Consider the following 112,980-nt stretch of genomic DNA (forward strand, 5'->3'; position numbering starts at 1 on the left):
ATGATGTCTATGTGGACGGCTCCGAGGTCGTGCTCTCGGTGAGCGGCGCGAGCGTTGCGGGCGAGACCTTCGAAAACCTGGTGATCGACGCGACGCAAGCGACGGTCGTGGTGAGCGACACGATCGACAGCGTCGCCGTCACCCTCGAGGCTCAATCGGTGCTGGAAGGCCAGCAGATCACGATCCTCGCCCGGGTTGAGCAACCGCCCCAGACCGACCTCGTACTGACCCTGTCGAACGGTCAAACCTTGACCATTGCCGCGGGATCGACGGGGGGATCGGTCACGTTCGCCAATCCCAATACCGAGGATGCGATCATCGACACGGGCACGCTGAGCTACAGCGTGACGGGGGTCGCGGGTGGCAATTTCGAGGCGGTGGACATCTCGGGCGCCAGCGTGAATGTGCTGGTGCGCGATACAGATACCACGACCAAGGTCTTCCTCGACGATGTCGTCGTCACCGAAGGCGATACATTCCAGTACAGCGTCTCCGTCGACAATGCCCCCGCGACGGACCTCGTTCTCACGCTGTCGAACGGCGTGACGATCACCATCCCGGCGGGCCAGACGAGCGCCACGTCGGACACCCAGACCGCACCCGCGACCAATGTCGAATTTGCGACGACGATCAGCATTCAATCGGCGACGGGCGGAAACTACGAGAGGCTGGATATCGGCGACACCGGGACCTTGCGTGTTCTGGATATCGATCACCCTGCCACGATCACCGGTCTTGGAGCGAGCGGCGGGGATCTGATCCTCGACGAGGGCGACTTCCCCATCGGCACCAATGAGGTGAAGGACACCCTGACCCAGGAGGGAAGCTTTACCATCACCGCCGAGGATGGCGTCGGAAACCTCACCATCAACGGCGTCACGGTCATCTCCAACGGGGCCTTCACCCCCACCGAGATCACCACCGGCCTCGGCAATACCCTGTCGATCACGGCGTACTCGGCCGAAACGGGACAGGTCAGCTATTCCTACACGCTGCTGGATGCCGAGAACCATCTCGCCGGCCAGAGCCTGCTGGACACCTTGACCGAAACTTTCGCGGTCACGCTCTCGGATCAGGATGGCGACCACGCCAATGCCACGCTGACGGTGCGTGTCCTCGACGATGCGCCGGTCGCAACCCTCACGCAGAACCTCGTGATGTCCGGCAGCACGCAGGGGCAGGTGATTTCCGCCAACATGGGCGTCAAGGTCGGCGCTGACCTCGACGGGGCAAGCGTCGTGATCGCCGGGGCGGGATCGCCCGTCACCAATGCCGATGGGCAGGTCCTGACCTCGGCCGGTCAAGCGATGGTCTATGTCAGCGACGGCAACGGCGGTCTGCGCGCAGTCATCAACCAAGGCTCGAATTCGGAAGAGACCATCTTCACGGTCACGCCCACGATCGGGTCTGATGGGGTCGTTTCCTACGGGGTCGAGGTGATGGGCGTCATCGATCCGGCCACCAGCCTCGGCTTCGATCTTTCCACCGCGAGAGAGATCAAGTCGGGCAGGGAAGACATCGTTGTCGTGGAAAACAACGACGGAACGAGACTGGTCATCACCGCCTTTGAAAACGACGGAGCAAGAACCATCGACTCCACTTCCGGCTGGGAACAGACGGATGCGAACATTTCCCAGCAGGGTATCGGTGTCGACAGCCAGTTCGTGACGAACAAAAAGGGCGGCAAGGACAAAGTCGGCGAGAAGCTGGTGCTTGAGTTTGAAAACGACGATGGCCCGATGAATATCGGCGCGATCGGCATCATGATCGATCACCTCTTCTCCGACGAGCAACTGTTGTGGGTGGCCTATTCCGATGGCGTGAAGGTGGCCGAAGGTCAGTTCCCGGGTGCTGGAAACGGATCCAACAGCGGGTCGGATCAATTGCTCCTCATTCAATATGCCGGTGGGTTCGACAGGGTGGACCTGCTGGCCGCGGATGACACGAATTTCCGGATCATTCCCAATGAGATTGCCTATGTCTTCAACCCGACCCCGCATCAGCTGAACCTGTCGGCCACGGTGAAGGACGGGGACCAGGATGCGATCTCCACCGATTTCTCGGTCTCGTTCGACAACCTCTTGCCCTCCGATATGCTGACCCAAGGGGGCGACGGGGACGATCTGATCTATGCGGGTGCGGCTGGCGACGTCATCAGCGGTGGCGACGGTGCCGATGTCTTCTTGTTCAATGCGCTGTCGGACCTGGTCGCGGAAACGCCGGGCGTCGACAAGACGATTTCCGACTTCAACAGCATCGACGGGGACCGGCTCGATCTGGACAGCATCCTTGGGCAGATCGACTCCATCACCAACAAGATCGTGATCGGCGGCGATGCCGAGGGCGCGTTGTCGCAATCCCAACTGACGATCACGGCGGGCAATGTCGATTACGACATGATGATCCGGAACCTGAACGACACGACGGACGAGAATGGCGTTTCGGTCCACAACACGCTCGACATCGAAACCCTGCTTGGCGCGTCGGCCAGCCAGTCGGATTGGACGGACATCATCTCGATCAACGGCGAACTCAACGGCACCTCCGATAATGCCTGGACGTTCCAGATCGTCGACAGCCGTCCGAACCTCACCTACGAGCCCGATCCGGTGACCGGCAACCTCGTGTTCAAGGATGGTCAGGGCGAGCGCGTCTCCGATGTCCATGTCCAGGTTTCGCAAAACGGCGTCACCCACGACGTCGAGAATGCAGACGAGATCAGCTGGACGCCCTGAGGGGTGTCCGGCCGATAACAAGGGCATCAGGATCGACATGCGCGTCCCGGGTCCGTGCGGCGCAGCGGGGCAGGGGGCGCGCCCGACTTTGTGCTTGGGACACTCCCTGCCGTTTGCGGCGGAATTGCGCAAATACAGGCGGATTTCGACGCTCAGGCCTGTGAAAATTGGCTTTGCGGCATCGGCGCTGGATATCCGTCTTTCGGAGACAGTTTGCCTATCGTGTCAAAATTGATACGACCCGAAACAGCAGGCCGACAAAAATTACCAAAAGCCTGCAACTATGCTAACGTCAGAACCGTGTGTTCGAGTGAACAGCTTGTAAAGACGCCATTCTCTAGGGAAATACGCCGCCTAAGGTTCTACTGGTCGAGCAGAAAACAAGAAACCAAGGACCGGATATCAACGAAAGATAAGCATAGCCAACTTTATAAGAGTTCATGTGATCGAAATTTGAGTTTGTAACTGTATTTGTTGGCGATGTGTATCGTGTCCGGGACCGTTTATAAAAAGACGTGGTATGAGGTTAGTGGATTTATTCCGTCGGGGCTTGCCGCTCGCCGCCGTTTTGGCGGCATGCGCGCCTGTGCCCGATCTTCCGGATATCGACGACGGTCGCACTGAAATTGCGGCATGGTTTCCAGCGCGCTTTTCGGCCGCCGCAAGCAGGGCCGAGCAGGATCCCGGCGCGCTTTGGTGGAGTTCCTTTTCCAGCGGGGAGCTTAACGGCGTCGTTCTGAACGCGCTGGACGGGAATTACGATCTGCAAAGCGCGCTTGCTCGACTGGAGCAGGCAAGGACGCAGGTGCTCATCGACAATGCGCAGCGCTCGCCAAGCGTCGATGTATCACCCAGCCTCGGCATCGATCTGCCCGAAGGTGGGATCGGCACCGCGATCAACGGTGGCTCGCAGAGCGCGCGGCAACTGTGGCAGGCGGGTATGACCGTCAATTACGAACTCAACCTTATGGGGCGCGAACGCTTCGCCACGCGCGCCGCCTTCAACCGCGCGTTGGCCAGTGAATTTGCCCGAGAGGCGCTTGTCGTCAGCCTGATAAGCGAGGTTGCGCGGACCTATTTCGAAGTCGTTGCGATGAATGAACGCGTCGAGGTTGCCGAACGCAACCTTGCCGCCATCACCGCCATCACGCAGGGGGTGCAGGCGCGGCTTGACCGGGGTGATGCGACCCTTGTCGACGTGCTCCAGCAGCGCATCTTGCAAAACAACACCAGTGCCGAGGTCAACGCCCTGATCTTGCAGCGCGAACAGGTCGAGAACCGCCTGGCGACGCTGCTCGGTCGTCCCCCCTCGGCCGTGAACATCCACACGGCATCGCTCGCGACGATCGCGATGCCCTCGGTGGATCCGGGCCTCCCTTCCGATCTTTTGTGCCGCCGCCCCGACATCCGCCGCGCCGAAGCCAACTTGGTCAGCGCCGAGCTCGATCTTCAGGCAGCACGGGCAAATCTTTTCCCGTCGATTTCTTTGACGGCCTCGGCTGGCCTTGGCAGTTTCGAATTGGCCGATCTCCTGTCTCCGCAAAGCATTTTTCTGAATTCGACCGGGTCTTTGATCCAGAATGTCTTCGACGGCGGGCGTCGGCGGGGAGAATTCGATCAGGCGACGCAACGTAATCGCGAATTGTTGGCCGATTATGCCAATACCGTGGTCACGGCCCTGCGCGAGGTCGAGGATGCGCTTTCGGGGGTGGAATTGACGACTCGTCAATACCTTGCCTTGCGCGAAGCAAGCGATCTCGCGCAGCAAATGCTCGATTTGAGTGTTTCGTCGGTCGAAAGAGGTGGATTGGATTATCTTCAACTTCTCGATACACAAAGAACAGCACTTCAGACTCAGGATCGGGAAATCGTCGCGAGGCTTGGACAACTTCAGGCCACGGTGGATCTCGTTAAGGCGCTTGGTGGGGGATTTGGTGGCGTTTCCTCGGGCGAATGTGTTCAGGAAACGAATTCCGGCGCCGAGGGCGCGGTGCATTAAAGCTTAAAAATGGCAAAGCGTTACAGTTCTTTCAGATTGTTCCCGCAAATCAGCGGAACCGCAGGGCTGTCGGGAACGCGGATCCGCGGGCGCGCTGCCGTTATCGCTGGATCGTTGGTGATCAACATCCTCGGTCTCGCCTTTCCTCTCTTCATGCTCCAGGTCTACGACCGGATCTTGCCGTTCCGATCGGGCGACACGCTGTTCGTCATGGTGCTGGGCGTGTTCATAGCGATCGTGTTCGAGGCCTACCTTCGCTACTGCCGCTCCGAAATTTCGAACCAGCTCGCCGCGAAATTCGAACATGGCGCGACCCTACAGCTTTTGGGCCAGACCCTCGCGCGGCCGCTCAACGAGGTGGAGTTCACCGGCCCGGGCCGTCTGATGGAAAGCTTTCGGTCCATCTCGAACCTGAAATCCTACTACGCGGGCCAAAATTTCCAGCAGGTTCTCGATCTGCCCTTCGTGCTGATCTACATCGCGGTCGCGGCCCTGATCAGCCCGCTGATCGGGGCAACGCTCATCTTGGGCTATGTCTGCTTCTTCATAGCGTCTTTCGTTTTCCTCCGCTCCTTCCCCAAGATGTCGGCCGATTACCAGGAACTCGAGGCGCGGAGGACGAATTTCCTGACCGAGATCTTCAAAAACGCCCACACGCTCAAGTCGCTCGCGATGGAGGCCACGGTGATGCGGCGCTACGACCGCCTCGCGCGGTCCTCGGCCGAATACCATGCCCGCATCACCAGCCTGATCGAAGGTACGTCGATCATCGGCTCGACCTTCTCCGCCCTCCTGTCCGCGACCGCCATCACCCTTGGCGCTTTCCTTGCGATCGGGGGGCAGATCACCAACGGCGAACTGGCGGCCATCATCTTGCTCACCCTGCGCGCGACCTCACCGGTGCAGCGTTTCGGCGGGCTTTTCGCGCGGCAGATGCAGGACAGCGCCCTCAGCGACAATCTCGTGCAGGATCTCTCCGAGCGTCAGGCGGCGCGCGTCACGCTGTCCGAACTTGGGCCCGAAGCCGAACCCTTCGACGCAAGCGCCCCCACGACTCCGCCCTTGATCGTCCTGAGCGGGGTTTCCGCCCAGTTCAAATCGACCGACCGCGAGGTGCTGTCGCAGTGCGATTTCACCGTCAATCCCGGTGAATTCGTCCTGCTGTCCGGACCAAGCGGATCGGGACGATCGACCATCCTGGAACTGATCGCGGGCTTCATCGAACCGTCCTCCGGCGAGGTGCGGTTCGAATATCCGAGGGGGGAGGGGGAGGATGCACCGCGCCGCACGCCGCGTATCGGTTATCTCTCGGCATCCAGCGAATTCTTCGACGGAACCTTGCTGGACAACGTGTCGATCTTCGAAAGTGCCGACAAGGCAAAGGTCCGTGACCTCTCCGCAAAACTGGGCGCGGACGAAGTCATCTCTCGGCTTCCCTTCGGTCTCAACACCGCCGTGGGCGACAAGGTGGTCGAGATTTTCCCGGCCGGCTGGTCCAAGCAGATCTTGGCCGTCCGCGCCTTTGCAAGCGGTCTCGATATCGTCCTGATCGACAATGCGACCGTCGATTTCGACGTCGGGCAGGAAAAGAAATTCAAGAACTTTCTCGCAGAGATGAAGGGAAAGGTCACGATCGTCCTTGTCTCGGACAAGTCGGATTACACCGACCTCGCAGACCGCCTGTGCATCGTCCACGAGGGCAAGATCCGTCGCATCGACCGCTTTTCCAGCGTCGATGCCGCGATCAGCCGCATCGAACCCCGCCGCCGCGAGGGGGTTCTTGTTCCCGGGCCGAAATTTGTCGCGCCCGTGATCGGTCCCGAGGCGGTGCTGCGCCACCTGCCCAACGTCCTGCAGCGCGCTTTCCGGGTCCAGAACCGCCTGACCGCCTGCATCCCGAACTTGCTGGTGGCCGTCGATTTCCAGGGCTCCGCGCGCGATGTCTTCGAAGCCTTGCCCTATTTCGAGACCGAGCTGTCGATCGACGATCTCAACAACACCATGGCGAGGCTGGGCTACAAGGTCGAGGAACGCCGCGCGCGGATCGACCGGCTCGACCCGCGCCTTTTGCCCTGTCTCTTCGTGCCCGATGATCGCCCGGCCCTTGTGATCCAGAACCGGGACGGAACCATCCTTGCCGGTGACGGAACCTCGCAAGTTCCTGTCACCGACTTGCCCGATGCCGAGCGGACGGGGACGATCTACCGCTATCATCCCAAATCGGGTGCCGAGGCCGAGCCGCAGGATTGGGTTCTTTCGATCTTCCGCCGCTTCTCGGGCGTCACGCCCAGCCTCTTTTTCATCGGCACTCTTCATGCGGCGCTGACGCTTGCAAGTCCGCTCTTCCTGATCCTCGTCTACAGCACCGTCATTCCGTCCGGCTCGCTCGTCTTTTTGGGCGAATTGTACATCGGCGTCGTCATCACCATCTTGCTCGGCCTGCTGGCGCTCCGGCACAAGGCCTCGATCCTGTCCTTCATCTCGGGTCGCGTCGATTACCTGATGAGCACGTCGATCCTGAACCGGGTGCTGGCGATGCCTTCCGCCTATACCGAACGTGCCTCCATCGGGTCGCAATATGCCCGCCTGCGTGGCTTCGAGGGGTTGCGCGACGTGTTCCACAGCCCCGTCGGCTCGCTCTTCGTGGATCTGCCCGCAACGCTGGTCGTGGCGGGCGCGCTCTTCGTGATCAACCCGCTCGCGGCGCTCGTCTTCGCCGTCGCGGTCGTGTTGTATTTCGCGACCTACAAATTCCTGTTCAGCAAGGTCACCGAAGCCGTCAGCGTGGCCGCCAGCGCCTCGGCGGCGCGCAACGAATTCCTGATCGAAACCATCTTCAAGCTGCGCTCGATCCGCGAGATCAGCGGCGAAGACATCTGGCTGGAACGCATGCGCAGCATTTCGGCCTTCGCGGTCGATGCCTCCTCGCGGGCCGCCAGCCTTGCCGCGCTGAATTATTCCATCGGCCACATGATCATGGCGACGGCAGGTCTTGCCATCGTGGCGATCAGCATTCCCGTGGTCTGGGAGGGCGCTGCCTCCTCGGTGATCCTCATCGTGTCGATGACCTTGATGTGGCGCGTCCTCAATCCCGCCCAGATGGTCTTTTCCAACCTGACGAGGGTTGAAAGCCTCAATGCGTCCAAACGCCAGATCAACGCCCTGATGCAGGTCCGTGCAGAGCGTCCCGTTGCATCCAACTATTCCAGCGTCCGCGATCTGCGTGGCGGCATCGAATTCTCCAAGGTCTCCTTTCGCTATTCCCCGCAGGCCGACCCGTCGCTGCTCGGTGTCGATTTCAAGCTCGAGCCGGGCGAAGTCATGGCGATCGCCGGGGCCAACGGCGCGGGCAAGACGACGCTCATGGTGCTGACACTCGCCATGTATCGGCCGCAGGCGGGCTCGATCCTGCTCGATGGTATGGACAGCCGGCAGATCGACCCGTTCAAGATCCGCCGTTCGGTCGGATATGCGCCCTCCACGCCGCAGATGTTCCGCGCGACGATCCTTCAAAACGTGATGTTCTCGCGTCCCGATGCCTCCCTCGACCAGATCTGGAGCGCGCTGGAAATGTCGGGGGCCGCAGACGGGGTGCGCGCGCTCTCGCAAGGGCTCGATCACCGGCTCGGCGACGGCAAGAACGAACTGCCCTCAAGCCTCATCGCCCAGATCGCGCTCGCGCGGGCCTATCTGACCGACGGCCCCCTGTTGCTTCTCGATGAACCCACGCGCGGGCTGCCGCAGGAATTCGAGGAACGGTTCCGCGAGGTGCTGGATGCGATGCGGGGCAAGAAGACCATCATCTTCAGCTCCCACCGCGTCAGCGAATTGCGGCGCGCCGACAAGGTGCTCTTGCTCGACAAGGGTTACGTGCGGGCCTTCGCGCCACCCGGCGAACTCTTCAAGGAGCCCCCACCCCTCAAGATAAACGATGGTGCCTGAGATGCAGCGCAGAACGCTCAACCCGACCTTCACGCGCAAGATCTCGACGCATATCTCCAAGGCGATCGAGCTGGAGGAGGGGACCGGTTCGGCCTTTTCCCGCGGTGTCTTGTGGCTCGGTCTGCTGGCCGTCCTTGCCTTCTTCGGCTGGGCCTACATCACCCGGCTCGAGGTGGTCGCGGTCTCGGCGGGTGAAATCCTTCCCGCCGGGTCGGTTCAGGTGGTGCAACATATCGACGGCGGGCGGCTTTCCGCCATCCATGTTTCCGATGGCGATCTCGTGGCCGAGGGGCAGCCGCTGGTCGAATTCAACAATGTCCGCGTCCTCTCCGAATATCAGGCGTTTCAGGCCCGATACTGGGCGCTCTTCATCCGGACCGAACGCTTGCGCGCCCTTGCCTTCAACCGAGAGCCCGATTTCAGTTCCGTGCCGCCCGGATACGAGGATCTGATCGCCGAGGAGATGCTGCTTCTTGGCGTCGCCCGCGAACAATTCGTCGAATTCAGCCAACAGATCGAAACGCTCAGCGGCATCTATGCCATCCAGACGGATCTGGTCGGGGATCAACTGGTTCCACGCGTGCAGGTTCTCGATGCGGAACGCGCCCTTGGCGATGCACAGCTGGAATTGCTGAACTTCACCCGCCGGACCCTCGATGAACTCAACGAGGCCTCGGCGGAATTGTCCGAAACCGCCGAACAGCTTGCCGATGTCGCGGACAGGCTGAACCGGACGGTTCTGGTCTCGCCGGTCGATGGCATCATCCAGGAATTGCAGTTCCGCACCATCGGCGGTGTCGTGCCGCCGGGCGAGACCTTGATGAACATCGTGCCCGTCGACGACCGGCTCGAGGCCGAATTGCGGGTCTCTCCGACCGATATCGGCTTTGTCCGCACCGGCCAGCCCGTCAACGTCAAGGTCGGCACCTACGACTTCATGCGCTATGGAACGGTTCCGGGCACCGTGGCGCTGGTGTCTCCGTCCAGTTCGGTGGACGAACAGGGCCTGACCTTTTTCCGCGTCATCGTGTCGATCGAGACGGATCGGATGCCCTCCGACCCAAGCAGGCTTATCCAGCCCGGCATGACGGTTCAGGCCGATATCGTGCTCGATAACCAGACCGTGCTCCAATACCTGATGCGGCCCATGGTGGTGGCCTTCAGGGAAGGCCTTGGCGAACGCTAGGGCCATGGCAACAGCGGCCACGCCTCTTGCGCTATCACGGGTCCCGCGTAGCCATCTGCGCCACGCCCTGACGGCGTTTGTGGTGGCCCTGTCCTGTGGTGCGGCGCTGGCACAGACACCCGGAATGGACCGCACCGCATCGGGTGTGGGGTTCGATGACAGCGCCCAAGGCGCTTGGGTTCTGCGGCTCGACGGACCGATCTCACAGGCCATGGCGCGCGACACGGCGGCCGCAGCCGACCGGATCGCCGCGGCGCCAGAGGGGCGGATCGTGATCGTCCTTCTTGGATCGGTCGGGGGGGACGCCCATGCGGCCATGCAGATCGGCACGATCTTGCGGCAGCTCGAGGCCCATGTCTTCGTGACCAGCCGGTGCGACAGTGCCTGCCTCTTCATTCTGGCCTCGGGCGTTCTTCGCCATGCCCCCGCCTTTTCCATCGGCATCCACCGCGCCCAGATCATCCGCGCCGAGGCCGGCCTTGACCCCGGTGCCGCGCCGCCCGTCGATCCCGACACGGAACGCGCCGCCATGGCCCGTTTCGAGGCGGAGGCTTTGGCCTATCTCGACACCATGGGTGTCGATCCCGGCCTCCTGCCGCTGATGCAGGGGATCGACACGATCCATGTCCGCCGCCTGCCCGAATCCGATCTGATCGCCATGGGCCTTCTGGGGATGGACGACGCCTATCTTGCATCCATCCTTGCGCGCATGTTGCCCGACTTCCGCGCCGCCCAAGGCCGCGTCGCCATTGCCGCCCGGGTCCGCTCCATCGGCAGCCAATGCGGCCTTCACTTCGACAGGACCGCCGATTTCGTGGAATGCCATCTTTCCCGGACCTTCGCGTCCCGCTGATCCGTCCGCGCGGGGCGGGGCAGGGGGCATAAGGCAAGATGTTGCAAAAAGCCGCTCGGCTTTGCGCTTCGGTCCGTCTTGCTTCAACTGGGAAAAGTGGCGGAGAGACAGGGATTCGAACCCTGGGTGGGCTTGCACCCACAACGGTTTTCGAGACCGCCCCGTTCGACCGCTCCGGCACCTCTCCGCGCTTTGGGTCAGGGTCAGTGGCGCGGATTTAGCGGCCATGAACGACCGGCGCAAGGGGGCATCGGCGATTGCGGCAGGCAAGGCTTCGCTCACGATTGCGACAGGGACGGGCGGCATGGTGGAAATCCGCGATCCGCAACGCCATCTTGAAGTGAGCAGGCCAAACAGAAGAGACCCGCGATCATGTCCCGTACTCGATCCTTCCTCCGTCCCGTCGCGCTGGCCCTCGCGCTGCCGTTCCTTGCCCTTCCCGCCGCCGCGCAGGCACCTGTGCCGGCACAGGGCGCATTGCCGGCACAGGTGCCGCCCTCGGGCGGACTGGCCGAAACGGCGCCCGAACTCCGCACCCTCCTGACCGAGATGGGTCTTTACGACATCCTCGAGGTGATGGCTGCCGAAGGCATTGCGGGCGGTCCCGAGATGGAGGCCAACATGTTCCCCGGCCGCGGCGGGGCGGCTTGGGCGGCAGTGGTCGCCGGGATCTATTCCGCCGACCGCATGGCGCGCGATTTCGAGGCGGCTTTGCCGCTCGACCGCCTGAGCGAGGATCATGTCGCCACGCTCCGCGCCTTTTACGCCACCGACATCGGCGCGCGCGTCGCGGCGGGCGAACTGGCGGCCCGGCAATCCTTTCTCGAACCGGGAGTCGAGGAGACGGCGGGCGAACTTGCCGCCAGCCGTGCCGCCGAGGATCATCCACGCATCGCCCTCCTGACAGAGTTCATCGCCGTCAACGATCTGGTGGAACTCAATGTCTCGGGCGCGCTGAATTCCAATTTCGCCTTCTACCGCGGACTGTCCGACGGCGGCGCCTTTGCCCAGCCCATGCCCGAAAACCTGATGCTGACCGAGGTGTGGGGGCAGGAGGGCGAGATCCGCACCGATCTGACGGAATGGCTTTATGCCTACCAGACGCTTGCCTATGACGATCTCGAGGATGCCGAGTTGCGCACATACATCGACCTGACCGCGACCGAGGCGGGGCAGGCGCTGAACGCGGCGCTCTTCGCCGGGTTCGCGGCTCTTTTCGACAGCATCAGCTACGACCTCGGCGTGGCCGCCGCCCACTTCATTTCCGGCGAGGAAACCTGAGCGATAACCGCCGATCCGCCTTGACAGCACAGCGTGGTTGAGGCATTGGGCGGCTTCCTCGTGGCGCTGCTATGGCGTTGCGGGGCATGTTGACCAACCGCCCCGATCCGGGGGCGCGCAGCCCGAGGCGGGGACAGACCCCGACAACACCTGCACCGCAGGGGCCACAGGGCGCGGAAACAAGAAGGAACAGATTGCGATGTTCGCAGTCCTCAAGACCGGCGGCAAACAGTACCGCGTTCAGGCTGGCGATGTCCTGCGCGTGGAAAAACTTGCTGCAGCGGCGGGTGATACCGTCCAATTCAACGAGATCCTGATGCTCGGCGGCGACACGCCGACCATCGGCAGCCCGATGATCACGGGCGCGGCCGTTCAGGCCACCGTGATCGACCAGATCAAGGGCGAAAAGCTGATCCACTACGTCAAGCGCCGCCGCAAGCATTCGTCGCAGCGCAAGAAGGGTCACCGCCAGAAGCTGACGCTGGTGCGCATCACCGACATCCTCGCCTCGGGCGCGGACAAGTCGGGCGTGAAAGCCGCGATCGGCGCAGGTTCGGCCCCCGCCGAAGCCGCTGCCGCCCCCGCCGCCAAGCCCGCCAAGGCGAAAGCCGCCAAGGCCGAGGCTCCCGCTGCCGCCGCTGGCGCAGATGACCTCAAGAAGCTCTCGGGCGTCGGCCCGGCGCTGGAAAAGAAACTGATCGAGAACGGCGTGACGTCCTTCGCACAGATCGCCGCTTGGGGCGCCGACGATATCGCCGCCTTCGACGAGAAACTGAACTTCAAGGGCCGGATCGAGCGCGAAGGCTGGGTCGAACAGGCCAAGACGCTGGCTCAGGGCTGAGGAGAGAATAGATGGCACATAAAAAAGCAGGTGGTAGCTCCCGCAACGGTCGCGACTCGGCTGGCCGTCGCCTCGGCATCAAGAAGTTCGGCGGTCAGGAAGTGATCCCCGGCAACATCATCGTGCGTCAGCGCGGCACCGCATGGCACCCCGGCGCGGGCGTCGGCATGGGCAAGGATCACACGATCTTCGCCGTCGTCGAAGGCCGCGTGACCTTTGCCAAGGGGCTGAAGGGTCGTACCTTCGTCTCCGTGCTCCCGCAGGCCGAGGCCGCCGAGTAACGCCGCATCCCGACAGGATCATCAAGTTTCCAAGGGGCCGGCGAAAAAGCCGGCCCTTTCTCTTTTTCGTCATCTTCTTGTGGCACGGGGCGGGCACGCCCACGTGTAAGGGCAGGGGAAGATGCCGCGCGTCCGGTCTTGAGGAGGGCCGAACCCATGAAGCAGGAAACCATCGCGGCCCAGGCCGTCATCGAAGCGCCCCGGATGCTCTTGCGCCCGTTGCGCGCCTCCGACGCTGGCCTTCTGGCCATGTATGCGGGCGACCGCCGCGTGGCTGAAATGACCTCGACGATCCCCCATCCCTATCCGCCCGGTGCGGCCGAAGCCTATATCGGCCGCGTGACCGGCCCCACCACCACAGAGGTTGTCTGGGCGCTCGACGCCACCGACATGGGCGGGGCGGAACTGATGGGGGTGATCGGCCTCAAGAAGATGGATCGCGGCCAGTCCGAAATCGGCTACTGGGTCGCGCCCGCCATGTGGAACACGGGCTTCGCCTCCGAGGCGGTGCGCGCGCTGGTGTCGGCCAATCCCTTGGGCAATCAGACGATCTTTGCCAGCGTCTTTCAGGACAATCCGGGCTCGGCGCGGGTGCTGACCAATGCCGGGTTCGACTACCTTGGCGATGCCGAAACCTTCTCGGTCGCGCGCAATGCCAAGGTCGCGACCTGGACCTATTTGAAACGTCTCGCATAAGGGCGTAAGGACGGGTCAAGCGATGCGCGCCCCGGGGGTTTTGCACCCCCGGACCCCCGCAGGATATTTGTGAAACAGAGAAGGCGCGGACCGGGCAACCGGCGCGGTCGGTGATGCGATGAAATTCCTGGACCTCGCCAAGGTCTACATCCGATCCGGCGGCGGCGGCGGTGGCTGCGTGTCCTTCCGGCGCGAGAAATTCGTGGAATTCGGCGGCCCCGATGGCGGCGACGGCGGGCGTGGCGGCGATGTCTGGGCCGAGGCCGTGGACGGGCTGAACACGCTCATCGATTTCCGCTACCAGCAGCATTTCTTCGCCAAGAACGGCCAGCCCGGCATGGGCCGCCAGCGCACCGGCAAGGATGGCGACGATATCATCCTGCGCGTGCCCGCAGGCACCGAGATCCTCGAGGAGGATCAAGACACCGTCGTGGCCGACCTGACCGAGGTGGGCCAGCGCGTGCTTCTGGCCAAGGGCGGCAATGGCGGCTGGGGCAACCTGCATTTCAAAACCGCCACGAACCAGGCCCCCCGCCGCGCCAATTCCGGGCAGGAGGGCGTGGAACGCACGCTCTGGCTCCGGCTCAAACTCATTGCCGATGTGGGCCTTTTGGGCCTGCCCAACGCGGGCAAATCGACCTTTCTGGCCGCAACCTCGAACGCGCGTCCCAAGATCGCGGATTATCCCTTCACCACGCTCCACCCCAATCTGGGCGTGGTGGGCGTGGACAATGCCGAGTTTGTCGTGGCCGATATCCCCGGCCTGATCGAAGGCGCGCATGAGGGCAGGGGGCTTGGCGACCTGTTCCTCGGCCATGTCGAGCGCTGCGCAGTCCTTTTGCACCTGATCGACGGCACCGCCGAGGACGTGGTGGCCGATTACGACACGATCATCGGCGAGCTCGAGGCCTATGGCGGCGAACTGGTCGACAAGCCGCGCCTGACCGTGCTGAACAAGATCGACGCGCTGACCGATGACGAGATCGCGGAAAAACGCGCCGCGCTGGAACAGGCCTCGGGCGGCTCTGTGATGATCATGTCGGGCGTCGCCCGCACCGGCCTGATCGAGGTGCTGCGCGCCCTTCGCTCACATATCGACAAGGACCGGCTCAGGATGCGCGAGGGCCGCGAGGAGCCGCAACCGTGGCAACCCTGACCGCAACGTCCGTGCCCCGGCTGGCCGACATAAGGCGGCTGGTGGTCAAGATCGGCTCGGCCCTTCTGGTCGATGGCACGACCGGCGCGCTTCGGGCAGATTGGCTGCGCGCCATGGCCGAGGATGTGGCCATGCTCAAGGCGCGTGGGCTCGATGTGATCCTCGTCTCCTCGGGCTCCATCGCGCTGGGGCGTGGCGTGCTCGGCCTCGGCCGTGGTGTCCTGTCCCTTGATGAGGCGCAGGCCGCCGCCGCCGTGGGCCAGATCCGCCTTGCCCGCGCTTGGGAAGAGGCGCTCGCGCCCCATGGCATCGTGACGGCGCAAATCCTGCTCACCCTCGACGACAGCGAGGACAGGCGGCGCTATCTCAACACGCGCGCGACCTTCGCGGCCCTGTTGGGCAAGGGCGTCGTGCCCATCGTGAACGAGAACGACACCATCGCCACCGACGAGATCCGCTATGGCGACAACGACCGGCTCGCCGCCAATGTCGCCGTCATGGCCGGGGCCGAGGGTTGTATCCTGCTCTCCGATGTCGACGGCCTCTACACCGCCAACCCGCGCGAGGATGCGACCGCGCGCCACCTGCCCGTGGTCGACCGTATCACCCCCGAAATCGAGGCGATGGCAGGCGACGCTGGCACGGGTCTCAGCAAGGGCGGCATGAAGACCAAGGTCATGGCCGCGCGCACCGCCACCGCCGCAGGCTGCGCCATGGCGATCACCGAAGGCTCGACGCTCCGCCCCCTGACCGCGCTCGAACAGGGCGCGCGCGCCACATGGTTCACCGCGACCCTCGATCCCCAGACCGCGCGCAAACGCTGGATTTCCGCGATGAAGCCGCGCGGCGCGCTGCGCCTCGACGCGGGCGCGGTCGAGGCGTTGGGGCAGGGCAGGTCGCTCCTGCCCGCCGGTGTCGCCACCGTCATCGGCGATTTCCAGCGCGGCGATCCCATCACCCTCGAAGGCCCCGATGGCGCGCGCCTCGGCCTCGGCCTCTCGCGCTACACGGCGGACGAGGCGCGCGCCATCGCGGGCCATCGCTCCGACGAGATTGCCGCGATCCTCGGCTATCCGGGACGCGCGGCCCTCGTGCACCGCGACGACATGGCCTTCTGATGCATTGCCTCTTCTTCGACGTCCTGCCCAAACCCGGCCACATGGTGCATTACTTCGACCATGTGGCGCGGCTCAAACCCGTGCTGGAACAACATCAGGGGCTGGTGTTTCTCGACCGCTACCGCCCGCTCGATGCGCCCGACGCGATCCTCTCGCACCAGCTCTGGGCCGATGAGGCGGCGATTGCCGCATGGCGCGCCGACAGCACCCACCGCGCCAGCCAATCGGCAGGCCGCAAGGTGCATTTCGAAACCTACCGCATCCGCGTGGGCGTCGAAGTCTCCCAAGATCCCGCCAGCGACGAGACGGGCCGCTTTCTTCTTGCCGCCTATGGCACTGCGCCCGCCAACCTCGAGGGCGCGCGCAGCCATGAAAGCGTCAATCATCCCGGCCGCTTCGTCACGCTCGCCAGCCACGAAACCCTTGGCAGTGCCGCGACTGCCGCCGCCGTCGCCAGCGGGGCAGGGGAAACCCGCATCTTCCGCATCCTGCGCGATTACACCCTGACCGACAGGGCAGAGGCGCCACAGCCCTGACCCCTTCATCTTCCCGAAAATACGGCTATCCTGCCCCCTCCATTCGCGCCCAAAGGCCAGACATGAACGACCAGACCCCCGACAGCGCCACCGACATCCCCGCCCTGATGCAGGCGATGGGACAGCGCGCCCGCGCGGCGGCGGCCGATCTCGCCTTCGCGTCGCCGGAGGCCAAGAAACGGGCGCTCGAGGTCGCGGCCGACACCGTGACCGCGCGCCTTCCCGATATCCTCGCCGCCAATGCGCGCGACATGGATTTCGGCCACGACAAGGGCCTGTCGCCCGCCATGCTCGACCGGCTCGAACTGACCGAAGACCGCATTGCCGCGATCGTCGCGGGGCTCCGCGCGGTGGCTGCACAGGATGATCCCGTGGGCGCTGTTATCGCCGAATGGGACCGCCCCAACGGCCTCCATATCCAGCGCGTCCGCACGCCCCTCGGTGTCGTGGGCGTGATCTACGAAAGCCGCCCCAACGTGACGGCGGATGCGGGCGCGCTCTGCCTCAAATCCGGCAATGCCGTGATCTTGCGCGGCGGCTCGGAAAGTTTCCATTCCTCCGGCCTTCTCGTCGAATGCCTGCGCGCGGGCCTGCGCGCGGCCGACCTGCCCGAGGATGCGATCCAACTCGTGCCGACCCGTGACCGTGCGGCGGTGCGCCAGCTTCTGACCATGACCGATTACGTCGATGTCATCGTGCCCCGCGGCGGCAAGGGGCTGGTCGGCCTCGTGCAGGCCGAGGCACGGGTGCCTGTCTTCGCCCATCTCGAGGGTATCTGCCATGTCTACATCGACCGCGCCGCCGATCCCGAAACCGCGCTCAAGGTCACGCTCAACGCCAAGACGCGGCGCACGGGGATCTGTGGATCCGCCGAAGGCCTTCTGATCCACCGTGACGTGCTGGACACGATCGGGCAGGGCGTGATCCGCGCGCTTCTCGATGCGGGCGTCGAGGTGCGCGGCGATGCCACGCTTCAGGCCATCCCCGGCGTTATCCCCGCACAAGACGACGATTGGGGCCGCGAATTCCTCGACATGATCATCGCTGCCCGTGTGGTCGACGACATCGACGCCGCCATTGCCCATATCCGCCGCTACGGCTCCAGCCATACCGAAAGCATCCTGACCGAGGATGACGCAGCCGCGCAGCGTTTCTTCCAGCGGCTCGACAGCGCGATTCTGATGCGCAACGCCTCGACCCAATTCGCCGATGGCGGCGAATTCGGCATGGGGGCCGAGATCGGCATCGCGACCGGCAAGATGCACGCGCGCGGTCCCGTCGGGGCCGAGCAGCTGACCTCGTTCAAATATCTCGTGACCGGGCAGGGGACGACCCGCCCCTAGATCCGATCCCTTTCCACACCGACCAGACCGGGGCTTCGTACGAAGCCCCGTCTCACACCTGATGGAGCCATCATGACCGACCGCCGCAACGACCACCCCCAAACCCTCGTGCGCCGCCTGCCGCTGCGCGAAGGCGTCAGCAGGCCGGTGGTCACCCCGATCCAGCCCTCGGTCGTCTATGCCTCCCCCTCGATCGACACGCTCCACGCTCAGTACGAGGGGCGCGCGCAGGGCTACACCTACGCCCGCGAAGGTCATCCCAACGCCACGCTTCTCGCCCAACGCATCGACATGCTCGAAGGCGCCTCGAACGGTCTCATCACCGGCTCGGGCATGGCCGCCGTCACCGCCGCGATCATGGGGCTTCTGGGGGCAGGGGACCACATCATCGGGGCTGACCAGCTCTATGGCCGCTCGCTGCGCCTGATGCATCAGGATCTCGCCCGCTTCGGCATCGCCACCACGGTCGTCGACCCGACCAAGCCCGAGGCGCTGCGCGCTGCGATCCGCCCCGAGACCAAGATGATCTTGCTCGAGGTCGTGTCGAACCCGACGCTCCGGATCGCCGATATGGACGGTATCCTTGCCGTCGCGCGCGAGGCGGGCGTGCGCGTCGCCGTCGACAACACGTTCACCACGCCCATCGGCTACCGTCCCTTCGACCATGGCGCGGATATCGTCATCCATTCCGTGACCAAGCTTCTGGCCGGTCATTCCGATGTGACGCTCGGCTATGTCGCCGCCCGCGATCCCGCTGACGCCAAGGCGATCTACGATTTCGCCGTCACCACCGGCATGACGCCCAGCCCTTATGAATGCTGGCTTGCCGAACGCGGCCTTTACACCTTCCCGCTGCGCTTCGACCGGGCCGAGGCGAATGCCGCCAAACTCGCCGATTGGCTCGCCGAACAGCCCAAGGTGGCGCAGGTGCTTTACCCGGGCCGCGCCGATCACCCCGACCATGCGCAGGCCAAACACCTGCTCGGCGGGCGCTACGGCAACATGCTCAGCTTCCGCATCGACGGGGACGAGGCAGCGGCCAACCGCATGATCATGGCCATGCCCGAGATGGCCTTCGCCCCCACGCTCGGCGATGTCGGCACCACGGTCAGCCATCCGCCGTCCTCCTCGCACCGGGGCCTCACCCCCGAGGGCCGGGCAGCACTCGGCATCACCGACGGGTTCTTCCGCCTGTCGGTCGGGATCGAGGATGTGGATCTGCTGATCGCCGATTTCACGGCGGGCCTCGCGGCGGTCTGACCCGCCGCGCATTCGGATCATCGGCGGTCTGACCCGCCGCGCATTCGGATCATCGGCGGTCCGACTTGATGCAGCAGGGGCGGGGGTGCAAGCCTCCGCCAGCGCTCCTCACAGCGAATGCAGCGACGTCGATCCATCCAGAATGATCACGTCGAAATTGATGTTGGGGGATTGCGCCGCCACCTCGCGCCGGATCAGGTTCGCACTCGGCAACCGGTCGACCAGTGCAAGATACCGTCCCCGATACCCGCATTGCGTCAACACACGCGCAAGATCCAGCGCGTCGAATTCGGCCGTCAGAAGCGGCGACAACACCAAACCCGGTGCGTCCGGCCCAGTCAGGCGGCGTTCGGGCAGGCGGGCATAGGTCACGGGCGTGATCCGCGCGGCGGGCGGCAACACATGCCGGGGCAGGGCACCCAGAGCCTCCTCGCGCAGCGCAACCGCCAGCGCCGTCAGGGTGGCTCCATCCTCGTCCAGATCTATCGGGCGGCCCGGCACCGGCGGGCGCCTGTCTCTTCCGTCCATCATCGGCATCGCGCCAGGGCAGGTCCGGTCGTTCCATCGGAACATGAATGACGGTCACCCCCCGCCGCGCAGGTGCCGTGCCTCGAAATTACACCCGGAACATGTCTTTGGCAAAGACAACTTTTGGAAAAGCACAGGTTTTCCACATGATTGCCAAGGGGCTCTTTTTGCGGCACGTCAGGTCTGCACGATCAGGGGAGCGATCCGGCCATGGCCGACACACCATTCGGCGACGTGATGAACGCGGTGCCCGATCCGATGCTGCACATCTCGGCCACGGGGCAGATCGCGGCGGCCAATACGGCGGCCCGCGTGCTTCTGGGCGACTGGATCGAGGGGCGCAGCTGCGCCACCGTCCTGCGCCAACCAGGCCTCCTGAACCGGATCGAGGCCGTTCAGGCCGGCGAGGCGGCGGGCGAGGCGCGGATGCAGATCACCGACCAGACCGGCGAAACCCAGTATCTCGTGCGGATCACGCCCTTGGGCGAGCCTGCGCCGCGCTCTGGCCTGCGCGCTCTTGTCCTGCATTTCACCGACATCACCCACCTGCGCGAGGCCGAAGAGATGCGCCGCGATTTCGTCGCCAATGTCAGCCACGAATTGCGCACGCCACTGACCGCCGTTCTGGGCTTCATCGAAACCCTGCGCGGCCCGGCCAAGGATGACACCGCCGCCCGCGACCGCTTCCTCGGCATCATGGAAGGGGAGGCGCGGCGGATGAACCGGCTCGTCTCCGATCTCCTGTCGCTCAGCCGCGTCGAATCGCAAGAACGCCAGCGCCCCTCGACCGAGGTCGATCTGCGCGCCGTTCTGGACGGCGTGATCGCGGCCCTCAAACCCGTCGCCGAGGATCAGGGTTCCAGCCTCCATCTCGACGTGCATCCGGCCGATCCCGGCCTGTTGCTGGGCCAAGACGGCCAAAGCTTCCGGATGAAAGGCGACCGCGACCAGCTCATGCAGGTTTTTCTGAACCTGACCGAGAACGCGCTGAAATACGGTGGCACCGGGCGTCCCGTAACGCTGCGGCTCGGCTGGCAGGAGGGCAGCGGCCATCTCAAGGGGCCGGTGCTGCGCGCCGATGTGATCGACCGCGGCGACGGGATCGACCCGTTGCACGTGCCGCGGCTCACCGAACGCTTCTACCGCGTCGACACGCATCGCAGCCGCGCCATGGGCGGCACGGGGCTGGGGCTCGCGATCGTCAAGCATATCGTGAACCGCCATCGCGGGCGGCTGCGCATCGACTCGGTGCAGGGACAGGGCAGTACCTTCACGGTGCTGTTTCCGGCGGATTGAGCCAAGGCGGGGCAGCTCCCCGTTGCCACATCCATAAGTCCTGTAATCATGATTATGTTAAATAATGATATACCAAAAACGCCCGAAAACCGGCCCATCCGGGCAAATCCACGCCGCGCCGCCCGCAACGCGCTACATCAACAGCCCAACATAACCCGCTGTAAAAAAACAACTTCGATCAACGCAATCGTGACACCCTGCCGCCCAAACCCCAACAGAACTGGCGTCGCCACCCGCCACACAACCCGCCAAACACTTGAGCTTCTTGGATTTATCCCCCTTTCTAAGCCCATAATCCTTCGTATACTGCCGGTCTGATTGGGGAAATTGCATGAAGATCCTGGTCCTGAACGGCCCGAACCTGAACCTCCTCGGCACACGTGAACCTGCGATCTACGGGCACACGACCCTTGCCGATATCGAGGCCGATTGCATCGCTCATGGCCAGAGCCTCGGGTTCGAGGTCACTTGCGCGCAATCCAACCACGAAGGCGCGCTCATCGACCACCTTCATGCCGCGCGTGGCGTCATCTCGGGCGTTGTCCTGAATGCGGGCGCCTATACGCACACCTCCGTCGCGCTGCGCGACGCGATCACGGCCAGCGAATTGCCCGTGGTCGAACTGCACCTGTCCAACACCCATGCGCGCGAAAGTTTCCGGCATGTCTCGCTCATCGCGCCGGTCTGCGTCGGCGGGATCCAAGGCTTCGGCGCGCGCGGCTACCGGCTCGCGCTCCAGGCGCTGCGCTTCCATCTGGGGCCCGATCCGGCATGAAACGCCTGCGCCCGTACCTCGCCATGACCACGGTCGAGGAGCTTTGGTCGCACCACACCGCCCTCATGGCCGAATTCGGGTTCGACCGGCTGCTTTATGCCTTCAACGCCTTTCGCGGTGCCGGTCTCTACGACAATCCCGAAGACGCGCTGCTGCTCACCAACATGCCGGCCGAATATATCGACGCCTATGTCGATGGCGGCATGTTCCGCGACGGCGTGATGATGCGGTGGGCGATCAAGAACACCGGATCCGCGTCTTGGCAACGCGTCTATGCCGAAATGGCCGATCAACCGCTGACCGAAGGCGAACGCGCGCTCCGCGCGCTCAATGCGCGTCACGGCATCCTCGCGGGCTATACGATCAGCTTTCCCATGGCGATCAAGAATGCCAATGCCGGGATCGGCATGGCGGCGCGCCGTGACATGACGCAGGCAGATGCCGATGCGATCTGGGCCGAACACGGGGCTGAGATCGAGATCATCAACCACGTCGCCCATCTGTGCATCCTGCAATTGCCCGCCACCGGGCAACGGCGGCTTCTGACCGCGCGTCAGGCCGAGGTTCTGGAACTCGTCGCCGACGGTAAAACCATGCAAGACATCGCCCTGATCCTCGGCCGCAACGTGGCCACGGTGGAAAAGCATCTGCGCGGCGCGCGCGATGCGCTGCGCGTCGAAACCACGGCACAAGCGGTGCGCAAGGCCTCGATCCTCAACCAGATTTTCCGGATCGAGGCGGAACCGCCCCAGAGCGCAAATCGCCCCGTGCAGATGAAGGGCAGCGTCAGCCGCGCAAGCTAGGGTAAGGTTTCCCTCCGTTTCGCTCCGGCCCGCCCCTGTGCATCCTTGTCCGGTTCCGCGAGTGATGGCGATTTGGCCAGGAACAGGGGGATACGGCGGTTTAGTCCCGCCTTGTCGATCCTCCTTCGGGCAACCGAAAAGACGCGTGTCCGGGCGCGATTACGTCCATGGCACGGGTCGTTCTTTCGGGGTCGTGTGCTCGTCCCAAATACCCGCACCGGCCTCGTTTCGGCGGTGCCATCCGGTTCCCGGGTGGCACCGTACTTTTTTGGGCGCTGGCAAAGGAAAAGGGGCAGAGGTTGCCCCCTGCCCCTTTGATACCAGCCGAACCGCTTCGGTTCCGCCCGTCACAGTTCCGAAAGATCCACCGGATCTTTCGTCGGGCTGGGCCCGGTCCGGCCTGTCAGCCCTTGACGGCCTTGGCGACTTCCTCGGCGAAGTTCTCTTCCTTCTTCTCGATCCCCTCGCCCACTTCGAGGCGGACGAAACCGGTGATCGTGGCACCCGCTTCCTTGGCGGCGGCCCCCACGGTCAGGTCGGGGTTGATGACGAAGGCTTGGTTCACCAGCGTGATGTCGGCCAGGAACTTCTTCATCCGGCCTTCGATCATCTTCTCGATCACGGCCTCGGGCTTGCCCGATTCGCGCGCGATGTCGATCTGGATCTGGCGTTCCTTTTCCACGACCGCCGGGTCCACGTCGCCCTCGTCAAGCGCGGCGGGGTTGACGGCTGCGACATGCATCGCGACCTGCTTGGCGAATGCCTCGTCGCCACCGGTCATCGCGACCAGAACGCCGATCTTGCCCATGCCATCGGCGGCAGCGTTGTGGATGTAGGACACAACCGTCTCGCCCTCGATCCGGGCCATGCGGCGCACGCCCATGTTCTCGCCGATCGTGGCGATCTTGTCGGTCAGCGTGTCGGCGATGGACTTGCCGCCCATATCGGCCGCCAGCAGCGCCTCGACATCGGATGCGCCCAGTGCTGCCTTCGCGATGCCCGCGACCATGCCCTGGAATTCGGCATTCTTGGCCACGAAGTCCGTTTCCGAGTTCACCTCGACCGCGACGCCGGTGCCCCCGGTGACCGCGACGGCCACAAGACCTTCGGCAGCCGTGCGGCCCGATTTCTTGGCGGCCTTGGCCAGACCCTTGGTGCGCAGCCAATCGACGGCGGCTTCGAAATCGCCATCGGTCTCGGTCAGCGCCTTCTTGGCGTCCATCATGCCTGCGCCGGTCGCTTCGCGCAGTTCCTTCACCATTGCAGCGGTAATCGCCATGAGCGTTCTCCTGATATCTCGTGTCGGCGCGCAAGGCATCTGCCCTGCGCGCGTGTCAATTGGATGACAAGGCGTTCAGCCCTCGGCGGCGTCTTCCGCAACGATGTCCTCGGCCAGCGCCTCTTCGGCGGCCACCTCTTCGAAGGCCCCGATATCGACGCCAGCGGTCTGCAGCTGGGCCGACATGCCATCGAGCGCCGCGCGGCTGATCAGATCGCAGTAAAGCGCGATGGCGCGTGCCGCATCGTCATTGCCGGGGATGACGTAATCGACGCCATCGGGCGCGCAATTGGTGTCGACCACGGCCACGACCGGAATGCCCAGCTTGCGCGCTTCCGCGATGGCCAGATCTTCCTTGTTCACGTCGATGACGAACAACAGGTCCGGCAGGCCGCCCATCTGGCGGATACCACCCAGCGACGCCTGAAGCTTGACCTGGTCCCGCTCCATCCCGAGCCGTTCCTTCTTGGTCAGACCGTCAAGGCCCTGCTCCATCTGCTCGTCGATGGATTTCAGACGCGAGATCGAATTCGACACGGTCTTCCAGTTGGTGAGCGTGCCGCCCAGCCAGCGGTGGTTCATGTAATATTGCGCGCAACGCTCGGCGGCTTCCGCGATGGGCTTTTGCGCCTGGCGCTTGGTGCCCACGAACAGGATGCGGCCGCCCTTTGCGACGGTTTCGCGCACGACCTGCAGCGCCTGGTCGAGCAATTCGACGGTCTGGGTCAGGTCGATGATGTGGATGCCGTTGCGGTCGCCGTAGATATACGGGGCCATCCGCGGGTTCCAGCGCTGGGTCTGGTGGCCGTAGTGCACGCCAGCTTCAAGAAGCTGACGCAGCGAGAAATCAGGAAGCGCCATCCTAATGGTTCCTTTCCGGTTTGCGCCTGAGCGGAGGATAGGGGCATCTGCCCCAACCGGTGGACGCTGCGGGGATGTCTCCCGCCGCAGGCCCGCCTCCGCCTGTGAAGTGAGCGTGCCGTTACGGGGTTTCGCGGGGAATGGCAAGCCCTGCCCGACCTCTTGTCGCGGTGGCAGTCGCGGCTGGGGGCTCTGCCCCCGGCGCGTGCCGCGCCTCCCCCGGAGTTTTCGGGCCAAGATGAAGGCCAAGATCAAGGCCAAGATCAAGGATGGACGCCCGCGGGCGGCTTTTGTAGAGCCGAAGCATGACACGCGCCCCCGATATCCTCTGCATAGGCTCGGTCCTTTGGGACATCATCGGGCGCACGCCCCTCCATATGGCACCGGGCAACGACAAGCCGGGGCGTATCGCGCGCGGGCCGGGCGGCGTCGCGCTCAACATCGCCATGACGCTGCGCCGGTTCGGGATGCGCCCGGGCCTTGTCTCCGTTCTGGGCGATGACGCCGCGGGGCGCGAATTGATCGAGGCCTGTGCAGCCATGGGCCTTGATTGCCGCGGGCTGCTGGTCGACCCCGACCTGCCCACCGATTGCTACATGGCCATCGAGGCGCAGGGCACGCTGGTCGCGGCGCTTGCCGATGCCCATTCGCTCGAGGCCGCGGGCGCGCGTATCCTTGCCCCGCTCAGCGATGGCCGTCTGGCCAGCACGGATGCGCCTTGGACTGGCCCCATCGCCATCGACGGCAACCTGACCGAGGATCTGCTGGCCGAGATCGCGCAAAGCCCGCTCTTCGCCCACGCCGATCTGCGCGTTGCCCCCGCCTCCCCCGGCAAGGCTGAACGCCTCCGCCCGCTCCTGCGCCATCCGCGCGCGACGCTTTACGTGAACCGGGAGGAAGCGGGGCTTCTGACCGGCACGCGGCCCGCCAATGCCGCCGCCGCCGCATCGGCCCTCCTGGCGCAGGGCGCGCGGCGCGTGCTGGTCACCGCCGGGGCCGAGATGGCCGTCGATGCCGATGCCACGGGCACGATCAGCGCCGTCCCCCCGCCGGTCGAGGCGCATCGCATCACCGGGGCGGGCGACACGTTCATGGCGGCCCATGTCGCCGCCGAACAGGCGGGGCTCGACCGCGCGGCGGCCCTTGCCCGCGCCGTGCAGGCTGCCGCCACCTATGTCTCGGGAGACGATCCATGACCCCCCTGCCCCTTACCCTGTCGCCCGAGGTGGCGGAGGCCAAGGCCTGCGGCGCGCCCATCGTGGCGCTCGAATCGACCATCATCACCCACGGGATGCCCTATCCCCAGAACCTCGAGACCGCCCGCGCGGTCGAGGACGAGGTGCGCCGCGCGGGCGCAACGCCGGCCACCATCGCCGTGCTGGACGGAGTGATCCACGCCGGTCTCGATGCCGATGCGCTGCAATCGCTTGCGCAGGCCAAGGGCGTCGCCAAGCTCAGCCGCGCCGATCTCGCCGCCTGTCTCGCCACGGGCGGTACCGGGGCCACGACGGTCGCCGCCACCATGATCTGCGCCGCCCGCGCCGGCATCGCCGTCTTCGCCACCGGCGGCATCGGCGGTGTCCACAAGGGCGCGGAGGACAGTTTCGACATCTCCGCCGATCTTCAGGAACTGGCGCAAACGCCCGTGACGGTCGTGGCCGCCGGGGCCAAGGCCATTCTCGACCTGCCCAAGACGCTCGAGGTTCTGGAAACGCTGGGCGTCCCCGTGATCGCTGTCGGCCAAGATGCCTTTCCCGCCTTCTGGAGCCGGGACAGCGGCCTGCCGGCGCCCTTGCGCATGGATGATCCCGCCGCCATCGCCCGCGCCCACAGGATGCGCGCGGCCCTCGGCCTGCCCGGCGGGCAATTGGTGGCCAACCCGATCCCCGCGGCCGATGAAATCCCCGCCGCCACCCTCGCCCCCCTGATCGCCAAGGCACAGGCCGAGGCCGAGGCGCGCGGCATCGCGGGCAAATCCGTCACGCCCTTTCTCCTGCAACATCTGTTCGAACTGACCGACGGGCGCACGCTTGGGGCCAATATCGCGCTGGTGCTGAACAACGCCCGCCTCGCCGCCCGCATCGCCACGGCGCTGGCACAATAGGGCGCGCCTCATCGCGTGCTTGTGCGTGGCACGGCCCGCGCATAGATACATCCCAAAGGGCGCATCGCTGGATGCGCCCGTGGCCCTACCGGACCCCGCGCGCATGAAACTGCCCGAAACGCCTCCGCCGCCGCGCCGCGGCCCCTTTGCCGCCTTCCGGTCGAATTTCCTGACCGGGCTCATCGTGATCGCGCCCATCGGCATCACGATCTGGCTCTTGTGGACGCTGGCGGGCTGGATCGACAGCTGGGTTTTGCCGCTGATCCCCTCGGCCTACAATCCCGCGCATCTGATCAACCGATACACCGGGCTCGAGGTCGATATCCGCGGTATCGGGGTCGTGACGTTTCTGCTCTTCACCGTCATCATCGGCTGGCTGGCCAAGGGGTTGATCGGCCGCTCGCTCATCCGCTGGGCGGAATCCCTCGTTCTCTCCATCCCGGTGATCCGCTCGCTCTATTCCGGGCTCAAGCAGATCGCCGAAACGGTCCTGCAACAGGGCCAGCAGAATTTCGACAAGGCCTGCCTCATCGAATACCCGCGCAAGGGGATCTGGGCCATCGCCTTCATCTCGACCAAGGCGCGGGGCGAGGTGCAGACCAAGACCGCCGATGATGTCGTCGCCGTCTTCATGCCGACGACGCCAAACCCGACCTCGGGCTTCCTCCTCTTCGTGCCGCAAAAGGACGTGACGATCCTCGACATGCCGGTCGAGGATGCGGCCAAGCTGATCATCTCGGCAGGGCTCGTCTATCCCAATGCCGAGAACCCGGCGAAACCGCCCAAGATCCTGCCCGACGCAGCCGAGTAAACGCTCCGCCTGACAAGGCCCTCCGGCGCAGGCCACGCGCAAGATCGGGCGCATCCACCGTGCACAGAAAAAACTCCGATCCTCAAAGACGCCCCTAACACACCGGGGGTCTTCGGCCGTTACAATCTACAGTAACGAGTGCCGGGCGGCTCCTCGGGGCCGCCCGGAGGCGTACCCAAGGCCGTCGCGGTCTATTCCACCCACCACACATCGGGCGACCAGCCGATCCAGTCGCCATAGATCGGGATCGTCTCGGGGAACCGCAGCCGCGCATCATGCGCGATCCGGCTGACCGGGTTGTGCCAGAACGGCACGACATAACGCTCCGACGTCAGCACCCGGTCCAGCGCCTGAACGGCGGCCACGTAATCCTCCTGGCTCTCGGAATTGAGCATCCGCGCGATCATAGCCTCGATCGCCGGATGGCAGGCCCCCATCAGGTTGCGCGATCCCGTCACCTCGACCATCTCGCAGCCCCAGTAGCTGTATTGCTCGTTGCCGGGCGACAGCGACAGGCCATAGCGCTCGTAGATCATGTCGAAGTCGAAATTGTCCCGACGCTCCCGGAATTGCGCCGCATCGACCCGCGACACCTCCACCGCGATGCCCAACCGGGTCAGCGCCTCGGTATAGATGTTCACGATGGCCTCGTTCTCGGACGATCCGGTCTGCAACAGGATGTCGAAGGTAAAGGGCGCGCCCTCGGGCGTCGTCATCACCCCGTTCTCGACCGTGTAGCCCGCCTCCTCCAGCAGATCGATCGCAGCCGCGATCCCCGCCCGGTTGCGCTCCGTCCCGTCGGAAACGGGCATCTCGTAGCCCTCCAGCGCGCCGGGCAGAAGATCCTCGGCAAAGGGTTCCAGGAATTCGGCCACCCGCCCCGTCGCGGGGCCAGGCTCCATCGCGAGAGTCGAATTGGCGAAATAAGACGTGATGCGCGGATCGACGCCCCCGTTCAGCGTCTGGTTGATGAATTCCGCCGGAAAGGCCCGGATCATCGCCTCGCGCACCCGCCAATCGGCAAAAGCGGGCTTGCGCGTGTTCATGACAAAGCCCGTCATGCCCGAGGGTCTTTGGTGCGGCACTTCCGACAAAACCACCTCGCCCGACCGCACGCGGGGGAAATCGTAATTCGTGGCCCAGGCCTGCGCCGAGGTTTCGCGCATCATCGACAAGAGCCCCGCGGTAAAGGCCTCCGTCATCGCCGTGCCATCGGCGAAAAACTCCATCCGCACCTCGTCGATCACGTTCGTGCCCCGCCGGAACGGCAGATCCGCGCCCCAGTAATCGGGGTTGCGCGTCAGCGTGACATAACGGCCCGCCTCGAAATCGGACACGACATAGGGCGCGCTTGCGATGGGAATGACATCAAGCCCCGATTGCGTGAAATCCCGCCCCTCCCATTGCGCGGCTTGCAGGATCGGGCGCAGGCCCATGATCATCGCAAGCTCCCTGTCGGGCTCGGCGAAACTGATCCTGACTGACCGCTCGCCCGTGGCCTCGATCCCCGATACCCGGCTCCAGGCGCCAAGGTAGCGGGGATGGCCGACCGTGCCCAAGGTCTCCATCGACCAGATCACATCGGCGACGGTCACGGGGCTTCCGTCCGAAAACCGCGCCTCCGGGCGCAGGACAAATTCGACCCAAGAATGGTCAGGGGCCACCTCGACCGATTCGGCCAAAAGCCCGTAAAGCGTGAAAGGCTCGTCCCACGACCGCCCAAGCAGCGATTCGTAGCCCAGAAGCCGCAATTGCCACGGCACCGAGCCTTCGCGGATATGCGGATTGAGACTGTCGAAACTGCCCACTTCGCCCGTCACAACGCGCCCGCCCGTGGGCGCATCGGGGTTTGCATAGGGCAGATGCTGGAAATCGGGCCCGAGCGCGGGCTCCCCATACATTGCGATCCCGTGCATCGGCTGCGCGATACCTGCCCCGGCAAACGCCACCGTGAGCGCAAAGACCGCCAAAGCGGCCCGGGCGCGCGGGAAACAATTCCTGTGCATCTGCGAACAATCCTCGTTCGATCAAGGGAAACTGGCCCGAGGCTAGCCGCGCGGCCGAACCATTACAAACCCTTCGCTTGGATTTTCGGTTGGACAAGGGCCAAGCCATTGCTTATACAGGGGTCACTGCTCGATAGGTTTCTTGCCTGTATGAAACCTGCCTCAATAACTGAACGCCGGCCTCGTGCCGGCGTTTTTTTCTTGGGCGGTTCCGACCCCGCGCCCCTGTTCATCTCGCAGCTGCAGCAATAGGCTGCGCCCCGAGTCGTTATGAGGGGAACAAGACCATGGCCATCACCACCGATCTGTCCGGCAAGACCGCCGTCATCACCGGGTCCAATTCCGGCATCGGGCTGGGCATCGCCCGCGAATTGGCCAAGGCGGGCGCGCATGTCGTTCTGAATTCCTTCACCGACCGCAAGGAAGATCACGCGCTTGCCGCCGAGATCGCCAGCGTCTGCGGGGTCAAGGCGCGCTACATCAAGGCTGACATGTCGAAAGGCGACGACTGCCGCGCCCTGATCGAAGAGGCCGGCGCTTGCGACATCCTCGTGAACAACGCAGGCATCCAGCATGTGGCGGGCATCGACAAATTCCCGGTCGACAAATGGGATGCGATCATCGCGATCAACCTGTCCTCCGCCTTCCACACCACGGCGGCCGCCCTGCCCCTGATGCGCGATGCGGGCTGGGGCCGGGTGATCAATATCGCCTCTGCCCATGGCCTGACGGCGAGCCCCTACAAATCCGCCTATGTCGCGGCCAAGCACGGCATCGTCGGCCTGACCAAGGTGACGGCGCTCGAATGCGCGGGCCAGCAGATCACCGCCAATGCGATCTGCCCGGGCTATGTCCTGACGCCGCTGGTCGAGGCGCAGATCCCCGACCAGATGAAGACCCATGACATGGACCGCGACACCGTGGTGCGCGAGGTGATGCTCGCCCGCCAACCGTCCAAGGAATTCGCCACCGTCGAACAGCTGGGCGGCACCGCCGTCTTTCTCTGTTCCGATGCGGCAGCCCAGATCACCGGCACGACGATCAGCGTCGATGGCGGCTGGACCGCGCTGTGATCGAGGTCTGATAGAGGGGGCTCTGCCCCCGGCACGGCCCCATGGGGCCGCGCCTCCCCCGGGATATTTTTGAAACAGAGAAGCTGAGGGCGGGCGATGGCGACGAAGCGGATCAATCTCGCCCTGCAGGGCGGTGGCGCACATGGCGCCTTCACCTGGGGCGCGCTCGACCGGTTGCTGGATGAGCCGGGGATCGAGATCGCGGGGCTTTCGGGCACCTCGGCGGGCGCGTTGAACGGTGCAGCGGTCAAGGCGGGCCTCGTGCAGGGCAGCCGGGCCGCCGCGCAGGACAATCTGCACTGGTTCTGGGAACAGGTCGGCGCGATCACCGATCCCGCCCTTGCGCCATGGCTCGGCGCCGCCGCCCCCGCCGCGATCAGCGCCGCGATCGAAGCCTCGCTTCCCTTCGCCATCGGCGACGGCATCGGGCGCATGATCAGCCCCTATGCCACGGGCCCTTTCTACGCCAACCCGCTGGAACGGATCGTGACGCGCTTTCACTACGACAAGGTCTGCGCGGGCGACGGCCCGATGCTGGCGATCTGCGCCACCAATGTGCGCAGCGGCAAGATCCGCGTCTTCCAGGGGGCCGAGATCACGCCGCTGTCGCTGATGGCCTCCGCCTGCCTGCCCACGCTCTTTCGCGCCGTCGAGATCGAGGATCCCGCCACCGGCCGGACCGAGGCCTATTGGGACGGCGGCTATACGGGCAACCCCGCGCTCTTCCCACTCTTCGCGCCCGATCTGCCCGCCGATATCGTCGTGGTGAACATCAACCCGCTCTGGCGCGACGAGCTTCCGACCAGCGCCCGCGCGATCCAGAACCGCATCAACGAGATCAGCTTCAACGCCTCGCTGTTGCGGGAATTGCGCGCCATAGCCTTCGTGCAGCGCCTGATCGACGAGGGCCGGATGGACGAGGGCCGGATGAAACGCGTCCTCGTCCACATGATCTCGGACGATGACCTGATGCGGAAATTGTCGGTCGCCACCAAGATGGTGCCGGTGCCCGCCGTCCTGCACCAACTTTACGAGGCCGGCCGCAGCGCAGCCGAGACCTTCCTCGCGAAACATATCGACGCCATCGGCAAAACCGGCAGCGTCGATATGGCCGAAATGTTCGGCTGACCGCGTCGGGCGTCAGTCGGTGTTGGCGACACCAAGGCTCATGATCGGAGTGCTTTGCACAAGGTCGTAGCCCACGCCGAAAACAGCGCTGTCGAAAATATAGCCGGCAAAGACATCGACCCCGATATCTTGCGTGGCGAAATAATAGGTCACGCCCGCGCCCAACGTGCTTTCATCGACCTGATCGTTCTCGAGGAACCGGGCCGACACACCGAAATTGGGCTGCTGGTTCGCCCCGAAGGTCAAGGTGCCCCCAAGCATGAAGGTCCCATCGGCCAAGGCGGGCGAAACGGAAAGGAACGCAACGCAAGTTGCGGCAAGGATATGTTTCACGGCACTGCTCATTGTTTGTTGCTTTTCTAGCCGTGATAGTAGCACGCCGAGCGAAAGATACAACCGTTAGCGTGCGCACCCTATCAGAGCGATGTGACCCACAAGATCACCGCATCATCTTCCGAAAGCGAGATCACGTTATGCCCCATCGAGGCATCGTAATAGGCGCTTTCCCCACGCTTGAGATCCACGGGGGCGTAGAATTCGGTCATCAGCCGCACCACGCCGGTCAGAACATAGAGGAATTCCTCCCCGTCATGGCGCACCCAGCCATCGAATTCCTCGAAACTCCGCGCCCGGATCCGCGCCCGGTAGGGCAGCATCGCCTTGCGCGTCAGGCTGCCGGCCAAAAGCTCGTGTTCATAGGTCGCGGTCGCATGGGCCTGCCCCTCGCCCTGCCGCGTCACCGCCATGCGCCCGTTCACCCTTGGGTCCGTCGGCGGCGTGAACAGTTGCGGCACCGTGATGCCCAAGCCCTGCGCCAGCTTTTTCAGCGCCTCGTAGGTGGGCGACATCTGCCCGTTCTCGATCTTGGAGAGCGTGGATCGCGCCAGCCCCGCGTGACTGGCCGCCTGTTCCAGCGTCCAGTCGCGCGCGCGGCGCAGGTCGCGCACCCGCTGGCCGAGGTCGACAGGCTGGGGCGGGCTTTCCTCGCCGCTTTCCCGGGCAAGGCGGATCAGGCTTGGTTCATCCTTCATGGCGCGATGCTCTAGCGCCGCCCCGCGCGCCTTGCAACGGCCCCGTGCCGGGCGTAATCCCGATGCCATGCAGCCCTGCCCCAGCCCCTACAACCTCGCGCAAGACGTGCTGGCCGCAGGCCGCGCCACGCCCGACAAGATCGCGCTCGCGGTGCTCGGCCCCGCCCGCGCCGACCGTTGGAGCTTTGCCCACCTCGAACGCGCGGTTCTCGGGCTGGCGGGCGGGCTTTTGGCACAGGGGTTCGCGCCGGGTGACAGGATCCTCCTCCGGCTCGGCAACACGCCAGAATTTCCCGTGGCCTTCCTTGGCGCCGTCGCGGCGGGCCTTGTGCCCGTTCCCACCGCCGAGGGGCTGACCCCTCCCGAACTTGACCGACTGATCCCCCTCATCGCGCCCAAGGCGATCCTCGCCGCGCCCGGCATCGCGCTGCCCCCGGATCCGCCCTGCCCGGTCCTGACCGATCTTGCCGCCCTGATGGACCACGCGCCGGGCGGCTATGCCACCGGCGATCCCGACCGGCTGGCCTATATCGTCTTCACCTCCGGCTCCTCGGGGCGGCCCAAACCCGTGGCCCATGCCCACCGCGCGCTGCGGGCCCGCCGCCTGATGTGGGACGGCTGGTATGGCCTGCAATCCACCGACCGGGTGCTTCACGCGGGCGCCTTCAACTGGACCTTCACGCTCGGCACGGGCCTGCTTGACCCTTGGTCCATCGGGGCGACGGCGCTCATCCCCGCGCCGGGGACCGCTCCCGAAACCCTGCCGCTCCTGCTCAGACGCCACGATGCCACGATCCTTGCCGCGGCCCCCGGCATTTTCCGCAAGCTTCTGGCAGGCGACACCGCCCTGCCGCTGCCCAAACTGCGCCACGCGCTCGCGGCGGGCGAAAAACTGCCCGAGACGTTGCGCGCCCGCTGGCAGGCCGCCACCGGCACCCCGATTTTCGAGGCGCTCGGCATGTCGGAATGCTCCACTTTCATCTCGGGCAGCCCCGCCCGCCCCGCGCCGCCCGGCACGCTCGGCTATCCCCAACCGGGCCGCCGCATCGCCATCCTGACGCCCGAAGGCACCCCGGTCGCTCCGGGCAAGATCTGTATCCTCGCCATCCATCGCGGCGATCCGGGCCTGATGCTCGGCTATCTGGGGCAGGATGGCTTCGATCTGCCGCTCACGGGCGACTGGTTCCTGACCGGCGATCTGGTCTCCGAGGATCGCGATGGCGCGCTGCACTATCACGGGCGGCGGGACGACCTGATGACCACCGGCGGCTTCCGCATCTCGCCGCTCGAGGTGGAAACAGCCTTCCAGGGCGCGCCCGGCCTCGTCGACTGCGCCGCAAGCCCCGTCACCGTCAAATCCGAGACCGATATCATCGCGCTCGCCCATGTCGGCACCGCGACCGAGGACAGTTTGCGCGCGCTGGCCGAAACCCGCCTCGCCCGCTACAAGCAACCCCGCCTCTACATCGCGCTCCCCGCCCTGCCCCGCTCGCCCAACGGCAAGCTCGACCGCCGCGCGCTGGCCCGGATCCTGAAGGAAAGCCCATGATCAAGCTCGACATCCTCTCCGACCCGATCTGCCCATGGTGCCTGATCGGCTGGACGAACCTCGCCCGCGCGCTCGAGGCGCGGCCCGATCACCCCTTTCTCATCGAATGGCACCCGTTCCAGCTCAACCCCGACATGCCCAAGGGTGGCATGGACCGCCGCCACTATCTCGAGACGAAATTCGGCGGCAAGGAACGGGCGGTTCAGGCCTATCTGCCCGTCTTGCAACATGCTGAACGCGCCGGGATCACGCTCAACCTCGACGCCATCACCCGCACCCCCAATACGCTCGACGCGCACCGCCTCATCCATTGGGCCGGGATCGAGGGGCGGCAAACCCCCGTTGTCCTCGCGCTCTTCCGCGCCAATTTCGTCGAGGGGCGCGACATCGGCGATGCCGCAACCCTGGCCGAGATCGCCGCGGCCGCGGGCATGGACCGCGCCATGGTCGAGATGCTGCTTGCCGGCGATGCGGATGCCGCCGATATCGCCGCGCGCGACACCCATGCAAGATCGCGGGGCGTCACCGGGGTGCCCACCTTCGTCATCGACAACCAGCATGTGCTGACCGGCGCGCAACCGACCGAAACCTGGCTCTCGATCATCGACGAGATCATGGCCCAGCTCCCGGATCAGGGCGCGTGAACATGGCTTCATCTTCCCTCAAATACGGATGGCCCGACGCCGGCCGCGCGCGCGCCGCATGATGGACAAGACCGCCCCCATCCCCCGCCTCTCGCGCGGCGAATTCATCGCGCTCATGGGCATGATCTTCGCAACCGTTGCCTTTTCCATCGACGCGATGCTGCCCGCGCTCCCCCAGATCGCGGAGGCGCTCACGCCCGCCGATCCCAATCTCGCGCAACTTGTCCTGACCAGCTTCGTCCTTGGCCTCGGCATCGGCACGCTTTTCACCGGGCCTTTGTCCGACAGTTTCGGGCGCAAGCCCGTGATCCTCGCAGGTGCCGCGCTCTATGTCCTTGGCGCGATCCTCGCCTTCACCGCCTCCTCGCTCGAATGGCTTCTGGCCGCGCGCCTCTTGCAGGGCTTGGGCGCGGCAGGCCCGCGCGTCGTGGCGACCGCCATCATCCGCGACCTCTATTCCGGCCGCCAGATGGCCCAGATCGTCAGCTTCGCCATGCTGATTTTCACCATCTTTCCCGCCGTGGCCCCGATGATCGGGGCCGCGATCATCTGGGGCTTCGGCTGGCGGGCGATCTTTCTCGCCTTCCTCGTCTTTTCGGCCATCTCGGTCGGCTGGCTCCTGATCCGCCAGCCCGAAACGCTGCCGCCGCCCGCGCGGCGCCCGTTTCACGTCACGCCGCTTCTGGCGGCGTTGCGCGAGACGCTCAGCCTGCGCCAGATGCAGCTTTCCATCCTCGTGCAGACGCTGGTTTTCGGCACGCTCTTCGGCACGATCTCCTCGATCCAGCCGATTTTCGAAACCGTCTTCGACCGCGCGGGCAGTTTCCCTTTCTGGTTCGCGCTGATCGCGGCTGCCGCGGCCCCCGCCGCGCCGATCAACGGGATGCTGGTCGTCCGCCTCGGGATGCGCCCGCTGGTGCGCCGCGCGCTTCTGGGACAGATGCTCGCCTCGGGGGTGGTCGCCGTGGTCCTTGCCTTTGCCTTGTCGGATCAGGCGGCATTCTGGGTCTTTTTCGCATGGTCGTGCAGCGTCTTCGCGCTGGCGGGCTTCACCATCGGCAATCTCAACGCGCTGGCGCTCGAACCGCTTGGCCATGTCGCCGGGATGGCGGCCTCCGTCATGGGGGCGCTGGCGACCGTTGGGGGTGCTGTTCTCGGCGCGATCATCGGGCAGTTTTTCGACGGCACGCCCCTACCCCTGATCTTGTCGGCCGCCGTGCTCTCGGGGCTCGGCGCGCTGGTCATGATCTGGATGCCGCGCGACCGGGGCTGAGGCTTTCTTGCCGAAAGATGAACGGTTAACTTTATGGGTAAGCTGCAGGTCACAATCGGGCCGAAACCTTAACCTTTCCGCAACCTGTCCGAACGGCAATTAACCATGCCGCACGGGCCGCGTCAGGCCGCCTTTTCCGCAGCATGGACCGCCAGGTCCCGCGCGATGGCAAAGGCGCCCTTGATCTTGTCTGCCTCGCTCGTCCAGTCGCGGCGCACGACGATCTTGTTGTCCTTGACCTTGGCTTCGCCCTTTTCCGCTTGAACAAACTCGACCAAGCCCTTGGGATTTGGGAATTTATCCATGTGAAACTGGACGGTCGCGCCTTTGGGTCCGGCATCGAGCCGTGCGATATGGGCGCGCTTGCACATGGCCTTGATGCGAACCACGAGCAGCAAGGTGTTGACTTCCTTGGGCAATGTCCCGAACCGGTCGATCAGTTCGGCGGCAAACCCTTCAAGATCCACCTTGGTCTCGAGCTGCGACAAACGCCGGTAAAGCCCAAGCCGCACGTCGAGGTCTGGCACGTAAGTCTCTGGAATCAAGACAGGAACGCCCAGGTTGATCTGCGGCGACCATTGCCCGCCATCGCCCGGCAGGCCTTCGTCCTCGCCCGACCGGATGCGCGTTATCGCCTCTTCCAGCATGGATTGGTAGAGCTCGAACCCCACCTCCTTCACATGCCCCGATTGCTCCTCGCCCACGATATTGCCCGCGCCGCGGATATCGAGGTCCTGGGACGCGATGGTGAAACCCGCCCCAAGACTGTCGAGACTTCCCAAAACGCGCAGGCGCTTCTCGGCCGCAAGCGTCAGTTTCTGTCGCGGCTTTGTCGTCAGATAGGCGTAAGCCCTTGTTTTCGCGCGCCCCACGCGCCCGCGGATCTGGTAGAGCTGCGCCAGCCCGAACATGTCCGCGCGATGGATGACCATGGTATTGGCCGTGGGAATGTCGATGCCGCTCTCCACGATGGTCGTGGCCAGAAGCACGTCGTATTTGCCGTCGTAAAAGGCCACCATCCGGTCATCCAGCTCGCCCGCCGCCATCTGCCCATGGGCGACGACGAAACTGACCTCAGGCACCTGGTCACGCAAAAACGCTTCGATTTCAGGCAGATCCTCGATCCGCGGCACCACGTAGAAGCTTTGGCCGCCCCTGTAATGCTCGCGCAAAAGCGCCTCGCGGATCGTGACGGCGTCGAACTCGCTCACATAGGTCCGGATCGCCAGACGATCCACGGGCGGCGTCCCGATCATCGACAGGTCGCGCACACCCGTCAGCGACATCTGCAAGGTGCGTGGAATGGGCGTGGCCGACAGCGTCAGCACATGCACGTCCGACCGCATTTCCTTCAATCTTTCCTTATGGTTGACGCCGAACCTTTGTTCTTCGTCGACGATCATCAACCCAAGGTTCTGGAAGCGGATCCCCTTCGCCAAAAGCGCATGGGTGCCGATCACGATATCGACCGTGCCCTCGGCCATGCCCTTTCTTGTCTCGTTCGCCTCCTTCTGGCTGACAAAGCGGCTGAGTTGCCGAACATTGACAGGAAACCCCCGGAATCTATCAGCAAAAGTCTTCGCATGTTGGCGAGCAAGCAGCGTCGTGGGCGCGATCACCGCCACCTGCAAGCCTTGTGCGGCGGCGACGAAGGCCGCGCGCATCGCCACCTCGGTCTTGCCAAAACCGACGTCGCCCACGACAAGTCGATCCATCGGCCGGCCGGCCTCAAGGTCTTCAAGAACATCGGAAATCGCCGCCAGCTGGTCGTCGGTTTCCTCGTAGGGAAAGCGCGCGCAAAACGCCTCCCACATGTCGCCGGGCGGCTCGAGAATGGGCGCTTTGCGGAGCATCCGTTCGGCCGCGATACGGATCAGCTTGTCCGCGATCTGTCGTATGCGCTCCTTGAGTCGCGCTTTCTTGGCTTGCCACGCGCCGCCACCCAGCTTGTCGAGAAGCCCCTCCTCATGCCCATATCGGCTGAGAAGCTCAATGTTTTCAACGGGCAGGTAAAGACGATCCCCACCCGCATATTCCAAAAGCAGGCATTCATGCGGCGCGCCCATCGCCGTGACGGTCTCAAGCCCCTTGTAGCGGCCGACACCGTGATCGACATGCACGACCAGATCGCCGGGCGACAAGGATTGCGCCTCGGTCAGGTAATTCTCGGCGCGTTTCGTCTTTCTTTTCGGGCGGATAAGCCTGTCACCCAGAACATCTTGTTCCGAGATGACGCTCAAGCCCGCGCCGGTGAACCCCTCGTCCAGTGGCCAGACGACAAGGTTCAGACTGCCCTTGGGGCCAAGTCCGCGGGCGTCGGTGACAAGCTTCGCGTCGCTTAACCCCTGATCCTGCAACAACCCGTGCAATCGCTCGCGCGCCCCTTCGGACCATGACGCGATGACCACGGCGCTCTCTTTGCGCAATGCTTTAACATGATCCGCCAAAGAGCCGAAAAGGCTCAAGGATTCGCTCTGGCGTTCCGGTGCGAAATTGCGCCCGACGCGCCCGCCCGCGTCGATGATGCCCGGGCCGGGCGCCGCAGGGATCGGCGCGAATTGAACGACGCGGTGTCCGGCCGTCGCCTTGGCCCATGCCGCATCGTCAAGATACAGCAGACCGGGCGGCACGGGCTTGTAGACCGTGTCGAGCCGCCCCTTCTGAATCAAGGCCGTCTTGCGCGTATCGTATTGATCCGAAATGGTTTCCCACCGCGCCAGCCGCTGCGGCGTGGACTGGTCGTCGAGCGTGATCCGCGCCTTGGGCACGTAGTCGAACAACGTCTCTAGCCGCTCGTGAAAGAACGGCAGCCAATGTTCCACGCCCTGATGCTTGCGTCCTGCGCTGACCGCCTCGTAGAGCGGGTCATCTGTGCCCGCCGCGCCGAATTCGATGCGGTAATTCTGCCGGAAGCGCGTGATCGCGGCCTCGTCCAGAACGACCTCGGAGACCGGTGCTAGTTCCACCCTTTCCAATTTCTCGGTCGTGCGCTGCGTTGCGGGATCGAACCGCCGCGCGCCATCGAGCACGTCGCCGAACAGGTCCAAACGCACCGGGCCGCTTTCGCCGGGCGGCCAGACGTCGATGATGCCGCCGCGCACCGCATAATCGCCGGGTTCGGTGACGGTCGGCGTCTGGGAAAAGCCCATGCGAACAAGGAATTCCTTGAGCGCCCCCTCGTCGATGCGGCCGCCAACGGTCGCGACGAAGGCCGAGCTGCGCAACAGGTCACGCGGCGGCAGGTATTGCGTTGCTGCATTGAGCGTCGTCAGCACGATGAAACCGCCCGAAAGCCCGCCCGCCAACGCGGCCAGCGTCGCCATACGCGCGGCCGAGATTTCGGGGTTGGGCGAGACGCGGTCATAGGGCAGGCAGTCCCAACCGGGAAAGCGCAAGACGGGGACGGCGGGATCGAAAAACGCCAGCGCACGGGCCATCGCTGCCATACGCTTGTCGTCGCGCGCGATGTGCAGGACGGGCGTACCGCCACCTTGCGCCAGTTCGCGCAGCACCATGGTGGCGTCGAACCCCTCGGGCGTGCCGGAGGCAAGGATATGTGCGGCATCTTTCGTCATGGCCGCGTCACCTACGCCGCCGGGGGGCGGTGTCAAGCCGTGTCTGGGCCCCTCAATACAGGCGGCTGACCGAAAGGTTGACGTACATGCCCCAAAAGGCGGTGAGGAAGATGAACATCACGCCCATCCCCTGCACCATCAGGCGATGACGGCGCAGGCGCGGGGCCAGATCCTCGAACCCGCTGTCCACGAGGCCGCGGGCGGTATGGATCGACAGGCCCGTCACCGCCAGCAGCGGCAAAAGCAGCAATACCAGCGCCTGACAGAATTCGACCCGGTAGACCCAGCCCAGCACAGCCAGCGACGTCACGACGAAGGCGGACAGCGCCACCATGGCGATCCCCGAAACCTCGGCGAGATTGAGGATGCGCCGACAACTGATCACGGCCAGCGCCTCGACATCGCGCTGGCTGTCCGCGTCACCCGCCCGGGCCCGCTGGACAAGGTCATAAGGGATGCCCAAGACCCAATGCGACAGGGTCGACCACAAGATCGCCAGAACGATCCAGTACCATAAGTTGGAAAACGACCTGAGGCCGATGACCTGAGTGACGAGGTCGAAGAAATCCAATGCGCCGCCCGTTCATCCGTTGCCTGTGCAGGCGCACCATAGGCGCGCGTTTTGGCGGTTTCCAGCCCCGGCGCGGTCCAGCGCGCCTGAGGCGTGACCTGTGCGACAGGACAACCTGCACCCTTGCCCTCGGACGGGGCGCATGTCACCGATCTGGCACAGACGATCATGAAAGGCCCCGTCGATGCCCCAGGCCCCCTTCCCCATCACCCGGCACCGCCGCCTGCGCGCGACCCTGCAGCTGCGCAATCTGGTGCGCGAGCATGAACTGAGTGTGAACGATCTGATCTGGCCGATCTTCGTGCGCGACGGACAGGGGATCGAGGAACCGGTCGCCTCCATGCCCGGCGTCGTGCGCCGCTCGGTCGACAAGATCGTGGAGGCCGCGCGCGAGGCGGCAAACCTTGGCATCCCCGCGATCTGTCTGTTTCCCTACACCGACGCAAGCCTCAAGACCCAAGCCTGCGAAGAGGCATGGAACCCGGACAACCTGTCGAACCGCGCCATCCGCGCGATCCGGGACGCCGGGATAGAGATCGCGATCATGACCGACATCGCGCTCGATCCCTACAACATCAACGGCCATGACGGGATCGTGCGCGACGGCGTGATCGTGAACGACGAAACAGTCGAGGCGCTGGTCAAGATGGCACTGGCGCAGGCCGAGGCAGGGGCCGACATCCTCGGGCCGTCCGACATGATGGATGGCCGGATCGGCGCGATCCGCCGGGCGCTGGAGGCCGAGGGGCACCAGAACGTCACGATCATGTCCTATGCCGCGAAATTCGCCAGCGCCTTCTACGGGCCGTTCCGCGATGCGGTGGGCGCGTCCGGCGCGCTCAAGGGGGACAAGTTCACCTACCAGATCGATCCGGCCAATCGCTTGGCGGCGCTGGCTTGCGTGGAACGTGACCTGTCCGAAGGCGCGGATATGGTCATGGTGAAACCCGGCCTGCCCTATCTCGACATGGTGCGGGAGGTGAAGGACCGGTTCGGGGCGCCGACATTCGCCTACCAGGTCAGTGGCGAATACGCGATGATCGAAGCTGCCGCCGCCAATGGCTGGATCGCGGGCGACAAGGTGATGCTGGAAAGCCTGATGTCGTTTCGCCGGGCCGGATGTGACGGGGTGCTGACTTATTTTGCCCCACGCGTGGCGCGTATCCTCAACGGATAGGGCAAGATCGGCGGTTTGCTGCCATCCCTTGTGCTTTGGTCCGTGACAGGCGGGGCCTTGAGGCGTATCCTTGCGCATAGTTCGCGGGCAGCGCAACGACCCGTCCCCCAGAGGCAACCGGCAAGAGGTAAACCCCATGAGCAATCTGACCCGTCGTCATTTCGTGATCACCGGCGCATCGCTCCCGCTGGTGGCGGCCTGCGGTAACGGCATCAATTCCGATGGTGCACAGCGCATCGACGCCCGTGCCAATGCCGCGCAGGAATTCATGTTCCGCGAGGTGCCGGGCACCCGGGAATTGGCCCAGAACGCCCGCGGCATGTTGATCATGCCCCTGATCACCGAGGCCGGGTTCGGGTTCGGCGGCTCCTACGGGCGCGGCGCCCTGCGGATCAACGGCGTCACCGTGGATTATTATTCCGCGATCTCGGGCACCTTCGGGCTTCAGATCGGCGCGCAGCAATATGCCCACACGCTCTTCTTCATGACGGATGCCGCCTTGCAGGAATTTCGCACCTCGCCCGGTTGGGCCGTGGGGGCCGACATGCGCTATGCGGCCATCGACCAGGGCAGCAACCTTGGCGTCGATACCACGACCTTGGCTGACCCCGTCATTGCGGTGATCTATGGTCAGGCGGGCCTGATCATCGGCGCAACGCTCGACGGGACGCGCTACACCCGCATCATTCCCTGACCGCCTGCCCTTCGGCTTGCATTTCCCGGGCCATGGGATAGCTACGCGCCACGCAACCGCGCCCCCGCGCTCGAGGTGTCATGGCCCTTCTCCTCCGCTGGCTTGTCCGACTGGTTTCGGTCGCTGTCGCCTTGACGGTGGCCGTTGTCGTGGCGGCCTGGTGGATCGGGTCGCGGTCGATCCCCGATTATGCGGCCGAATGGCAGGTGCGCGGCATCACCGGCCCGGTCGAGATCGTGCGCGACACGGCCGCAGTGCCCCATATCTTCGGCCAGACGGATGCGGATGTGTTCTATGGCTTGGGCTTTGCCCATGCGCAGGATCGGCTTTGGCAGATGCTGATGTTGCGGCGCACCGCGCAGGGGCAATTGTCGGAGCTTTTCGGCACGGCGACGCTGCAGATCGATGATCTGCTGCGACGGCTTGATGTCTACGCGCTGGCCACGGCGTCGGTCGATGCGCTTGATCCCGATATTTTGGCGGAGCTTGAGGCTTATGCCGACGGGGTGAATGCGTGGCTTGGGCTGGTCGGGTCCGAGGCATTGGGGCGCGGCGCACCAGAATTGTTTCTTTTCACGCCAGAGATCTCGCCATGGCGTCCCGCCGACAGCGTGGCCGTGAGTTTCATGATGGCGCTGCAACTCGCCGACCACCACGAGGAAGAGGTGCTGCGCGCGCGCCTGTCGCTGGCGTTGGAGGATCCGTCGGCCCTGCGGGACCTGATGCCCGATGCACCGGGCGCCGGGGAGGCTGAACTGGCGCAATACCGCGACTTGTTCGATGCGCCCCTGCCCCGCTTTGCCGAGGTCGAGGGCGCCGCGCGTCACCCGCTGCACCCCCATGCGCAGGGGCGTGGGCGCGCCGGCGCCTCGAACGTATGGGCGGCGACGCCGGAGCGGGCGGCGGCATCCGGGTCGCTTTTGGCCAATGATCCGCATCTGGGCCTGACGGCTCCGACGATCTGGTATCTCGCGCGGCTGGAACTGGAGACCGGCGGCGTCATTGGCGCGACGATCCCGGGCATGCCCGTGGTTCTGGCAGGGCGCAGCGACCGGCTCGCCTGGGGTATAACCTCGGCCTATCTGGACGATATCGACCTCTACATCGAGGAGGTGAACCCCGAGAACTCCGAGCAATACCGCACGCCAGAGGGTTGGGCGGAGTTCCGCACCGATCGCCGCGTGATCGAAGTGGCGGGCAGCGCGCCTGTGACCATCACCCGCCGCTGGACCGAGAACGGCCCGGTCATCCCCGGATCGCATTACGATTTCGCCACGGTGACGCCGCCCGGCCACGTGATGAGCATGGCCTGGACCGCCTTGACCGACGAGAACACGTCGATCCAGACCGGGATGCGCCTGATGCGGGCGGGCACGATCGAGGAAGGATTGGCCGCGGGCGAGGATTTCGTGGCCCCCGCCCAGAACCTTATGCTGGCCAGTGCCGACGGGCGGATCGCCATGCAGGTCATCGGCCATATGCCTTGGCGCATGATCGCCCACCAGACGCAGGCGCGCATGCCAAGCCCCGGCTGGATCGCGGACAACCGGTGGCAGGGTGTGACGCAGTATTTCGCCAATCCGCGCTTCGTCGATCCGGAAACCGGGATCTTGGGCAATACCAACAACAAGATGGTCGATCGGGATTTCCCGCTGCATGTTTCGTTTCACTGGGGCGATACGCAGCGGATCACGCGATTGACGCGGCTGATGGAGGCGCGCGAGGTTCATACGCGCGACAGTTTCATCGAGGCGCAGCTCGACACGGTCTCGGCCGCGGCGCGCAACATCTTGCCGCTCGTCGCGCGGGATCTTTGGTTCGTGGACGAAAGCGCGCCCCCCGGCACGCCCGAACGCCGCCGCCAGCGCGCGCTGGCGTTGCTGGCGGATTGGAACGGCGAGATGAACGAACATCTGCCCGAGCCGCTGATCTACGCCGCCTGGATGCGCGAATTGCAGCAACGCCTGATCCGTGACGACATCGGCCCGCTGGCCGAGGAATTCCTGTCGCTGGAGCCGATCTTCATCGAACGGGTTTTTCGTGACATCGGGGGAGCAAGCCGGTGGTGCGATGTGGCACCCTCGACCGCCGTGGAGACCTGCACCGATATCGCGCGGCTGGCGCTCGACGACGCGCTGCAATGGCTCGAAGACCGCTACGGCCCCGATATCGAGAGCTGGCGCTGGGGCACGGCCCACGAAGCGCGCCATGATCACCCGGTTCTGGGCAACACGCGGCTGTTTTCATGGATCGTGAACATCCGCCAATCGACCAGCGGAGGCGATTTCACACTGAACAGGGCGGCCACACCCGCCACGATGCCCGACCCGTTCCTCAACACCCATTCGGCAGGCTATCGCGGCGTCTATGATTTCGCCGATCCCGACAGTTCGGTCTATGTGATCGCGACGGGGCAATCGGGCAATCCGTTGTCGCGCCATTACGACGATCTGGGTGAATTGTGGCGGCGGGGGGAATACATCCCCATGTCGCTCGACCCTGAGCTGGCGCGGGCAGGCAATATCGGGATCACGCGGTTGACGCCCTAGGGTGTGTCACCCTTTCGCCCATCGGATCGCTGGGCTATCACCGCATTGGACCCACAATCGACAGGCCGCGATCCATGCCGCTTCTCTACGACAGCCCTGCCGCCTGGACGGATGCCCGGGAAAAAAGCCTCGCCGTTTTCGGCATGTCTGGCCTTGGCAAGACGCGGCTGGCAAGCCTGCTCAGGACGGCGGGCGGCTGGTATCATTACTCGGTCGATTACCGCATCGGCACCGCCTACATGGGTGAGCACATCAACGACAATCTCAAGCGGCAGGCGATGCAGGTGCCGTTTCTGGCCGATCTGCTGAAATCGGATTCGATCTACATCGCCTCCAACATCAGTTTCGGCAATCTCGCGCCGCTGTCGACCTACCTCGGTAAACCGGGCGATGCGGCCAAGGGCGGTTTGCCCTTCGACGAGTACATGCGCCGTCAGGCCCTGCACCGGAGGGCCGAGATCAATGCGCTACTGGATACGCCCAATTTCATCCACCGCGCCCGCGATCTCTACGGCTATCCGCATTTCGTCGCCGATACCGGCGGGTCGATCTGCGAGGTGGTGGACCCCGACGATCCCAATGACGAGGTGCTGCGCACCATGTCCGCCCATGCGCTGATGGTCTGGATCGAAGGCCCCGAAAGCCATACCGAGGAATTGATCCGCCGTTTCGAGCGTGACCCCAAGCCCATGTATTACAAGCCCGAATTCCTGCTGCCACTGTGGCAGGGTTGGCTGGATGAGCAGGGCGGGACGGCGGAAGCCGCCGATCCCAACGCTTTCATCCGCTATGCCTATCGCCGCGCCATGGCGCATCGCGCGCCGCTTTATGCCGCGATGGCCCGGAACTGGGGCATCACCGTCACCGCCGCCGAGGTGGAGGCCGTCCGCGACGGCCAGGACGCGGTGGCCATGGTCGCCGCAGCCCTTGGCAGGCGCGCCCTGCCCGGCTAAATCTGGCCTTCCCGAAAAAGGACGCTTCTGCCGCCGATGCCGATCAAGCTGCCCTCCACCCTGCCCGCCTTTTCCATCCTCCGCCGCGAGGGGGTGCAGGTCATGGGGCAACAGGCGGCTGACCGACAGGATATCCGCCCGCTTCGGATCGGGCTGCTGAACCTGATGCCCAAGAAGATCCAGACCGAGACGCAATTCGCCCGGTTGATCGGCGCCTCGCCCTTGCAAGTGGAATTGTCCCTGATCCGCATGACGGATCACGAGACCAAGAATACCGCCGCCGAGCATATGGAGGAGTTCTACCGCCCCTTCGCCGAGGTTGCGGCGACGGGTGAGAAGTTCGACGGTCTCATCATCACCGGCGCGCCGATCGAGCATTTGCCCTTCGAGGCCGTGACCTATTGGGACGAGCTGCAGCAGGTCTTCGACTGGACCCAAGGCCATGTCCATTCCACCTTCGGCGTGTGCTGGGGCGGCATGGCGATGATCAATCATTTCTACGGCGTCGAGAAACACATGCTGCGCGCCAAGGCCTTCGGGTGTTTCAGGCACAAGGTGTGCGAACCGGCCTCCCCCTATTTGCGGGGTTTTTCGGATGATTTCATCATCCCCGTGAGCCGCTGGACCGAGATGAAACAGGCCGAGATCGACGCGGTGCCGCAGCTGGTGACACTTTTGGCCTCGGACGAGGTCGGCCCTTGCCTTGTCGAAGACCGGGCGCATCGCGCGCTCTATATTTTCAACCATTTCGAATATGACAGCGACACGTTGAAACAGGAATATGACCGCGACGTGTCCGCAGGCACCGCGATAAACGTGCCGGTGAATTACTACCCCAAGGATGATCCGGCGCGCGCGCCGCTGAACCGTTGGCGCAGCCACGCCCATCTGCTGTACGGAAACTGGGTGTCCGAGGTTTATCAGACGACACCGTTCGACATGGCAGAGATCGGGCAGCGCGTGACCGATTGGCGGACATGAAGATTTTTCTGATCCTGCTTGGGCTTTTGGCGCTGTTCTGGGGCGTTACGCTGTGGAAGGCCGCTCGCCATGAGGCGCGCGCGCAGGTGACCCACCCGCCGCTTGGGCAATTCGTGACGATCGATGGCGTCAGACTGCATCTGCATCAGGTCGGCCAAGGGCCCGACATCGTGCTGATCCACGGCGCCAGCGGGAACATGCGCGATTTCACCATGGACCTCGTGGGGCGTCTGTCCGACCGCTACAGGGTTACGGTTCTGGACCGCCCGGGCCTTGGTCATTCCGAGCGGCTGGACGGGGATGGGGCGACGATCTTCGAGCAGGCCGATGTCCTGGTGCGGGCTGTGGCCCAATTGGGTGTCGAGCGCCCGCTGGTTCTGGGCCATTCCTACGGCGGCGCGGTTGCGCTTGCGTGGGCGACCCGGCATCCCGATGCGACGGCGGGCCTGATCCTGCTCGCCGCAGCCTCGAACCCTTGGGACACGCCGCTCTCGACCTATTACAAGGTCCTGTCGCATCCCTTGGGGCAGGCGCTTGCCGTTCCGATGTTGACGGCATGGGTGCCTGACAGGGTTGTGACCGACGCGATCGCCGAGGTCTTTGCCCCACAGCCAACGCCCGAGGGCTACGTGGATTATTTCGGTGCCGGGCTGACGCTGCAACGCCGCGCCTTGCGCGAGAATGCGCTGCAGCGCGCGAGCGTGCTGGAAGAAATCACCGCCATGGTTTCCGATTACACGGCGCTCGACCTGCCTGTCGAGATCTTGCACGGGGATGCCGATACGACTGTCTGGCTGCGCATCCATTCCGAGCCACTGTCCCGTCAGATCACGGGCGCGAATCTCGTTGTGATGGAGGGCGTCGGCCATTCCCCGCATCACGCCGAGCCGGAAATGGTGGTTGCGGCCATCGACCGTGCCGCCGCGCGCGCCGGATTGAACTGAGCGGGCCAAGCCCCTAATGTCAAAGCGTATAACATTTTGCGCAAAGGCAGGTCGGGCATGAGTGTTCCCTTCGTCGGCGACATCACCGCGTATTTCGAAAATCAGGCACCCCAGGACGTGCGCGCAGCCATCCGCGATGCGAAAAAGGACAGCGTGCTGAGCCCGTCCTACCCCTACCGGACGCGGATGGACAAAGGCGATTACGAAGATCAGTTGGAGGCGCTCCAGATCGAGTTGGTGAAATGGCACGCATGGGTGCGGGACACGGGCCAACGCGTTGCGGTCGTGTTCGAGGGGCGGGATGCGGCGGGAAAGGGCGGCTGCATCTCGCAGGTGGCGGCCAATCTAAACCCAAGGGTCGCGGGGATCGTCGCGCTGCCCAAGCCCAGCGAGCGCGAGGCTACGCAATGGTATTTCCAGCGCTACATCGCCCAGCTGCCGGCAGGTGGGGAAATCCGGTTGTTTGACCGGTCTTGGTACAATCGTGGCGTGGTGGAACATGTCTTCGGTTTCTGCACGCCCGAACAGCGCGAGACCTTCTTTCACCAATTGCCGGAATACGAACGGATGATGGTTGGCGACGGGATAAGGTTGATCAAGATCTGGCTGAACGTGGGCCGCGCCGAGCAATTGCGCCGCTTTCTCGACCGTGAAGGCGATCCGCTCAAGCAATGGAAGCTGAGCTGGATCGACGTGCAGGGCCTTGGCAAGTGGGAGGATTATTCGACCGCGATCCGCGACACGCTGGAGCGCAGCCACAGCGCCCATGCGCCTTGGACGGTGATCCGCTCCGATGACAAGCGTCGCGCGCGGCTGGCCGTGATCCGGACGATCCTGCAGGGCATGGACTATCCCGGCAAGGATGCGAGCGTAGTCGGCGCACCCGACCCGGCGATCTGCGGCGGACCCGAGATCTGGACCGATCACGCGCCGTCCGGCGCGGCCTGAACCCATGGTCAAGCGCGGCTATCATCACGGCAATCTCAAGCAGGCGTTGGTCGATGCCGCGTTGCGCCTGATCGAGGAATTGGGGCCGACTGGTTTTACCCTGTCGGAAGCCGCCAAGACCGCCGGTGTGACGCCAGCCGCCGTTTACCGCCATTTCGAGGGGCGCGAGCAGTTGATCGCGGAATGCGCGCGGCAAGGCCACGAGATCTTTGCCGATCTGATGGAGCACGCCTATGCGGAGGGGCAACCCTCGGCGCTGGCCGCTTTCGAGGCGACAGGGCGCGCCTATCTTGCCTTTGCGCGCAAGTTTCCCGGCCATTACATGGCGATGTTCGAAAGCGGCACGGCGGTGAATGCAACCCCGGAACTTGCGGCGGCGGCGGGGCGGTCGCGCGCGGTTCTCGAACGGGCGGCCGAGGCGCTGTCGCAACACATCCCACCCGAAAAGCGGCCGCCGCCCGCGATGTTCTCGGCCCATATCTGGGCGATGAGCCACGGCGTGGTGGAATTGTTCGCGCGGGGGCGGCCCGGTGCGCAATCGCCCTTTTCGCCCGAGGATCTGCTGGAGGCCGGGATCGGCATCTACCTGCGCGGTTTGGGCTTGATCAGACCCGACAGCTAGGGGGCCCTGCCCCCGCCGCCTGCGGCGTCTCCCCCGGAGTATTTTTGCAGCAAATACGGGGTCAGCGGCTTCGGAACAAGCCGCCGAGCACGCCCCGCACGATCGCGCGGCCCGATTGGGTGCCGAGTTGTCTGGCGAAGCTTTTGGCGAAAGCCTCTCCCACGCTGTCGGAGCGGGAGGAGGAGGATCGGCTGCGGCTGGTGGTCTTGCTGGCAGTCGAGGTGCCAACGCGGCTGCCGCTGTAGCGGCGGGCGGTGTTGAATTCGCGGGGCTCGTCGGGGTCGACTGGGCGGTCCGGCTGGCGCTCGGCGGCTTCGGTGCGGGCGGCCTCCTCGGCTGCCTTGGCGGCGCGGGCTTGCAGGATTTCGAAGGCGCTTTCGCGGTCGACGAGCGTGTCGTATTTGCCCGCGACGGGCGACATGCCGATCAGTGCCGCGCGCGTGGCATCCGCGATCGGGCCGAGGTGCGAGGACGGGGGCCGTATGAGGGTGCGTTCGGCCACGCCCGGAACGCCCTTGCGTTCCAGCATCGAGGTCACCGCCTCGCCGGTCCCGACCTCGCGGATCGCATCCTCGATATCGAAGCGGGGGTTATCGCGGTAATTCTGAGCCGCCTGTTTCAATTCCTGCCGATCTTTGGCGGTATAGGCTCTGAGAGCGTGTTGAACCCGGTTGCCCAGCTGGCCGAGAATATCCTCGGGCACGTCCGCGGGGTTCTGCGTCACGAAATAGACACCCACGCCCTTGGACCGGATCAGGCGCGCGACCTGTTCGACCTTGTCGACCAAGGCCTTGGGCGCATCGTCGAACAACAGATGCGCCTCGTCGAAGAAGAAAACGAGCTTGGGCTTGTCCGGGTCGCCCACCTCGGGAAGTTCTTCGAACAATTCGGAGAGAAGCCACAAAAGGAAGGTCGCGTAGAGCCGGGGCGAGGCCATCAGCTTGTCGGCGGCAAGAATGTTGATGCGGCCAGCCCCGGTTTCATCGGTCAAAAAGAGATCGGCCAGATCCAGCGCCGGTTCCCCGAACAGACGGTCACCGCCCTGCCCCTCCAGCACCAGAAGGCGCCGTTGGATCGCCCCGATGGAGGCGGGGGCGATATTGCCGTAGCGCAGGCCCAGATCGGCCCGCGCCGCGCCCACGAAGGTCAAGAGAGCCTGAAGATCCTTGAGGTCCAGAAGCGCCATCCCCTCTTCGTCGGCGACACGGAAGGCGATGTTGAGCACGCCTTCCTGCGCCTCTGTCAGTTCCAGAAGACGCGACAGCAGGAGGGGCCCCATTTCGGTCACTGTGGTCCTGACCGGATGACCCTTTTGGCCGTAGAGATCCCAGAAGGTGACGGGACAGGCAGCGTAGGCAAAATCGGTGAAACCGATGGTCTGTGCGCGCGACGTGAAGGCCTCGTGCAACTTGCCGGCGGCGCTGCCCGCTTGCGCAAGTCCGGCAAGATCGCCTTTCACATCAGACAGGAAAACCGGAACACCGCGGGCGGAGAAACTTTCGGCGAGGATCTGGAGCGTCACCGTCTTGCCGGTGCCGGTGGCACCCGCGATCAGACCATGGCGGTTGGCGTATTTCAGAAGGAGATGCTGCGCCGTGCCATAGCCTTCGCCGCCGCCACCGATGAAAATACCGTCTTCCATACCGCCCTCATTCCTAGATCATCACGCAGGTCACGCGGGCGAGAATACAAGGTTGGCCTTGCTGCGCCAGTGCCAAGCGATACGATCCGGGGACGCTTGTAAGGTGATAGCGGGCGCGCTGAAAAAAGGTCCGTCCCGGTCCCGATTGACCTGTTGACGGATGCGACGGTCTGTCATAGCGTCCGCTCAGAAAGTCGGCCAGTCCGACAGGGAGATACAAAAAAACACGCAAAGGGTCCGGTTTCTCGGGCCCTTTCGCTTTTGTGGGGTACCCGTCGCGAGGCCTCGGGGTTCACGGGAAATTGGCCCTGACAGTGCCGCCATGGCATGGTAGCGACAGGGTCGAATATGGTGACGAGGCGAAAGGAAGAAATCGCATGTCGGTTCAGAAGTTTTCCCACGGGATCCGCATGGCAGGTCTGGCCGCGCTGACCGCGGCTTTGCCAATGGGCGCGTTTGCCCAGACCGAAACAGCCCCGGTCGAGGATGGGCTTCCCGTCGGTCAGGAAGTCAGCGAGGTCGGCCAGACCTATGTCGCGGAAACGCATGGCGATTGGGAATTGCGCTGCATCCGCGCCGAGGAAGGCCAGCCTGAACCTTGCCAGCTTTACCAGCTGCTGCTTGACGACAACGGTGGCGCGGTTGCCGAGTTCAACATTTTCGACCTGCCCGACGAAGGCCAGGTGGTTGCGGGTGCCACCATCGTCACGCCGCTCGACACGCTGCTGACACCGGGGCTGCGGCTGCGGGTGGATGACGGCAACTGGGCCGAGTTTCCCTTTGCCTTTTGCCAGCCCATCGGTTGTTTCGCGCGGCTGGGTCTGACCGAGGTAAATCTCGACGCCTTCCGCTCGGGCGGGGATGCCTTTGTCGCGCTGGTGCCGCTGCCGGCCCCGGATCAGGTGGTGCAGCTTGGCGCATCGCTGCGCGGTTTCACCGCCGGTTTCGAGGCCCTCGAAGAACGCAATGGCGTGGCCATGGCGCTGTTCGAACAGTTGCGCGCTGCAGAAGGCGCGACCGCACCGGCGGATTGATCCTATCTTCGGCGGATGGATAGCGCCCGTCCCGTCCGGGGCGGGCGTTATCATTTTTGAGCATGTGTCAGGGTGCGCGACGCAACGCGATCACCGCATTGAAGCCGCCGAAGGCGAAAGCGTTGGACAGGCATGCCTCCACCTTGGCTTCGCGGGCAACATTGGGCACCACGTCAAGCGCGCATTCCGGATCTGCTTCCTCGTAGCCGATGGTGGGCGCGATGATCCCGTCGCGCAGCGCCATGATGCAGGCCAGAAGCTCGACCGCGCCCGTGCCGCCGATCAGATGCCCGTGCATGGATTTCGTGGAGGAAATCATCAGATCGTCGGCGTGATGGCCGAAGGCGTCGGCGACGGCGGCGCATTCCACCTTGTCATTGGCGGCCGTGCCGGTGCCGTGGGCGTTGATGTAGCACACGTCCGAGGGGTTCAGACGCGCATCTTTCAACGCGCCCGAAATGGTGCGTGCGGCGCCTTGTTTCGACGGCATGACGATATCGGCGGCATCCGAGGTCATGGCGAAACCCACCACCTCGGCAAGGATCTCGGCGCCACGTTTCCGGGCGTGTTCGTATTCCTCAAAGACGAACACGGCGGCCCCCTCCCCCTGCACCATGCCGTTGCGGTTGGCGCTGAAGGGGCGGCAGGCGTCCTTGGACATGACGCGCAGCCCTTCCCAGGCCTTGACGCCACCGAAGGACAGCATCGCCTCGGACCCGCCGGTTACCATCACATCGGCCAGCCCGCCACGGATGAGCTGGAAGGCAAGACCCATCGCGTGATTGGACGAGGCGCAGGCCGTCGCCACCGAAAAGGACGGCCCCTTGAGGTTCCATTCCATGGAGACATGGCTGGCGGCGGCATTGTTCATAAGCTTGGGCACGACGAAGGGGTGGACGCGGTTCTTTCCCTCTTCGTAGACCGTGCGGTAATTTTCATCCCAGGTGTTCACGCCGCCGCCCGCCGTGCCCAGCACGACGCCCGACCGCGTGGCCAATTCGCCCGCGAAGGTCAGGCCGCAGCCATCGAGTGCCTGATGGGCGGCGATCAGGGTGAATTGCGTGAACCGATCATAAAGCGCGATCTGCTGGCGGTTGAAGAGCGCCTCGGGGTCGTAGCCCTTGACCTGGCCCCCGATGCGGACGCTGAGACGGTCCAGATCGCGCAGTTCCAGTTCGGCGATGCCGCAACGCCCCTCGCGCATCGCTTCGAGTGTTTTGGGCACGTCATGCCCCAGCGCGTTGATCGTGCCCTGCCCGGTGATGACGACGCGGCGCATGTCGGGGTCAGCCGCCCTTTTGCTCGGCCACGAGGCCTTCGACGGCAGCGATGATGGCCGCGACCGAGGAAATGTCGAAATCGCTCTGGTCGGGTTCGTTGGCGTTGAACGGGACTTGTATGTCGAAGGCTTCCTCGATTGCGAAGATCGACTCTACCAGGCCGAGGCTGTCGATGCCGAGATCGGCAAGGCTTGCCTCGGGGTCGATGTCGCCGGGTTCCAGCACCGCCTGTTCGGCGATGATCGCGATCACCTTGTCACGGATCGTGTCAGACATTCCCCAACCCTCGTTCCCGGTTTGCTCGTCACTTAAGGTGTCTTGTCGGACTTGAAAACGGCTTTCTGCAAGGCTGCGACGGTCTGGGCAAGCCGCGGCAGACGGCGGAGGGATTTGTACATCTCGACCTGCATTTCCATGCGAACGGCCGGATAGCCCAGAAGCGCGCGACCTGCGGGAACTGTGGACAGGATGATGGTCGATGCGCCCGTCACCACGTCCGACCCGATCTCGAGATTGTCGGCGACGCCGGTCTGCCCACCCAGAACGACGCGGTCCCCGATCGTGACGGAACCCGCGATGCCAACCTGTCCGCAAAGCAGGCAATCGCGCCCGATCCGGCAATTGTGGCCGACATGGACCATGTTATCGAGCTTCGTACCATCGCCGATTGTGGTGTCGGCAACCGTGCCCCGGTCGATTGTGGCATTCGCACCGATCTCGACGTCATCGCCGATCCGGACAGAGCCGAGGGAATGGATGCGGGTCCAGCCTTGGGGGGGCACGGCGCCATCGGATTTTCCCAGCGAGGCGCGCGTGGCTTCCACCTGGCTTGTTTCAGGCGTGACGAAGCTGAACCCGTCGCCGCCGATCACGCAGCCGGGTTGAAGGATCGCGCGATGGCCGATCACGACACGGGCGCCGACCCTTGCGCCTTGCAAGATCAAGACATCGTCCCCGATCTCGGCCCCTTCCGCTATGGAGACATGGCTTGCGATACGGGCCCGCTCTCCGATCTTCACGCCCGGGCCGATCACGACGAAGGGTGCAATCGCGGCCCCTGCCCCGATCCGTGCGGACGGGTCGATCACGGCACTCGGGTGGATGCCTTCCGTGATGATGGGGCCGGGATCGAGGGTGCGGGTGACATGTGCCATCGCCACCCGTGGACGAGGCGCGACAATTGCCGCTTGCAAGCCAAGCGCGCGCCAATCCATGCCCGCCCCGATCACCGCGGCGCGTGCGGATCCTTGCGCGAGACCGGCAGCGTATTTCGCGCTCATCGCCATGGCCAGATCGTCCGGACCAGCCCGGCCGGGTTCGGCGACACCCGTCACGACAATAGAAACGTCGCCCAAAGCCTCTGCCCCGAGCGACGCCGCGATCTGTTGGATGGTGTAGCCCGTCATGCTTGCCCGCCTGCGCCTTCCGGCCTGCTGCCGCGGGACCAGCGTTTAGCTGGCTGGCTCGGGCATGGCCACCCCAAGCGACTGGATCGCCGCCGAAAGCCGCGCGTTACGCCCGTAGACGTCGTTGCGGAACTGGATATGGCCATCCGATTCCACCCAGGCCGTCAGATAGGTCAGGTGGACCGGAATGTGCACGTCCAGATCGAGATAGGTTTCCTCGCCGGTGTTCAGGATCCCCTGGAACAATCCGACCGGATCATCGGTCTGGCGTGCCAGCAGATGATAGGCGAAATCATGCGGGTCATCGAGCCGGATGCAGCCCGACGAAAACGCCCGCACCTCGTAATTCATCAGGTGCTGCTCGGGGCTGTCATGCAGGTAGATCGCATGGCGGTTGGGGAACATGAACTTGACCGTGCCAAGCGCGTTGCGCGGCCCCGGGGGCTGGCGCAGGTCGAAGGGAAAGTTGCTCACCGTATACCGGCTCATGTCGATATTGGCCCTGTTGACCGGCCGCCCGTTCGACATCAGCTGCATGTAGGTGCTGCCACCCGCAAGGATGTTCGGAATATAGCTGCGCATCGCGATGGACCGCGGGACATACCAGCTCGGGTTGATGACCATGTGTTCCATCTCGTCCGAGAATTCAGGCGTCTGGCGGTCGCGCGCCCCGATGACGGAACGCGTGACAAAGGTCACCTCGCCATTGTCGATGACGCGGGTATGGAAATCGGTCAGGTTGACGTAGATGAGCCGGTCATGGACCTGCCCATCGTTGAGCCAACGATGACGCTCCATGGACAAGACGACCTCGTTCCAGTGGTCCTCGATCGACCGGTTCACGGCGGCGATGGTCGCGGAATTGGCGATGCCATCGGCGGTGATGCCGTTGTTGGTTTGGAACGCCACAACAGCGGCCTGAAGCGCCGCGTCATATTCGGCCGTGGCGGAACGGTCGAGATATCCCATACGCATCAACCGGTTGCGCAATTGCACGACTGCCACGCCGGTGTCGCCGGGCCGAAGGGTGCCTGCCTGAACGGTCGGGCCGTAACCGCCTTCAGCGGCCAGCGCCTCGAGCTCCAGCTTGGTGCGCAGCAGGCGCGTGTACCCAGGACTTTGCGGCGGGAGCGTGGCCATGAACTGATGCGGATTGCTGTCGAGGAATTCCGACATCAGGCCGTAGGGGTCGCGGTGCGGAAGATCCTGGAAGATGTCGGGAATGATCGAAGACGGATCGAGGAAGCCGCCATGCACGTCCTGCGCATATTGGAGGAAGACACGGCTGGCCAAGACATCCGCCTGCCCGCGCAAATAGGGGTTCGTCGCCGCCTCGAATGCCGCACGCAAGCCGTCCATGTCATAGCGGTCGGTCGGCAGCCCGTGCACATGCGCCTGCTCCAGCGCGCGCATGAGCGCATTGCGCCGCTCGGCCGCCTCGGTCACGGTCCAAACGGGTTCGAAATCCCGATCCCGGTAGAAGGCGACCAGCGCCTCGTCTTGCGCGGCCGCTTCGGCAATCGCCTGCCGCAGAGCTGAAAATGCCTGCGCACTGGCGGGTGCGGGCGCCATTGTCGTCACGAGGACAGGTGCCATGGCCATCGTCGCGGCCAGAAGTGCGGAACGGGCGATCCTGAACGTCATTGCGGGCAACCCTCGGTTCGAATGTCTTTGGTTATCTTATGGATACAGCAAAACAGCGTCGACGCGACACTGTCCATTCACTTTGTTGATAGTTTTTTGGCCTAGGGTCGCGCGGAAACAGGCCGAATTTTCGGACTCTCCGCGCCGGAAGGTCAGGAAAACATGGACGGACGGGCGGCTGACGAATCGATGGCAGGCGAAATTTCGCCGAAACTGGGGCCGTGGCACATTGGGTCGGCAACAAGGACTTTCACGAAAGTTTCAGTTGTGTCATGAATCTCACAGCGCCTGGGGATGGCACGCGCCTTGAAGGTTCCGGAACAAGGGATCGGCGCATCACGGACGGGCAAGACATGGGGCAACCTGACCAATGACGACGACGACGTTTTCGCGCCGCGCGCTATTGCGCGCGTTTGCTGCGACTGCCGTGACCGCGGCACCAGTTATGGCCAACGCGACGGGCTTTCTGCGCGGGGCCGGTGATGTGCGCCGCATCAAGATGTACAACGGCCGCGCGGGTGAAACGATCGACATGATCTATTGGATCGAGGGCGACTACATCGCGCCTGCCCTCGAGGAGATCAGCTTTTTCATGCGCGACTGGCGCAACAATCAGGTCCATACGATCGACGCGCGTACCATCGACATCATGACGGCCGCCCATCGCTTGCTGGAAACCTCTGAGCCCTACATGCTTTTGTCTGGCTACCGCAGCCCGGAAACCAACGCGATGCTGCGCAGCCGGTCTTCGGGTGTGGCGCGCAATTCGCTCCATATGCAAGGCGAGGCGGCGGACCTGCGGATCAATTCCCGGTCCGTCAACCAAATCTTCAACGCGGCGCGCGCCTGCAACGCCGGCGGCGTGGGCCGCTACTCCCGGTCGAACTTCGTTCACATGGATTGCGGCCCGGTCCGGAGCTGGGGCGGCTGACCTGACCACGCTTTCCTTGTCCACCGACATCACGCCCCGCAGCCCCGCCTGCGGGGTTTTCGTTTATCGGGCGGGTTGGACAGGACGCATCCGCGCCCCCATATATCGACCAGATCCCACGGAGCAGGAGCGTGCATGACCCGCTACATCAAGGACCCCGACGCCATCGCCCGCCTCAACCCCGAGCAATACCGCGTCACGCAAGCCTCAGGCACGGAACGGCCGGGCACGGGTGAATACCTCTACAACAAGGAGCCCGGCATCTACGTCGATATCGTCTCGGGCGAACCGCTGTTTGCCTCGTCCGACAAATACGAAAGCGGCTGTGGCTGGCCCAGTTTCACCAAACCCATCGAGCCCGCCCATGTCACCGAATTGCGTGACCTGAGCCATGGCATGATCCGGACCGAGGTGCGGTCGACCCATGGCGACAGCCATCTGGGTCATGTCTTTCCCGATGGACCGCGCGACCGGGGCGGCTTGCGCTATTGCATCAATTCCGCGGCCCTGCGGTTCATCCATCGCGACGACATGGAGGCCGAGGGCTACGGCGCGTATCTGGACCAAGTGGAGGATGTGGCATGAGCACGCAAAGAGAACGGGCCGTACTGGCCGGCGGTTGTTTCTGGGGCATGCAGGAATTGATCCGGCACAAACCCGGCGTGATCGCGACGCGCGTGGGCTACACGGGCGGCGATGTGCCCAACGCGACCTATCGCAACCACGGCACCCATGCCGAAGGGATCGAGATCATTTTCGACCCCGAAGTGATCAGCTATCGCGAGATCCTCGAATTCTTCTTCCAGATCCACGATCCAACAACGCTCAACCGTCAGGGCAACGACCGGGGCATGTCCTACCGCTCGGCGATCTATTTCGTGGACGAGGCGCAGCGCGCCTGCGCCCTCGACACGATCGCGGATGTGGAGGCCTCTGGCTTGTGGCCCGGCAAGGTTGTGACGGAGGTGGAACCGGTCGGTCCCTTCTGGGAGGCCGAACCCGAGCATCAGGATTACCTGCAACGCCTCCCCAATGGCTATACATGCCATTTCGCCCGCCCCAACTGGGTCCTGCCCCGGCGCGCGGCGGCCGAGTGAATGTGAAAAGGCCGGGCGAAACGCCCGGCCTTTTTTTCTCGGTCCGCCGCTTTGCGTCAGCGATGGGAGGAAAGGCTGCGGAAGCCGAATTTCTCGAAAATACGCGGATGCCCCGTCAGAACCGAAGATTTGGCCGGCGACGAGACCGAGCGCGCGGAACTGAGCATCAGGCGCCCGCCCCGGATCGCCGTCACGCGGCGCGGTTTGTTGCTGAGCAGCGGACGCGGCCAGAACCCGCGCGACATGTAGCGTGTGCCCCGCATCACGGACAGTTTGTAGTCGCGCCGCCGCGAGACGGTCGGCCACATGAACACGCCAGACAGCGTCCAGCCCGCCCATCCCGACCCAACGTAATCGTCACGCGTCATCATCAAGGGATGGTTCGTCAGGACGCTGGGCGTCTTGGCCGACAGGTCCGCGACCTCGCGGATATACTCGTTGCAGGCCCCGCGTCCGGCATCGATCCAGGCTTCGCTGTCGGCAATCGCCATAGCGGTGCGCGCGGCGCCGAATGGCGTCACGGGCGCTCGGCAGACCAACACAGCCTGACCTTCGGTCATCTTGCGGGCGTATGCGGCGCTTGCCCCCTCGCTTACGCGGGCGGCCGCCATAGCATCCGCATCGGCGCTGGCTACGAGGGTGATGGTGCTTTCCGGGAAGCCTTGGGCGCGCAATTTGTCCGCGACGCGTCGGGCGGTATCGACCTTGTCATAAAGCCGTGAGACGACGGTGGTCATGTGGCTCTCCTCCTGTCGGCCGCCGGTCGGGCGGCATTGGGTCACTGGGCACAGCGTTCGGACCCGGTCGATCCTGGCTGGAAACATAGTTTGCGGTCTGGGAAAGTCGCGCCTGTTTTCGGCGCACGGCGAAGATCGCGGCAACTGCGGTCAGCAGCAGCGCGAATTCAAGGGCAAAGACGGGCGTGTAAGGCGCCTCTGGGCGGAACCCGCCAGATCCGGGCAAGCCAAGGATCAGGTCGCGCAAGATACCGCCAAGCGCCACGGCGATGCCCGCCGCCGTCGCCTGCACCGCGCCCCAGGCTCCAAGCGCCAGTCCGACCTGCGCGCGCGGCGCGCTGCGCATCGTGGCTGTCAGCGTCCCATGCCCGAAAAGCCCCGCGCCCAAACCGGCAAGACCTGTTCCGATCACGAACATGATGCCCGAGCTCATTGGCCCTGCGGCAATGATCAGTGCAAAGGCCGGTAGGCCCATCAGCGCGCCCCACCAAGCCACGTCCAACGGGTCACGGCCATCCATCAGCACCCGGGATGCGATGGCGAAACCGACAAGCCCTCCTGCCGCGAGTACGGCGGTCAACCGGGTCGTCGCGGCGACCGACAGGTCCAGAACCTGACCGCCATAGGGTTCCAAAAGGACATCGGCCATGCCAAAGCCCATGGTCCCCAGCGCAATCACGATCAATAGGCCAACCGCCGTGCGCCCTTGTACAAAAAGTCGCCACGCGTCGCGGAATTCGGGATGAGTTTCCACACGGTTGGCGCGGTCGCGGTCGCGAGGCTCCTGTTTCCAGAGCGCGAGCAGGTTCAGCGCGATGGTGATCACGGCCGCCCCCTGTACCACGCGCACCAGCTTGCCCGGGCTGTAATCCTGCAGCAGCCAGCCGAAGACCAAGGCCGATCCGATCATCCCCAACAGCAGCATGACATACATCAGGCCCACGACCTTGGGCTGATCCTCCACCTCCACCAGATCGGTCGCCAGCGCGAGGCCAACTGTCTGCACCATATGCACGCCCGCCCCGACGAGAAGGAAGGCAAGTGCCGCGGCCCCCTGCCCGATCCATGCCGGCGCATCGGCGGCCTGTTCGAACCCCGAAAGCACAAGCAGCGCGAAAGGCATGATGGCAAAACCGCCGAATTGCAGCATCGTCCCCTTCCAGATGTAGGGAACGCGGCGCCAACCCAAGGCGGATTTGTGGGTGTCGGATTTGTAGCCGATCAGGGCCCGGAAGGGCGCAAAGACCAGCGGCAGGGCGATCATCAGCGACACGAGCGAGGCAGGAACCGAAAGTTCCACGATCATCACCCGGTTCAACGTGCCGACCAGCAGCACCAACGCCATGCCGACCGTCACCTGGAACAGCGACAACCGCAACAGGCGCGACAAGGGCACGGCTTCGCTTGCGACATCGGCAAAGGGCAGGAAGCGCGGAGCGATACCCTGGATCTTGCGAAGCGCTGTGTCGCGAAGAATGGCCATGCTGGAAAAACGTCCAATCCGCCCGTTTGCATCATGTTTCCGGGGGCGGGCCGGAATCGGGTCGGGGGTGCGGGATCAGCCGCGGCCTCCGACCCGTGTGTCACGGTCGTTCGGCATGCGTTCAGCCCCTATTGCCGCAGCGCGGCCTGGGTCAGATCGTCCACCACCAGTGTCGCGGTCCGGCCATCGGGCAGGATGACGCGCAGCGATTGCGAGCCGTCGGCATTCGCCTCGATGAACATCGGCAGGGCCGCTGTCGCATCGGCCGAGGCCGGCAGCATCGAGGGTGCCGTTTCAAGCGCCGCGCTGTCGGAGGATCCGCCGCCGGTCACATAGGGGCTGTACCACGATCCGACACCCGCACCGATCACGGACAGGTGCACGGCCAGCGAAGTCACCGCCACGCCACCGAGAAAGAGGGGAACGCCCACGGTCGGTTTGACCACAAGCCACATCTTTGCGTTGTTCATGATGCGTCTCCCCTCAACCGAGCCACGGTGTGGACACGGCGACCAGCACATGCGCCAAAAGCGCGATCGCGCCAAAGACACGCGTGCCGTCGATGAGGTAGCTGTGCACCTCTTCTGCTTCTTTCAGGGTCAGACCGGTCGGCCAGACCTTATCGGGATCGTCGGCCATGTGCCGCCCCTCCTTTCTTGCGATAAACCGGCGGGCACAATGCCGCGCCGCTCCTGGACACCGGAAGGTCGCCCCTACAGCGCCAATACTGTCAGGCTGACATGACAGATGGGCAGTTTCAACTGTAAATCTAACGTGACAGTATCTTTCACCCAGAGCCTTGGAATCCAAAGCGCTTGCAGGCGGCGATATTGCCGCAAAAGCCCGTCGGGGGTCATCCGCTGACGCAGAAATTAGTTTCGAATCGGGCGAAGTCAGATCGCGCTTGCCCCACACAGGGGCAAAAGCGCTTGCAGTGTCGCCGCCTCGCACAGCGCGGTGGCGGGCGTCGTCACCGCGGCGCTAGCGGCAGCGCAGCCCCAAGACAACACCTCCGGCAAAGGCTGGCCGCGCGACAAGGCAAGAACCGCCCCGGCCACGAAACTGTCCCCCGCCCCGGTGCGCGAGACGACCGGAACATCTGCTGCGGGCGCGAACCAACGCCCCGTTTCGGCGGCAAGGACCGATCCCTCGGCCCCGCGCGCAAGGATCACGGTCCGGGCCGCCCCTGATCGCACCAAATCTGCGGCGAAATCCGCGCTGTCGAAAAGATCCGGCAGGGCGCGGCCGGCCAGTGCTTCGGATTCGACCTGATCCATCCGCAAGACGGCCATCAAGGTGCGCGCCGATGCCAGTGCCGCCAAGGCCGCGCCCGATGTGTCCGCGACAACCAAAACGCCCTGCCCTGTCAGCGCCTGCACCATCGCGACCTGTGCCTCGGGCGCGATCCCCGGTGGCAAGGATCCCGACAGCACCAGCCAATCGCCGGGTCCCGCGCGGTTCAAGAGCGCATCCTGAACCCCGGCCATATCCGCTGCGGCCCACGTCGGGCCGGGAAAGATGAACCGGAACTGCTGCCCGGACGCCCCTTCGATCACCGACAGGTTTTGGCGCAGATCGCCCGGCGCGGGCAGATGTTCCATCGCCACGCCGTGATCGGCCAGCATCCGCGCCAATTCCGCACCCGCCATCCCCTGCGCGGCCACCAGCGCCACGGCCTGCCCGCCCAGTTGCGTGATCGCGCGCGCGACGTTGAGCCCGCCACCGCCCGGATCGCGCCTTGGCTCGGTGCAGCGCAGCTTTTCGCCCGGCACGATCTGGGGCGTCGTGGTCTCGAGGTCGATTGCCGGGTTCAGGGTGACGGTCAGGATGGCCATGATCCGTCCTATCCTGCGGAGGCCTTGGCGCTCAAGCGGATCAGAGGGCGAATTGCCCTCGTTCCTCCGGGCTCAATTGTGCGACCAGCCCCTTCTCCCAAGCCAGATAGAGGCGCGAGGCGTCGGCGTCACCGTCATGGCGACCATGGGCAAAGCTGATGATATCGACCGCGGCCGACAGGTTCATCACCTCGCCCGGCACGATCTCGGCCCCGGCGTCGCGCAGCGCGGGCAGGCCGCCCTCGACCACCCGCACCGTGTCATGCCCGCGCGCGATCAGGCTGGCGGCGGCCAAGGCCGCGCGGGGGCCATCATCCCCAATCAGGAAAGGTGCGCGACCTTCGGGCAAATCGCGCAGCCGTGCACGATGGGACCAGATCGCACCCCTGACCGTGTTCTTGGTGTGAGCGGTGGAGCTGCGCAGGTCGATCCACTCTGCACCTCCTCCTGCGACTTGGGCCAGCGCGTCGCCCGCGCGAATGGTCGGGACGGGCCTATAGGGTGCGATCGGCCGGTCTTGCCGCGGCAGGATGCGCAAGGCCGTCGTGATCTGGCAAACGGCGACTTCATGACCAAGCGCGCGCAGCCAATAGGCCGCAAGCCCCGCGCGCAAACCGGTGTCATCGACCAGCACAACGCGCGCGCGGCGTGGCCCGATGAAACGATCAGTTGCCTGCACCAATGTCACAACAGGGACCGGCGTGGCGCAAGGTACGGGATCGCCCGCCGCCTCCGCCGGATCTCGCACGTCGAAGACAAAGGTCGTCCTGCCCGGATCGTCGCGCCATCTGGCCAGATCCGCCGCCGTGATCGTCGCAATGCCGTGCCGCCCGATGAAATCCCGCGCTCTTGCGGCGCTTGCCTCTGCATCTGCGGGCGGCAGCGGTGCTGCCGGATTTCCGCACTCCAACGCATGCCCGGCCAATCGCCAGCCCTGCGTTCCATCCTCGAGCCACCAGACCTCACGCGCAGGCTCGATCAAGGACAGGCTGGCCGCCCCCACGATCCCGCGCGTCCGACCCGCGCAGGTCAGCACGATGGGAACATGTGCGGGCAGGCTGTCGATCCTGTGGACGAGTTCACCGTTCGGCAGGCAAACGGCACCTGGAACCGTCATCTGCGCATGTTCCGTCGCGGGCCGCGTATCGAAGAACAAGAGATCCCGCCCCTCCTTCCGCCATGCCGCAAGGTCGTCGGGTGCGAGGGGCCGGGGATGCAGCGCCAGTTCCGCGAGTTCCCCCAGCGTCTTGGAGGGAACGTGAACCCCTTTGTAGAGGGTCAGTCCTGCCGCCGCCCATCCCGGCGCGCCGCCGGCGACACACGACAACGCCGTGTAGCCCATGGCCGATAGGATCGCCGCTGCCTCCATCGCCACGCCGTCCCCGCCATCAAGCAACATGACCGGGCAGGACGGGCGCGGCACCAGCACGGCGATCTCTACTTCCAGCGTGCTGAAGGGACAGGGTACGGCGAAAAGCGGATGGCCTTCGGAGAACGGTCCGGGTTCGCGCAGGTCGATCAGGGCGATCTCGCCCTGTCCCAGAACTCGGTCATTGGCCTCCTGCGGCGTGATCGTCTCTGCCATGCGCCCTCCCCGGCGTCCGCCTATCCTGCGCGGCCGTCAGGGTTTGCGATGGCCTTCGGGTGCTTCCTCGTAAGGCGACCAGCCATGTTCACTACCGCTGTCGGGCAGGTCATCGGGCCGAAGGCTTTGAACCATGTAGACCTTTGCAATGAAATGCGCCGTGATGGGCGCGGTCATGAACAGGAACAGGGTGATCAGCAGTTCATGGAAGGAAAACTGGTCCTTCTCGACGTAGAACCAGATCATCGAGGCGATCAACATGCCGCCAACCCCAAGGGTCGTGGCCTTGGTCGGGGCATGAAGGCGCTGCAGCGTGTGACGCAACCGCACCAGCCCGAAGGAGCCGACGAAGCCGAAGATGCCGCTGATTACCAGTGCCGCAGAAATCAGGATCTCACCGATCATGTCCATCTCTCGCCCCCCCTATTCGATGATGTTGCCGCGCAGCAGATAGCGGCAATAGGCAACGGTCGACACGAAGCCCACCATCGCGATCAGCATCGCTGCTTCGAAATAGATCGCCGTGCCGCGCCAGATCCCGTAGAGCACCAAGAGCGCGATGACGTTGATCACCATCGTGTCCAGCGCAAGGATCCGGTCGGCGGCGCTCGGCCCCTGTGCGATCCGCCAAAGGTCGAGGATCAGCGCTACGCCGTAGCAGCTTGCCGCGAAGAACAAGGCCATCTCGATCATTCGAAAATCTCCTTCAGACGGCGTTCATATCGGGTCTTGATCTGGTCGCGCACGCCGTCGGGGTCATCGGTGTCCAGCGTGTGAACGAGGATGGCGGAATTGTCGGCCGACAGCGTGGCCGAGACCGTGCCCGGCGTCATGGTGATCGTTCCGGCCAGAACGGTGATCGCCTCGGCCGAGGTCAGGTCGACCGGCACACTGATCCAGGTTGACCGGATCCGCGCCTCGGGTCGAAACAGCAAGATCATGGCGACCTGCACGTTGGCGACCACGATATCCCACAAGACGACAAGTGTATATTCGACGATCATCCGTGGGTTCCGCACGCGCGGGCGGTCGGGCCAATAGGCCCGCGTCAGCATCGGGATGACAAGGCCGAAGCCGGCGCCGAGGATGACGTTGCCCAGCGTCACCTTGTTGACCAGGGCAAGCCACACCACGACGAGCGTCAGGGTCAGCAGCGGGTGGGGAACCAGACGTGCCAGCATGTCCTCAACCTCCCGTGCCGGTGCCAAGCACCGCGGCCATGTATCCCGCCCGATCAAAGATCTGCTGCGCGGTATCCTCCAGATAGCCAGATACCGGCAACGCAAAGACCGCAAGCAAACCCAGCATCCCTATGGCCACCATCGCGGGCGCCAGTTCCCAAGCCCCGGCCTTGCGCGTCTCTGGTTTGGCGACAAGCGGCGCTTCGATCGCCGTCGAGGACCAGAACAAGATGCTGCCAGCGCGCGCAAATCCGACGATGGTCAGAAGCGAACCGATCAAGATCGCGCTCCACGCCCAAGCCATGATGCCCGGCTCGCGCAGCGCGTCGAGGATCAACAGCTTGCCCAAAAACCCGCTCAGCGGCGGCATCCCGGCCATACCGACGGCCGCACCGAAAAACAGGGCCGCGAACAACCCGTTTTGCGCGGTTGCAAGCACCGGCCGCAATCCGTCGCCGCCCCGGCGTGACACCACGAGATCCGCGACAAGGAAAAGGCACGCGGCGGCAAAGGTCGAATGCACGAGGTAATAGAGCGCTGCCATCGTTGCGTCAGGAGAAAAGGCCGCAACAGCCGCCATCAACGTCCCCATGGAGCCCAAGACCGAAAAGGCGATCAGCGGCATCAACCGACGCGCACCCAGAACGCCGAAGGCGCCCACGGCGATTGTGACGATGGCCGCAGGAAACAGCCATGTCGCCGCCAGATCCTCGGTCGGTGCGATGCCGGGGCCAAAGGAAATCGTGTGGACCCGCAAGATCGCATAAGCCCCCACTTTTGTCATGATGGCGAACAACGCCGCCACCGGAGCGGAGGCATTGGCATAGGTCGCGGGCAGCCAGAACTGCACCGGAAACAGCGCCGCCTTGACCGCGAAGACGATCATCAGAAGGATCGCGGCAACCCGCACCAGCGCCGCCTCCTCTGCCGGGATGGTCGCGATCACGCGCGCCATGTCGGCGATGTTGAGTGTGCCGGTCGAGGCGTAAAGTGTTCCGAGAGCGAAGAGGAACAGGGTCGAACCGGCAAGGTTCATGACCACGTATTGCAGCCCCGCCCGGACGCGATCCCGCCCGCCTGCATGGATCATCAATCCGTAGGACGCGATCAAAAGCACCTCGAAGAAGACGAACAGGTTGAACACGTCCCCCGTCAGGAAGGCCCCGCAGATGCCCATGAGCTGGAACTGGAACAGCGTGTGGAAATGCTTGCCGCGCGCGTCCCAACCGGTCGCAATGGCATGGATCAACACGATCAGCGCCAGCGTCGCGGTCAAAAGCACCATCAGCGCCGAAAGACGGTCCAGCACCAGCACGATGCCGAAAGGTGCCGGCCAATCGCCCAGGCGGTAGACAAAGGTTTCGCCTCCCGCGGCCATCATGGCGAGCCCGACGGCCACACCCAGCAACAGAACCGTTCCGGTGACCGAAGCGATGCGCGCCATGCTGATGTCGTGGCGCATGACGAAGCCGATGATGGGCGCAAAGAGCGCGGGCATCACGACAGGCAGGATGATCCAGTGCATCACTTGCCCTCCCCGTCGGCGCGGTCATCGGTGGCGTCGATATCCACCCGGTCGCTTTCGGCCTCGAAATAGGCGGCGAGCCCGATCATCACCAGAACGGCCGTCATCCCGAAGGAAATCACGATCGCCGTCAGCACCAGCGCCTGCGGCAGAGGGTCGGTATAGCTTGCCTCGCCATAACGCGACAGGATCGGCGATTGGTCGATGGCCAGACGCCCGCTCGCAAAGATGAAGACGTTGACCGCATAGGACAGAAAGGCCAGACCGAGGATCACGGGGAACGTGCGCAGGCGCAGCAGCAGGTAAACACCCGCCGCCGTCAGAACACCGATGGCGCTTGCAAGGATCGCTTCCATGTCAGGTCTCCGCCCCGCGTTCGGTGACCCTGTCGGCGGGGTCGTAGTCCATCGCTTCTACGTTCACGGTCTCGCCGGCGTGGCGGGCGATACGTGAGAGGCTGTAGAGCATCAACATCACGGCTCCCAGAACGGTCAGGAACACGCCCAGATCGAAAAGCATGGCCGTGGCCAGTTCGAATTCCTCGATCGGCGGGAGGTGCACGTATGTATAGGCCGAGGTCAGGAAGGGCGTGCCCGAAAGCCAGGCCCCTGCCCCGGTCAGCCCGGCGATGATCACGCCAAAGCCGATCAGCGTATGGTATTCGATCCGCTTGCGCGCCTGCGTCCAGGCAAAGCCCGAAGCCATGTATTGCATCAGGAGCGCGATGGCCACGACCAGACCCGCGACGAAACCACCGCCCGGCTCGTTGTGCCCGCGCAAGAAGATATAGGCACCAACCACGATGGCGATGGGCATCAGGACACGGGTGACCACGACCATCATCAGCGGATGGCGGTCGCGCGACAGATGCGTCACCGCCAGTCCCTCGCGCAAGACCTCCGACATCGCGCCGCCGCCGCGCAGCTTGCGCGCCACGGGACCGGCCAGAAGCGTCTGGACCAGCGCGTAGATCACCATGCCCGCGATCCCCAGAACGATGATCTCGCCATAGGTATCATAGCCCCGGAAATCCACGAGGATCACGTTGACCACATTGGTGCCGCCCCCGCCCTCGTAGCTGTTGTCGAGGTGGAATTGGGAGATGGTCGAGATGTCGCGCAGCATGAAGGCATAGGCCAAAGCGCCAACCCCGCCCCCAGCCACGACGGCAATCACACCGTCGCGCACGCGACGTAGCACGCTGCTTTCGACGGGTGTCGTCTTGGGCAGGAAATGCAGCGCCAGCAGCAACAGCATGATGGTCACCGTCTCGACCGAAATTTGCGTCAGCGCCAGATCAGGCGCCGACAGATAGGCAAAACCCGCCGAGATCGTCAGGCCGATGATCCCGATCAGCACGAGAGAGGTGAACCGGTCACGGTGCAAGATGACCACCGCCACACTGGCAACGATCAGCATCAGCCAACCGATCCCGATCACCGCAGGCACCGGCAACAGGCCACGGGTCGGCGCGGACAACGCGCTGCCAGAATAGGCGATCCAGCCAAGGGCGACCGAGGTGACGACAAAGACAGCCAGATAGCGGCTGATCGCGCCATTATGCGCAATCTCGGTTATGCCGCGCGACAGGGCGATGATGGCAGCAAGAAGCCGGTCGAAGATCGCTTTGGCCTCGGGGCGCGGCGCTGCCTCCCATGCCGACAGAAACGGTTTGTGCAGGCCAAGAAGGGCCCCGCCCCCAAGAACCGCGATGATCGACATCCACAGCGCAGGCGTCGCGCCATGCCAGATCTTCAGATGCGGATGCAGATCGGCTCCGGTCACGGCATTGGCCGCTGCCGTCACGATTCCTTCGGCAAGGAAGGGCGCGACCCCGATGACAACCACCAGAACGGTCAAAAGCGCGGGAGCAGCCCAAAGGCCCATGGGCGGATCATGCGGCTTGTGTGGATAATCGTCGCGAACCGGCCCAAGAAAGACATGGCCGATGAAGCGGAAGGAATAGGCCACCGACAACAGCGCACCCAAGGTCGCCAGAACCGGCACAGCCCAAGTGCTGCCCGCCCAATAGGTGTGAGATGCCTCCTCCAGCATCATCTCCTTGGACAGGAACCCGTTCAAAAGCGGTATGCCCGCCATCGACAATGCCGCGATCGTTCCGATGGCGAATGTGATCGGCATCAAATGGCGCAGACCGCCAAGCCGGCTGATGTCGCGGGTATGGGTCTCGTGATCGACGATCCCCACCGTCATGAAGAGCGCTGCCTTGAAGGTCAGGTGGTTCAGGATGTGGAACACCGCAGCCACCGCCGCCGCCTCGGTCCCGAAGCCCAGAAGCATGGTCAGAAGACCAAGATGGCTGACCGTCGAAAAGGCCAGAAGCGCCTTCAGATCATCCTTGAACAGCGCGATCAGCGCACCCAGCACCATGGTGACCAGACCCGTGGTCGCCACGATGTAGAACCATGCATCCGTCCCTGCCAATACGGGCCACATCCGCGCCATCAGGAAAACACCCGCCTTCACCATGGTCGCCGAATGCAGATAGGCCGACACGGGCGTCGGTGCCGCCATCGCGTGCGGCAACCAGAAATGGAACGGGAACTGCGCCGATTTGGTGAAGGCCCCCAAAAGGATCAGGATCAGCGCGGGCAGATACCATTCGGAAGCCCGGATCGCCTCACCCGCTTGCAAGATATCGGTCAGCTTGTAGCTGCCCGCGACATGGCCAAGGATCAACATGCCCCCGATCATCGCAAGCCCGCCTGCCCCGGTCACGGCCAAGGCCATCCGCGCGCCCTGCCGGCCCTCGGGCAAATGTTTCCAATAGCCGATGAGCAGGAAGGACGAGAGCGACGTCAGCTCCCAAAAGATCAGCAGTAGCAGGATGTTGTCGGAAATAACGATGCCCAGCATCGCGCCCTGGAACATCAGGAGATAGGTGTAGAACTGCCCCATCGGATCGTCGCCCGACAGGTAGAACCGCGCGTAAAGCGTGATGAGCAAGCCGACGCCAAGGATCATCGCGGCAAACATCAACCCCAGACCGTCGAGGAAGAAAGAGACCGAAAGCCCCAGCTGCGGCAGCCACATCACCTCGGCCGTGATGACCTCTCCGCGCAGCACATCGGGCGCGAGGATCATCAACAGGATCAGGGCGAGCACTGTCGGGACAGCGGTAAAACTTGCGCAGGCATTGCGTCCTGCACGAATCATGATCCCCGGAATCACTGCGCCCAAAAAGGGCAACAAGGATATCAGGAACAGGAAATGGCCCTGGTCGTTCATTTATGCGTCCCTGCCGTGCACGCGGCGTTCCGTCTTGGATAAGCGGTTGCAGGCCGATGGAAAAGAGCCTGACAGCCCCATGAACGACGCCTTTTGGAAAAATTGAAGCACGAACGACCACAAAAGCCGCGCCGCGCCCTCAGGTCGCACCGCGCGGGCCACCCACATCCGCCGGGGCCACGGCGACAGATTTCAGGACCGCATGAACCGACGCGCCCGGTTCCAGCCCCAGCGCCGCGACGGATCGGCGCGTGATCCGCGCCAGTACCCGCCCCGCCTGCGTGTCGAGCGCCACCAGCGCCCCCGGCCCCTCGCCCGCCCGGATTTCGGCCACCACACCGGGCAGGATGTTTAGGGCGGACAACCCGCGCGGAGCTTCTTGCGCAAGGATCACGTCATGCGCCGCAATCCGGACGCGCACGGATGCTCCCGGCCCCTGCGGCAGGCGCGGCAGGAACAAGGCCACGCCCCCGGCATCCAGTTCCGTCAGCCCGTCGTCATGATGGCGCGCCACCCGCGCGGTCAGAACCGCCCCCGCCTCGCGCGCGCCAGTGGGCAAAACGGCGGGATCGCCCAGAACCTCGGCGGCACGCCCCTGTGCTATGACGCGGCCAGCTTCCAGCGCGACAACGGTCGTGGCAAGCCGGGCCACCTCCGACGCGGAATGGCTGACATAGAGGATCGGGATCGTCACCTCGTCGCGCAACCGCTCGAAATAGGGCAAGATCTCGGCCTTCCGCGCCTCGTCGAGCGCGGCGAGCGGTTCGTCGGCAAGGATCAGTTGCGGTGCGGACAAGAGCGCGCGCCCGATGGCAACACGCTGCTTTTCGCCCCCCGACAGCGCGCCGGTCCGCCTGTCAAGCAAGGGACCGATCCCCAGCATTTCGACGACGCGGCCCATATCCTCGCGCGGGGCGTCCTTTGGGGCAAACCACGCGCCATAGCGCAGGTTCTGCCGCACGTTCAGATGCGGAAACAGCCGCCCCTCCTGAAAGATATAGCCGATCCGGCGCTTGTGCGGTGGCACCCAAACACGGGCCTCAACATCGGTCAGGATCGTCTTGCCCATGGCGACGCGCCCGGCCTCGGGCCGGAGCAGGCCCGCCACCGCATTGACGATCGTGGTTTTCCCCGACCCCGACCGACCGAAGAGAACGGTGATCCCTTGCGGCACGGCGAAACCCGCATCGAGCGTGAACCCGCCAAAACGGTGCCTGAGCCGGACCTCCAGCATCACGCACCACCGATCCGGCGCGCCACGGCGCGGCTGATCCATTCCGACAGCAGCAGCGCACCCATGGCGACCGCGATGGCCACAAGGACCAGCCGCGCCGCGTCATCCTCTCCGCCCGGAACCTGAAGGAACGTGTAGATCGCCGAAGGCAAGGTCTGCGTCTGTCCCGGGATGTTCGAGACAAAGGTGATCGTGGCGCCGAATTCCCCCATCGCCTTGGCAAAGGCGAGGATGGATCCCGCGATCACGCCGGGCAGGATCAGGGGCAAGGTCACGGTCAGAAAGACCCAAAGACGCGCTGCCCCAAGCGTTCCCGCCGCCTGTTCCAGCTTCGGGTCCACGGCCTCGATGGCCAGCCGGATCGCGCGCACCATCAAGGGAAAGGCCATGATCCCCGCCGCAAGCGCCGCGCCCGTCCAGCGAAAGGCGAAGACGATCCCGAACCACTCCTCCAGGAAACCACCCACCGGCCCCCGCCGCCCGAAGGTCAAGAGCAGCAGGTACCCAGTGACGACCGGTGGCAGGATCAGGGGAAGATGCACCAGCCCGTTCAAAAGCTGCTTGCCCGGAAACGACCAGCGCGCCAGCGCATAGGCGGTGAAAATCCCCAAAGGCAGGCTAACCGCCGTCGCCCATAATGAGACGCGGATCGACAGGAACACCGCCTGCCATTCGCTGGGGGAAAGCCAATCCGTCACGGCATCAATCTAGCACCGTGAAGCCTTCCGCCTCAAAGGCTGCGCGCGCGCTGTCCGATCGCAGCGCCGCGAAAAACGCGCGGTCCGCATCGTCTGCGGCTTCGGCCAAAAGCGCGGCGGGATAGCGGATCAGCGGATGGCTCTCCGGGGGAAAGGTTCCAAGGATGGTCACGGTTTCGTCTGCGGCGGCATCGGTCGCGTAGACGATGCCGTAGGGTGCCTCGCCTGTCGAGACCAGCGCCAATGCCGCGCGCACATTGTCCGCTTGCGCGACAAGCCCCTCGACCGAATACCAGAGGCCAAGGCTTTCAAGCGCCGCCTTGCCGTATTGTCCCGCGGGCACCGCATCGACCAGCGCCATCGCCAGCCGTTCGTCGCCCAGCATCGCCGCAAGATCCAGATCGGGTGTGATCTCGACCCGTTCCGCTGGCGGCCCATGCCCGATCAGGACGAGCTGATTGCCCAGAAGGTCGCCGCGCGTTCCCTCCACCACCAACCCCGCATCCTCCACCGCATCCATCCAGCTTACGGCGGCAGAGATGAAGATATCGGCCGGCGCGCCCGCGATGATCTGCTGCGCCAACTGGTTTGAACCCGCATAGGAAATCGTCACGATGTGGCCCGTTTCCGCCATCCAATCCGCCGCGACGCGTTCCAGTGCCGTGCGCATCGAGGCGGCAGCAAAGACCAGCACATCCTCCGCCATAGACGGTGTGGCGCAGGCCAGAGAGACCATCGCGGCAAGCGGCAAATGGCGGCGGGGTTTTGGCATCGTCGCGCCCCTTTCGGGTGATATGTTTCACAAAACATATCGCCAGCGAGGCGCGGCAAGGCAAGCGTTATTTTTCGTGGGGAATATCGCGAAGCAGCCCCTCCAGCGCGCGCACCTGTGCCGCACCGGCCTTGGCCACGGTGTCTTCCATATGGCGATAGAGCGTCAGGACGGCTTGCCCCGTCTCGGTCAAATGCGCGCCACCCCCGGCCTTGCCGCCCCGCGCCGAGGCGACCAGCGGTTCGCGAAAGGCGGCGTTCATTTCTTCCACCAGCATCCAGGCACGCTTGTAGCTCATGTTCATCGCGCGCCCCGCGGCGGCGATGGACCCGGTCTCCCGGATATGATTGAGCAGATCTATCTTGCCGGGGCCCAGCATCGCCCTGTCCCCGAACAGGATGCGGATACGCAGGTTGGCGGGGGCGGATGAGGCGCTCATGGCCGCAGAATGCCAAGACGCCGCCGCCTGATGCAAGCGCGATGCACGAGCGCGCGCGCCTAGAGCGTCGCGCCGACCAATGCGCCGATGCCGCTGGTGATCGCCATGGCCAGCACGCCCCAGATCATCACGCGCAAGGCCCCCCGCCTGCGCGACGCACCACCTGCCTGTGCCCCAAGGGCGCCCAGAATGCCAAGCGCGACCAAGGTTGCGCCCCCGACCCAGATCTGGATCCCTTCAAGGGGCGCGACCGCCCCCACCGCCAAAGGAACCGAGGCACCCGCGGCAAAGGTCAGGGCCGACACGAAAGCCGCCTGCAACGGGCGCGGCGGCGACAGGTCCGTCAGGCCGATCTCGTCGCGCAGATGCGCACCCAGCGCGTCCGCCTCGGTCAGATGTTCAGCCACCTCGCGCGCCAACGGCGGCGGCAGACCCCGGGTCTCGTAGATCGCGGTCAGCTCATCCAGCTCGGCCTCCGGGTTTTGCTTCAGCTCACGCTTTTCCTTGGCGATGTCTGCCTGTTCGACATCCTCCTGGCTTGAGACCGAGACATATTCCCCCGCTGCCATGCTCAGCGCACCCGCCGTCAGGCCCGCAACGCCTGCAAGCAAGATTGTGACATGATCTGCGGCCCCCGCCGCCACCCCGACAATGAGCGAGGCGGTCGACAAGATGCCGTCATTGGCGCCCATGACAGCAGCACGCAGCCACCCGGACCGGCCCGACAGATGCGGCTCGACATGGGCGGAGGGAATGCCGTGATGGATCGGCCGCGCCATCAGACAAGACCCATCTTGCCGGGGTTGAGGATGTTGAGGGGATCGACCGCCCGCTTGATTGCCTGCATCATGCCCATCGCGCCCGGCCCCAATTCCCGTTCCAGATAACTCGACTTGCCCTGTCCGATCCCGTGTTCTCCGGTGCAGGTCCCGTCCATCGAGATCGCCAGATCGTTCAGCCAGCCGATGAACGCTTCGGCCTGCGCCACCTCGCTCGTATCGGCCGTGTCGACCAGCAAGAGGCAATGGAAATTCCCGTCGCCGACATGCCCCACGATCGGGGCAAGCATCCCCATCGACGCGAGCCGTTCTTGGGCAGCGGTGACGCAATCGGCCAGACGGCTGACCGGGACGCAGACATCGGTCGACAGGCCGCGTGCGCCGGGGCGCAACTGCAATCCCGCCCAATAGGCATCATGACGCGCCTGCCACAGGCGGTTACGGTCTTCTTCTTTCGTGGTGAAGTCGAACCCGCTGCCGCCCATTTCGGCCGCGATCTCGCCAAAGGTGCGGGCCTGTTCGGCCACACCCGCCTCGGAGCCGTGGAATTCCAGCAGCAACAGAGGCGTTTCGGGCAGCGACAGCTTGGAATAGGCGTTGACCGCCCGCACCTGCACCGCATCCAGCAATTCGATCCGCGCCACCGGGATACCATACTGGATCGTCGCGATCACCGCGTTGCAGGCCGCGCCCACATCGGGAAAGGAACAGGTCGCCGCCGAAACCGCCTCGGGGATGCCCTGCAAACGCAGCGTCAGTTCGGTGATCACGCCCAGCGTGCCTTCGGACCCCACCATGAGACGCGTCAGGTCATAGCCCGCGCTCGTCTTGCGCGCGCGCTGCGCTGTGGTCACCACCTCGCCCGAGGGCAGAACCGCCTTCAGCGACAGGATATTGTCCTTCATCGTGCCATAGCGCACCGCATTCGTGCCCGAGGCGCCTGTCGCGGCCATGCCCCCAAGAGATGCATCGGCGCCGGGATCGACGGGAAAGAACAGGCCTGTTGCCCGCAGATGCGTGTTCAGCGCCTTGCGCGTCACGCCGGGCTGGATCACGCAATCCATATCCTCAGCATGGACTGCGAGGATGGCGTTCATCTCCTTGAAATCGAGCGATATGCCCCCCGCAGGCGCATTCACATGCCCCTCCAGCGAACTGCCCGCGCCGAACGGGATCACCGGCACGCGGTATTCCGCGCAGATGCCCATGATCGCCTGCACCTCTTCGGTGGTGGTGGGACAGATCACCGCATCGGGGGGCTGGTTGCGCAGCCATGTGGTGGTATGCGCGTGTTGTTCGCGCAGGGCCTGCCCGGTTTCCAGCCGCGCGCCGAACCTTTGGCGCAGCACCTCGATCGCGGTCATGATGCCGGTTTCGTTGCGTGCCAGATCGTGAACGCCCGCCATGCCATCCCCCGCTTCCTGTGGCCTCGGCGTTCGCTTAGCCCCATCCGCTGGCCCGGCGCAAGCGCACCTGCTGTCACGGGGCGACGGTGACGGTCCCCCTTGCCTCCGGTTGCGGGGTTGTTTCACATGCACCCTCGGATCTAGGGGAGGATCGACATGACGCGACCGACGCCGCTCTGGCTTCTGGTGGTCCTGCAAGGCGGCATCTCGGCCGCCTCGCTCGTGGTCGAGATCGTGGCGGGCCGGATGCTCGCGCCGCATGTGGGCATGTCGCTCTACACTTGGACGGCCGTGATCGCCGTGGTTCTTGCCGGTTTTTCGGCCGGGCATTGGTGGGGCGGGCGTCTGGCTGCGCTGCCCACAGACCGTGCACTGGCCTGGACCGGGGGCGCGACGCTGGCCGCGGCGCTCACCACGGCAGCAGCTGTCCTGATCCTGCCCATGGTCGCGGGCCCGGTGCTCGCCATCGTCACCAGCCCGGTCTGGGGCATCACCGCCCTGACCATGGTGGTGTTCTTCTTGCCCTCCTTCTTCGCGGGGGTGCCTGCGCCCGTTCTGGCGCAGATCGCCATCACCGCAAATCCCGACAGGTCGGGCCCCGCGCTTGGAGCAATGTTCGCCTCTGGGGCGGTCGGGGCCATCGCGGGCGTGCTTCTGGCAGGGATCGTCTTCATCGCTTGGCTTGGCTCCGCGCTGACGCTTGTGGTGGTGACCATCGTCTACATCGCCTCGGGGCTTTTGTTCTTTTGGCTCGCCCGGTCACGCGGCTTTGCCATCGCGCTGCTGGCCGGGGCCGCCGCCGCGGGCATGGCGGGGCTTGCGCTCGCCGCCCCCCAACAATGCCATCAGGAGACGCAGTATTTTTGCCTGAGGGTGGAGGATCTGTCGGCCGATCCCTCCAGCCCCGTGCACCTGATGGTGATCGACCACCTCGCCCACGGGATCAGCGCGCGCGACGCGCCGCAGGTGCAGTTCACCGTCCATGGCGCGATGCTGGACACGCTGACGCGGATGCGCGCCCCGCGCGAGGATTTCAGCACCTATGTGATCGGCGGCGGCTCCTTTTCCGTGCCGCGCAGCCTCATGGCGCAGGGCGCAGGCCCCATGACCGTCGCCGAGATCGACCCCGAGGTGACGCAATTGGCCGAAGATGCCTTCTGGTTCGATGCTTCCGCCGCCGAGATCTGGCACGAAGATGCGCGCCGCGCCCTCCTGATCCGGCCCGAGCGGCAATTCGACATCATCATCGGCGATGCCTTCACCGATGTGGTGGTACCGGTGCATCTGGTAACGCGCGAATTTTTCGAATTGGTCGCGGCGCGGATGACGCCCGAGGGATCATTCTTGATGACGGTGATCGATTACGAGGATCGTCTGGGCTCGCTCGGCTCCATCATCATGACGCTTCGCGAAGTCTTTCCGGTGGTCGAAGTCTGGACCCAAGCGGGCCAACCCGCCCGCGGATCGCGCATGGTCTTTGCAGTGGTGGCGGGATCTTTGCCCACACCGGTCAGCCAGTTCACCGCGCCCGCACCGGACCTGATGGCCTTTGCGGCCCTTGATGACCGTTTTGTTCAGGCGCTTGCCGCGGACCGAGGCATGATCCTGACCGACGATTACGCGCCCATCGACCGGTTGATGGGTCGCCCGGATTGACAGAATTGGGGGTGCGTGAGGGCGCGCCCTACCCCGCACTGGCATCGCAAGCGCCTGTTTTTCGGCAATCCTTGGTGTTTACGCGAACAACTCGTGGCACAACTCCAGCGCCTCGATCAGTACGTCCACCTCGCCTTCGGTGTTGTACATCCCGAAACTGGCCCTGCAGGTCGCGTTCAACCCCAGATGCGCCATCAACGGCCCGGTGCAATGCTGCCCGGCCCGCACCGCGACCCCCTTCTTGTCCAGCACGGTCGAGATGTCATGCGCATGGGCCGCGCCTTCGAGCGTGAAGGAAAAGATCGCCCCCTTCCGCGCCGATGTCCCCTGCACGTTGAGCCAGTTCAACCCCGCCAGCCGCGTTGAGGCGTAATCGCGCAGCCGCGCTTCGTGGGCCGCGATGTTCTGCATCCCCACGCCCATCATGTAATCCAGCGCTACGCCCAACCCGATCTGTTGCACGATCCCGGGCGTGCCCGCCTCGAACATCATCGGCGGATCATTGTAGATCACCCGGTCGCGATGCACCTCGCGGATCATGTCGCCGCCCCCGATGAAGGGGCGCATCTCGGACATGCGCTCGGCCTTGATGTGGATCGCGCCGGACCCCGAGGGACCGTAAAGCTTGTGCCCCGTCACCGCGTAGAAATCCGCCCCCAGATCGTCGAGGTCGAGCGGCATGTGAACCGCCGCCTGACTCCCGTCAAGCAGAACCGGCACGCCCTTGGCATGGGCCGCCTCGATCACCGGTTTCACATCAAAGACGGTCCCCAACACGTTGGACATATGGGACATTGCGACCAACTTGGTCTTGGGTCCGATGGCATCGATCATCGCCTGCGGGTCCAGATCGCCCTTGGCATCCACCTCCACCCATTTCAGCACGACGCCCTGTCGCTCGCGCAGGAAATGCCACGGCACGATATTGGCATGATGTTCCGCGATGGTCAGGACGATCTCGTCCCCCGCCTGCATCCGCGGCATGGCCCAGCCATAGGCGACAAGGTTGATCCCCTCCGTCGCACCCGAGGTAAAGACGATCTCCTCCTCGTTCTTGACCCCAAGAAACCGGGCGATGGTGCCCCTCACGCCTTCGTATTTCTCGGTCGCAAGGTTCGACAGGTAATGCAGACCCCGGTGCACATTGGCGTATTCCATGGAATAGGCCTGCGTGACCGCGTCGATGACAACCTGCGGCTTCTGCGCGCTGGCCCCGTTGTCGAGATAAACCAGCGGCTTGCCGTTCACCTGCCGCGACAGGATCGGGAAATCCGCGCGGATCTTGTCGATATCATATGTCATTCAGACCGTTCCGAAGGTGATGCCCAAAAGCGTCAGCGCGAGGCTCAGGGCGAAAAGAAGTCCGAAGGCCGACAGGATCGTCATCACCGCCACCATGCCAAGTGACGTGAACCCGTGCAGCGCGGCGATGAAATTGACCAAGAGCCACAGGAACAGCCCCAGCGCGAGGATCGTGATCAGACCCGCGACCGGTGGCAGCGCGACCAGTGCAATCAACTGCACCACCTGCACGCACAAAAAGATGAACTGCAGCCAGATGATCAGGGCGAAAGCTTCTTCAAACCGCCCCGTTCCGCCAAAGACGCGTCCGATCCGCGTGACCGCATGGGCCATGAGGTACAAAAACGCCGCCTGCAGCGCCCCCATGACCAGGGGCGAGGCCCCCATCGGCCCCGTCAGCGGCCCGTTCTGCGGCATCCCCGCCAGAAGATACAGGATATCGCCAAGCAACATCGACAGCACGATGACCAGCGCAAAGGCCAGCCACAGCGCTTGTCGCGGCAACCCCAGCGCCAGCACCGTTTCGGCGCCCTCACGCGGATTGGCGACCGTTTCGCGCGCCATCCGCAAGAGCGGGCCGAGAGAAATCAGATTGGTCATGCCCCTGCCTCGGGTTCGCGTTCCGCCTCGCGCAAAGACATGCCCCAGATCGCGAGAAAGGCAATCAGAAGCAGCCCCCCCGCGACGGTCTGTTCCACGCCCGGCCCGATGAAACCCGCGACCAGCCCGTGAAACAGCCATGCCGGCGATGTGGCGAGCAACGACCAGAACAGCGCCAGCCGCGCGGAATACCACGTACCCCGCCCCCCGAAGAGCCGCGCCACCAGATGCGTGACCGCCGCCAGCGCATAGGCCATCAGCGGCCAGACCATCATCATCGAGAAAAAGGTGATTGCCATGACCGCCTCCAGCGGCGGGCCCCCCTCTACCGCGACGAAGGCCTCCCGGCTCAACCGCGGCCATTGCGCGACAAAGATGATCAGGCAGGCCGCGATCAGGATCGCCAGCGCCCGATCTTCCCGCCGCCCAACGGACAACAGCCTGCGCATCACTGCGCCGGGCCTGCGCCATGTCGCCACGATGTCACTCGTCACCGCCATGGATCAGCCCCGCCTGCGCCGCTCCAGCCACATCTGCAACCGGACACGGATATCGTTGGCGAGCCGCTCGTCTTCGATCTCGCTGATCGCCTCGTCGATGAAGGCCAGCACCAGCAGGTCCGTCGCCGTCTCGCGCGGAACGCCCCGTGCCCGCAGGTAGAAAAGCGCGGTTTCGTCGATCGCCCCCGTGGTGGACCCATGCGAGCATTTCACGTCATCGGCGTAGATTTCCAGCTCCGGCTTGGCCTGAAACGACGCTTCCTCGTCCAGAAGCAACGCTTGGCTGATCTGGTAGCCGTCCGTCTTCTGCGCTCCGGGCTTCACAAGGATCTTGCCCTGAAACACGCCCTCGGCCCCGTTGCGCAGCACTTTCTTGAACACCTGCCGGCTCTCGCAGCGCTCGGCGTCATGCGTGATGAAAACGGTATCGTCATGGTGGTACGGGTGGGTCCGCGCATCCCCCATGGCCGCGCCCGCGACATGGGCGATGGCATCGTCGCCCGTCAGTTCGATGACATGCTCGTTGCGCGTCAGAACGCCGTTCACGGTCAGGGTAAAGGATTTGTAGACGCTTTCCTCCCCCAGCCGCGCAAACATGTGCGTCGCAGCCCGGCGTTCATGGTCTCGGCCTTGCGCGCGCAAATGATGGAACGTGCCCCGATCCGCGACGCTGATCTCCATGCATTTGTTGAACCGTGCCGCCGCAGGTCCGTTCTCGAGCACGGTCAGCTCCGCGCCCTCCTCGACCCGGACGACATGGTGCAAGATCGCATCCGAGTTCTCAGAACGGTGCAGGTAGATGATGCTGACGGGTTTTTCCGCCTTGCCGGTGGCGCGGATCACGATGCCGTCTTGCGCAAAGGCGGTATTGAGCGCCGCCAACGGGCGCACAACGGGCACCTGCCCTGCGGTTTCCAGCTTGCCGTAGAATTCCCGCGCCCAATGAATATCGCGCGCCATCGCGTCAGACAGGCGCTCGATCTCGACACCCGAAAGGCTCAGATCGTCAGATTGCTCCGGGTCGAAAACACCATCGACGAAAACAACCCTCAGACGATCGACCCCGTCGAATATCGGCCCTTCGTCCTTTGCCTCGAACAGCGCGGCACGCGGGGCGGCCACCTGTGTCAGGCTCGTGGGATCGGTGAATTTCCAATACTCATCCCGCCGCGTCGGCAGGCCCATGGCGCGCAGCCGCGCCAACGCATCGGCCCGCGCGGCATTGCCCCATACGCCGCCCTGCGGCAGGTCCAGCGCCGTGATGCGGCTTTCGGTCAGGTCCTGCTTGGCTTGTTGTGCAACCGCCATCACGCCACCTCGTTCAGGATGTCGGCGTAGCCGTTCTTCTCCACCTCGAGCGCCAGCTCCGGCCCGCCCGTCTTCACGATGCGCCCATCGGCCATGATATGCACCACATCGGGTTTGATATGGTCGAGAAGCCGCTGGTAATGCGTGATGACAAGGAAGCCACGCCCAGCATCGCGCAGCGCATTCACGCCATCCGACACCAGCTTCATCGCATCCACGTCAAGCCCGCTGTCCGTCTCGTCGAGAATGCACATCTTGGGCTCCAGCATCGCCATCTGGAGGATCTCGTTGCGCTTCTTCTCACCGCCCGAAAAGCCGACATTGACGGGCCGCTTCAGCATCTCCGCATCGATCTTGAGCGTCTTGGCCTTTTCCCGCACGAGCTTCAGGAAATCGCCCGCGCTGATCTCGTCCTCGCCGCGCGCCTTGCGCTGCGCGTTCACGGCCGTGCGCAGAAAGGTCATGTTCCCAACGCCGGGAATTTCGACCGGATACTGGAATGCGAGGAACAGACCGGCCGCCGCGCGCTCCTCGGGCTCCATCTCCAGCAGGTCTTCGCCTTCCAGCGTCGCGCTGCCATCCGTCACCTCGTAGCCATCGCGCCCCGACAGCACATAGGACAGCGTCGATTTGCCCGAACCGTTCGGACCCATGATCGCATGGACCTTGCCCGCCTCGACCGTCAGGTCGACACCCTTGAGGATCTGCTTGTCCTCGTCCTCAAGCTTCACATGCAGGTTCTTGATCGTCAGCATTGGCGTGTCCTCTCAGCAATCTTTCGCCCGCCACCTCGGCCCGGGCATGTTTCGAAAATCGGCGGCCAGCGCGCGCAAGACGGGCCGTCAGCGCCGCATGATCAGCTTGGCCGAGACATGGCTGATGATCGTCGCCGTCACCGCCGCAAAGGCCGCCATGCCGGGGCCGCCAGGCTGCCACACCGGGTAGGTCAGCGTCATCATCAACACCACGCCGATGGCCACCAGCAGCGCATAACGCGGTCTTGGTTCACCGGCGGTCAGCCAGAATTTCATGTTCATCGTCCCACCTCGATACCGGACACGTCGCGCCTCAGCCGACGCTGCCCTCAAGCGAGATCGCCACCAGCTGTTGCGCTTCCATGGCGAATTCCATCGGCAGGGCCTGCAACACCTCGCGCGCAAAGCCGTTGACGATCAACGCCACAGCCTCTTCCTCGTCCATGCCGCGCTGGCGGCAATAGAACATCTGCTCGTCATCCACCTTGGAGGTGGTGGCCTCGTGTTCCACACGGCTCGAGTTGTTCTTGACCTCGATGTAGGGAACTGTATGCGCCCCGCACTTGTCGCCGATCAAAAGGCTGTCGCATTGCGTATAGTTGCGGCTTTCCTTGGCCTTCGGGTGCATCGACACGAGGCCGCGATAGGTGTTCTGTGCGCGACCCGCGCTGATCCCCTTGGACACGATCCGCGACTTGGTGCGCTTGCCAAGATGCACCATCTTGGTGCCGGTGTCGGCCTGCTGGGCATTGTTGGCGATGGCGATGGAATAGAACTCGCCTTGGCTGTCATCGCCCCGCAGGATGCACGACGGATATTTCCAGGTGATGGCCGATCCCGTCTCCACCTGTGTCCACATCACCTTGGACCGGTCGCCACGGCAATCGGCGCGCTTGGTGACGAAATTATAGATCCCACCCCGGCCTTCCTCGTCGCCCGGATACCAATTCTGGACCGTGGAATACTTGATCTCCGCATCTTCCAGCAGCACCAGTTCCACCACCGCGGCATGAAGCTGGTGCGTATCCCGCTTGGGCGCCGTGCACCCTTCGAGATAGCTCACATAGCTGCCCTTGTCCGCGATGATCAGCGTCCGCTCGAACTGGCCGGTATTCTCGGCATTGATCCGGAAATAGGTCGACAACTCCATCGGGCAGCGCACGCCCGGCGGGATGTAGACAAAGGAGCCGTCCGAGAACACCGCCGAATTCAACGTGGCAAAGAAATTGTCGGTGATCGGAACGACCGACCCGAGGTATTTCTTCACCAATTCGGGATGCTCGCGGATCGCGTCCGAGATCGAGCAAAAGATCACGCCGGCCTTCTTCAACTCGGCCTGAAACGTCGTGCCCACGCTCACGCTGTCAAAGACCGCATCGACCGCAACCTTGCGCCCTTCGGCAGGCGCATCCTCGGCCCCTTCGATGCCCGCAAGGATCATCTGCTCCTTCAGCGGGATGCCGAGCTTGTCATAGGTCGCCAGAAGCTTGGGGTCGACCTCGTCCAGCGATTTGGGCTTTTCGGCCATGCTCTTGGGACGCGCGTAGTAATACTGGTCCTGATAATCGATGGCCGGATAGTTCAGCATCGCCCATTCCGGCTCGTCCATCTGCTTCCAGCGCTTGAACGCCTGCAGACGCCAGTCCGTCATCCATTCCGGCTCGCCGTTCTTTTCCGAGATGAGGCGCACGATGTCCTCGCTCACGCCCTTGGGGGCGTAATCCATCTCGATCTCGGTTTCCCAGCCGTACTTGTACTTGCCGCCCATCGCCTGAACGGTCTCGACCGTCTCGCGGTCGACGCCATCCTTGACCTGCGTGTCCTGCATGTCGGTATCGAGGGCTGCCATCTTTTTCTCTCCTCTGTCCGGCCTTGGCCGGGTCATCCTCTTGGCCGTGTTCCGGCCGTCTTGTCAGCGGCGCTTGGCCGCCCATCTGTCCCGCGCCCCGATCCACGCTTCGGCAAAGGCCATGACCTCCGCCTCTGTCGTTTCGGGCCCGAGCGAGACGCGCAGCGCACAGCCCGCCGCCTCCTCATCCAGACCCATGGCGCGCAAGACGCCACTGGCCTTTACCTTGCCCGAGGAACAGGCCGATCCCGCCGAAACGGCGAAACCGGCAAGGTCCATCTGCATCACCTGCGTCTCGCCCTTCCATCCGGGTGTGACCATCAGGCTGGTGTTGGGTAGCCGGGTTTCTTCTTTCCCGACAAAAATAGTCCCGTTCGCGCGAGGTTCCAGAGTCTTTTCTAGAATATTTCTAAGTTTGTCCACCCGCTCCCAGACGCCCGAAGCCAGATCTTGGGTCGCGGCCTGCGCCGCCGCGCCAAATCCGGCAATACCGATCAGGTTCTCGGTGCCCGATCTGCGCCCCATCTCCTGGCCGCCGCCCCGGATGCGGGCATCGACATCCAGCCCGCGGCGCATCACCAGCGCCCCGATTCCCTTCGGCCCGCCGATCTTGTGGGCAGAAACAAAGGCCATATCGACCCCCGACCAGTCGAAGGCGACCGGGATCTTGCCAAAACCCTGGGTCCAATCGCTGACCGCCAAGCCCTGCGGCAGGTCCTGCACGATGCCGGTTTCCGAATTGGCGAGCTGCAGGGTACTCGCGGCCGGATTTTCCAGCGTCACCCGACCGGATGGCGCGACCAACAGATCCTCGCGGACCCAGGCCCTCACCGCGTCATGCTCGATCGCCGCGCCCTGCAGGTCGCGGCCCGCCAGCGCCAGCGCCGCCGCCTCCGTCGCACCCGAGACGAAGACGATATCGGCCGCCTGCGCCCCCAGCGCCTCGGCCAATTGCCCCCGCGCGCGCTCCATCAAGGCCTTGGCCACCCGCCCCTCGGCATGGACAGAGGACGGGTTGCCCACCACATCCATCGCCGCTGCCATCGCCGCCCGCGCCTCTGGCCTCAAGGGCGCCGTCGCGTTGTGATCAAGATAGACCCGCGCCATCCCGCCCCCGCTTCATCTTCCCAAAAATACGGACGGTCCGACCGGCCCCGCCCATCCGGCCGCCCGTGGTCAGCCCTCGTCGACCACTTCGAACAATGTCGGCACCGCCGGGCATGGCGTCAGCCCGTTCTGCACCACGTCCGACAGGCGCGTCTGGTGCAAAAAGACATAGACATGGGCCGACAGGCTTTCCCACAACCGGTTCGTCATGCTCTGCGCCCGGCTGCCCGACACCCCGCCCGTGGCGCCTGCCCCGGTGTGCAGCGCGCTCACCGTCTCGTCGACGGCTGCGAAAATGTCGACCACCCGGATCTCCGAGGCGGGCCGCGACAGCCGATAGCCGCCCCCCGGGCCCCGCACCGACACGACGAGATCGGCACGGCGCAGCTTGACGAAAAGCTGTTCCAGATAGGGCAGCGAAATGTCCTGCCGCCGCGACAAATCCGCCAACGACATCAGCCCGTTGCCCGTCTGCAGCGCCAGATCGGCCATCGCGACCATCGCATAGCGGCCCTTCGTGCTCAGCTTCATGCACGCCGTCCCCTGCAAAGATTGACCTTTTCGTTCCGCAGGCTTAACTGCGAAACGACCCGGCTCCGGCATCCCCGGACCCGGCTGGAATTCATCGGTTCTAGGCAGCGGCCCCAAATGCGTCAAGCAAAGCCGCCGCCCGGACCCCGCTTGAGGAGAGTGCGTTTGCCTGAGGTGATTTTCCCCGGCCCCGAGGGTCGGCTCGAAGGCCGTTACCACCCGCAAAAGATCAAGGACGCGCCGATCGCGATCATCTTGCACCCGCATCCGCAATTCGGCGGCACGATGAACAACCGCGTCGTCTACAACCTGCATTACGCCTTTCACAAGATCGGCTTCACCGTTCTGCGCTTCAACTTCCGCGGCGTGGGCCGGAGCCAGGGGGAGTACGACCAGGGCATCGGCGAATTGTCCGATGCCGCCTCGGCACTCGATTATCTCCAGTCGATGAACCCCAATTCCAAGCATTGCTGGGTCGCGGGCTTTTCCTTCGGGGCCTGGATCGGCATGCAGCTCCTGATGCGGCGTCCCGAGATTACGGGCTTTGTCAGCGTCTCGCCGCCGGCAAACATGTATGATTTCAGCTTTCTTGCGCCCTGCCCCGCTTCGGGGCTGGTCATCAACGGCGCCTCGGACCGCGTGGCAAAGCCGCAAGATACCCGCATCCTCGTCGACAAGCTGCACGAGCAAAAGGGCATCACCATCACCCATCAGGAGGTGGAGGGCGCAGGCCATTTCTTCGAGGATCCGCACATGGACCCGATGATCGAGAGCGTGCAGACCTATGTCCGGCGCCGCCTGACCGAAAACAGCCGCTGAACCGCACCAGATGAGCCGCATCGCCGAGGATCTGGCCGACAAGCTGGCCCGCGACACGATCGCGGCAGCCGAGGCGCTGGGAGACGACCGCTTGGTCGAACAGATCGCTCAGGCGCTCGGGGCGTCCTCTCCGACGACCGAGGAATTGTTCCGCACGCTCGTGCGCGTCCGCATGGCCGAGGAGCGGGCACGTAAACTGCTTGACGCGCGCATCGCCGCCGCCCGCAAAGCCGCCGAAACCTGACATCGCTCCCGGCCCGTTCGGCCGGGATCAGTCCAGCGCTTCGACCAGCACCAGATCGCGTTCCGATGCGCCCTGCGCATGGGTCAACGCTTCTTGGTAGGTGGAGCTTTCATAACAGGCATTGGCTGCCTCGAGGCTCGGGAACCGCGCCACCACGTTGCGCGGATGCGCGCGGCCTTCCTTCTGGATGGCACGTCCCCCGCGGGCCAAGAATTCCCCGCCATGCTCCGTGATGGCCTTGGTCGCAAGGCCGGCGTATTTCGCATAGGCCGCATCGTCCGACACGGTCACATGCGCGATCCAGAAGGCTCCGGGCATCTGTCACTCTCCCTTCAGAACGGCTTCCGCCGCCGCGATCGCGGCATCGGCATTGGTAGCGTCCTTGCCGCCGCCCTGCGCGAAATCTGGCCTGCCACCGCCGCCCTTGCCGCCCAGCTGTTCCACCGCCGCGCGCACCAGATCGACCGCCGAAATCCGGCCGGTCAGATCCTCGGTCACGCCGGCGGCAACCGCCGCCTTGTCGCCCGTATCCGCAATCAGCAGCACGGCCCCCGATCCAAGGCGCGCCTTGTGCTCGTCGATCAGCCCGGCCAGATCCTTGCCGGTCACGCCGGTCAACGCCTGCGCGTGGAAGGCAACGCCGTTCACCTGCCGCGCCTCGGCCGCGGGCTGGCCCGCACCGCCTGCCATGGCCAACGCGCGGCGCAACTGCGCCACCTCGTTTTCCAGCTTGCGGCGTTCGTCCTTCAGGCTGCGCACCCGATCCAGCAATTCGGCGGGCGTGGCGTTCATCTCGTGGGCCAATTCGGCAACCCGACGATCCTGCCCCGACAGATAGTCGAAGGCCGCAGGCCCGGTCAGCGCCTCGATCCGGCGCACCCCCGCGCTCGAGGCCGAATCCCCAAGCGCCACGAAAACACCGATGTCGCCCGTTTGGCGCACATGGGTGCCCCCGCAAAGTTCCAGCGAATACGTCTGGCCATCCGCACCCTTGCCCGAACCGGCAAGTGTGCCCATCGACACCACCCGTACCTCGTCGCCGTATTTCTCACCAAACAGCGCCTGCGCGCCCAGATCACGCGCCGCGTCCGGTGTCATGATCCGCGTATCCACTGGCGCATTCTGGCGAATAAAATCGTTCACCTCCCGCTCGACCTGCGCCAACTCGGCCTGCGTCAACGCCTTGCCATGGCTGAAATCGAACCGAAGCCGGTCCGGCGCATTCAACGACCCGCGCTGCGCCACATGATCGCCAAGCGCCCGGCGCAGGGCCTCGTGCAACAGATGGGTTGCGGAATGGTTCGCGCGAATGGTCGTCCGGCGGGTGTGATCCACCTCCAGTTCCGCACCCTGACCGGGCTTGATCGTGCCCTCGACCACCTCGGCCATATGCAGGAAAAGGCCCGCGATCTTCTTGGTGTCGGTCACGCGCGCCTTGCCGGTCGCGGTGCGGATCACGCCCGTATCCCCGACCTGACCGCCCGATTCCGCGTAGAATGGCGTCTGGTTGACCACGATGGCCAGTGTATCGCCGACCTTCGCCTGATCGACGCCCGCGCCCTCCCGCACCAGTGCCAGAACCTGCCCCTCGGCGATCTCGGTGTCATAGCCCAGAAACTCGGTCGTGCCGTGCTGTTCGGCCAGATCATACCATATCGCAGCATCCGCCTGTTCGCCCGACCCCGACCAGGCCGCGCGCGCCTTGGCCTTCTGCTCGGCCATGGCGGCATCGAACCCGTCGGTATCGACCGCCCGGCCCTTTTCGCGCAGGGCATCCTGCGTCAGGTCCAGCGGGAAACCATAGGTGTCATAAAGCTTGAATGCTGCCTGCCCCGGCAGTGCCGCGCCGTCGGCCAGCCCCGCCAATTCCTCGTCCAGAAGCTTCAGACCCCGGTCCAGCGTGGTGCGGAACCGTTCTTCCTCCAGCTTCAGCGTCTCGGCGATCAGCGCCTGCGCCCGGCCCAATTCGGGATAGGCCTGCCCCATCTGCTGCACCAGCGCCGGCACCAACCGGTGCATCAGCGGATCCTTCGCCCCCAACAGGTGCGCATGGCGCATCGCCCGCCGCATGATCCGGCGCAGCACATAGCCGCGCCCCTCGTTCGAGGGCATCACCCCATCCGCGATGAGGAAAGAGCAGGACCGCAGATGGTCCGCGATCACCCGGTGATGCACCTTTTGCGGCCCGTCGGGATCGACGCTCGTCGCATGGGCCGCCGCCTCGATCAAGGCGCGCATCAGGTCGGTGTCATAATTGTCGTGCTTGCCCTGCAACAAGGCCCCGATCCGCTCCAGCCCCATGCCGGTATCGATCGACTGCATGTCGAGCGGCACCATGGACCCATCCGTGAATTGCTCGTTTTGCATGAAAACGACGTTCCAGATCTCGATGAACCGGTCGCCGTCCTCCTCCGCCGATCCCGGCGGGCCACCCCAGATGTGATCGCCGTGATCGTAGAAGATCTCGGTGCAGGGGCCGCAGGGGCCGGTCGGCCCCATCTGCCAGAAGTTGTCCGAGGTGGCGATGCGGATGATCCGATCTTCGGGAACGCCCACCTTCTTCCAGATCTCGAAGGCCTCGTCATCGGTGTGATAGACGGTGGTCAACAGCCGCTTGGCATCGATCCCGAAATCCTTGGTGATCAATTCCCACGCAAAGGGGATGGCTTCGGTCTTGAAGTAATCGCCGAAGCTGAAATTCCCCAGCATCTCGAAGAACGTATGGTGCCGCGCGGTATAGCCCACGTTGTCGAGGTCATTGTGCTTGCCGCCCGCGCGCACGCATTTCTGCGCGGTGGTGGCGCGGACGTAATCGCGCCGTTCCACCCCGGTGAACAGGTTCTTGAACTGCACCATCCCCGAGTTGGTGAACATCAGCGTCGGGTCGTTGCGCGGCACAAGCGGGCTCGAGGGCACGACCTCGTGGCCATTGCGGCGGAAATATTCGAGGAAGGTAGAGCGGATATCGTTGAGGCTGGCCATCGGGTCTCGCGCTGGTCGGGGCTTGGGTCACGTCGGACAAGGCATGTATCCCCGCACCCCGCCCCTGTCCACGGCTGCGCGCATCCCCGGCAGAAAAAAGACGGCCCAACCCGGGGCCGCCTCTTGTTCCGTCACTTGTGCTACACGGCCCGCACAGGCGGCCGCGCCCACGTCAAGGCGCTCACTCCTCGACCATTTCCATCGGGCCGTCATCGTCGCCCATCGCGAAATCCAATCCATGCGAGGCGCGGATCTTGTCCTCGATCTGGAGGGCCACTTCCGGGTGATCGCGCAGGAATTGCTTGGCATTCTCACGCCCCTGCCCGATCCGTTCATCCCCGTACGAAAACCACGAGCCCGATTTATCGACCACACCGGCTTTCACGCCCATGTCGACCAACTCACCCATCTTCGAGATGCCTTCGCCATACATGATGTCGAATTCCACCTGTTTGAAGGGCGGCGCGACCTTGTTCTTGACCACCTTCACGCGGGTCGTGTTGCCAACCACCTCGTCGCGGTCCTTGATCGAGCCGATCCGGCGGATATCCAGCCGGACGCTGGCGTAAAACTTCAGCGCATTGCCGCCCGTCGTCGTTTCCGGGCTGCCGAACATCACGCCGATCTTCATCCGGATCTGGTTGATGAAGATCACCATACAATTCGACCGCGAGATGGAGCCGGTCAGCTTGCGCATCGCCTGGCTCATCAGGCGGGCATGGACGCCGACCGAACTGTCGCCCATGTCGCCCTCGAGCTCGGATTTGGGCGTAAGCGCTGCGACCGAATCGACCACCACAAGGCTGACCGCGCCCGATCGCACCAGCGTGTCCACGATTTCCAGCGCCTGTTCGCCCGTGTCGGGCTGCGAGATCAGAAGCTCGTCGAGGTTCACCCCCAGCTTCTTGGCATATTGCGGATCCAGCGCATGTTCGGCGTCGACGAAGGCGCAGATCCCGCCTTTTTTCTGCTCTTCGGCCACGACATGCAGCGTGAGCGTCGTCTTGCCGGAGCTTTCAGGCCCGTAGATCTCGATGATACGCCCTTTGGGCAGGCCCCCGATTCCCAGAGCGATATCAAGGCCCAGCGACCCGGTGGAGGTCGCCTCGATATCCTTAAGGGCATTGTCTCCGCCCAGCTTCATGATGGAGCCCTTGCCGAACTGGCGTTCGATCTGGGCCAAGGCGCTGTCGAGCGCCTTTTGCTTGTCGGCGGATTTGCGGTCGGTCATGTCGAGAAGATTTGCCGTTGCCATTGCGTTGGGCCCCCTTATTCCACGTCACCGGCGGGGCGGCAACGGGATGCTCGTGTTCACCTCTTGTTCTCGACTATCTCTGCAAACAAAAGGAGAACATTTCAAGTAAATTCTTGTCTGACTGCAGTTTTGGCGGGATTGGTTAAGAACGTGTTACTGCCGTATGCGAGCCGGGGAGTTTTGTGCATGTTGTTGTTCTGGAAAGCGAAACTGGTGGTGCTCGCGGTGCCAAAGACCGGCACGACGGCGCTGGAAGAGGCGCTTTTGCCTCATGCGGATGCAGCGATTCTCAATCCACCCGAGAAGAAACACCTGACCGCGCGGCGCTGGCGCACCCAGCTTGCGCCGTTTTTCGAGAACAAGGGCGCTCGCCCGCTTCAGACCATGGCGGTGATCCGCGAGCCCGTCGACTGGCTCAAAAGCTGGCACCGCTACCGCGCGCGCCCCGAGATCGCGGGCAGTCCCGCTTCCACGGCAGGGATGGATTTCGACAGTTTCGTCACCGGCTGGCTCTCCGATCCAGAGCCGGAATTCGCCCGCGTCGGGCGCCAGTCGCGGTTCGTGTCGGATGCCTCCGGGCAGGTCATCGTCGATCACTTGTTCCGCTACGAGGCGTTGGATGAGGCGATAGCCTTCCTCGAGGATCGTCTGAAATGCCGACTGAACCTGCCTCGTCGCAATGTCTCGCCCCCTGCCGACACAAACTTTTCTCCCGCAGTCGAGGCGCGGTTGCGGCGCGAGGCAGCGGCGGATTTTGCCCTGTGGGACAGCCTCGCACGCTAACCCCTCAGGGCAATTGCCCCTCGACTGTCGCGGTCAGATCGGTCAGCGAAAAAGGCTTTGGCAAGAAGACGGAATTCGGAACCCCGATCGATCCATTCTCGATCTGGTCCTCGGCATAGCCCGAGACGAAGACGACCTTGACGCCCGGCCGCCGTTCCAGCGCGCGGCGGACCCAGCTTGGGCCATCCAGCCCCGGCATCACCACATCTGTCAGGAACAAATCGACCTCCAGCGCCGGATCCTCCAATTTTTCAAGCGCTTCCTCGCCGCAACCTGCCTCGACCACCATGTAGCCGCGCAGGCGCAGGGCGCGGGCGGCAAAGGCACGCACCGGCGCCTCGTCTTCCACCAAGAGGACCACGGGCTTGCCCGCGCGGTGGCGCCCCGGTGGCTCCCGCGCGACCTCTCGTTGCGCATCCTCCGCCGCGGTCCCGTGCCCGCAGCCACCGTCGGCGCCGAGAGACGGCGGCAGATCATAGGCCGGGCAATAGATGGTAAAGGTGCTGCCAACCCCGACCATGCTGTCGACGAAAATGTAGCCGCCCGTCTGCTTCACGACGCCATAGGCCATCGACAAGCCCAGCCCGGTCCCCTCGCCCACCCTTTTCGTGGTGAAAAACGGCTCGAAGATCCGCGACAGCTTGTCTTGTGGAATGCCATGTCCCTGATCCTGCACCCGGATCGTGACATAGCGCCCGGCAGGCACTTCGGCCCGGTCGCGGTACAACGGGTCGGCCAGCCGCACGACCCGCGTCTCGACCCGGATCTCGCCGCCCTCCGGCATCGCGTCGCGGGCATTGACCACGAGGTTCATGATCACCTGGTCCAGCTGCCGCCGATCCGCCCGGATCGGCAATAGCCCCGGATCATGCACAAGGGTCAGCGTGATCTTCTCCCCGACCAACCGGTTCAACAGATGCGTCAGCTCGCCCATCGTGTCGCGCAGGTCGAGGATTTCGGGCTCCAGTGTCTGCTTGCGCGAAAAAGCCAGCAACTGTCCCACCAAGGCCGCCGCGCGGTTGGCGTTCTGACGGATCTGTTCGAGATCCGCGTAATCCGGATCGCCCCGGTCATGGCGCAGCATCAACAGGTCGCAATGCCCCCCGATGGCGGTCAGCAGGTTGTTGAAATCATGCGCCACACCCCCGGCAAGTTCCCCGATCGCCTGCATTTTCTGGCTCTGGACGAATTGCTGTTCCATCGTCTTGAGCTCGGTCGCGTCGTGCAGCACCGCCAACAGCGACGGTCCACCTGTCTTGATGATGCGGCTCAGGGTGATCTGAACGAACAGGTCGTGATCCTTGCGGCGCACGCGCACGACCTCGGACCGGTCCGGGATACGTTGGGCGAGCGTATCCATCACCCAGTCATTCACCGGCCGGCCTAACCCCTCCACAAGGCTCGCCAGCGTCCCGCTCACCTCCGGTCCGATCCGCAGCAGATCCTGCGCCGGCCGGTTCGCCGCCAAGAGCCCGCCATCCGCCCCGATATGCAACAAGGCCACCGGCAACGATTCGAAGGCGCGGGCCGCAACCGTCGCCGCCGCCGGTTCGCCCAACCCCGGCAGGGCGTAAATCTCGCGCCGCCCGTCGCGCGCGGGCAGCACGAGCGGCAGCACGTCGACCGGCCCCGCGCCCCCCCTCAGCCGTGCCTGTTGCCCTTCGGCCAGCGGCCCGTCGAAGACCTCCGCAAGCGCGGTCGCCCGCCGCCCCAGAAGCTCACGCATCGCACCATTCATCGACAGGATCGTGTCCGACTGGCTCACCACCATCATGGGCAGGCCGATCCCGTCCCCGGCGGTCTGGGTCGGGCCGAGCGGTTCGTCGATCCGCCAGAAATGCCCCACGCCCAGCCGATGCGCCGTCAGCCGCACCGCGCCCCGCTGCGTCACCACGGTTTCCTGCGCGCTCCCCCGACGCTCCAGCACGGCATGATGGCGCAAGATGACGGCGGTGGCATTGGGCAAAATCCCAGCCAATGCCCGGGCCATGGCGTGGCTCTGCAATTCGCCGAACCGGAGTGTCGCGGCCTTGTTTTGCGCGACAATCGCACCATCGGCATCCGTGCAGAAACACGGTGCCGGATCATCCTCCATCAGGGCAAGCGCTGACCGCAGATCACCGCGCGCACGCCGATCCGACAGCATCTGCCACAGCGCAGACAAAATCCCCGCGGCGCACAAACCGCCCGCAATGGCCCAGACCGCCAACAGGACCGGCATCTCGGGCGCGCTGGCCGCAATCGCCAAAAGGCAAAGCCCCAATACGACTAGGATCAGGGGCTGCCGCCCGGGCCGCACAACACCCAAGGCAAGCCGTTGCACAAGTGCCGCCTGACCACGCACCGGGACCTCCACACACGCACGCGACAGATCGCGCCACACGCCCCTAACCCGGCAAAGGTTAACCCTTGTTTAAATTCGCGCAAGTATCCGCAAGATCACGCCTCTGGCGCCCGCAAAACCGTATGAAAGAACCCGTCCGAGGCCGTCAGCGGCGTGTCACACCCCGCCCGATCGAGGCTCCATCCCGGATGGGCCGCAAGAAACCGTTCGACCTGCGCCTCGTTCTCGCAGGGAAACAGCGAACAGGTCATATAGACCAGCATTCCCCCCGGCGTGACCAGTGGCGCAGCCTCGGTCAGGATCGCGGCCTGCACACCCAACAGCGCGTCGAGGCGCGCGGGCGTCAACCGCCATTTCGCCTCCGGATCGCGCCGCCAGGTGCCGCTTCCCGAACAGGGCACGTCGCACAGAACCGCCTCGAACCGGCCCATTCGCGCCAGCGCCGCGCCCGCGACCTGCTGGATCGCAACCCCTGCCCGCTCGGCCCGCGGGCCCAAGTCGGCCATGCGCCCGGGATTGGCATCATGGGCAAAAACCTGCCCGGCCGTCCGATCCGCGATGGCCAGCGCCTTGCCACCGCCGCCCGCGCAATAATCGAGGATGCGGCCCCCGGGCCAATCGACGGCAGCCAAGGCGCGCTGCACCGACAGGTCCTGCAATTCGACGAGACCGTCCCGATAGGCGGCGGCCGATTTGATCCGCCGCGCCCCGGATGTGACGACAAGCGCCGTGGCGCAATCCGTGATCTCTTCCGCGCCGACCTCATCGCGCGCCAAACCCGCGATGGCCGCCGCCCGATCGCACCGGCGCAAGTTCACCCGCAGATAGACCGGCGCACGATCCCTCAGGCGCGACATCAGCTGCGCAAGATCTCCGCCAACCCGCGCCTCCAGCATCGGCAGCGTCCAGTCCGGCACATCGGCCGTGGCCTCGGGCGGCGCGCCGCCTGCCCGCTCGGCCTCTGACAGGGGGGCGGGCGCGTGGCCTTGGCCGTCAAACAAACTGTCGGGATCAAGGCCTTGCATCCGCAGCAACCCGATCACCAGCGCCCGCGCATCCTCACCCCCGCCAAGTGCCGCGCAGGTGCCGCGCGCGCGCAGCACGTCATAGACGTGATCGCGCACCGCCGCCCGGTCCCCCGATCCGGCATAGCGCGCGCCCCGCGCCCAATTGGTCAACGCCTGCTCGGCCGCCGCCCCCGCAATCCACGCATCCAAAATGGCCATAGCCGCTGCCAGTCGGGCGCCGGGCGTCACGAAACAACCTCAAGATCGCCGCAGAACGCACTCATCCTAAACGATAATTCGGGCTTTCGCGCGTGATCTGCACGTCATGAACATGGCTTTCCTTCAGTCCCGAGCCGGTGATCCGAACGAATTGGCAATTCGCCCGCATCTCCTCGACGGTGGCACAGCCCGTATAGCCCATCGCGGCGCGCAGACCGCCGACAAGCTGGTGGATGACGGTCCCCGCAGACCCCTTGTAGGGCACCTGCCCCTCGATCCCCTCGGGCACCAGCTTGTCGCTGGCCGCATCCTTCTGGAAATAGCGATCCGCCGATCCCCGCGCCATCGCGCCAAGGCTCCCCATGCCCCGGTAGGACTTGAAGCTGCGGCCCTGGTACAAGATCACCTCGCCCGGGCTTTCGTCCGTGCCCGCGATCATGCTGCCCACCATGGCGCAATGCGCGCCTGCGGCGATCGCCTTGGCGAAATCCCCCGAATACTTGATCCCGCCATCCGCGATCACGGGCGTCCCGCTGTCCTCGGCGGCCTTGGCGCAATCCATGATGGCGGTCAGTTGCGGCACGCCCACGCCCGCCACGATCCGCGTCGTGCAGATCGAACCGGGGCCGATGCCGACCTTCACGGCATCCGCGCCCGCGCCGATCAAGGCGCGCGTCGCCTCGCCGGTGGCGACATTGCCCGCCACGACCTGCACCGCATTCGACAGCTTCTTGACCCGCTCGACCGCGCGCGCCACGCCCTCGGAATGGCCATGCGCCGTGTCGATCACGATCAGATCGCAGCCCGCATCGATCAGCGCCTCGGACCGCTCGAACCCCGCATCGCCCACGGTCGTGGCGGCGGCCACGCGCAACCGGCCCAGCTCGTCCTTGCAGGCTTGCGGGTTCAGCACCGCCCGCTCCGTATCCTTCAACGTCAACAGACCCGTCAGCTTGCCCTCGGCATCGGTGACAAGCAGCTTCTCGATCCGCCGCGCCTTCATCAGGCTGATCGCCTGTCCCCGGTCCGCGGGCTCGCGCAAGATGGCCAGGTTGTCGCTCGTCATCATCACCCGCACGGGCGTGTCGTCTTGCTCGGCAAAGCGCATGTCGCGGTTCGTGACGATCCCCAGAACCCGGCGGTTCTCGTCGACCACCGGAAAGCCGGTGAAGCCATAGCGCTCCATCAGCGCGCGGGCATCGGCCAGCGTCTGGTCGGGTGTCAATGTCACGGGGCTGTAGACGATCCCGCTTTCGAACCGCTTCACCCGCCGCACTTCGCGGGCCTGTGCCTCGACGTCGAGATTGCGATGGATCACGCCCATGCCGCCCGCCTGCGCCATGGCGATGGCCATGCGCCCCTCGGTCACCGTATCCATGGCCGAAGACAGAAGCGGAATGTTGAGGCTGATCGCCTTTGTGACGCGCGTCCGGGTATCCGCCGTCGAGGGCAGAACCGAACTCGCCGCGGGAACAAGCAACACATCGTCGAAGGTCAGGGCTTCGCGAATCTCCATCGGATCCTCCTGCAGGTCGGGGATTGCGTTGCCACGGCCCTATCCCATGGGCCGGAACGGAAGAAAAGACCGAAATCTGGGGTCAGCCGCGAAACCCTGTCGCAACCACGAATTTCTCGGAACTGTCCGACCGGCTCGCGGGCGGCTTCACATTCGCCACCTTGTCGAACCGCTGCTTGAGCAGCGTCTGCAATCCGCTTTCCGCGCCCCCCGCCAGAACCTTGGCCACGAATGTGCCGCCCGGCTCCAGCACGTCAAAGGCCAGCTGCGCCGCCGCCTCGCACAGCGCCACGATGCGCAAATGGTCGGTCTGCTTGTGCCCCGAGGCGCTGGCCGCCATGTCGCTCATCACGACATCGGCCCGCCCGCCCAGCCAGCCCTTCACCTTTTCATCCGCACCATCTTCCATGAAATCAAGAACATGGAGCTCGGCACCCGCAATCGGTTCCACCTCCTGCAGATCGACGCCGATGATGCGGCCCACAGCCTTGCCCGATTTCTCGCCAAGCGCGTTGATCCGCGGCACCGCCACCTGGCACCAGCCCCCCGGCGCACAGCCAAGGTCCACGACCCGCGCGCCGGGCACAAGGAACCGGTAGCGATCATCAAGCTCCATGATCTTGTAGGCCGCCCGCCCCCGGTAGCCCTCGCGCTTGGCGCGCTGGACATAGGGATCGTTCAACTGCCGCTCGAGCCAGAGCGTCGAACTCAACTTGCGCCCACGCGCGGTCTTGACCTTGGCGCGCAACTCGCGCTGGCCGCGTCCGCTCGTGCTCTTGCCGGTCGGGCTCTTGGCCATGGTTTCTCTCCGCGCCGCGCTTCATCTTCCCCCAAATACGGCGGCGCGACGGGAAAGGCAAAGCCCCCGGCCCGGCAAGCGCCGCGCCCCCAGCCTCGACACCCGTCAGGCCCGCACGTCCACCACGACGCGTCCGCGCACCTCGCCCTTCAGGATCGCCGCCCCGAGCCCGGGCAGATCCTCCAGCGTTGCGGGCTCGATCATCGCCTCGAGCTTGTCCATCGGCAGATCGCGCGCGATCCGTCCCCAGGCGCGCAGCCGGTTGTCATAAGGCTGCATCACGCTGTCGATGCCCAAGAGGTTCACACCGCGCAACAGGAACGGAATGACCGTCGCGGGCAGGCTCGCACCCCCAGCCAGACCCACGGCCGCGACCGAGGCACCGTAGGTCATCTGCCCCAGGACACGCGCCAGCATCGCGCCGCCCACCGCATCGACACATCCGGCCCAGGTCTCCGCCTCCAGCGGCCGTTTGACCGTCTCGGCCAGATCGGCGCGCGGCACGATCCGCGCGGCCCCAAGCCCCCGCAGGTATCCCTCCTGCTCAGGCCGCCCCGTCACGGCGGCGACCTCGTAGCCCAGATGGGCAAGGATGGCTGTCGCAACCGACCCCACGCCGCCGGCCGCACCCGTCACCAACACCTCGCCCGCGCCGGGTTTCAGCCCGTGATCCTCCAGCGCCATCACCGCCAGCATCGCGGTAAATCCCGCCGTGCCCACCGCCATGGCGGCCCGCGTCGTCAGCCCCTCGGGCAGCGGCACCAGCCAATCGGCCTTCACCCGCGCCTTTTCGGCATAACCGCCCCAATGCACCTCGCCCACGCGCCAGCCGGTCAGCACGACCTTGTCGCCCGGCGCATAGCGAGGATCATCCGAGGCCTCGACCACGCCCGCGAAATCGATGCCCGGCACATGCGGATAGCTCCGCACCAATCCGCCGCCGGGCCCAAGGCACAGGCCATCCTTGTAATTCACCGTCGAATACTCGATCGCGACCGTCACATCGCCCTCGGGCAGTTGCGCCTCGTCGAGCGTCTGGACCGCGCCATGCGTCTTGCCCTCACTATCCTTCTCGACCACCAATGCGCGAAATGCCATCTTGCCTCTCCTTTCGTGCCGCACGTCAACACCGCGCGGCAATTCCTTGTTTCAATTCCAGAAATTTTCCCGAACGCGCGCCGGAAACGCGCCGTCCTGCGTCTCGACCATCACCTCGGTGCCCGGGTCCCAATGCGTCATGCGCACCATGCCGATCGCCACGCCGCACCCGAAATCGGGCGAAACGGCGGCCGATGTCACCTGCCCCACCCGCCGCGTCCCGTCGAGGATCGGCCACACCCTATCGCAGCGCGGCAAGCGGTCGGTCTCGATCTCGATGGCGCGCACCTGCTTGACCGGCCCGTCCTTGACCACCCTCAAGAGCGCATCGCGACCGATGCACCCGATGGCCGTCGCCGTGTTGCAAAACCGGCCCAACCCCGCCTCATGGGGCGTGTTATCGCGCGTCATGTCATTGCCGTAGCTCAGCAATCCCCCCTCGACCCGCTCGATCCCGTTGGGGCAACCCGCCCGCACATCCAGATCGCGCCCCGCCTCCATCAGCGCGTTCCACAAGGGCATCCCGATGTCCGATCCCTCGACATAGATCTCGAACCCGCCCTGCTTGGAATAGCCCGACCGCGCGATCACCATGTCGCGCCCCATGAAATCGAAATGTCCAAAGCGGAAGAACCGGATGCCGCGCACCCCCTCGCCAAAGACCCGCGCCATCAGATCATCGGCCAGCGGACCCTGCACCGCCAAGGGCGAGACATCGGGCTCGTCGATCAGCACGTCGAGCCTGTAGCCATGCGCGATGCCCTTGACCCACAAGATCAGGTCACTGTCGGCGATAGAGATCCACCACCGATCCTCCGCCAGCTTCACCGCCACAGGGTCGTTCAACATGCCGCCCGTCTCGTCGACCATCGGCAGGTAGTAGCATTGCCCCGGCAACATGCCCCGCAGGTCGCGCGGGCTCAGCATCTGCACCAGCTTGCCCGCATCGGGGCCCCGCACCTCCACCTGCCGTTCACAGGCGACATCCCAGACCTGTACGGCAGCTTTCAAATGCCGGTAATCCTCCTCGACAGAGGCGAAGACAGTCGGCAACAGCATGTGGTTGTAGACCGTGTAGGCGCTGACGCCCGCGGCCTCGACCCCCTCGGAAAAAGGCGTGCGCCGCAACCGGCGCGAGGGTGAAATCAGCGCCACGCGATCATCTCCATTCCGGCGCATCATCGGGCATGAAGGGCAGATCGGTATCGTCGGGCCGCGCGCCTGCCGCCGTCAGCATCGCATGAACCTGCCCGCGATGGTGCGCCTGATGATTGAACATATGCACCACGCAGATCTCCGCGGGTTTCGCGATCTCCCGACCCATGGCAAAGGAATGCCAGCGGATTTCCCCCGTCAGCTCCTCCGCCGACACCATCCACGCCCAACCCGCAATCCGCGCATCAAGCTTTGGCCGCTCGGTCCACAGCGTCGCCCAATCATACATCGCGGGCGACGTGGCAATGCTGCCTCCCGGCCCCTCGACCCCTTCGAAACGGGCCATCCAGATCAGATCGCCCCAATGCAAATGGCTCAACGTCGCCCGGATCGAGCCGAAAAACGCGCCCCTGTCCGCCTCCCGCTCCGCCTCGGACAGCCCGGCCGCCGCTTGATAGATCGACTGGTTCTGCCAGGCATTGTAGCGCGCCATGGTCCGGCAATAGTCCGGGGTTATCATGCCCTCACCCCTTGCCCGGCCCGGACCAGTCGATCTGGCAGATCTCGGCCGACCGCCCCCCGAAATCCCACACCCGGCCAAAGGCGCGCACCCGGCCCTTGCTGGCCGTGGCGACCGTGATGTCGGGCCCCATCCAATACTTCGTGTTGCGGATCACGATGTCCTCCTCGGGGTCCTTGCCGCCCACGGGATAGACCACGCCCTCGATCTTGCGGCCCACGGTGATGTGGCGCGTCTTGCCGTCGGTCTCGTAGCGGACGGGCTGGCGTTCCACCCCGATCACCTCGCCCACGAGGACGCTGAACAGGCCCGTGGTCCCCTTGGCCTTGCCCGAAAAGATGTCGACAAGCGCGCGATAGGCCGCGTCGCTTGCCCGGTCATCGATGAACAGCGCGACCTTCCAGTTGCCCCGGCTCATCATGCCCGGGATCTCGATCAACAGCCCGATATTCAGCCCCGATAGATCGGTCTCGCCGTAATGGCCGGCATCGATCCGCACCCCGCCCCAGGTCTGGCAATGCCCCTCCGTCGGCGGATGCAGGCCCAAGGATACCACGCAGGGGCAAAAGACCGTGCAATTGCAATTCAGGATCAATTCGCCCTTGATCGCCCAAGGCACGGTCCCATGCCCCGAGCGCGCCGCACCCGGCGCGCGGTTGTCGATTTCCGCCGCCACGGCGATCCGATCCGATGCCATCCGTCTCTCCCTCTTCCCCGATCAAAGCCCCAAGGCCAGCGTTGCCGCAGCCCCGCCCAAAAGCGCAAACCCCAAGGGCCGCGTCAACCACCGCCCGATGTGCGGCAGCTTTTCCAACACCATCAGAACCGTCGCGATCCCCATGAAGCCAAGGTTCATCACCCCGCCCACGAAAGCCAAAAGCATCAAGGCCCAGCAACATCCCACGCAGACCGCACCCAGCCGCACCCCGTTGCGCCACGGCCCTTCTTCCCAATGCTGCAAAAAGAACATCATCGGCTGACGGCATTTCGACAGGCAGGCCGCCTTCAGGGGCGTGAACTGCCACAGGCCCGCCAATGCCAACAACACGGCGGACAGACCGACCGACAGGCTTGCCCCGAACGGGTCGATCAACCCGGCAGAGACCAGCGCCATCTGCGCCCCCGCCGCCAGCACCGAAAACCCCAGCCAGACCGCAAGGTATCCCCCGACCAAGGCCGCGATCCGCGTCTTGGCCCCCGCCGCCGCCAGATCCTCATAGGTGGCCAGCGCGGGCAGCATCGTGGGCGCCATCATCGCCGCCGCCATGATCGCCCACATCGCCACAAGCCCCGCAAACCCTGCCGCATCGGGCGTCGCCGCACACAGCGCCGCCAACACCTCCCAGCCATAGACCGCCCCCGCCGCACGCAGATCGGCCGGGATCGCCATGGCATACAAAAGGCCCCAAGCGCCCAGGATCAGGCCGTAAAGACCCAGCCAATGCGGCTGTCCCATGTTGCGGATACGGGTGGCGATCATGCGGGCCGCCCTCCCCCTTGCGACTCTGCTTCCGGCGTCGAACCTGTCAGACCCGGGCAAGACTGACAAAAGAAATCCGCCCGAGGACTGGGGCGGCGGGCATATGCCCTTGTCCACATGGCAAGATCTTCTTACGTTCTTCCCCGATCCGAGCCCCGGATTCACACCAACAGGGATCGCAAACACATGACCTATCGCACCGCCCTCGGCACTGCCATGGCCCTGGCGCTTTCCGTGCCCTCGCTGGCCGCAGCCCAGGACCTCCTCGTCTTCGACTATTCCGGCTTCGAGACCCCCGAATTCCACCAGCCCTATATCGATCAGCACGGCGCATCGCCCGAATTCGTCTTCTTCGGCGACGAGGACGAGGCGTTCCAGCGCCTGCTCGCGGGCTTCCGCTCGGATGTGACGCATATCTGCGCAGGCTCCGTGCCGCGCTGGCAGGAATCGGGCATCATCGAGCCCTGGGACCGGTCGCGCATCGCAGCCTATGACACGCTGAACTCCGACCTTCTGGGCTCGGATGTGCGCGCGGGCTCTGCCGACCTGATGTGGGTTCCCACCGATTTCGGCACCACGGCCATTGCCTACAACGCCGAAACCGTCCCGGCCGAGGATGTCGCCTCGCTCGAGATCTTCAACAACCCCGCCTATGCCGGCCGCCTGTCCATCCCCGACAACGTCGATGATGCCTATGCGCTGGCCTATCTCGCCACCGGCGTGACCGACTGGACCAACGCCACCGACGAACAATTCGAGGCGGCCACCGCTTGGCTGCGCGGCATCCATCCCAACCTCCTGAACTACTGGGTCGATCCCGGCGAGATCGCACAGCTCATGGCCTCGGGTCAGGTGCAGGCCGCTTGGGTCTGGAACGAGGTTCCCGTGGCCCTCGCCGACGAAGGCTTCCCGGTCGGCTTCCAGCGCAACACCGTCGAAGGCACCTCCGTCTGGCTCTGCGGCTATGTGAACATGGCCGAGGGCGAAGGCTCCGAGGATCTGGCCTATGACTTCATCAACGCGATGCACGCCGAGGCGTCCGCCTTGCCGCTGCTCGACAACGGGTTCGGCACCGCCAATGACGCGGCGCTGCAGGCGCTCGGCGCCGAGGCGCTCGAGGCCGCTGGCCTCGGCCCCGTGACCGTGCCGGTTCTGGCGCAGCTGCCGATGTCGAACGAACAGCGTGAGCGTCAGGCCGAAGCTTTCGAGCGGATCAAGTCGGGCTTCTGATCCCGCCAATCCCCGCAAGACACGGAAACGGGCGCCCTTCACGGCGCCCGTTTTCTTTTGCCTCACGCAAGCCCGCTATCGCGTGCCAGCATCGCGGCCTCTGCGCGGTCCAACCGCGCCCGCGCCCGTTCCGTGCACCCCTCCTCAGCCAAGGCACGCCGCCACAGCCGCAGGCAGGACCGCGGCGACCATGGCCTTGCGGCATGGGCGATCCAGTCGCGCAATTCAGGCGGCAGCGCATCATAGGCCCGCATCGGATCCTCCGCGCGTGCCCGTATCTTCAGCCGCGTCGCACCCCGATTGCCGCCGGGCCGCACCTTGCCCGCCGACATTGGCGCAAGATCGCTCAGTGGCGGCGCAAATCGGCTGGATCTCGGGTGTTGACGCATCGCATGCCCTCCACGTGTCGGGAGCATACGTTATGTTATGTCATTACTTTTCCACAAGGGGCAATCACACCCCATCCATCTTGAAAACCCGGTCTGTCGGGCGTATCTCTGAAGCGTTCCGGCAACGGGACTATGGACATAAACGCGCTCGTAATAAGCGGCTCGGACCCGGGGGCGGTACCCGGCGGCTCCACCAACAACCGTCATTTGCGGTGCATGGGGCCGAAACAGGATCGACGAACGTCTAAAGGGGTTATGCTTTGTCCCGGTGAGGTACCACCGTTATCGGTCCGAAACGTACAGTTGCAAATGACAACCGTGCTCCGGCAATGGCTCTGGCTGCGTAAGCAGCTCGAGTCGCCGAAACTAAGTCCTTGCGCCTAGCAGCGTAAGGCGGGGTTCGCAGGCACCTGGCAACAGAAGCCTGCACTTTCCCTCCTTCGCGACAACCGACAGCCCGGGGCCGCTGTGACCCCGGACCGCCCCTAGTCGCCTCAGAAGGTCTCCAGCGTCAGTTCCGCGTTGCACAGCTCACTGCCATAGGTGCCGACCCAGACGTCGAACACGCCGTCGGTCGCGCCCACGATATCGATCACCGGATGCACCGCACCGTTGAAATCATCCGAGAAATGCCACTGGCCCATGCTGTCGTTGACCAAAAGCACCGTGTCGCAATCGCCCACCACGCGCAGTTGCAGCAGGTTGTAGGCGGCAAGACCCGACAGGTCGAATTCGAAATCCGGACCCGCGATGACCATACCCGTTCCCGGAACCGAGGGGCAGGCTGCTAGGTCGATGTTGCCCCCCGCCGCGACGGCGTAGCTGTTGGGGCTCCACAAATCCTCGCCTGTCGTGGCGATGGTCGCCCCGGCCGGATCGGAGATCGAGGGACAAGCGGCGGCCATCCCCGTTGACGCAAGGAATGCAAGCACGCCAAGCGCGGTCAAGTTCTTCATGATCGTCTCCCGAAGGGGCGGATACATGGGCCGGTCACGCCGCATTTCTGGGCCTCGGTTATCCGGAACCTTCGACAGGGTGTAACGATTAAAATGCGGCCCTGTCTGGATAGCCCCGATGCAACCATCGGTCGAGTGAAATGTCGCTACCCGGGCCGAAACAGGCGATTTCGCATGGCTTTGACGGCCGCCCACCTCCCCGCGGCGCCCCGTCCGGGCGATTTTTTTCACGCGCAAGTGATCCGCCCTCGCCCCCGCTTCGTTAAAGAGGGGACAGCGCGCCAGAACTTCCCGAAAGGACCGACATGACCGCCATCGATTTCGTCAACTACGCGGTTGCGATCCTCACGATCGTGCTGGGCCTGATGGGCTGGCTCGCGCCGCGCTGGACGATGGAACAGCTCGACATGAAATCGGGCCCCTCCAACATGGCCTATACCGAGGTCTCGGCCGCCTCGGGCTGTCTCTTCGTCGGTCTGGGTCTGGGGGCCATCCTCCTCGATCAGCCGCTGGCTTGGGTGGTCGTGGGTTTGGCCTATGCCGGGGCGGCGACGGGGCGCGTGACCTCCATCTTCCGCGACAATGCCGCCAGCCGTCAAAGCTGGAGCTTTTTTGGCTGCGAGGCCGGGCTTGCCGCATGGTTGATCCTCGCAAACCTGCCCGCTGCCTGACCGCCTCAGGCACCGCCTTTCAAATCGAAACGAATCTTCTATGGTGAGGGCACCTTAAGGGATGCCCTGCCGCTCATGACCGACCGACCCACCAAAATCGCCTATGGCCGCCTCATGCATCACGCGATGCGCGGCCTGATCCAGCGGGTCCTGTCGGATGTCGCGGCAACCGGCCTGCCGGGGGATCACCACTTCTTCATCACCTTCGACACCACCGCCGATGGCGTGGGGCTGGCCGATTGGCTGCGCGACCGCTACCCCGAGGAAATGACCATCGTCATCCAGCATTGGTATGATGGCCTTGCGGTTGATGATGACGGCTTTTCCATCATCCTGAATTTCGGCGACAACCCCGAAAGCTTGCGCATTCCATTCGACGCGATCCGGACCTTCGTCGATCCTTCCGTCGAATTCGGCCTGCGCTTCGAGCGTACCGAAACGCCCGACGATGGCCCCGAGGATGAACCTCCCGCGCCCCCTCCCTCCGACCGGCAAGGCGATGCCGAGGTTGTCCGCCTCGACCGTTTTCGCAAGAACCACTGACCCTGCGAAGGCCTCGGCCCGGGTTTGACCTTGCCCCGGCCCCGGCGCGGGTTAGAACTGCCCAAAACCCCGGTTCAGGCAGGCGGAGCAGAGATGTCCAACAGCGATTTCGCGCTCTTCATGGGCCAACTTCTGCGCCGCCCCCATCAGGTGGTGGCGCTCGCTCCTTCCTCGCGCTTTCTCTGCGCCGAAATGGTCGCGCAGGTCGACCCCGCCGCGGGCCCCGTGATCGAACTGGGCGCGGGCACGGGCAACATCACGAAAGCCATCCTCGATCGCGGCATCGCCCCCGAAAACCTCCATTCGATCGAGATGAACCCCGATTTCTGCGACCGGTTGCGCGCGCGCTTTCCCCGCCTCAACGTCCACCAGATGAGCGCGGGCGATGTCGGCGCCCTCCCCGTCGAGGGCGCGCAGGCCGTGATCTCGGGCCTGCCGCTTCTTTCCATGCCGCTCGCGCTCCAGCGCGACATTCTCACGGGCACCTTCCAGCGGCTGAAACCGGGCGGCAGCTATGTCCAGTTCACCTATGGACCCAAGCCCCCCGTGGCCCGCGCAGTCCGCGAGGAACTGGGTCTCGACTGGACCGTATCGCGCAAGATCTGGTGGAACATGCCCCCCGCCCGCGTCTATCGTTTCACCAAACCTGCCTGAGGCCGCTTGGCCGCATTGCACGACGCGCGAGGGGCCGCTAAACGGCATGCAACGGCATACCGGAGGGATCAAAATGACCGCCACACGCACAGAATCGGACAGTTTCGGCCCGCTCGAGGTGCCCGCCGACCGCTATTGGGGCGCGCAGACCCAGCGGTCCATCATGAATTTCCCCATCGGCTGGGAAAAGCAGCCCGTGGCCATCGTCCGTGCCTTGGGCGTGATCAAGCGGGCCTGCGCCGAGGTGAATAAATCCACCGGCAAGCTTGATGCAAATCTCGCCGATGCGATGATCGCCGCCGCCCAAGAGGTGATCGACGGCAAGCTCGACGATCACTTCCCCCTCGTCGTCTGGCAGACAGGCTCCGGCACCCAATCCAACATGAACGCGAACGAGGTCATCTCGAACCGCGCCATCGAAATGCTGGGCGGCACGATCGGCTCGAAAAAGCCGGTCCATCCCAATGACCATTGCAATATGGGCCAGTCGTCGAACGACACCTTTCCCACCGCGATGCACATTGCCTCCGCCGTCACCTGCCACGAGGTGCTGATCCCCGGCCTCGAAAAACTGGCCGCAGGGCTCGAGGCCAAGGCCGAGGCGTTCAAGGACATCATCAAGATCGGCCGCACCCATACCCAGGATGCGACGCCCCTGACCTTGGGGCAGGAGTTTTCCGGCTATGCCATGCAGATCCGCAACGGCATCGCCCGGATCAAGCTCGCGCTTCCGGGCATCTACGAACTGGCCCAAGGCGGCACTGCCGTCGGCACGGGGCTCAACACCGACAAGGGTTGGGATACGGCCGTTGCCGCCCGGATCGCAGACATCACCGGCCTGCCCTTCGTCACCGCCCCGAACAAGTTCGAGGCGCTGGCCGCCCATGACGCCATGGTTTTCATGTCCGGCGCGATCAAGACCGCCGCCATGGCCTGCTACAAGATCGCCAATGACATGCGCTTTCTCGGCTCCGGCCCGCGCTCGGGCCTTGGCGAATTGATCCTGCCCGAAAACGAGCCCGGCTCCTCGATCATGCCGGGCAAGGTGAACCCGACGCAGGCCGAGGCGATGACGCAGGTCTGCGCCCATATCCTCGGCAATGACGCGGCCATCGCCTTCGCCGGGTCGCAGGGCCATTTCGAACTGAACGTCTACAATCCGATGATGGCCTACAACCTCCTGCAGTCGATGACGCTTCTGGGCAATGCCGCCGACAGCTTCACCTTGCGGATGCTCGACGGGACCGAGGCGAATGTGGAGCGGATCGGCAAGTTGATGCGCGAAAGCCTGATGCTGGTGACAGCACTCGCGCCCACCATCGGCTATGACAATGCGACCACCGTGGCCAAGACCGCGCACAAGAACGGCACGACGCTCCGCGAAGAGGCGATCCGCCTCGGCTTCGTCGATGGCGAAACCTTCGACCGCGTGGTCCGCCCCGAGGACATGATCGGCCCGTCATGACCGCCAAGGTCGTGAACCTTTCCCGCGCGCGCAAAACCCGCGCGCGGGACGACAAGCGCGCAAAGGCCGATGCCAATGCCGCGAAATTCGGCCGGACCAAGGCCGAGCGCGATGCCGAGGCGCAAGCGGCCGAGAAAGCCGCCCGCCACCTCGACCAGCACAAGCGCGAGGACGGCGACGAATGACCGGCCGACCGCGCAAGCATTCCCTTACCCTGCGCGGCCACCGCACCTCCGTCTCGCTCGAAGATGCCTTCTGGGTGGAGTTGCAGCGGCTGGCCGATCTGGAGGGAAAATCGGTCAACGAACTGGTCGCGGACATCGACGGCGCCCGGGGCGTTAAATCCGGGTTAGCCTCCGCCATCCGCGTTCACGTTCTGGAAAGACTCAAGGCTGGATCTTAGGCCTCCGTTAACCGGAATCGGGGATGGTGGGACATGGACAGATTGCCCCCCAACACCTCGCCCGAGGCCTTCTTGCAGGACGTGTTCAAGTCGCGGCTTGTGCGTGACGGCAAGGTCATCCGAAGAGCCAGCCGCGATGTCGAACGCTATATCGGCCGCGAAGCCTTCATCGCCGAAGTGTATCGCCGTGGCTTCTGCGCCATCGAGAATGCGGGCCAGATCATCATCTTCTGCAACCAAGAACCGGTCCGTATCCTCCGACCGCGCGCGCCTCTCTAGCCGAAAGCCGCCGAACTGCAGTTTCGCGTCCCGGAAAACTGCAGTTTTCCGATCCGTTTTGCTGCAGCAAAACGCAACAACACATTACAAAGTCTCGATTTTCGTGAACGAGACAACAGGACCGTTTCTCCCCAACGCGAATGTGACGCGATGGCGCGTGACGCCTCCGCCCGAACAGGTTAGACGAAACCCATGTTCGGGATCGACCTCTTCGACGCCAGCCTTCTGCCCGCGATGCTCGTGGCCTTCGCCGCGGGCATCCTGAGTTTCCTCAGCCCTTGCGTCTTGCCCATCGTGCCGCCCTACCTGGCCTACATGGGCGGCATCACCATGGCCGAGATCGACGGCAACGCCCGCGCCGCCCGCCGCAAGGCCTTGATGGCAGCGCTTTTTTTCGTCCTCGGCCTGTCGACCGTCTTCGTCTTTCTGGGCTTCACCGCCTCGATCTTCGGCCAGTTCTTCCTGCAGAACCAGATCCTTCTGGGCCAGATCGCGGGTGCGGTCATCATCGTCTTCGGACTGCATTTTCTGGGCGTCATCACCATCCCGATCCTGAACCGCGAAGCCCGGCTTGATGCCGGCGACCAGGGCGGTTCGGCTTTTGGCGCCTATATTCTCGGCCTCGCCTTCGCCTTCGGCTGGACGCCCTGCATCGGCCCGCAACTGGGCGCGATCCTGTCGATCGCCGCGACCGAGGCGAGCGTGTCGCGCGGCACGACGCTTCTGGCGATCTACGCCGTGGGTCTCGGCATTCCCTTCCTGCTCGCCGCAGGCTTCATCGACCGCGCGATGGGTGTGATGAACCGCATGAAGCGACACATGAAAACCATCGAGCGCGTTATGGGCCTGTTGCTCATCGGGGTCGGCGTTGCGCTGATGACGGGGGCATTCTCGGCCTTTTCCTTCTGGCTTCTCGAAACATTCCCGGCGCTTGGCCTCTTGGGCTGATCCGCCCTACCGCTGCCGCAATCCCTCGCTATTCTGCGCAACATGACGCACGTGGCGCGCAGGCATGTCTTCTATATCCCGGGCTTCGACCCGGTGCCGCCACGCGCCTATCGCGAACGCTACCGGCGCGAGGCCGCGCGGCAAGCCGCACTTTCCGGCTATGACATCGCGCCGGGCAGCCCCCCCAAGGGCGCGCGATTTGGTTGGGGCGTTCAGGCTCGGATCGAAGGCGCCGATGTCGCGACGGGCATCGAGGTTCTCTACTGGGCCGATATCGTGCAGGCGGGGATGAAGGGCGGTATCCTCTTCAGCTATCTCAGCCTTCTCCGCACGGCTTGGACCTATATCGGTTCGGGGGCGCTGTTCCGGCTGATGCGCCTCAGGAAGGGACCGGTGATCGCCGCACTTTATCCTGTTCTGGTGCTGCTGATCCAATTAGCCTTTGCCATGGGTGCGGGCCTGCTGGTCGGCGCGGGTCTGTTAGCAATCCTTGGGTCACTCGGGCTTGCCGTGCCTTTACCCGTTGCCGTTCTTCTTTACACAATGTCCATCCTGTCGATCGGCTGGCTGATCCTGCGCTGGTTCCAGCGCCGCGATCATCTCTACGCGTGGTACCTGATGAAGGATTACGCCTTTTCCTCCCGCTACAAAGGCGCCTACCCTCGCGAGCAAGAAAAGCGGATGCGGGACTTCGCTGACCGGATCGCCACCGCGCTTGCAAGCGATGTCGACGAGGTTTTGGTCATCGGCCATTCCTCGGGCGCCTATATCGCGGTGTCCGTTCTGGCCGACCTGATCCGGGCGCGCCGTTTGCCCGGGGATGGTCCGGCGCTGTCGCTCCTGACGCTCGGCCATGTCGTGCCGATGGTCAGCTTTCTGCCCAATGCCACGCGCCTTCGCACAGATCTCGCCTTTCTCGCAGCGCAAGACATGCCTTGGGTCGATGTGACTGCGCCGGGCGATGGATGCGCTTTTGCGCTTTGCGATCCGGTTGCCGTATCGGGCGTCGCCCCGGCGAACAAACGCTGGCCGCTGGTGATTTCCGCCGCCTTCACGCAGACCCTGCGCCCCGAGACGCGCGCGGCCCTGCGCTGGAGGCTCTTCGAACTGCATTTCCAGTATCTCAACGCCTTCGACAATCTGCCGGGTCGGCCCGACGATTACGATTATTTCCGCATCACGGCCGGGCCCTTGACCTTGGGCGCGCGTTTTGCCGGTCGCGCACCATCAGCCAGCCGGATCGAGACGCCGGTTAACCGCCACAGCGGGATCGCGGCATGACGAGCACACCCGATCTGCCACCCAAGCCGCCTTCTCGTGCTGACCGTGTCTCGCTCTGGCGCTACATGCGGCTTTTTCGGCAAGATATCCTGTCGGCCCAACCCGCCCGGCTTTATCGCGCATGGATGGCTGAATTCCGCACGCCGTTTTTCCGCAGCTACATGATCAATCAGCCCGCCCTGATCGACGAGGTTCTCAAGGCGCGCCCGATGGATTTCCCCAAATCCGACCGAGTGGGCGAAGGGTTGCGGCCGCTTCTCGGACGCTCCGTCTTCCTGACCAATGGCGCGGAATGGCAGCGACAGCGCCGCATCATTGACCCGGCCTTCGAGGGCGGACGGCTGCGCGATACCTTTCCCGCGATCTGGGCCGCAGGTAAGGCCGCCGTCTCGCGCATCGGCGCGACCAATGGCAACGCGCCTTGCGAGATCGAGGCCGAGATGAGCCACGCCGCCGCCGACGTGATCTTTCGCACGCTCTTTTCGCTCCCGATTGAGGATCAGGTGGCGAGCGAGGTCTTTCACCTCTTCCGCGCCTATCAGCGCACCCAGCCGATCCTGAACGCTGCCGCCTTCCTGCCCCTGCCCCGTTGGATGCCGCGCGGCCACCGGGCCGAGACGCGCCGCACCGCCGCCGCGATCCGCACGCTCATCACCCAGATGACCGCCGCCCGCATGGCCGAGATCGAGGCCGGAACCGCACCGGACGATCTGGCGACCAAGATCATGACGACTGCCGATCCCGAAACGGGCCAGCGGTTCACCACCGAGGAGATGGTCGATCAGGTTGCGATCTTCTTCCTCGCAGGACATGAAACCAGCGCCTCGACCTTGGCATGGACACTGTACCTGCTCGCGCGCTATCCCGAGTGGCAGGACAAACTTGCCCAAGAGGCAGAGACGGCACTGACGGAGGCCCCCGATTTCGCCGTGATGGGCAAGTTGCGGCTCGCGCGCGACATCTTCCGCGAGACGCTCAGGCTTTATCCCCCCGTGCCCATGATGGTGCGAGAGACGACCTGCACCGAAAGTTTTCGTGCGCGCAACCTGACCCGGGGCAGTCAGATCGTGATTTCGCCCTGGCATCTGCACCGCCACGAACGGCTATGGGAAAACCCAGACGGCTTCGACCCGGCCCGCTGGCAGACCGAGAACGGAAAGACCTGCCTGCGTGAGGCTTTCATCCCCTTTTCGGCCGGCGCGCGCGTCTGCACCGGCGCAGGGTTCGCAATGGTCGAGGGGCCCTTGCTGCTGGCGATGCTGGTTCGCGCGTACCGGTTCGCGCCCGTAGCGGATCGTGTGCCCATGCCCGTGGCCTATCTCACGGTCCGAGCAAAGGACGGTATTTGGCTCAACATAACCCCGCGCCAAGCGGCCGGGGATGAACACGCGCGATAAGCCCGCGAACCGTCTTCCTCAGCAGAACATGACCATGGACCGCGGATCCCAGGCCAGACGCGCCCGCGCGCCGAAATCCAGAACCTTGCGGCCAGGCATGTTTCGCATCGACACCCGCACGGGCGATGGCGCGCCATCCAGCAGCACGTCGTAATAGGTCATGTCGCCGTAATAGACGACCTCTCGCACCGTGCCTTCGGCCTCGCGGCCACCTTCGGCGGATTGGCCCTCGTAAAGGATCGTCAGGCTTTCGGGGCGCACGCCGATTTCGGCGGCACCTATCGTGGCCCCATTGGGGCATTGCGCGGCCTCGAGCTCGGCATGGCCAAGACCCGCCACATCCAGCGCCACACGCCCACCGCCCGGACCCGTCGGCAGAACCTGCGCGGGCAGGAAATTCATCATCCCGATGAATTCCGCAACCCGCCGCGACTTCGGCCTACGGTAAAGCGTTTCGGGATCGTCGAGTTGCGCGATCTCACCCTCGAACATCACCGCGATCCGGTCGGACATGACCAGCGCCTCTTCCTGGTCATGGGTCACGAGGATGAAGGTGATACCGACCTCGCGCTGAAGGCGGATCAATTCGACCTGCATCACCTCGCGCATTTTCTTGTCGAGCGCGGACAGGGGTTCGTCCAGCAACAGGACCTTGGGCTTCATGATCAGCGCGCGGGCCAGCGCCACGCGCTGCCGCTGCCCGCCTGAAAGCGCATGGGCCGCGCGCGCCCCATACTTGCCCAATCCCACCATCTCCAACGCCTCGCCGACAGCGCGGCGCTTTTCCTCGCTGGACATGTTCGACCGGCGCAGGCCGAAGCCGACATTCTCGGCCACGTTCATATGGGGAAAGATCGCGTAGGACTGAAACACCATGTTGGTCGGCCGCTTGTTCGGCGGCACACCTTCCATGTCGCGCCCGTCCAGCAGCAGTTGCCCCGACGAGATATCCTCGAACCCCGCGATGGACCGCAGAAGCGTGGTCTTGCCGCAGCCCGAGGGCCCAAGCAGCGAGAAAAACTCGCCTTGCCCGATATTGGCGGTGATCCCCCGCAGGGCGTGGTAATCGCCGTAATATTTCTGCACGCCGGTCAGCGTGACGATGGGGGTCTTCTGGCTCACAAAAAGCCTCCGGTGTCTTTCAGGCCCGCGCGCCGAAGGCCCCGGCGGCGGAAGGTTTCGGCAAGAACGAGCAGCAGGACCGACAGCAGCACGAGGATCGTGCCAAGGGCCATCACCATGGGCAATTGCGCGGGAAAGCGCAAAAGCGACCACAGATAGACCGGCAGGGTCGGCGAATTGCCCGAGAGGAAGAAGGCGATGATGAATTCATCGAGCGAGATGATGAAACAGATCAAAAGCGACGCCACGATGCCGGGCGCCACCAGTGGCAGCGTGATCAGCCGGAAGGTGGACCACGGCGTTTCGCCAAGGTCTACGGCCGCCTCTTCGAGGCTGCGGTCCATGTTGGCAAAGCTGCCTTGAAGGATCGCGATGGCAAAAGGTGTGCAAATCAACGTGTGACCCGCGATGATCGACCATGTGCCGCTGTTCAGCCCCAGTTGCATCAGCACGA

The 112,980-nt window shown here is 64.6% G+C and carries 108 protein-coding genes, 1 tRNA gene and 1 other RNA gene (1 of these 110 only partly in view); 53 read left to right on the forward strand and 57 right to left on the reverse strand.

Going from position 1 to position 112,980, the window contains the following annotated elements:
• The 5 genes from QQK63_RS10400 to QQK63_RS10420 all read left to right on the forward strand — a co-directional run.
• A partial coding sequence (locus QQK63_RS10400) for an immunoglobulin-like domain-containing protein (RefSeq protein WP_284283204.1) occupies nucleotides 1-2,735 on the forward strand: 2,735 nt, incomplete at its 5' end.
• A 520-nt stretch (nucleotides 2,736-3,255) separates the two neighbouring features.
• The gene (locus QQK63_RS10405) at nucleotides 3,256-4,734 is read left to right on the forward strand and encodes an efflux transporter outer membrane subunit (RefSeq protein ID WP_277822468.1); all 1,479 of its coding nucleotides are present in this window, start codon (nucleotides 3,256-3,258) and stop codon (nucleotides 4,732-4,734) included.
• A 9-nt stretch (nucleotides 4,735-4,743) separates the two neighbouring features.
• Nucleotides 4,744-8,676 carry an ATP-binding cassette domain-containing protein gene (locus QQK63_RS10410; RefSeq protein WP_277822470.1) on the forward strand — a complete coding sequence of 1,311 codons (3,933 nt, stop codon included), beginning with the start codon at nucleotides 4,744-4,746 and terminating at the stop codon, nucleotides 8,674-8,676.
• A 1-nt stretch (nucleotide 8,677) separates the two neighbouring features.
• On the forward strand, nucleotides 8,678-9,862 hold the full coding sequence (locus QQK63_RS10415) for a beta-barrel domain-containing protein (RefSeq protein WP_277822472.1): 1,185 nt from the start codon (nucleotides 8,678-8,680) through the stop codon (nucleotides 9,860-9,862).
• A 124-nt stretch (nucleotides 9,863-9,986) separates the two neighbouring features.
• Nucleotides 9,987-10,715, forward strand: a complete 729-nt coding sequence (locus QQK63_RS10420) for a hypothetical protein (protein WP_277822474.1) — start codon at nucleotides 9,987-9,989, stop codon at nucleotides 10,713-10,715.
• Between the two features lie 97 nt (nucleotides 10,716-10,812).
• Here the strand turns inward: QQK63_RS10420 and QQK63_RS10425 are convergent.
• Nucleotides 10,813-10,902: transfer RNA gene (locus tag QQK63_RS10425), tRNA-Ser, on the reverse strand.
• 185 nt (nucleotides 10,903-11,087) lie between these two features.
• On the opposite strand from QQK63_RS10425, the gene QQK63_RS10430 reads away from it, so the two are divergent.
• The 9 genes from QQK63_RS10430 (at nucleotide 11,088) to QQK63_RS10470 (ending at nucleotide 19,227) form a co-directional block, all read left to right on the forward strand.
• Entirely contained in the window at nucleotides 11,088-11,996 is a 909-nt protein-coding gene (locus tag QQK63_RS10430) for a hypothetical protein (protein ID WP_277822476.1), read from the forward strand.
• A gap of 199 nt (nucleotides 11,997-12,195) precedes the next feature.
• Complete coding sequence (locus QQK63_RS10435) at nucleotides 12,196-12,837, forward strand: 50S ribosomal protein L21 (protein ID WP_277822478.1); 642 nt, start codon at nucleotides 12,196-12,198, stop codon at nucleotides 12,835-12,837.
• Between the two features lie 11 nt (nucleotides 12,838-12,848).
• The gene (gene rpmA, locus QQK63_RS10440; protein ID WP_277822480.1) at nucleotides 12,849-13,118 is read left to right on the forward strand and encodes a 50S ribosomal protein L27; all 270 of its coding nucleotides are present in this window, start codon (nucleotides 12,849-12,851) and stop codon (nucleotides 13,116-13,118) included.
• A 156-nt stretch (nucleotides 13,119-13,274) separates the two neighbouring features.
• The gene (locus QQK63_RS10445) at nucleotides 13,275-13,814 is read left to right on the forward strand and encodes a GNAT family N-acetyltransferase (protein WP_277822482.1); all 540 of its coding nucleotides are present in this window, start codon (nucleotides 13,275-13,277) and stop codon (nucleotides 13,812-13,814) included.
• 118 nt (nucleotides 13,815-13,932) lie between these two features.
• Nucleotides 13,933-14,970 carry a GTPase ObgE gene (gene obgE / locus QQK63_RS10450; RefSeq protein WP_277822484.1) on the forward strand — a complete coding sequence of 346 codons (1,038 nt, stop codon included), beginning with the start codon at nucleotides 13,933-13,935 and terminating at the stop codon, nucleotides 14,968-14,970.
• Nucleotides 14,958-16,088 (forward strand): glutamate 5-kinase, encoded by a 1,131-nt coding sequence (proB, locus tag QQK63_RS10455; RefSeq protein WP_377134823.1) that lies wholly within the window; start codon nucleotides 14,958-14,960, stop codon nucleotides 16,086-16,088. The genes obgE and proB overlap by 13 nt, the downstream gene beginning before the upstream one ends.
• Nucleotides 16,088-16,624: an antibiotic biosynthesis monooxygenase family protein gene (locus QQK63_RS10460; protein ID WP_277822486.1), complete on the forward strand. Its 537-nt coding sequence runs from the start codon at nucleotides 16,088-16,090 to the stop codon at nucleotides 16,622-16,624. The genes proB and QQK63_RS10460 overlap by 1 nt, the downstream gene beginning before the upstream one ends.
• A gap of 62 nt (nucleotides 16,625-16,686) precedes the next feature.
• A complete protein-coding gene (locus QQK63_RS10465; protein ID WP_277822488.1) occupies nucleotides 16,687-17,967 on the forward strand; it encodes a glutamate-5-semialdehyde dehydrogenase in 1,281 nt (426 codons plus the stop codon).
• 72 nt (nucleotides 17,968-18,039) lie between these two features.
• Nucleotides 18,040-19,227 carry a trans-sulfuration enzyme family protein gene (locus QQK63_RS10470; RefSeq protein ID WP_277822490.1) on the forward strand — a complete coding sequence of 396 codons (1,188 nt, stop codon included), beginning with the start codon at nucleotides 18,040-18,042 and terminating at the stop codon, nucleotides 19,225-19,227.
• Nucleotides 19,228-19,335: 108 nt separating this feature from the next.
• Here the strand turns inward: QQK63_RS10470 and QQK63_RS10475 are convergent, their stop codons facing one another.
• Nucleotides 19,336-19,800, reverse strand: a complete 465-nt coding sequence (locus QQK63_RS10475; protein WP_277822492.1) for a hypothetical protein — start codon at nucleotides 19,798-19,800, stop codon at nucleotides 19,336-19,338.
• 165 nt (nucleotides 19,801-19,965) lie between these two features.
• Between QQK63_RS10475 and QQK63_RS10480 the strand changes: the two genes are divergently transcribed.
• From QQK63_RS10480 to QQK63_RS10490, 3 genes are all read left to right on the forward strand, one after another.
• Entirely contained in the window at nucleotides 19,966-21,051 is a 1,086-nt protein-coding gene (locus QQK63_RS10480; protein ID WP_277822494.1) for an ATP-binding protein, read from the forward strand.
• 331 nt (nucleotides 21,052-21,382) lie between these two features.
• On the forward strand, nucleotides 21,383-21,826 hold the full coding sequence (gene aroQ / locus QQK63_RS10485; protein ID WP_277822496.1) for a type II 3-dehydroquinate dehydratase: 444 nt from the start codon (nucleotides 21,383-21,385) through the stop codon (nucleotides 21,824-21,826).
• Nucleotides 21,823-22,629: a helix-turn-helix transcriptional regulator gene (locus QQK63_RS10490; RefSeq protein ID WP_277822498.1), complete on the forward strand. Its 807-nt coding sequence runs from the start codon at nucleotides 21,823-21,825 to the stop codon at nucleotides 22,627-22,629. Before aroQ ends, QQK63_RS10490 begins: the two co-directional genes overlap by 4 nt.
• A gap of 403 nt (nucleotides 22,630-23,032) precedes the next feature.
• Here the strand turns inward: QQK63_RS10490 and tsf are convergent, their stop codons facing one another.
• Nucleotides 23,033-23,908, reverse strand: a complete 876-nt coding sequence (gene tsf, locus QQK63_RS10495; RefSeq protein ID WP_277822500.1) for a translation elongation factor Ts — start codon at nucleotides 23,906-23,908, stop codon at nucleotides 23,033-23,035.
• A 75-nt stretch (nucleotides 23,909-23,983) separates the two neighbouring features.
• Nucleotides 23,984-24,769: a 30S ribosomal protein S2 gene (rpsB, locus tag QQK63_RS10500; RefSeq protein WP_277822502.1), complete on the reverse strand. Its 786-nt coding sequence runs from the start codon at nucleotides 24,767-24,769 to the stop codon at nucleotides 23,984-23,986.
• 305 nt (nucleotides 24,770-25,074) lie between these two features.
• Between rpsB and QQK63_RS10505 the strand changes: the two genes are divergently transcribed.
• From QQK63_RS10505 to QQK63_RS10515, 3 genes are all read left to right on the forward strand, one after another.
• Nucleotides 25,075-25,965 carry a PfkB family carbohydrate kinase gene (locus QQK63_RS10505; protein WP_277822504.1) on the forward strand — a complete coding sequence of 297 codons (891 nt, stop codon included), beginning with the start codon at nucleotides 25,075-25,077 and terminating at the stop codon, nucleotides 25,963-25,965.
• A complete protein-coding gene (locus tag QQK63_RS10510) occupies nucleotides 25,962-26,873 on the forward strand; it encodes a pseudouridine-5'-phosphate glycosidase (RefSeq protein ID WP_277822506.1) in 912 nt (303 codons plus the stop codon). The genes QQK63_RS10505 and QQK63_RS10510 overlap by 4 nt, the downstream gene beginning before the upstream one ends.
• Nucleotides 26,874-26,976: 103 nt before the next feature.
• A complete protein-coding gene (locus tag QQK63_RS10515; RefSeq protein ID WP_277822508.1) occupies nucleotides 26,977-27,684 on the forward strand; it encodes a DUF502 domain-containing protein in 708 nt (235 codons plus the stop codon).
• A gap of 191 nt (nucleotides 27,685-27,875) precedes the next feature.
• On the opposite strand, the gene QQK63_RS10520 is transcribed toward QQK63_RS10515, so the two are convergent.
• Complete coding sequence (locus tag QQK63_RS10520) at nucleotides 27,876-29,690, reverse strand: extracellular solute-binding protein (RefSeq protein ID WP_277822510.1); 1,815 nt, start codon at nucleotides 29,688-29,690, stop codon at nucleotides 27,876-27,878.
• Nucleotides 29,691-29,977: 287 nt separating this feature from the next.
• Between QQK63_RS10520 and QQK63_RS10525 the strand changes: the two genes are divergently transcribed.
• A complete protein-coding gene (locus QQK63_RS10525) occupies nucleotides 29,978-30,763 on the forward strand; it encodes a 3-hydroxybutyrate dehydrogenase (RefSeq protein ID WP_277822512.1) in 786 nt (261 codons plus the stop codon).
• Nucleotides 30,764-30,859: 96 nt separating this feature from the next.
• Nucleotides 30,860-31,891, forward strand: coding sequence for a patatin-like phospholipase family protein (locus tag QQK63_RS10530; RefSeq protein WP_277822514.1), 1,032 nt, complete (start codon nucleotides 30,860-30,862; stop codon nucleotides 31,889-31,891).
• Between the two features lie 12 nt (nucleotides 31,892-31,903).
• Here QQK63_RS10530 and QQK63_RS10535 read toward each other — a convergent pair whose 3' ends face one another.
• On the reverse strand, nucleotides 31,904-32,236 hold the full coding sequence (locus tag QQK63_RS10535) for a hypothetical protein (protein ID WP_277822516.1): 333 nt from the start codon (nucleotides 32,234-32,236) through the stop codon (nucleotides 31,904-31,906).
• A 71-nt stretch (nucleotides 32,237-32,307) separates the two neighbouring features.
• Nucleotides 32,308-32,922 carry a helix-turn-helix domain-containing protein gene (locus QQK63_RS10540; RefSeq protein WP_277822518.1) on the reverse strand — a complete coding sequence of 205 codons (615 nt, stop codon included), beginning with the start codon at nucleotides 32,920-32,922 and terminating at the stop codon, nucleotides 32,308-32,310.
• Here QQK63_RS10540 and QQK63_RS10545 point away from each other — a divergent pair.
• From QQK63_RS10545 to QQK63_RS10555, 3 genes are read left to right on the forward strand one after another with little or no spacing between them, the layout of a single operon-like run.
• Complete coding sequence (locus QQK63_RS10545) at nucleotides 32,921-34,471, forward strand: class I adenylate-forming enzyme family protein (RefSeq protein ID WP_336618783.1); 1,551 nt, start codon at nucleotides 32,921-32,923, stop codon at nucleotides 34,469-34,471. The two genes, QQK63_RS10540 and QQK63_RS10545, sit on opposite strands and share 2 nt — an antisense overlap.
• Nucleotides 34,468-35,115 (forward strand): DsbA family oxidoreductase, encoded by a 648-nt coding sequence (locus tag QQK63_RS10550; RefSeq protein WP_277822520.1) that lies wholly within the window; start codon nucleotides 34,468-34,470, stop codon nucleotides 35,113-35,115. Before QQK63_RS10545 ends, QQK63_RS10550 begins: the two co-directional genes overlap by 4 nt.
• A gap of 58 nt (nucleotides 35,116-35,173) precedes the next feature.
• Nucleotides 35,174-36,388: a multidrug effflux MFS transporter gene (locus QQK63_RS10555; protein WP_277822522.1), complete on the forward strand. Its 1,215-nt coding sequence runs from the start codon at nucleotides 35,174-35,176 to the stop codon at nucleotides 36,386-36,388.
• A 122-nt stretch (nucleotides 36,389-36,510) separates the two neighbouring features.
• Here the strand turns inward: QQK63_RS10555 and mfd are convergent, their stop codons facing one another.
• Together mfd and QQK63_RS10565 are read right to left on the reverse strand one after the other, a co-directional pair.
• Nucleotides 36,511-39,963, reverse strand: a complete 3,453-nt coding sequence (mfd, locus tag QQK63_RS10560) for a transcription-repair coupling factor (RefSeq protein ID WP_277822524.1) — start codon at nucleotides 39,961-39,963, stop codon at nucleotides 36,511-36,513.
• A 52-nt stretch (nucleotides 39,964-40,015) separates the two neighbouring features.
• Nucleotides 40,016-40,534 (reverse strand): component of SufBCD complex, encoded by a 519-nt coding sequence (locus QQK63_RS10565; protein WP_277822526.1) that lies wholly within the window; start codon nucleotides 40,532-40,534, stop codon nucleotides 40,016-40,018.
• Between the two features lie 184 nt (nucleotides 40,535-40,718).
• Between QQK63_RS10565 and hemB the strand changes: the two genes are divergently transcribed.
• The 8 genes from hemB to QQK63_RS10605 all read left to right on the forward strand — a co-directional run bounded on the left by hemB (nucleotide 40,719) and on the right by QQK63_RS10605 (nucleotide 49,402).
• Nucleotides 40,719-41,711, forward strand: coding sequence for a porphobilinogen synthase (gene hemB, locus QQK63_RS10570; RefSeq protein WP_277822528.1), 993 nt, complete (start codon nucleotides 40,719-40,721; stop codon nucleotides 41,709-41,711).
• 136 nt (nucleotides 41,712-41,847) lie between these two features.
• The gene (locus QQK63_RS10575) at nucleotides 41,848-42,405 is read left to right on the forward strand and encodes a lipid-binding SYLF domain-containing protein (protein ID WP_277822530.1); all 558 of its coding nucleotides are present in this window, start codon (nucleotides 41,848-41,850) and stop codon (nucleotides 42,403-42,405) included.
• An 80-nt stretch (nucleotides 42,406-42,485) separates the two neighbouring features.
• A complete protein-coding gene (locus QQK63_RS10580; RefSeq protein WP_277822532.1) occupies nucleotides 42,486-44,954 on the forward strand; it encodes a penicillin acylase family protein in 2,469 nt (822 codons plus the stop codon).
• 74 nt (nucleotides 44,955-45,028) lie between these two features.
• The gene (locus QQK63_RS10585; protein WP_277822534.1) at nucleotides 45,029-45,907 is read left to right on the forward strand and encodes an ATPase; all 879 of its coding nucleotides are present in this window, start codon (nucleotides 45,029-45,031) and stop codon (nucleotides 45,905-45,907) included.
• A 36-nt stretch (nucleotides 45,908-45,943) separates the two neighbouring features.
• Complete coding sequence (gene metA, locus QQK63_RS10590; RefSeq protein ID WP_277822536.1) at nucleotides 45,944-46,888, forward strand: homoserine O-acetyltransferase MetA; 945 nt, start codon at nucleotides 45,944-45,946, stop codon at nucleotides 46,886-46,888.
• Nucleotides 46,885-47,832, forward strand: coding sequence for an alpha/beta fold hydrolase (locus QQK63_RS10595; protein WP_277822538.1), 948 nt, complete (start codon nucleotides 46,885-46,887; stop codon nucleotides 47,830-47,832). Before metA ends, QQK63_RS10595 begins: the two co-directional genes overlap by 4 nt.
• Before the next feature lie 57 nt (nucleotides 47,833-47,889).
• Nucleotides 47,890-48,780, forward strand: a complete 891-nt coding sequence (gene ppk2 / locus QQK63_RS10600) for a polyphosphate kinase 2 (RefSeq protein ID WP_277822540.1) — start codon at nucleotides 47,890-47,892, stop codon at nucleotides 48,778-48,780.
• A gap of 4 nt (nucleotides 48,781-48,784) precedes the next feature.
• Nucleotides 48,785-49,402 (forward strand): TetR/AcrR family transcriptional regulator, encoded by a 618-nt coding sequence (locus QQK63_RS10605; RefSeq protein ID WP_277822542.1) that lies wholly within the window; start codon nucleotides 48,785-48,787, stop codon nucleotides 49,400-49,402.
• Nucleotides 49,403-49,463: 61 nt separating this feature from the next.
• Here the strand turns inward: QQK63_RS10605 and QQK63_RS10610 are convergent, their stop codons facing one another.
• Entirely contained in the window at nucleotides 49,464-51,044 is a 1,581-nt protein-coding gene (locus QQK63_RS10610; protein WP_277822544.1) for a helicase HerA-like domain-containing protein, read from the reverse strand.
• 377 nt (nucleotides 51,045-51,421) lie between these two features.
• Here QQK63_RS10610 and QQK63_RS10615 point away from each other — a divergent pair, with 377 nt between their 5' ends.
• Nucleotides 51,422-52,078, forward strand: coding sequence for an invasion associated locus B family protein (locus tag QQK63_RS10615; RefSeq protein ID WP_277822546.1), 657 nt, complete (start codon nucleotides 51,422-51,424; stop codon nucleotides 52,076-52,078).
• 67 nt (nucleotides 52,079-52,145) lie between these two features.
• Here QQK63_RS10615 and QQK63_RS10620 read toward each other — a convergent pair whose 3' ends face one another.
• From QQK63_RS10620 to QQK63_RS10635, 4 genes are read right to left on the reverse strand one after another with little or no spacing between them, the layout of a single operon-like run.
• On the reverse strand, nucleotides 52,146-53,357 hold the full coding sequence (locus tag QQK63_RS10620) for a beta-ketoacyl-[acyl-carrier-protein] synthase family protein (protein ID WP_277822548.1): 1,212 nt from the start codon (nucleotides 53,355-53,357) through the stop codon (nucleotides 52,146-52,148).
• A gap of 7 nt (nucleotides 53,358-53,364) precedes the next feature.
• Nucleotides 53,365-53,634, reverse strand: coding sequence for an acyl carrier protein (locus QQK63_RS10625; RefSeq protein ID WP_277822550.1), 270 nt, complete (start codon nucleotides 53,632-53,634; stop codon nucleotides 53,365-53,367).
• Nucleotides 53,635-53,666: 32 nt separating this feature from the next.
• Nucleotides 53,667-54,764, reverse strand: a complete 1,098-nt coding sequence (gene lpxD / locus QQK63_RS10630; protein ID WP_277822552.1) for a UDP-3-O-(3-hydroxymyristoyl)glucosamine N-acyltransferase — start codon at nucleotides 54,762-54,764, stop codon at nucleotides 53,667-53,669.
• A 45-nt stretch (nucleotides 54,765-54,809) separates the two neighbouring features.
• Nucleotides 54,810-56,408, reverse strand: coding sequence for a L,D-transpeptidase family protein (locus QQK63_RS10635; RefSeq protein WP_277822554.1), 1,599 nt, complete (start codon nucleotides 56,406-56,408; stop codon nucleotides 54,810-54,812).
• A gap of 370 nt (nucleotides 56,409-56,778) precedes the next feature.
• On the opposite strand from QQK63_RS10635, the gene mepK reads away from it, so the two are divergent.
• From mepK to msrA, 3 genes are all read left to right on the forward strand, one after another.
• Nucleotides 56,779-57,339, forward strand: a complete 561-nt coding sequence (gene mepK, locus QQK63_RS10640) for a peptidoglycan L,D-endopeptidase MepK (RefSeq protein ID WP_277822556.1) — start codon at nucleotides 56,779-56,781, stop codon at nucleotides 57,337-57,339.
• Nucleotides 57,340-57,474: 135 nt separating this feature from the next.
• Nucleotides 57,475-57,924, forward strand: a complete 450-nt coding sequence (gene msrB, locus QQK63_RS10645) for a peptide-methionine (R)-S-oxide reductase MsrB (protein ID WP_277822558.1) — start codon at nucleotides 57,475-57,477, stop codon at nucleotides 57,922-57,924.
• Nucleotides 57,921-58,436 (forward strand): peptide-methionine (S)-S-oxide reductase MsrA, encoded by a 516-nt coding sequence (msrA, locus tag QQK63_RS10650; protein ID WP_277822561.1) that lies wholly within the window; start codon nucleotides 57,921-57,923, stop codon nucleotides 58,434-58,436. Before msrB ends, msrA begins: the two co-directional genes overlap by 4 nt.
• 56 nt (nucleotides 58,437-58,492) lie before the next feature.
• Here the strand turns inward: msrA and QQK63_RS10655 are convergent, their stop codons facing one another.
• The 18 genes from QQK63_RS10655 to QQK63_RS10740 all read right to left on the reverse strand — a co-directional run bounded on the left by QQK63_RS10655 (nucleotide 58,493) and on the right by QQK63_RS10740 (nucleotide 75,359).
• Nucleotides 58,493-59,173 (reverse strand): hypothetical protein, encoded by a 681-nt coding sequence (locus QQK63_RS10655; protein ID WP_277822563.1) that lies wholly within the window; start codon nucleotides 59,171-59,173, stop codon nucleotides 58,493-58,495.
• Nucleotides 59,145-60,656, reverse strand: a complete 1,512-nt coding sequence (locus tag QQK63_RS10660; protein WP_277822565.1) for a PucC family protein — start codon at nucleotides 60,654-60,656, stop codon at nucleotides 59,145-59,147. The genes QQK63_RS10655 and QQK63_RS10660 overlap by 29 nt, the downstream gene beginning before the upstream one ends.
• 128 nt (nucleotides 60,657-60,784) lie before the next feature.
• Nucleotides 60,785-61,126: a light-harvesting protein gene (locus tag QQK63_RS10665; RefSeq protein WP_277822567.1), complete on the reverse strand. Its 342-nt coding sequence runs from the start codon at nucleotides 61,124-61,126 to the stop codon at nucleotides 60,785-60,787.
• Between the two features lie 13 nt (nucleotides 61,127-61,139).
• Nucleotides 61,140-61,295: a light-harvesting antenna LH1, beta subunit gene (pufB, locus tag QQK63_RS10670; protein ID WP_277822569.1), complete on the reverse strand. Its 156-nt coding sequence runs from the start codon at nucleotides 61,293-61,295 to the stop codon at nucleotides 61,140-61,142.
• A gap of 254 nt (nucleotides 61,296-61,549) precedes the next feature.
• Complete coding sequence (locus tag QQK63_RS10675; protein ID WP_336618784.1) at nucleotides 61,550-62,491, reverse strand: 1-phosphofructokinase family hexose kinase; 942 nt, start codon at nucleotides 62,489-62,491, stop codon at nucleotides 61,550-61,552.
• 40 nt (nucleotides 62,492-62,531) lie between these two features.
• Entirely contained in the window at nucleotides 62,532-64,076 is a 1,545-nt protein-coding gene (locus tag QQK63_RS10680; RefSeq protein ID WP_277822571.1) for a rhodanese-like domain-containing protein, read from the reverse strand.
• Between the two features lie 36 nt (nucleotides 64,077-64,112).
• The gene (locus tag QQK63_RS10685; RefSeq protein ID WP_277822573.1) at nucleotides 64,113-64,487 is read right to left on the reverse strand and encodes a Na+/H+ antiporter subunit G; all 375 of its coding nucleotides are present in this window, start codon (nucleotides 64,485-64,487) and stop codon (nucleotides 64,113-64,115) included.
• Between the two features lie 12 nt (nucleotides 64,488-64,499).
• On the reverse strand, nucleotides 64,500-64,769 hold the full coding sequence (locus tag QQK63_RS10690; protein WP_277822575.1) for a K+/H+ antiporter subunit F: 270 nt from the start codon (nucleotides 64,767-64,769) through the stop codon (nucleotides 64,500-64,502).
• Nucleotides 64,766-65,257: a Na+/H+ antiporter subunit E gene (locus QQK63_RS10695; RefSeq protein WP_277822577.1), complete on the reverse strand. Its 492-nt coding sequence runs from the start codon at nucleotides 65,255-65,257 to the stop codon at nucleotides 64,766-64,768. Before QQK63_RS10695 ends, QQK63_RS10690 begins: the two co-directional genes overlap by 4 nt.
• Before the next feature lie 4 nt (nucleotides 65,258-65,261).
• On the reverse strand, nucleotides 65,262-66,785 hold the full coding sequence (locus tag QQK63_RS10700) for a monovalent cation/H+ antiporter subunit D (protein ID WP_277822579.1): 1,524 nt from the start codon (nucleotides 66,783-66,785) through the stop codon (nucleotides 65,262-65,264).
• Nucleotides 66,782-67,138 (reverse strand): Na+/H+ antiporter subunit C, encoded by a 357-nt coding sequence (locus QQK63_RS10705; protein WP_277822581.1) that lies wholly within the window; start codon nucleotides 67,136-67,138, stop codon nucleotides 66,782-66,784. The genes QQK63_RS10700 and QQK63_RS10705 overlap by 4 nt, the downstream gene beginning before the upstream one ends.
• 1 nt (nucleotide 67,139) lies before the next feature.
• Nucleotides 67,140-70,031, reverse strand: a complete 2,892-nt coding sequence (locus QQK63_RS10710) for a monovalent cation/H+ antiporter subunit A (RefSeq protein WP_277822583.1) — start codon at nucleotides 70,029-70,031, stop codon at nucleotides 67,140-67,142.
• A gap of 139 nt (nucleotides 70,032-70,170) precedes the next feature.
• Nucleotides 70,171-71,265 (reverse strand): molybdenum ABC transporter ATP-binding protein, encoded by a 1,095-nt coding sequence (gene modC, locus QQK63_RS10715; RefSeq protein ID WP_277823015.1) that lies wholly within the window; start codon nucleotides 71,263-71,265, stop codon nucleotides 70,171-70,173.
• Complete coding sequence (modB, locus tag QQK63_RS10720; RefSeq protein WP_277822585.1) at nucleotides 71,265-71,963, reverse strand: molybdate ABC transporter permease subunit; 699 nt, start codon at nucleotides 71,961-71,963, stop codon at nucleotides 71,265-71,267. The genes modC and modB overlap by 1 nt, the downstream gene beginning before the upstream one ends.
• 4 nt (nucleotides 71,964-71,967) lie before the next feature.
• Nucleotides 71,968-72,735, reverse strand: a complete 768-nt coding sequence (gene modA, locus QQK63_RS10725; protein WP_277822587.1) for a molybdate ABC transporter substrate-binding protein — start codon at nucleotides 72,733-72,735, stop codon at nucleotides 71,968-71,970.
• Between the two features lie 67 nt (nucleotides 72,736-72,802).
• Nucleotides 72,803-73,174 carry a winged helix-turn-helix domain-containing protein gene (locus QQK63_RS10730; protein WP_277822589.1) on the reverse strand — a complete coding sequence of 124 codons (372 nt, stop codon included), beginning with the start codon at nucleotides 73,172-73,174 and terminating at the stop codon, nucleotides 72,803-72,805.
• 59 nt (nucleotides 73,175-73,233) lie between these two features.
• A complete protein-coding gene (locus QQK63_RS10735; RefSeq protein ID WP_277822591.1) occupies nucleotides 73,234-73,953 on the reverse strand; it encodes a VIT1/CCC1 transporter family protein in 720 nt (239 codons plus the stop codon).
• Nucleotides 73,953-75,359 carry an FAD-binding oxidoreductase gene (locus QQK63_RS10740; protein WP_277822593.1) on the reverse strand — a complete coding sequence of 469 codons (1,407 nt, stop codon included), beginning with the start codon at nucleotides 75,357-75,359 and terminating at the stop codon, nucleotides 73,953-73,955. The genes QQK63_RS10735 and QQK63_RS10740 overlap by 1 nt, the downstream gene beginning before the upstream one ends.
• Nucleotides 75,360-75,515: 156 nt before the next feature.
• On the opposite strand from QQK63_RS10740, the gene QQK63_RS10745 reads away from it, so the two are divergent.
• The gene (locus QQK63_RS10745; protein ID WP_277822595.1) at nucleotides 75,516-77,015 is read left to right on the forward strand and encodes a fused MFS/spermidine synthase; all 1,500 of its coding nucleotides are present in this window, start codon (nucleotides 75,516-75,518) and stop codon (nucleotides 77,013-77,015) included.
• 78 nt (nucleotides 77,016-77,093) lie between these two features.
• On the opposite strand, the gene QQK63_RS10750 is transcribed toward QQK63_RS10745, so the two are convergent.
• The 9 genes from QQK63_RS10750 to iscR all read right to left on the reverse strand — a co-directional run bounded on the left by QQK63_RS10750 (nucleotide 77,094) and on the right by iscR (nucleotide 84,967).
• Nucleotides 77,094-78,317, reverse strand: a complete 1,224-nt coding sequence (locus QQK63_RS10750; protein ID WP_277822597.1) for a cysteine desulfurase — start codon at nucleotides 78,315-78,317, stop codon at nucleotides 77,094-77,096.
• Nucleotides 78,318-78,917 carry a YIP1 family protein gene (locus QQK63_RS10755; protein ID WP_277822599.1) on the reverse strand — a complete coding sequence of 200 codons (600 nt, stop codon included), beginning with the start codon at nucleotides 78,915-78,917 and terminating at the stop codon, nucleotides 78,318-78,320.
• Nucleotides 78,914-79,417, reverse strand: a complete 504-nt coding sequence (locus QQK63_RS10760) for a hypothetical protein (RefSeq protein ID WP_277822601.1) — start codon at nucleotides 79,415-79,417, stop codon at nucleotides 78,914-78,916. Before QQK63_RS10760 ends, QQK63_RS10755 begins: the two co-directional genes overlap by 4 nt.
• A 3-nt stretch (nucleotides 79,418-79,420) precedes the next feature.
• Complete coding sequence (locus QQK63_RS10765) at nucleotides 79,421-80,725, reverse strand: SufB/SufD family protein (protein WP_277822603.1); 1,305 nt, start codon at nucleotides 80,723-80,725, stop codon at nucleotides 79,421-79,423.
• Nucleotides 80,725-81,480 (reverse strand): Fe-S cluster assembly ATPase SufC, encoded by a 756-nt coding sequence (gene sufC / locus QQK63_RS10770; RefSeq protein WP_277822605.1) that lies wholly within the window; start codon nucleotides 81,478-81,480, stop codon nucleotides 80,725-80,727. Before sufC ends, QQK63_RS10765 begins: the two co-directional genes overlap by 1 nt.
• A gap of 87 nt (nucleotides 81,481-81,567) precedes the next feature.
• Nucleotides 81,568-81,762 carry a hypothetical protein gene (locus tag QQK63_RS10775; protein WP_277822607.1) on the reverse strand — a complete coding sequence of 65 codons (195 nt, stop codon included), beginning with the start codon at nucleotides 81,760-81,762 and terminating at the stop codon, nucleotides 81,568-81,570.
• Between the two features lie 31 nt (nucleotides 81,763-81,793).
• On the reverse strand, nucleotides 81,794-83,329 hold the full coding sequence (sufB, locus tag QQK63_RS10780) for a Fe-S cluster assembly protein SufB (protein WP_277822609.1): 1,536 nt from the start codon (nucleotides 83,327-83,329) through the stop codon (nucleotides 81,794-81,796).
• A 63-nt stretch (nucleotides 83,330-83,392) separates the two neighbouring features.
• On the reverse strand, nucleotides 83,393-84,436 hold the full coding sequence (locus tag QQK63_RS10785) for a cysteine desulfurase family protein (protein ID WP_277822611.1): 1,044 nt from the start codon (nucleotides 84,434-84,436) through the stop codon (nucleotides 83,393-83,395).
• Between the two features lie 69 nt (nucleotides 84,437-84,505).
• Nucleotides 84,506-84,967: a Fe-S cluster assembly transcriptional regulator IscR gene (iscR, locus tag QQK63_RS10790; RefSeq protein WP_277822613.1), complete on the reverse strand. Its 462-nt coding sequence runs from the start codon at nucleotides 84,965-84,967 to the stop codon at nucleotides 84,506-84,508.
• A 165-nt stretch (nucleotides 84,968-85,132) separates the two neighbouring features.
• Here iscR and QQK63_RS10795 point away from each other — a divergent pair, with 165 nt between their 5' ends.
• Together QQK63_RS10795 and QQK63_RS10800 are read left to right on the forward strand one after the other, a co-directional pair.
• Complete coding sequence (locus tag QQK63_RS10795) at nucleotides 85,133-85,786, forward strand: alpha/beta hydrolase (RefSeq protein ID WP_277822615.1); 654 nt, start codon at nucleotides 85,133-85,135, stop codon at nucleotides 85,784-85,786.
• Nucleotides 85,787-85,796: 10 nt separating this feature from the next.
• Nucleotides 85,797-86,030: a hypothetical protein gene (locus tag QQK63_RS10800; RefSeq protein ID WP_277822617.1), complete on the forward strand. Its 234-nt coding sequence runs from the start codon at nucleotides 85,797-85,799 to the stop codon at nucleotides 86,028-86,030.
• 27 nt (nucleotides 86,031-86,057) lie between these two features.
• Here the strand turns inward: QQK63_RS10800 and QQK63_RS10805 are convergent, their stop codons facing one another.
• The 3 genes from QQK63_RS10805 to recA form a co-directional block, all read right to left on the reverse strand.
• Entirely contained in the window at nucleotides 86,058-86,348 is a 291-nt protein-coding gene (locus tag QQK63_RS10805; RefSeq protein ID WP_277822619.1) for a DUF1330 domain-containing protein, read from the reverse strand.
• 3 nt (nucleotides 86,349-86,351) lie between these two features.
• Nucleotides 86,352-89,012 (reverse strand): alanine--tRNA ligase, encoded by a 2,661-nt coding sequence (alaS, locus tag QQK63_RS10810; RefSeq protein ID WP_277822621.1) that lies wholly within the window; start codon nucleotides 89,010-89,012, stop codon nucleotides 86,352-86,354.
• A 181-nt stretch (nucleotides 89,013-89,193) separates the two neighbouring features.
• Nucleotides 89,194-90,267 carry a recombinase RecA gene (gene recA / locus QQK63_RS10815; RefSeq protein WP_277822623.1) on the reverse strand — a complete coding sequence of 358 codons (1,074 nt, stop codon included), beginning with the start codon at nucleotides 90,265-90,267 and terminating at the stop codon, nucleotides 89,194-89,196.
• A 186-nt stretch (nucleotides 90,268-90,453) separates the two neighbouring features.
• On the opposite strand from recA, the gene QQK63_RS10820 reads away from it, so the two are divergent.
• Nucleotides 90,454-91,050, forward strand: a complete 597-nt coding sequence (locus tag QQK63_RS10820) for a sulfotransferase family protein (protein ID WP_277822625.1) — start codon at nucleotides 90,454-90,456, stop codon at nucleotides 91,048-91,050.
• A gap of 4 nt (nucleotides 91,051-91,054) precedes the next feature.
• Here QQK63_RS10820 and QQK63_RS10825 read toward each other — a convergent pair whose 3' ends face one another.
• From QQK63_RS10825 to QQK63_RS10865, 9 genes are all read right to left on the reverse strand, one after another.
• Nucleotides 91,055-93,394, reverse strand: a complete 2,340-nt coding sequence (locus QQK63_RS10825) for a hybrid sensor histidine kinase/response regulator (protein ID WP_336618785.1) — start codon at nucleotides 93,392-93,394, stop codon at nucleotides 91,055-91,057.
• A gap of 95 nt (nucleotides 93,395-93,489) precedes the next feature.
• A complete protein-coding gene (locus tag QQK63_RS10830; RefSeq protein WP_277822627.1) occupies nucleotides 93,490-94,650 on the reverse strand; it encodes an RsmB/NOP family class I SAM-dependent RNA methyltransferase in 1,161 nt (386 codons plus the stop codon).
• Between the two features lie 31 nt (nucleotides 94,651-94,681).
• Nucleotides 94,682-96,136, reverse strand: coding sequence for an IMP dehydrogenase (gene guaB / locus QQK63_RS10835; RefSeq protein ID WP_277822629.1), 1,455 nt, complete (start codon nucleotides 96,134-96,136; stop codon nucleotides 94,682-94,684).
• Between the two features lie 82 nt (nucleotides 96,137-96,218).
• Nucleotides 96,219-96,935: an RlmE family RNA methyltransferase gene (locus tag QQK63_RS10840; protein ID WP_277822631.1), complete on the reverse strand. Its 717-nt coding sequence runs from the start codon at nucleotides 96,933-96,935 to the stop codon at nucleotides 96,219-96,221.
• 105 nt (nucleotides 96,936-97,040) lie between these two features.
• Nucleotides 97,041-98,033: an acryloyl-CoA reductase gene (gene acuI / locus QQK63_RS10845; RefSeq protein WP_277822633.1), complete on the reverse strand. Its 993-nt coding sequence runs from the start codon at nucleotides 98,031-98,033 to the stop codon at nucleotides 97,041-97,043.
• Between the two features lie 51 nt (nucleotides 98,034-98,084).
• Nucleotides 98,085-99,188 (reverse strand): dimethylsulfoniopropionate demethylase, encoded by a 1,104-nt coding sequence (locus tag QQK63_RS10850; protein WP_277822635.1) that lies wholly within the window; start codon nucleotides 99,186-99,188, stop codon nucleotides 98,085-98,087.
• A gap of 4 nt (nucleotides 99,189-99,192) precedes the next feature.
• Nucleotides 99,193-99,708, reverse strand: coding sequence for a DinB family protein (locus QQK63_RS10855; RefSeq protein ID WP_277822637.1), 516 nt, complete (start codon nucleotides 99,706-99,708; stop codon nucleotides 99,193-99,195).
• Between the two features lie 4 nt (nucleotides 99,709-99,712).
• Nucleotides 99,713-100,405 (reverse strand): DUF1326 domain-containing protein, encoded by a 693-nt coding sequence (locus QQK63_RS10860; RefSeq protein ID WP_277822639.1) that lies wholly within the window; start codon nucleotides 100,403-100,405, stop codon nucleotides 99,713-99,715.
• A gap of 21 nt (nucleotides 100,406-100,426) precedes the next feature.
• Nucleotides 100,427-101,188, reverse strand: coding sequence for a DUF2182 domain-containing protein (locus QQK63_RS10865; RefSeq protein ID WP_277822641.1), 762 nt, complete (start codon nucleotides 101,186-101,188; stop codon nucleotides 100,427-100,429).
• A gap of 186 nt (nucleotides 101,189-101,374) precedes the next feature.
• Between QQK63_RS10865 and QQK63_RS10870 the strand changes: the two genes are divergently transcribed.
• Nucleotides 101,375-102,418, forward strand: a complete 1,044-nt coding sequence (locus tag QQK63_RS10870; RefSeq protein WP_277822643.1) for an ABC transporter substrate-binding protein — start codon at nucleotides 101,375-101,377, stop codon at nucleotides 102,416-102,418.
• Between the two features lie 62 nt (nucleotides 102,419-102,480).
• Here the strand turns inward: QQK63_RS10870 and QQK63_RS10875 are convergent, their stop codons facing one another.
• A complete protein-coding gene (locus QQK63_RS10875) occupies nucleotides 102,481-102,834 on the reverse strand; it encodes a DUF6525 family protein (RefSeq protein WP_348540437.1) in 354 nt (117 codons plus the stop codon).
• Nucleotides 102,835-102,883: 49 nt separating this feature from the next.
• On the opposite strand from QQK63_RS10875, the gene ssrA reads away from it, so the two are divergent.
• Nucleotides 102,884-103,238, forward strand: a transfer-messenger RNA (tmRNA) gene (gene ssrA / locus QQK63_RS10880).
• Nucleotides 103,239-103,301: 63 nt separating this feature from the next.
• Here ssrA and QQK63_RS10885 read toward each other — a convergent pair.
• Nucleotides 103,302-103,763 carry a hypothetical protein gene (locus QQK63_RS10885; RefSeq protein ID WP_277822647.1) on the reverse strand — a complete coding sequence of 154 codons (462 nt, stop codon included), beginning with the start codon at nucleotides 103,761-103,763 and terminating at the stop codon, nucleotides 103,302-103,304.
• 305 nt (nucleotides 103,764-104,068) lie between these two features.
• On the opposite strand from QQK63_RS10885, the gene QQK63_RS10890 reads away from it, so the two are divergent.
• The 10 genes from QQK63_RS10890 (at nucleotide 104,069) to QQK63_RS10935 (ending at nucleotide 111,404) form a co-directional block, all read left to right on the forward strand.
• A complete protein-coding gene (locus QQK63_RS10890) occupies nucleotides 104,069-104,434 on the forward strand; it encodes a DUF4345 family protein (protein WP_277822649.1) in 366 nt (121 codons plus the stop codon).
• A gap of 75 nt (nucleotides 104,435-104,509) precedes the next feature.
• On the forward strand, nucleotides 104,510-104,977 hold the full coding sequence (locus QQK63_RS10895) for an SspB family protein (protein WP_277822651.1): 468 nt from the start codon (nucleotides 104,510-104,512) through the stop codon (nucleotides 104,975-104,977).
• Between the two features lie 93 nt (nucleotides 104,978-105,070).
• A complete protein-coding gene (locus QQK63_RS10900) occupies nucleotides 105,071-105,631 on the forward strand; it encodes a class I SAM-dependent methyltransferase (RefSeq protein ID WP_277822653.1) in 561 nt (186 codons plus the stop codon).
• 73 nt (nucleotides 105,632-105,704) lie between these two features.
• Nucleotides 105,705-107,096 (forward strand): class II fumarate hydratase, encoded by a 1,392-nt coding sequence (gene fumC / locus QQK63_RS10905; RefSeq protein WP_277822655.1) that lies wholly within the window; start codon nucleotides 105,705-105,707, stop codon nucleotides 107,094-107,096.
• Complete coding sequence (locus QQK63_RS10910) at nucleotides 107,093-107,281, forward strand: DUF4169 family protein (RefSeq protein WP_277822657.1); 189 nt, start codon at nucleotides 107,093-107,095, stop codon at nucleotides 107,279-107,281. The genes fumC and QQK63_RS10910 overlap by 4 nt, the downstream gene beginning before the upstream one ends.
• Complete coding sequence (locus QQK63_RS10915; RefSeq protein ID WP_277822659.1) at nucleotides 107,278-107,499, forward strand: ribbon-helix-helix domain-containing protein; 222 nt, start codon at nucleotides 107,278-107,280, stop codon at nucleotides 107,497-107,499. The genes QQK63_RS10910 and QQK63_RS10915 overlap by 4 nt, the downstream gene beginning before the upstream one ends.
• A gap of 33 nt (nucleotides 107,500-107,532) precedes the next feature.
• Complete coding sequence (locus QQK63_RS10920; protein ID WP_277822661.1) at nucleotides 107,533-107,778, forward strand: N-(5'-phosphoribosyl)anthranilate isomerase; 246 nt, start codon at nucleotides 107,533-107,535, stop codon at nucleotides 107,776-107,778.
• 192 nt (nucleotides 107,779-107,970) lie between these two features.
• Entirely contained in the window at nucleotides 107,971-108,726 is a 756-nt protein-coding gene (locus QQK63_RS10925; RefSeq protein ID WP_277822663.1) for a cytochrome c biogenesis CcdA family protein, read from the forward strand.
• 42 nt (nucleotides 108,727-108,768) lie between these two features.
• Nucleotides 108,769-110,007 carry a hypothetical protein gene (locus QQK63_RS10930; RefSeq protein ID WP_277822665.1) on the forward strand — a complete coding sequence of 413 codons (1,239 nt, stop codon included), beginning with the start codon at nucleotides 108,769-108,771 and terminating at the stop codon, nucleotides 110,005-110,007.
• Nucleotides 110,004-111,404, forward strand: a complete 1,401-nt coding sequence (locus tag QQK63_RS10935; protein ID WP_277822667.1) for a cytochrome P450 — start codon at nucleotides 110,004-110,006, stop codon at nucleotides 111,402-111,404. Before QQK63_RS10930 ends, QQK63_RS10935 begins: the two co-directional genes overlap by 4 nt.
• Nucleotides 111,405-111,422: 18 nt before the next feature.
• Here QQK63_RS10935 and QQK63_RS10940 read toward each other — a convergent pair whose 3' ends face one another.
• Complete coding sequence (locus QQK63_RS10940; protein ID WP_277822669.1) at nucleotides 111,423-112,526, reverse strand: ABC transporter ATP-binding protein; 1,104 nt, start codon at nucleotides 112,524-112,526, stop codon at nucleotides 111,423-111,425.
• Nucleotides 112,523-112,980 carry the 3' portion of an ABC transporter permease gene (locus QQK63_RS10945; RefSeq protein ID WP_277822671.1) on the reverse strand. The gene runs 349 nt beyond the window's last position, so only the last 458 of its 807 coding nucleotides appear in the window; the start codon falls outside the window, past its right edge; its stop codon occupies nucleotides 112,523-112,525. Before QQK63_RS10945 ends, QQK63_RS10940 begins: the two co-directional genes overlap by 4 nt.

Source organism: Roseicyclus marinus (genome assembly GCF_030163795.1).
GTDB lineage: Bacteria > Pseudomonadota > Alphaproteobacteria > Rhodobacterales > Rhodobacteraceae > Roseicyclus > Roseicyclus marinus.

Bases quoted from the DNA above. Each gene is read 5' to 3' on its own strand.
- QQK63_RS10405 (WP_277822468.1), top strand. From the start codon at position 3,256: ATGAGGTTAGTGGATTTATTCCGTCGGGGCTTGCCGCTCGCCGCCGTT.
- QQK63_RS10410 (WP_277822470.1), top strand. From the start codon at position 4,744: ATGGCAAAGCGTTACAGTTCTTTCAGATTGTTCCCGCAAATCAGCGGA.
- QQK63_RS10415 (WP_277822472.1), top strand. From the start codon at position 8,678: ATGCAGCGCAGAACGCTCAACCCGACCTTCACGCGCAAGATCTCGACG.
- QQK63_RS10420 (WP_277822474.1), top strand. From the start codon at position 9,987: ATGGACCGCACCGCATCGGGTGTGGGGTTCGATGACAGCGCCCAAGGC.
- QQK63_RS10430 (WP_277822476.1), top strand. From the start codon at position 11,088: ATGTCCCGTACTCGATCCTTCCTCCGTCCCGTCGCGCTGGCCCTCGCG.
- QQK63_RS10435 (WP_277822478.1), top strand. From the start codon at position 12,196: ATGTTCGCAGTCCTCAAGACCGGCGGCAAACAGTACCGCGTTCAGGCT.
- rpmA (WP_277822480.1), top strand. From the start codon at position 12,849: ATGGCACATAAAAAAGCAGGTGGTAGCTCCCGCAACGGTCGCGACTCG.
- QQK63_RS10445 (WP_277822482.1), top strand. From the start codon at position 13,275: ATGAAGCAGGAAACCATCGCGGCCCAGGCCGTCATCGAAGCGCCCCGG.
- obgE (WP_277822484.1), top strand. From the start codon at position 13,933: ATGAAATTCCTGGACCTCGCCAAGGTCTACATCCGATCCGGCGGCGGC.
- QQK63_RS10460 (WP_277822486.1), top strand. From the start codon at position 16,088: ATGCATTGCCTCTTCTTCGACGTCCTGCCCAAACCCGGCCACATGGTG.
- QQK63_RS10465 (WP_277822488.1), top strand. From the start codon at position 16,687: ATGAACGACCAGACCCCCGACAGCGCCACCGACATCCCCGCCCTGATG.
- QQK63_RS10470 (WP_277822490.1), top strand. From the start codon at position 18,040: ATGACCGACCGCCGCAACGACCACCCCCAAACCCTCGTGCGCCGCCTG.
- QQK63_RS10475 (WP_277822492.1), bottom strand. From the start codon at position 19,800: ATGTTCCGATGGAACGACCGGACCTGCCCTGGCGCGATGCCGATGATG.
- QQK63_RS10480 (WP_277822494.1), top strand. From the start codon at position 19,966: ATGGCCGACACACCATTCGGCGACGTGATGAACGCGGTGCCCGATCCG.
- aroQ (WP_277822496.1), top strand. From the start codon at position 21,383: ATGAAGATCCTGGTCCTGAACGGCCCGAACCTGAACCTCCTCGGCACA.
- QQK63_RS10490 (WP_277822498.1), top strand. From the start codon at position 21,823: ATGAAACGCCTGCGCCCGTACCTCGCCATGACCACGGTCGAGGAGCTT.
- tsf (WP_277822500.1), bottom strand. From the start codon at position 23,908: ATGGCGATTACCGCTGCAATGGTGAAGGAACTGCGCGAAGCGACCGGC.
- rpsB (WP_277822502.1), bottom strand. From the start codon at position 24,769: ATGGCGCTTCCTGATTTCTCGCTGCGTCAGCTTCTTGAAGCTGGCGTG.
- QQK63_RS10505 (WP_277822504.1), top strand. From the start codon at position 25,075: ATGACACGCGCCCCCGATATCCTCTGCATAGGCTCGGTCCTTTGGGAC.
- QQK63_RS10510 (WP_277822506.1), top strand. From the start codon at position 25,962: ATGACCCCCCTGCCCCTTACCCTGTCGCCCGAGGTGGCGGAGGCCAAG.
- QQK63_RS10515 (WP_277822508.1), top strand. From the start codon at position 26,977: ATGAAACTGCCCGAAACGCCTCCGCCGCCGCGCCGCGGCCCCTTTGCC.
- QQK63_RS10520 (WP_277822510.1), bottom strand. From the start codon at position 29,690: ATGCACAGGAATTGTTTCCCGCGCGCCCGGGCCGCTTTGGCGGTCTTT.
- QQK63_RS10525 (WP_277822512.1), top strand. From the start codon at position 29,978: ATGGCCATCACCACCGATCTGTCCGGCAAGACCGCCGTCATCACCGGG.
- QQK63_RS10530 (WP_277822514.1), top strand. From the start codon at position 30,860: ATGGCGACGAAGCGGATCAATCTCGCCCTGCAGGGCGGTGGCGCACAT.
- QQK63_RS10535 (WP_277822516.1), bottom strand. From the start codon at position 32,236: ATGAGCAGTGCCGTGAAACATATCCTTGCCGCAACTTGCGTTGCGTTC.
- QQK63_RS10545 (WP_336618783.1), top strand. From the start codon at position 32,921: ATGGCGCGATGCTCTAGCGCCGCCCCGCGCGCCTTGCAACGGCCCCGT.
- QQK63_RS10540 (WP_277822518.1), bottom strand. From the start codon at position 32,922: ATGAAGGATGAACCAAGCCTGATCCGCCTTGCCCGGGAAAGCGGCGAG.
- QQK63_RS10550 (WP_277822520.1), top strand. From the start codon at position 34,468: ATGATCAAGCTCGACATCCTCTCCGACCCGATCTGCCCATGGTGCCTG.
- QQK63_RS10555 (WP_277822522.1), top strand. From the start codon at position 35,174: ATGATGGACAAGACCGCCCCCATCCCCCGCCTCTCGCGCGGCGAATTC.
- mfd (WP_277822524.1), bottom strand. From the start codon at position 39,963: ATGACGAAAGATGCCGCACATATCCTTGCCTCCGGCACGCCCGAGGGG.
- hemB (WP_277822528.1), top strand. From the start codon at position 40,719: ATGCCCCAGGCCCCCTTCCCCATCACCCGGCACCGCCGCCTGCGCGCG.
- QQK63_RS10575 (WP_277822530.1), top strand. From the start codon at position 41,848: ATGAGCAATCTGACCCGTCGTCATTTCGTGATCACCGGCGCATCGCTC.
- QQK63_RS10580 (WP_277822532.1), top strand. From the start codon at position 42,486: ATGGCCCTTCTCCTCCGCTGGCTTGTCCGACTGGTTTCGGTCGCTGTC.
- QQK63_RS10585 (WP_277822534.1), top strand. From the start codon at position 45,029: ATGCCGCTTCTCTACGACAGCCCTGCCGCCTGGACGGATGCCCGGGAA.
- metA (WP_277822536.1), top strand. From the start codon at position 45,944: ATGCCGATCAAGCTGCCCTCCACCCTGCCCGCCTTTTCCATCCTCCGC.
- QQK63_RS10595 (WP_277822538.1), top strand. From the start codon at position 46,885: ATGAAGATTTTTCTGATCCTGCTTGGGCTTTTGGCGCTGTTCTGGGGC.
- ppk2 (WP_277822540.1), top strand. From the start codon at position 47,890: ATGAGTGTTCCCTTCGTCGGCGACATCACCGCGTATTTCGAAAATCAG.
- QQK63_RS10605 (WP_277822542.1), top strand. From the start codon at position 48,785: ATGGTCAAGCGCGGCTATCATCACGGCAATCTCAAGCAGGCGTTGGTC.
- QQK63_RS10610 (WP_277822544.1), bottom strand. From the start codon at position 51,044: ATGGAAGACGGTATTTTCATCGGTGGCGGCGGCGAAGGCTATGGCACG.
- QQK63_RS10615 (WP_277822546.1), top strand. From the start codon at position 51,422: ATGTCGGTTCAGAAGTTTTCCCACGGGATCCGCATGGCAGGTCTGGCC.
- QQK63_RS10620 (WP_277822548.1), bottom strand. From the start codon at position 53,357: ATGCGCCGCGTCGTCATCACCGGGCAGGGCACGATCAACGCGCTGGGG.
- QQK63_RS10625 (WP_277822550.1), bottom strand. From the start codon at position 53,634: ATGTCTGACACGATCCGTGACAAGGTGATCGCGATCATCGCCGAACAG.
- lpxD (WP_277822552.1), bottom strand. From the start codon at position 54,764: ATGACGGGCTACACCATCCAACAGATCGCGGCGTCGCTCGGGGCAGAG.
- QQK63_RS10635 (WP_277822554.1), bottom strand. From the start codon at position 56,408: ATGACGTTCAGGATCGCCCGTTCCGCACTTCTGGCCGCGACGATGGCC.
- mepK (WP_277822556.1), top strand. From the start codon at position 56,779: ATGACGACGACGACGTTTTCGCGCCGCGCGCTATTGCGCGCGTTTGCT.
- msrB (WP_277822558.1), top strand. From the start codon at position 57,475: ATGACCCGCTACATCAAGGACCCCGACGCCATCGCCCGCCTCAACCCC.
- msrA (WP_277822561.1), top strand. From the start codon at position 57,921: ATGAGCACGCAAAGAGAACGGGCCGTACTGGCCGGCGGTTGTTTCTGG.
- QQK63_RS10655 (WP_277822563.1), bottom strand. From the start codon at position 59,173: ATGACCACCGTCGTCTCACGGCTTTATGACAAGGTCGATACCGCCCGA.
- QQK63_RS10660 (WP_277822565.1), bottom strand. From the start codon at position 60,656: ATGGCCATTCTTCGCGACACAGCGCTTCGCAAGATCCAGGGTATCGCT.
- QQK63_RS10665 (WP_277822567.1), bottom strand. From the start codon at position 61,126: ATGAACAACGCAAAGATGTGGCTTGTGGTCAAACCGACCGTGGGCGTT.
- pufB (WP_277822569.1), bottom strand. From the start codon at position 61,295: ATGGCCGACGATCCCGATAAGGTCTGGCCGACCGGTCTGACCCTGAAA.
- QQK63_RS10675 (WP_336618784.1), bottom strand. From the start codon at position 62,491: ATGGCCATCCTGACCGTCACCCTGAACCCGGCAATCGACCTCGAGACC.
- QQK63_RS10680 (WP_277822571.1), bottom strand. From the start codon at position 64,076: ATGGCAGAGACGATCACGCCGCAGGAGGCCAATGACCGAGTTCTGGGA.
- QQK63_RS10685 (WP_277822573.1), bottom strand. From the start codon at position 64,487: ATGGACATGATCGGTGAGATCCTGATTTCTGCGGCACTGGTAATCAGC.
- QQK63_RS10690 (WP_277822575.1), bottom strand. From the start codon at position 64,769: ATGATCGAGATGGCCTTGTTCTTCGCGGCAAGCTGCTACGGCGTAGCG.
- QQK63_RS10695 (WP_277822577.1), bottom strand. From the start codon at position 65,257: ATGCTGGCACGTCTGGTTCCCCACCCGCTGCTGACCCTGACGCTCGTC.
- QQK63_RS10705 (WP_277822581.1), bottom strand. From the start codon at position 67,138: ATGGAAGCGATCCTTGCAAGCGCCATCGGTGTTCTGACGGCGGCGGGT.
- QQK63_RS10710 (WP_277822583.1), bottom strand. From the start codon at position 70,031: ATGAACGACCAGGGCCATTTCCTGTTCCTGATATCCTTGTTGCCCTTT.
- modC (WP_277823015.1), bottom strand. From the start codon at position 71,265: ATGCTGGAGGTCCGGCTCAGGCACCGTTTTGGCGGGTTCACGCTCGAT.
- modA (WP_277822587.1), bottom strand. From the start codon at position 72,735: ATGCCAAAACCCCGCCGCCATTTGCCGCTTGCCGCGATGGTCTCTCTG.
- QQK63_RS10730 (WP_277822589.1), bottom strand. From the start codon at position 73,174: ATGAGCGCCTCATCCGCCCCCGCCAACCTGCGTATCCGCATCCTGTTC.
- QQK63_RS10735 (WP_277822591.1), bottom strand. From the start codon at position 73,953: ATGGCGCGGCCGATCCATCACGGCATTCCCTCCGCCCATGTCGAGCCG.
- QQK63_RS10740 (WP_277822593.1), bottom strand. From the start codon at position 75,359: ATGGCGGGCGTTCACGATCTGGCACGCAACGAAACCGGCATCATGACC.
- QQK63_RS10745 (WP_277822595.1), top strand. From the start codon at position 75,516: ATGACGCGACCGACGCCGCTCTGGCTTCTGGTGGTCCTGCAAGGCGGC.
- QQK63_RS10750 (WP_277822597.1), bottom strand. From the start codon at position 78,317: ATGACATATGATATCGACAAGATCCGCGCGGATTTCCCGATCCTGTCG.
- QQK63_RS10755 (WP_277822599.1), bottom strand. From the start codon at position 78,917: ATGACCAATCTGATTTCTCTCGGCCCGCTCTTGCGGATGGCGCGCGAA.
- QQK63_RS10760 (WP_277822601.1), bottom strand. From the start codon at position 79,417: ATGGCGGTGACGAGTGACATCGTGGCGACATGGCGCAGGCCCGGCGCA.
- QQK63_RS10765 (WP_277822603.1), bottom strand. From the start codon at position 80,725: ATGGCGGTTGCACAACAAGCCAAGCAGGACCTGACCGAAAGCCGCATC.
- sufC (WP_277822605.1), bottom strand. From the start codon at position 81,480: ATGCTGACGATCAAGAACCTGCATGTGAAGCTTGAGGACGAGGACAAG.
- QQK63_RS10775 (WP_277822607.1), bottom strand. From the start codon at position 81,762: ATGAACATGAAATTCTGGCTGACCGCCGGTGAACCAAGACCGCGTTAT.
- sufB (WP_277822609.1), bottom strand. From the start codon at position 83,329: ATGGCAGCCCTCGATACCGACATGCAGGACACGCAGGTCAAGGATGGC.
- QQK63_RS10785 (WP_277822611.1), bottom strand. From the start codon at position 84,436: ATGGCGCGGGTCTATCTTGATCACAACGCGACGGCGCCCTTGAGGCCA.
- iscR (WP_277822613.1), bottom strand. From the start codon at position 84,967: ATGAAGCTGAGCACGAAGGGCCGCTATGCGATGGTCGCGATGGCCGAT.
- QQK63_RS10800 (WP_277822617.1), top strand. From the start codon at position 85,797: ATGAGCCGCATCGCCGAGGATCTGGCCGACAAGCTGGCCCGCGACACG.
- QQK63_RS10805 (WP_277822619.1), bottom strand. From the start codon at position 86,348: ATGCCCGGAGCCTTCTGGATCGCGCATGTGACCGTGTCGGACGATGCG.
- alaS (WP_277822621.1), bottom strand. From the start codon at position 89,012: ATGGCCAGCCTCAACGATATCCGCTCTACCTTCCTCGAATATTTCCGC.
- recA (WP_277822623.1), bottom strand. From the start codon at position 90,267: ATGGCAACGGCAAATCTTCTCGACATGACCGACCGCAAATCCGCCGAC.
- QQK63_RS10820 (WP_277822625.1), top strand. From the start codon at position 90,454: ATGTTGTTGTTCTGGAAAGCGAAACTGGTGGTGCTCGCGGTGCCAAAG.
- guaB (WP_277822629.1), bottom strand. From the start codon at position 96,136: ATGGAGATTCGCGAAGCCCTGACCTTCGACGATGTGTTGCTTGTTCCC.
- QQK63_RS10840 (WP_277822631.1), bottom strand. From the start codon at position 96,935: ATGGCCAAGAGCCCGACCGGCAAGAGCACGAGCGGACGCGGCCAGCGC.
- acuI (WP_277822633.1), bottom strand. From the start codon at position 98,033: ATGGCATTTCGCGCATTGGTGGTCGAGAAGGATAGTGAGGGCAAGACG.
- QQK63_RS10855 (WP_277822637.1), bottom strand. From the start codon at position 99,708: ATGATAACCCCGGACTATTGCCGGACCATGGCGCGCTACAATGCCTGG.
- QQK63_RS10860 (WP_277822639.1), bottom strand. From the start codon at position 100,405: ATGGCATCGGATCGGATCGCCGTGGCGGCGGAAATCGACAACCGCGCG.
- QQK63_RS10865 (WP_277822641.1), bottom strand. From the start codon at position 101,188: ATGATCGCCACCCGTATCCGCAACATGGGACAGCCGCATTGGCTGGGT.
- QQK63_RS10870 (WP_277822643.1), top strand. From the start codon at position 101,375: ATGACCTATCGCACCGCCCTCGGCACTGCCATGGCCCTGGCGCTTTCC.
- QQK63_RS10875 (WP_348540437.1), bottom strand. From the start codon at position 102,834: ATGCTCCCGACACGTGGAGGGCATGCGATGCGTCAACACCCGAGATCC.
- QQK63_RS10885 (WP_277822647.1), bottom strand. From the start codon at position 103,763: ATGAAGAACTTGACCGCGCTTGGCGTGCTTGCATTCCTTGCGTCAACG.
- QQK63_RS10890 (WP_277822649.1), top strand. From the start codon at position 104,069: ATGACCGCCATCGATTTCGTCAACTACGCGGTTGCGATCCTCACGATC.
- QQK63_RS10895 (WP_277822651.1), top strand. From the start codon at position 104,510: ATGACCGACCGACCCACCAAAATCGCCTATGGCCGCCTCATGCATCAC.
- QQK63_RS10900 (WP_277822653.1), top strand. From the start codon at position 105,071: ATGTCCAACAGCGATTTCGCGCTCTTCATGGGCCAACTTCTGCGCCGC.
- fumC (WP_277822655.1), top strand. From the start codon at position 105,705: ATGACCGCCACACGCACAGAATCGGACAGTTTCGGCCCGCTCGAGGTG.
- QQK63_RS10910 (WP_277822657.1), top strand. From the start codon at position 107,093: ATGACCGCCAAGGTCGTGAACCTTTCCCGCGCGCGCAAAACCCGCGCG.
- QQK63_RS10915 (WP_277822659.1), top strand. From the start codon at position 107,278: ATGACCGGCCGACCGCGCAAGCATTCCCTTACCCTGCGCGGCCACCGC.
- QQK63_RS10920 (WP_277822661.1), top strand. From the start codon at position 107,533: ATGGACAGATTGCCCCCCAACACCTCGCCCGAGGCCTTCTTGCAGGAC.
- QQK63_RS10925 (WP_277822663.1), top strand. From the start codon at position 107,971: ATGTTCGGGATCGACCTCTTCGACGCCAGCCTTCTGCCCGCGATGCTC.
- QQK63_RS10930 (WP_277822665.1), top strand. From the start codon at position 108,769: ATGACGCACGTGGCGCGCAGGCATGTCTTCTATATCCCGGGCTTCGAC.
- QQK63_RS10935 (WP_277822667.1), top strand. From the start codon at position 110,004: ATGACGAGCACACCCGATCTGCCACCCAAGCCGCCTTCTCGTGCTGAC.